At 45.9% G+C, this 110,475-nt stretch carries 113 protein-coding genes, 1 tRNA gene and 3 pseudogenes; 50 read left to right on the top strand and 67 right to left on the bottom strand.

Translation table 11 applies throughout. From position 1 onward, the window contains the following. The 23 genes from VPNCDNU1_RS19290 to VPNCDNU1_RS19180 form a co-directional block, all read right to left on the bottom strand. A partial coding sequence (locus VPNCDNU1_RS19290; RefSeq protein ID WP_167404838.1) for a hypothetical protein occupies positions 1-1,666 on the bottom strand: 1,666 nt, incomplete at its 3' end. Beyond that, positions 1,656-2,867: a hypothetical protein gene (locus tag VPNCDNU1_RS19285; RefSeq protein WP_104401832.1), complete on the bottom strand. Its 1,212-nt coding sequence runs from the start codon at positions 2,865-2,867 to the stop codon at positions 1,656-1,658. The genes VPNCDNU1_RS19290 and VPNCDNU1_RS19285, both read right to left, overlap by 11 nt. Further along, on the bottom strand, positions 2,864-4,336 hold the full coding sequence (locus VPNCDNU1_RS19280; RefSeq protein WP_104401831.1) for a tail fiber domain-containing protein: 1,473 nt from the start codon (positions 4,334-4,336) through the stop codon (positions 2,864-2,866). Before VPNCDNU1_RS19280 ends, VPNCDNU1_RS19285 begins: the two co-directional genes overlap by 4 nt. Beyond that, the gene (locus tag VPNCDNU1_RS19275; RefSeq protein WP_104401830.1) at positions 4,329-4,781 is read right to left on the bottom strand and encodes an N-acetyltransferase; all 453 of its coding nucleotides are present in this window, start codon (positions 4,779-4,781) and stop codon (positions 4,329-4,331) included. The genes VPNCDNU1_RS19280 and VPNCDNU1_RS19275 overlap by 8 nt, the downstream gene beginning before the upstream one ends. After that, complete coding sequence (locus tag VPNCDNU1_RS19270; protein WP_104401829.1) at positions 4,778-6,403, bottom strand: hypothetical protein; 1,626 nt, start codon at positions 6,401-6,403, stop codon at positions 4,778-4,780. Before VPNCDNU1_RS19270 ends, VPNCDNU1_RS19275 begins: the two co-directional genes overlap by 4 nt. Beyond that, positions 6,393-7,001 (bottom strand): phage adaptor protein, encoded by a 609-nt coding sequence (locus VPNCDNU1_RS19265; RefSeq protein ID WP_104401828.1) that lies wholly within the window; start codon positions 6,999-7,001, stop codon positions 6,393-6,395. Before VPNCDNU1_RS19265 ends, VPNCDNU1_RS19270 begins: the two co-directional genes overlap by 11 nt. Further along, entirely contained in the window at positions 6,998-7,570 is a 573-nt protein-coding gene (locus tag VPNCDNU1_RS19260) for a phage adaptor protein (protein ID WP_104401827.1), read from the bottom strand. The genes VPNCDNU1_RS19265 and VPNCDNU1_RS19260 overlap by 4 nt, the downstream gene beginning before the upstream one ends. Then, positions 7,570-7,845: a hypothetical protein gene (locus VPNCDNU1_RS19255; protein ID WP_201797139.1), complete on the bottom strand. Its 276-nt coding sequence runs from the start codon at positions 7,843-7,845 to the stop codon at positions 7,570-7,572. The genes VPNCDNU1_RS19260 and VPNCDNU1_RS19255 overlap by 1 nt, the downstream gene beginning before the upstream one ends. Before the next feature lie 41 nt (positions 7,846-7,886). After that, complete coding sequence (locus tag VPNCDNU1_RS19250; RefSeq protein WP_104401825.1) at positions 7,887-8,093, bottom strand: hypothetical protein; 207 nt, start codon at positions 8,091-8,093, stop codon at positions 7,887-7,889. A 59-nt stretch (positions 8,094-8,152) separates the two neighbouring features. Then, positions 8,153-9,142, bottom strand: coding sequence for a DUF5309 domain-containing protein (locus VPNCDNU1_RS19245; RefSeq protein ID WP_104401824.1), 990 nt, complete (start codon positions 9,140-9,142; stop codon positions 8,153-8,155). Between the two features lie 26 nt (positions 9,143-9,168). After that, on the bottom strand, positions 9,169-10,134 hold the full coding sequence (locus VPNCDNU1_RS19240) for a hypothetical protein (RefSeq protein ID WP_104401823.1): 966 nt from the start codon (positions 10,132-10,134) through the stop codon (positions 9,169-9,171). Between the two features lie 39 nt (positions 10,135-10,173). Then, complete coding sequence (locus VPNCDNU1_RS19235) at positions 10,174-10,410, bottom strand: hypothetical protein (protein WP_104401822.1); 237 nt, start codon at positions 10,408-10,410, stop codon at positions 10,174-10,176. Further along, positions 10,400-12,526, bottom strand: a complete 2,127-nt coding sequence (locus VPNCDNU1_RS19230; RefSeq protein WP_145959471.1) for a portal protein — start codon at positions 12,524-12,526, stop codon at positions 10,400-10,402. Before VPNCDNU1_RS19230 ends, VPNCDNU1_RS19235 begins: the two co-directional genes overlap by 11 nt. Next, complete coding sequence (locus VPNCDNU1_RS19225; protein WP_104401820.1) at positions 12,523-13,263, bottom strand: hypothetical protein; 741 nt, start codon at positions 13,261-13,263, stop codon at positions 12,523-12,525. Before VPNCDNU1_RS19225 ends, VPNCDNU1_RS19230 begins: the two co-directional genes overlap by 4 nt. Further along, positions 13,263-13,520, bottom strand: a complete 258-nt coding sequence (locus VPNCDNU1_RS19220; RefSeq protein ID WP_104401819.1) for a hypothetical protein — start codon at positions 13,518-13,520, stop codon at positions 13,263-13,265. The genes VPNCDNU1_RS19225 and VPNCDNU1_RS19220 overlap by 1 nt, the downstream gene beginning before the upstream one ends. Next, positions 13,521-15,014 carry a terminase gene (locus tag VPNCDNU1_RS19215; protein WP_104401818.1) on the bottom strand — a complete coding sequence of 498 codons (1,494 nt, stop codon included), beginning with the start codon at positions 15,012-15,014 and terminating at the stop codon, positions 13,521-13,523. Further along, complete coding sequence (locus tag VPNCDNU1_RS19210; protein WP_104401817.1) at positions 14,992-15,426, bottom strand: terminase; 435 nt, start codon at positions 15,424-15,426, stop codon at positions 14,992-14,994. Before VPNCDNU1_RS19210 ends, VPNCDNU1_RS19215 begins: the two co-directional genes overlap by 23 nt. A 30-nt stretch (positions 15,427-15,456) precedes the next feature. Further along, entirely contained in the window at positions 15,457-15,651 is a 195-nt protein-coding gene (locus VPNCDNU1_RS19205) for a phage holin (protein WP_104401816.1), read from the bottom strand. Between the two features lie 3 nt (positions 15,652-15,654). Then, positions 15,655-16,059: a 3TM-type holin gene (locus VPNCDNU1_RS19200; protein ID WP_104401815.1), complete on the bottom strand. Its 405-nt coding sequence runs from the start codon at positions 16,057-16,059 to the stop codon at positions 15,655-15,657. After that, positions 16,056-16,466, bottom strand: a complete 411-nt coding sequence (locus VPNCDNU1_RS19195) for a glycoside hydrolase family protein (protein ID WP_104401814.1) — start codon at positions 16,464-16,466, stop codon at positions 16,056-16,058. Before VPNCDNU1_RS19195 ends, VPNCDNU1_RS19200 begins: the two co-directional genes overlap by 4 nt. Positions 16,467-16,618: 152 nt before the next feature. Next, positions 16,619-16,975, bottom strand: coding sequence for an antiterminator Q family protein (locus VPNCDNU1_RS19190; RefSeq protein WP_104401813.1), 357 nt, complete (start codon positions 16,973-16,975; stop codon positions 16,619-16,621). A 185-nt stretch (positions 16,976-17,160) separates the two neighbouring features. Then, positions 17,161-17,751: a hypothetical protein gene (locus VPNCDNU1_RS19185; RefSeq protein WP_104401812.1), complete on the bottom strand. Its 591-nt coding sequence runs from the start codon at positions 17,749-17,751 to the stop codon at positions 17,161-17,163. Further along, positions 17,748-18,482 carry an AHH domain-containing protein gene (locus VPNCDNU1_RS19180; protein WP_104401811.1) on the bottom strand — a complete coding sequence of 245 codons (735 nt, stop codon included), beginning with the start codon at positions 18,480-18,482 and terminating at the stop codon, positions 17,748-17,750. Before VPNCDNU1_RS19180 ends, VPNCDNU1_RS19185 begins: the two co-directional genes overlap by 4 nt. Positions 18,483-19,073: 591 nt before the next feature. On the opposite strand from VPNCDNU1_RS19180, the gene VPNCDNU1_RS19175 reads away from it, so the two are divergent. Then, complete coding sequence (locus VPNCDNU1_RS19175) at positions 19,074-19,286, top strand: hypothetical protein (protein WP_104401810.1); 213 nt, start codon at positions 19,074-19,076, stop codon at positions 19,284-19,286. 240 nt (positions 19,287-19,526) lie between these two features. On the opposite strand, the gene VPNCDNU1_RS19170 is transcribed toward VPNCDNU1_RS19175, so the two are convergent. Beyond that, positions 19,527-19,892, bottom strand: coding sequence for a hypothetical protein (locus tag VPNCDNU1_RS19170; protein WP_104401809.1), 366 nt, complete (start codon positions 19,890-19,892; stop codon positions 19,527-19,529). Positions 19,893-20,113: 221 nt separating this feature from the next. Then, a complete protein-coding gene (locus tag VPNCDNU1_RS19165; protein WP_104401808.1) occupies positions 20,114-20,767 on the bottom strand; it encodes a hypothetical protein in 654 nt (217 codons plus the stop codon). Between the two features lie 190 nt (positions 20,768-20,957). Here VPNCDNU1_RS19165 and VPNCDNU1_RS19160 point away from each other — a divergent pair, with 190 nt between their 5' ends. Both VPNCDNU1_RS19160 and VPNCDNU1_RS19155 read left to right on the top strand, forming a co-directional pair. Continuing rightward, complete coding sequence (locus tag VPNCDNU1_RS19160; protein WP_104401807.1) at positions 20,958-21,203, top strand: type II toxin-antitoxin system CcdA family antitoxin; 246 nt, start codon at positions 20,958-20,960, stop codon at positions 21,201-21,203. Continuing rightward, positions 21,203-21,520, top strand: coding sequence for a CcdB family protein (locus tag VPNCDNU1_RS19155; protein WP_104401806.1), 318 nt, complete (start codon positions 21,203-21,205; stop codon positions 21,518-21,520). Before VPNCDNU1_RS19160 ends, VPNCDNU1_RS19155 begins: the two co-directional genes overlap by 1 nt. Before the next feature lie 140 nt (positions 21,521-21,660). Here VPNCDNU1_RS19155 and VPNCDNU1_RS19150 read toward each other — a convergent pair whose 3' ends face one another. From VPNCDNU1_RS19150 to VPNCDNU1_RS19135, 4 genes are all read right to left on the bottom strand, one after another. After that, on the bottom strand, positions 21,661-21,930 hold the full coding sequence (locus tag VPNCDNU1_RS19150; protein ID WP_005464459.1) for a Txe/YoeB family addiction module toxin: 270 nt from the start codon (positions 21,928-21,930) through the stop codon (positions 21,661-21,663). Next, entirely contained in the window at positions 21,923-22,177 is a 255-nt protein-coding gene (locus tag VPNCDNU1_RS19145) for a type II toxin-antitoxin system Phd/YefM family antitoxin (RefSeq protein ID WP_104401805.1), read from the bottom strand. The genes VPNCDNU1_RS19150 and VPNCDNU1_RS19145 overlap by 8 nt, the downstream gene beginning before the upstream one ends. Positions 22,178-22,386: 209 nt before the next feature. After that, complete coding sequence (locus VPNCDNU1_RS19140) at positions 22,387-23,136, bottom strand: competence protein CoiA family protein (protein ID WP_224055220.1); 750 nt, start codon at positions 23,134-23,136, stop codon at positions 22,387-22,389. A gap of 121 nt (positions 23,137-23,257) precedes the next feature. After that, a complete protein-coding gene (locus tag VPNCDNU1_RS19135) occupies positions 23,258-23,887 on the bottom strand; it encodes a hypothetical protein (protein WP_104401804.1) in 630 nt (209 codons plus the stop codon). A gap of 79 nt (positions 23,888-23,966) precedes the next feature. Between VPNCDNU1_RS19135 and VPNCDNU1_RS29335 the strand changes: the two are divergent. After that, positions 23,967-24,116: pseudogene (locus VPNCDNU1_RS29335) on the top strand (IS110 family transposase); the annotation flags it as partial. Positions 24,117-24,240: 124 nt separating this feature from the next. Here the strand turns inward: VPNCDNU1_RS29335 and VPNCDNU1_RS19130 are convergent. The 12 genes from VPNCDNU1_RS19130 to VPNCDNU1_RS19070 all read right to left on the bottom strand — a co-directional run bounded on the left by VPNCDNU1_RS19130 (position 24,241) and on the right by VPNCDNU1_RS19070 (position 32,580). After that, positions 24,241-24,573, bottom strand: a complete 333-nt coding sequence (locus VPNCDNU1_RS19130) for a hypothetical protein (protein ID WP_104401803.1) — start codon at positions 24,571-24,573, stop codon at positions 24,241-24,243. Positions 24,574-24,718: 145 nt separating this feature from the next. Next, positions 24,719-25,408: a hypothetical protein gene (locus VPNCDNU1_RS19125; protein ID WP_145959470.1), complete on the bottom strand. Its 690-nt coding sequence runs from the start codon at positions 25,406-25,408 to the stop codon at positions 24,719-24,721. A gap of 197 nt (positions 25,409-25,605) precedes the next feature. Then, positions 25,606-26,151, bottom strand: a complete 546-nt coding sequence (locus VPNCDNU1_RS19120) for a hypothetical protein (protein ID WP_104401801.1) — start codon at positions 26,149-26,151, stop codon at positions 25,606-25,608. A 421-nt stretch (positions 26,152-26,572) separates the two neighbouring features. Beyond that, positions 26,573-27,034: a hypothetical protein gene (locus VPNCDNU1_RS19115; RefSeq protein ID WP_104401800.1), complete on the bottom strand. Its 462-nt coding sequence runs from the start codon at positions 27,032-27,034 to the stop codon at positions 26,573-26,575. 201 nt (positions 27,035-27,235) lie between these two features. After that, the gene (locus VPNCDNU1_RS19105) at positions 27,236-28,126 is read right to left on the bottom strand and encodes a HEPN domain-containing protein (RefSeq protein ID WP_104401799.1); all 891 of its coding nucleotides are present in this window, start codon (positions 28,124-28,126) and stop codon (positions 27,236-27,238) included. Positions 28,127-28,361: 235 nt separating this feature from the next. Then, complete coding sequence (locus VPNCDNU1_RS19100; RefSeq protein WP_237324174.1) at positions 28,362-28,700, bottom strand: hypothetical protein; 339 nt, start codon at positions 28,698-28,700, stop codon at positions 28,362-28,364. Then, on the bottom strand, positions 28,687-29,340 hold the full coding sequence (locus VPNCDNU1_RS19095) for a BRO-N domain-containing protein (protein WP_104401866.1): 654 nt from the start codon (positions 29,338-29,340) through the stop codon (positions 28,687-28,689). Before VPNCDNU1_RS19095 ends, VPNCDNU1_RS19100 begins: the two co-directional genes overlap by 14 nt. Positions 29,341-29,641: 301 nt before the next feature. After that, positions 29,642-29,974, bottom strand: coding sequence for a replication protein P (locus VPNCDNU1_RS19090; RefSeq protein WP_167404837.1), 333 nt, complete (start codon positions 29,972-29,974; stop codon positions 29,642-29,644). Positions 29,975-30,064: 90 nt separating this feature from the next. Further along, positions 30,065-30,715: a DUF6475 domain-containing protein gene (locus VPNCDNU1_RS19085; protein ID WP_104401796.1), complete on the bottom strand. Its 651-nt coding sequence runs from the start codon at positions 30,713-30,715 to the stop codon at positions 30,065-30,067. Continuing rightward, positions 30,702-31,700 (bottom strand): replication protein, encoded by a 999-nt coding sequence (locus VPNCDNU1_RS19080; RefSeq protein WP_104401795.1) that lies wholly within the window; start codon positions 31,698-31,700, stop codon positions 30,702-30,704. The genes VPNCDNU1_RS19085 and VPNCDNU1_RS19080 overlap by 14 nt, the downstream gene beginning before the upstream one ends. Beyond that, on the bottom strand, positions 31,697-32,305 hold the full coding sequence (locus VPNCDNU1_RS19075) for a toxin YdaT family protein (RefSeq protein ID WP_104401794.1): 609 nt from the start codon (positions 32,303-32,305) through the stop codon (positions 31,697-31,699). Before VPNCDNU1_RS19075 ends, VPNCDNU1_RS19080 begins: the two co-directional genes overlap by 4 nt. Positions 32,306-32,376: 71 nt before the next feature. Then, positions 32,377-32,580, bottom strand: coding sequence for a YdaS family helix-turn-helix protein (locus tag VPNCDNU1_RS19070; RefSeq protein ID WP_104401793.1), 204 nt, complete (start codon positions 32,578-32,580; stop codon positions 32,377-32,379). A gap of 93 nt (positions 32,581-32,673) precedes the next feature. On the opposite strand from VPNCDNU1_RS19070, the gene VPNCDNU1_RS19065 reads away from it, so the two are divergent. The 8 genes from VPNCDNU1_RS19065 (at position 32,674) to VPNCDNU1_RS19030 (ending at position 44,958) form a co-directional block, all read left to right on the top strand. Continuing rightward, positions 32,674-33,297 (top strand): LexA family protein, encoded by a 624-nt coding sequence (locus tag VPNCDNU1_RS19065; protein WP_104401792.1) that lies wholly within the window; start codon positions 32,674-32,676, stop codon positions 33,295-33,297. Between the two features lie 265 nt (positions 33,298-33,562). Next, positions 33,563-33,934, top strand: coding sequence for a hypothetical protein (locus tag VPNCDNU1_RS19060; RefSeq protein ID WP_104401791.1), 372 nt, complete (start codon positions 33,563-33,565; stop codon positions 33,932-33,934). Then, positions 33,921-34,994, top strand: a complete 1,074-nt coding sequence (locus tag VPNCDNU1_RS19055) for a YqaJ viral recombinase family nuclease (RefSeq protein WP_201797138.1) — start codon at positions 33,921-33,923, stop codon at positions 34,992-34,994. The genes VPNCDNU1_RS19060 and VPNCDNU1_RS19055 overlap by 14 nt, the downstream gene beginning before the upstream one ends. A gap of 10 nt (positions 34,995-35,004) precedes the next feature. Beyond that, a complete protein-coding gene (locus VPNCDNU1_RS19050) occupies positions 35,005-35,958 on the top strand; it encodes a RecT family recombinase (RefSeq protein ID WP_201797137.1) in 954 nt (317 codons plus the stop codon). Positions 35,959-36,053: 95 nt separating this feature from the next. Continuing rightward, positions 36,054-36,251 (top strand): hypothetical protein, encoded by a 198-nt coding sequence (locus VPNCDNU1_RS19045; protein WP_022612936.1) that lies wholly within the window; start codon positions 36,054-36,056, stop codon positions 36,249-36,251. After that, a complete protein-coding gene (locus tag VPNCDNU1_RS19040; protein WP_104401790.1) occupies positions 36,251-37,465 on the top strand; it encodes a tyrosine-type recombinase/integrase in 1,215 nt (404 codons plus the stop codon). Before VPNCDNU1_RS19045 ends, VPNCDNU1_RS19040 begins: the two co-directional genes overlap by 1 nt. Positions 37,466-37,970: 505 nt before the next feature. Continuing rightward, positions 37,971-38,061, top strand: a tRNA-Ser gene (locus VPNCDNU1_RS19035). 819 nt (positions 38,062-38,880) lie between these two features. Further along, entirely contained in the window at positions 38,881-44,958 is a 6,078-nt protein-coding gene (locus tag VPNCDNU1_RS19030) for a TcdA/TcdB pore-forming domain-containing protein (RefSeq protein ID WP_167404836.1), read from the top strand. 29 nt (positions 44,959-44,987) lie between these two features. On the opposite strand, the gene VPNCDNU1_RS19025 is transcribed toward VPNCDNU1_RS19030, so the two are convergent. Then, entirely contained in the window at positions 44,988-45,179 is a 192-nt protein-coding gene (locus VPNCDNU1_RS19025) for a hypothetical protein (RefSeq protein ID WP_104401788.1), read from the bottom strand. A gap of 144 nt (positions 45,180-45,323) precedes the next feature. Further along, the gene (locus tag VPNCDNU1_RS19020) at positions 45,324-46,247 is read right to left on the bottom strand and encodes a WYL domain-containing protein (RefSeq protein ID WP_104401787.1); all 924 of its coding nucleotides are present in this window, start codon (positions 46,245-46,247) and stop codon (positions 45,324-45,326) included. A 241-nt stretch (positions 46,248-46,488) separates the two neighbouring features. Between VPNCDNU1_RS19020 and VPNCDNU1_RS28855 the strand changes: the two genes are divergently transcribed. From VPNCDNU1_RS28855 to VPNCDNU1_RS19000, 5 genes and pseudogenes are all read left to right on the top strand, one after another. Continuing rightward, the gene (locus VPNCDNU1_RS28855; protein WP_022591530.1) at positions 46,489-46,659 is read left to right on the top strand and encodes a hypothetical protein; all 171 of its coding nucleotides are present in this window, start codon (positions 46,489-46,491) and stop codon (positions 46,657-46,659) included. Between the two features lie 371 nt (positions 46,660-47,030). Further along, entirely contained in the window at positions 47,031-47,798 is a 768-nt protein-coding gene (locus tag VPNCDNU1_RS19015; RefSeq protein WP_104401786.1) for a hypothetical protein, read from the top strand. Continuing rightward, on the top strand, positions 47,795-48,268 hold the full coding sequence (locus VPNCDNU1_RS19010) for a hypothetical protein (RefSeq protein WP_174715159.1): 474 nt from the start codon (positions 47,795-47,797) through the stop codon (positions 48,266-48,268). The genes VPNCDNU1_RS19015 and VPNCDNU1_RS19010 overlap by 4 nt, the downstream gene beginning before the upstream one ends. Then, positions 48,216-48,457, top strand: a pseudogene (locus VPNCDNU1_RS29330) (hypothetical protein). Before VPNCDNU1_RS19010 ends, VPNCDNU1_RS29330 begins: the two are co-directional and overlap by 53 nt. Before the next feature lie 328 nt (positions 48,458-48,785). Further along, positions 48,786-49,520 (top strand): annotated as a pseudogene (locus tag VPNCDNU1_RS19000) (NUDIX domain-containing protein); the annotation flags it as partial. A gap of 493 nt (positions 49,521-50,013) precedes the next feature. Here the strand turns inward: VPNCDNU1_RS19000 and VPNCDNU1_RS18990 are convergent. Next, the gene (locus VPNCDNU1_RS18990) at positions 50,014-50,853 is read right to left on the bottom strand and encodes an AraC family transcriptional regulator (RefSeq protein WP_104401862.1); all 840 of its coding nucleotides are present in this window, start codon (positions 50,851-50,853) and stop codon (positions 50,014-50,016) included. A 74-nt stretch (positions 50,854-50,927) separates the two neighbouring features. Here VPNCDNU1_RS18990 and VPNCDNU1_RS18985 point away from each other — a divergent pair, with 74 nt between their 5' ends. After that, the gene (locus tag VPNCDNU1_RS18985; protein WP_104401785.1) at positions 50,928-51,653 is read left to right on the top strand and encodes a glutamine amidotransferase-related protein; all 726 of its coding nucleotides are present in this window, start codon (positions 50,928-50,930) and stop codon (positions 51,651-51,653) included. Positions 51,654-51,733: 80 nt separating this feature from the next. Here VPNCDNU1_RS18985 and VPNCDNU1_RS18980 read toward each other — a convergent pair whose 3' ends face one another. Together VPNCDNU1_RS18980 and VPNCDNU1_RS18975 are read right to left on the bottom strand one after the other, a co-directional pair. Next, positions 51,734-52,423: an MOSC domain-containing protein gene (locus tag VPNCDNU1_RS18980; protein WP_104401861.1), complete on the bottom strand. Its 690-nt coding sequence runs from the start codon at positions 52,421-52,423 to the stop codon at positions 51,734-51,736. A gap of 42 nt (positions 52,424-52,465) precedes the next feature. Further along, positions 52,466-52,708, bottom strand: coding sequence for a hypothetical protein (locus VPNCDNU1_RS18975; protein ID WP_104401784.1), 243 nt, complete (start codon positions 52,706-52,708; stop codon positions 52,466-52,468). 199 nt (positions 52,709-52,907) lie between these two features. On the opposite strand from VPNCDNU1_RS18975, the gene serC reads away from it, so the two are divergent. Beyond that, positions 52,908-54,050 carry a 3-phosphoserine/phosphohydroxythreonine transaminase gene (serC, locus tag VPNCDNU1_RS18970; protein ID WP_104401783.1) on the top strand — a complete coding sequence of 381 codons (1,143 nt, stop codon included), beginning with the start codon at positions 52,908-52,910 and terminating at the stop codon, positions 54,048-54,050. Here serC and VPNCDNU1_RS18965 read toward each other — a convergent pair. The 3 genes from VPNCDNU1_RS18965 to VPNCDNU1_RS18955 all read right to left on the bottom strand — a co-directional run bounded on the left by VPNCDNU1_RS18965 (position 54,022) and on the right by VPNCDNU1_RS18955 (position 56,329). Beyond that, complete coding sequence (locus VPNCDNU1_RS18965) at positions 54,022-54,777, bottom strand: IclR family transcriptional regulator (protein WP_104401782.1); 756 nt, start codon at positions 54,775-54,777, stop codon at positions 54,022-54,024. The two genes, serC and VPNCDNU1_RS18965, sit on opposite strands and share 29 nt — an antisense overlap. A gap of 137 nt (positions 54,778-54,914) precedes the next feature. After that, positions 54,915-55,403, bottom strand: coding sequence for an NUDIX domain-containing protein (locus tag VPNCDNU1_RS18960; RefSeq protein WP_104401781.1), 489 nt, complete (start codon positions 55,401-55,403; stop codon positions 54,915-54,917). Then, complete coding sequence (locus VPNCDNU1_RS18955) at positions 55,403-56,329, bottom strand: histone deacetylase family protein (RefSeq protein WP_104401780.1); 927 nt, start codon at positions 56,327-56,329, stop codon at positions 55,403-55,405. The genes VPNCDNU1_RS18960 and VPNCDNU1_RS18955 overlap by 1 nt, the downstream gene beginning before the upstream one ends. Positions 56,330-56,643: 314 nt before the next feature. Between VPNCDNU1_RS18955 and VPNCDNU1_RS18950 the strand changes: the two genes are divergently transcribed. Next, a complete protein-coding gene (locus VPNCDNU1_RS18950) occupies positions 56,644-57,375 on the top strand; it encodes an SDR family oxidoreductase (protein WP_104401779.1) in 732 nt (243 codons plus the stop codon). A gap of 1 nt (position 57,376) precedes the next feature. Here VPNCDNU1_RS18950 and VPNCDNU1_RS18945 read toward each other — a convergent pair whose 3' ends face one another. The 8 genes from VPNCDNU1_RS18945 to accD all read right to left on the bottom strand — a co-directional run bounded on the left by VPNCDNU1_RS18945 (position 57,377) and on the right by accD (position 66,027). Beyond that, a complete protein-coding gene (locus VPNCDNU1_RS18945) occupies positions 57,377-58,276 on the bottom strand; it encodes a LysR family transcriptional regulator (RefSeq protein ID WP_104401778.1) in 900 nt (299 codons plus the stop codon). A gap of 4 nt (positions 58,277-58,280) precedes the next feature. Beyond that, positions 58,281-59,486 (bottom strand): M20 aminoacylase family protein, encoded by a 1,206-nt coding sequence (locus tag VPNCDNU1_RS18940; RefSeq protein ID WP_104401777.1) that lies wholly within the window; start codon positions 59,484-59,486, stop codon positions 58,281-58,283. Between the two features lie 2 nt (positions 59,487-59,488). Continuing rightward, positions 59,489-60,382, bottom strand: a complete 894-nt coding sequence (locus VPNCDNU1_RS18935) for a VOC family protein (protein WP_104401776.1) — start codon at positions 60,380-60,382, stop codon at positions 59,489-59,491. Beyond that, positions 60,382-61,146 (bottom strand): serine O-acetyltransferase, encoded by a 765-nt coding sequence (locus VPNCDNU1_RS18930; protein ID WP_104401775.1) that lies wholly within the window; start codon positions 61,144-61,146, stop codon positions 60,382-60,384. The genes VPNCDNU1_RS18935 and VPNCDNU1_RS18930 overlap by 1 nt, the downstream gene beginning before the upstream one ends. Before the next feature lie 15 nt (positions 61,147-61,161). Beyond that, the gene (locus tag VPNCDNU1_RS18925; RefSeq protein WP_104401774.1) at positions 61,162-62,700 is read right to left on the bottom strand and encodes an aldehyde dehydrogenase family protein; all 1,539 of its coding nucleotides are present in this window, start codon (positions 62,698-62,700) and stop codon (positions 61,162-61,164) included. Continuing rightward, positions 62,697-63,614: an NAD(P)-dependent oxidoreductase gene (locus VPNCDNU1_RS18920; protein WP_104401860.1), complete on the bottom strand. Its 918-nt coding sequence runs from the start codon at positions 63,612-63,614 to the stop codon at positions 62,697-62,699. Before VPNCDNU1_RS18920 ends, VPNCDNU1_RS18925 begins: the two co-directional genes overlap by 4 nt. A 258-nt stretch (positions 63,615-63,872) precedes the next feature. Beyond that, positions 63,873-65,006, bottom strand: coding sequence for a peptide-methionine (R)-S-oxide reductase MsrB (gene msrB, locus VPNCDNU1_RS18915; protein ID WP_104401773.1), 1,134 nt, complete (start codon positions 65,004-65,006; stop codon positions 63,873-63,875). Positions 65,007-65,160: 154 nt separating this feature from the next. Then, positions 65,161-66,027 carry an acetyl-CoA carboxylase, carboxyltransferase subunit beta gene (gene accD / locus VPNCDNU1_RS18910; protein WP_104401772.1) on the bottom strand — a complete coding sequence of 289 codons (867 nt, stop codon included), beginning with the start codon at positions 66,025-66,027 and terminating at the stop codon, positions 65,161-65,163. 141 nt (positions 66,028-66,168) lie between these two features. Here accD and VPNCDNU1_RS18905 point away from each other — a divergent pair, with 141 nt between their 5' ends. After that, entirely contained in the window at positions 66,169-67,065 is an 897-nt protein-coding gene (locus VPNCDNU1_RS18905) for a LysR family transcriptional regulator (RefSeq protein ID WP_104401771.1), read from the top strand. A gap of 26 nt (positions 67,066-67,091) precedes the next feature. On the opposite strand, the gene VPNCDNU1_RS18900 is transcribed toward VPNCDNU1_RS18905, so the two are convergent. The 3 genes from VPNCDNU1_RS18900 to VPNCDNU1_RS18890 form a co-directional block, all read right to left on the bottom strand. After that, positions 67,092-69,071 carry a DNA topoisomerase III gene (locus VPNCDNU1_RS18900; protein ID WP_104401770.1) on the bottom strand — a complete coding sequence of 660 codons (1,980 nt, stop codon included), beginning with the start codon at positions 69,069-69,071 and terminating at the stop codon, positions 67,092-67,094. 118 nt (positions 69,072-69,189) lie between these two features. Continuing rightward, on the bottom strand, positions 69,190-69,738 hold the full coding sequence (locus VPNCDNU1_RS18895; RefSeq protein ID WP_104401769.1) for an NAD(P)H nitroreductase: 549 nt from the start codon (positions 69,736-69,738) through the stop codon (positions 69,190-69,192). Positions 69,739-69,820: 82 nt separating this feature from the next. Continuing rightward, entirely contained in the window at positions 69,821-71,824 is a 2,004-nt protein-coding gene (locus tag VPNCDNU1_RS18890) for an NADPH-dependent 2,4-dienoyl-CoA reductase (protein ID WP_104401768.1), read from the bottom strand. A gap of 170 nt (positions 71,825-71,994) precedes the next feature. Between VPNCDNU1_RS18890 and sppA the strand changes: the two genes are divergently transcribed. Together sppA and ansA are read left to right on the top strand one after the other, a co-directional pair. Beyond that, positions 71,995-73,845: a signal peptide peptidase SppA gene (sppA, locus tag VPNCDNU1_RS18885; RefSeq protein WP_104401859.1), complete on the top strand. Its 1,851-nt coding sequence runs from the start codon at positions 71,995-71,997 to the stop codon at positions 73,843-73,845. 200 nt (positions 73,846-74,045) lie between these two features. Next, the gene (gene ansA, locus VPNCDNU1_RS18880; RefSeq protein WP_104401767.1) at positions 74,046-75,059 is read left to right on the top strand and encodes an asparaginase; all 1,014 of its coding nucleotides are present in this window, start codon (positions 74,046-74,048) and stop codon (positions 75,057-75,059) included. 69 nt (positions 75,060-75,128) lie between these two features. On the opposite strand, the gene VPNCDNU1_RS18875 is transcribed toward ansA, so the two are convergent. After that, positions 75,129-75,413 carry a YeaC family protein gene (locus VPNCDNU1_RS18875; RefSeq protein WP_104401766.1) on the bottom strand — a complete coding sequence of 95 codons (285 nt, stop codon included), beginning with the start codon at positions 75,411-75,413 and terminating at the stop codon, positions 75,129-75,131. 111 nt (positions 75,414-75,524) lie between these two features. Between VPNCDNU1_RS18875 and VPNCDNU1_RS18870 the strand changes: the two genes are divergently transcribed. Continuing rightward, positions 75,525-76,355 carry a DUF2989 domain-containing protein gene (locus VPNCDNU1_RS18870; RefSeq protein ID WP_104401765.1) on the top strand — a complete coding sequence of 277 codons (831 nt, stop codon included), beginning with the start codon at positions 75,525-75,527 and terminating at the stop codon, positions 76,353-76,355. Between the two features lie 298 nt (positions 76,356-76,653). On the opposite strand, the gene msrB (VPNCDNU1_RS18865) is transcribed toward VPNCDNU1_RS18870, so the two are convergent. Then, positions 76,654-77,109: a peptide-methionine (R)-S-oxide reductase MsrB gene (gene msrB / locus VPNCDNU1_RS18865; protein ID WP_104401764.1), complete on the bottom strand. Its 456-nt coding sequence runs from the start codon at positions 77,107-77,109 to the stop codon at positions 76,654-76,656. A gap of 302 nt (positions 77,110-77,411) precedes the next feature. Here msrB (VPNCDNU1_RS18865) and gap point away from each other — a divergent pair, with 302 nt between their 5' ends. From gap to VPNCDNU1_RS18750, 23 genes are all read left to right on the top strand, one after another. Beyond that, positions 77,412-78,407 (top strand): type I glyceraldehyde-3-phosphate dehydrogenase, encoded by a 996-nt coding sequence (gene gap, locus VPNCDNU1_RS18860; RefSeq protein ID WP_104401763.1) that lies wholly within the window; start codon positions 77,412-77,414, stop codon positions 78,405-78,407. A gap of 112 nt (positions 78,408-78,519) precedes the next feature. Continuing rightward, positions 78,520-79,407, top strand: a complete 888-nt coding sequence (locus VPNCDNU1_RS18855) for a D-hexose-6-phosphate mutarotase (RefSeq protein ID WP_104401762.1) — start codon at positions 78,520-78,522, stop codon at positions 79,405-79,407. Positions 79,408-79,733: 326 nt separating this feature from the next. Further along, entirely contained in the window at positions 79,734-80,444 is a 711-nt protein-coding gene (locus tag VPNCDNU1_RS18850) for a response regulator transcription factor (protein WP_101112938.1), read from the top strand. A gap of 10 nt (positions 80,445-80,454) precedes the next feature. After that, the gene (locus VPNCDNU1_RS18845; protein ID WP_104401761.1) at positions 80,455-82,092 is read left to right on the top strand and encodes an ATP-binding protein; all 1,638 of its coding nucleotides are present in this window, start codon (positions 80,455-80,457) and stop codon (positions 82,090-82,092) included. Positions 82,093-82,169: 77 nt separating this feature from the next. Continuing rightward, positions 82,170-83,183 (top strand): DUF2860 family protein, encoded by a 1,014-nt coding sequence (locus VPNCDNU1_RS18840; RefSeq protein WP_104401760.1) that lies wholly within the window; start codon positions 82,170-82,172, stop codon positions 83,181-83,183. A gap of 86 nt (positions 83,184-83,269) precedes the next feature. Continuing rightward, complete coding sequence (locus VPNCDNU1_RS18835) at positions 83,270-83,602, top strand: hypothetical protein (RefSeq protein ID WP_104401759.1); 333 nt, start codon at positions 83,270-83,272, stop codon at positions 83,600-83,602. A gap of 94 nt (positions 83,603-83,696) precedes the next feature. After that, positions 83,697-84,515 carry a 23S rRNA (guanine(745)-N(1))-methyltransferase gene (gene rlmA / locus VPNCDNU1_RS18830; RefSeq protein ID WP_104401758.1) on the top strand — a complete coding sequence of 273 codons (819 nt, stop codon included), beginning with the start codon at positions 83,697-83,699 and terminating at the stop codon, positions 84,513-84,515. Between the two features lie 80 nt (positions 84,516-84,595). Continuing rightward, positions 84,596-85,489 (top strand): AraC family transcriptional regulator, encoded by an 894-nt coding sequence (locus VPNCDNU1_RS18825; RefSeq protein ID WP_145959468.1) that lies wholly within the window; start codon positions 84,596-84,598, stop codon positions 85,487-85,489. 262 nt (positions 85,490-85,751) lie between these two features. Next, a complete protein-coding gene (locus tag VPNCDNU1_RS18820; RefSeq protein ID WP_104401756.1) occupies positions 85,752-87,890 on the top strand; it encodes a TonB-dependent siderophore receptor in 2,139 nt (712 codons plus the stop codon). Positions 87,891-88,020: 130 nt separating this feature from the next. Continuing rightward, entirely contained in the window at positions 88,021-88,737 is a 717-nt protein-coding gene (locus tag VPNCDNU1_RS18815; RefSeq protein ID WP_167404835.1) for a siderophore ferric iron reductase, read from the top strand. A gap of 12 nt (positions 88,738-88,749) precedes the next feature. After that, a complete protein-coding gene (locus tag VPNCDNU1_RS18810; RefSeq protein WP_104401754.1) occupies positions 88,750-89,517 on the top strand; it encodes an ABC transporter ATP-binding protein in 768 nt (255 codons plus the stop codon). Next, positions 89,511-90,422 carry an iron-siderophore ABC transporter substrate-binding protein gene (locus VPNCDNU1_RS18805; protein ID WP_104401753.1) on the top strand — a complete coding sequence of 304 codons (912 nt, stop codon included), beginning with the start codon at positions 89,511-89,513 and terminating at the stop codon, positions 90,420-90,422. Before VPNCDNU1_RS18810 ends, VPNCDNU1_RS18805 begins: the two co-directional genes overlap by 7 nt. Next, positions 90,422-92,428 (top strand): Fe(3+)-hydroxamate ABC transporter permease FhuB, encoded by a 2,007-nt coding sequence (gene fhuB / locus VPNCDNU1_RS18800; RefSeq protein WP_104401752.1) that lies wholly within the window; start codon positions 90,422-90,424, stop codon positions 92,426-92,428. Before VPNCDNU1_RS18805 ends, fhuB begins: the two co-directional genes overlap by 1 nt. A gap of 195 nt (positions 92,429-92,623) precedes the next feature. Then, positions 92,624-93,598 (top strand): ChaN family lipoprotein, encoded by a 975-nt coding sequence (locus tag VPNCDNU1_RS18795; protein ID WP_104401751.1) that lies wholly within the window; start codon positions 92,624-92,626, stop codon positions 93,596-93,598. 219 nt (positions 93,599-93,817) lie between these two features. Then, positions 93,818-94,177 (top strand): hypothetical protein, encoded by a 360-nt coding sequence (locus VPNCDNU1_RS18790; protein ID WP_104401750.1) that lies wholly within the window; start codon positions 93,818-93,820, stop codon positions 94,175-94,177. 585 nt (positions 94,178-94,762) lie between these two features. Beyond that, positions 94,763-95,359: a transcriptional regulator BetI gene (betI, locus tag VPNCDNU1_RS18785; protein ID WP_104401749.1), complete on the top strand. Its 597-nt coding sequence runs from the start codon at positions 94,763-94,765 to the stop codon at positions 95,357-95,359. Positions 95,360-95,388: 29 nt separating this feature from the next. Beyond that, on the top strand, positions 95,389-96,849 hold the full coding sequence (betB, locus tag VPNCDNU1_RS18780; RefSeq protein WP_104401748.1) for a betaine-aldehyde dehydrogenase: 1,461 nt from the start codon (positions 95,389-95,391) through the stop codon (positions 96,847-96,849). A 25-nt stretch (positions 96,850-96,874) separates the two neighbouring features. Continuing rightward, the gene (betA, locus tag VPNCDNU1_RS18775) at positions 96,875-98,578 is read left to right on the top strand and encodes a choline dehydrogenase (protein WP_104401858.1); all 1,704 of its coding nucleotides are present in this window, start codon (positions 96,875-96,877) and stop codon (positions 98,576-98,578) included. A gap of 19 nt (positions 98,579-98,597) precedes the next feature. After that, a complete protein-coding gene (locus VPNCDNU1_RS18770; RefSeq protein ID WP_104401747.1) occupies positions 98,598-99,536 on the top strand; it encodes a choline ABC transporter substrate-binding protein in 939 nt (312 codons plus the stop codon). A gap of 101 nt (positions 99,537-99,637) precedes the next feature. Continuing rightward, positions 99,638-100,480: a choline ABC transporter permease subunit gene (gene choW / locus VPNCDNU1_RS18765; RefSeq protein WP_104401857.1), complete on the top strand. Its 843-nt coding sequence runs from the start codon at positions 99,638-99,640 to the stop codon at positions 100,478-100,480. Positions 100,481-100,482: 2 nt separating this feature from the next. After that, complete coding sequence (gene choV, locus VPNCDNU1_RS18760) at positions 100,483-101,703, top strand: choline ABC transporter ATP-binding protein (RefSeq protein WP_104401746.1); 1,221 nt, start codon at positions 100,483-100,485, stop codon at positions 101,701-101,703. 166 nt (positions 101,704-101,869) lie between these two features. Next, positions 101,870-103,747: a BCCT family transporter gene (locus VPNCDNU1_RS18755; RefSeq protein ID WP_104401745.1), complete on the top strand. Its 1,878-nt coding sequence runs from the start codon at positions 101,870-101,872 to the stop codon at positions 103,745-103,747. Between the two features lie 149 nt (positions 103,748-103,896). After that, positions 103,897-104,790, top strand: coding sequence for a BRCT domain-containing protein (locus VPNCDNU1_RS18750; protein WP_104401744.1), 894 nt, complete (start codon positions 103,897-103,899; stop codon positions 104,788-104,790). 52 nt (positions 104,791-104,842) lie between these two features. On the opposite strand, the gene VPNCDNU1_RS18745 is transcribed toward VPNCDNU1_RS18750, so the two are convergent. Beyond that, on the bottom strand, positions 104,843-105,277 hold the full coding sequence (locus tag VPNCDNU1_RS18745; protein WP_167404834.1) for a YcgN family cysteine cluster protein: 435 nt from the start codon (positions 105,275-105,277) through the stop codon (positions 104,843-104,845). A gap of 246 nt (positions 105,278-105,523) precedes the next feature. Between VPNCDNU1_RS18745 and VPNCDNU1_RS18740 the strand changes: the two genes are divergently transcribed. Continuing rightward, positions 105,524-106,366, top strand: a complete 843-nt coding sequence (locus VPNCDNU1_RS18740; protein WP_104401742.1) for an SMP-30/gluconolactonase/LRE family protein — start codon at positions 105,524-105,526, stop codon at positions 106,364-106,366. A 39-nt stretch (positions 106,367-106,405) separates the two neighbouring features. On the opposite strand, the gene VPNCDNU1_RS18735 is transcribed toward VPNCDNU1_RS18740, so the two are convergent. Then, positions 106,406-107,302: a LysR family transcriptional regulator gene (locus VPNCDNU1_RS18735; RefSeq protein ID WP_104401741.1), complete on the bottom strand. Its 897-nt coding sequence runs from the start codon at positions 107,300-107,302 to the stop codon at positions 106,406-106,408. Between the two features lie 109 nt (positions 107,303-107,411). Here VPNCDNU1_RS18735 and VPNCDNU1_RS18730 point away from each other — a divergent pair, with 109 nt between their 5' ends. Further along, positions 107,412-107,660 (top strand): YkgJ family cysteine cluster protein, encoded by a 249-nt coding sequence (locus VPNCDNU1_RS18730; protein WP_104401740.1) that lies wholly within the window; start codon positions 107,412-107,414, stop codon positions 107,658-107,660. 160 nt (positions 107,661-107,820) lie between these two features. Beyond that, the gene (locus tag VPNCDNU1_RS18725) at positions 107,821-108,348 is read left to right on the top strand and encodes a DUF2799 domain-containing protein (protein WP_104401739.1); all 528 of its coding nucleotides are present in this window, start codon (positions 107,821-107,823) and stop codon (positions 108,346-108,348) included. A 67-nt stretch (positions 108,349-108,415) separates the two neighbouring features. Here VPNCDNU1_RS18725 and recR read toward each other — a convergent pair whose 3' ends face one another. From recR to VPNCDNU1_RS29120, 3 genes are all read right to left on the bottom strand, one after another. Continuing rightward, entirely contained in the window at positions 108,416-109,015 is a 600-nt protein-coding gene (gene recR / locus VPNCDNU1_RS18720) for a recombination mediator RecR (RefSeq protein ID WP_101112664.1), read from the bottom strand. A gap of 21 nt (positions 109,016-109,036) precedes the next feature. Continuing rightward, on the bottom strand, positions 109,037-109,366 hold the full coding sequence (locus tag VPNCDNU1_RS18715; RefSeq protein WP_104401738.1) for a YbaB/EbfC family nucleoid-associated protein: 330 nt from the start codon (positions 109,364-109,366) through the stop codon (positions 109,037-109,039). A 92-nt stretch (positions 109,367-109,458) separates the two neighbouring features. Then, positions 109,459-110,475, bottom strand: a 1,017-nt coding sequence (locus tag VPNCDNU1_RS29120) for a DNA polymerase III subunit gamma/tau C-terminal domain-containing protein (protein ID WP_272897579.1), incomplete at its 5' end; no start/stop codon positions are given.

Here is a 110,475-nt window from a genome sequence, read left to right as displayed (position 1 = left end):
CCGCCCCTCCTGTTACGCCCATTTCAGCAAGTTGCCTAGCAGTGGTACTGTTGCCCGTTAATGCGCGCTGAGTATCGGCAAAGAGACGTTCAGTCGCCAGTTGTTGTTGCACGGTTTGCGCTTCATCTCCAAGCGCCGTTTTTATTGCTTCTTGCTGATTTTTGGAACCAAACAGCGAATCCACTGCCCCCGCGGTCGTCCTTCGGTTGTTCACCTGCGCCATCTTTTTCGCAGCAAACCCCTGCCCAACAAACGGTCGGTCATTGGGTGACAGCGATTCTATCCGCCTGGCCACATCCCCGGTGTGTGACTTAGCCAGTTGTTCACCCAAGTCAACCGCTTGCTCCTGCTGATACAAGTGTTTTGCCAGTCCCCTTGCATTAGCGTATTCCGGCAGTGTGTCATCAATACGTGTTCTCAACGTGTCAGAGAGACGTGCGGCAATGGCTTGCTGATTGGTAAGGGGCTGACCTAATTTGGGTTGAGCCATCGCATCCAGGCTCTTTTTTGTTTCGTCTAGTATGGCGAGCGTAGAAGGCATGGTGTCCACCGAGCCGCCTTCGGCAATCAAACGCTCCCTTGCCAGACGCTTGCCTTCGTTTAAGGCGTCCTGTGCCATCTGGGATTGAAATATGTCGTCAAACTGTGTCATGTCCAAATCGTACCCCGCTTGACGTGCTGCGTTGTACGCCTGGTCAATCTCCGGCTTGGCGGCATCCCGGACAAACTGACGCAGCTCAGACGATGAGTACGGCTGGTTCAAATTGGCGGCTTTTCCCAATGCGGTGTTCAGACGATCAGGCTGACCCGCCATTCGGGTATCGGACATGCTCTCTAACGTCTCACGCGCTGCCGGACTGGTATTGGAAGCTGAACGCGCGAGCGCGTAGCCGGGCTGACCCAACGTATCAATGACGCCCGCTTCTGAGCCCAGTTCATCCAGTTTGCGCTGAACATCGTCTGCTGTAACACCGGTTTGCTGCATTGCCTGGCTCAGGCGTGCATTGACCTGACCTTCAGGACTGCCAAAGTTTGTTTTGACTTTGTCTTTCACCAAACGACCCAAGGTTGAACCGCCGGACAGCACGAATGGGAAGGCGCCCGCCATCGCGGCCCCTGTCACCGCACCGGTGAAGGCACCGGCTCCGCGATCACCCAAATCGCCCTCGGCGTGCCCGGCACCCGCGATACCGCCGTAAAGTAACCCTTCTCGACCACTCTTCAGTACAGTCGGGATAGTCTTAGCGCTTTTTAGGGTTGTGACCCCCGACTTGACGAGACCGCCAACCGAAGCCAGCCCACCCGCCAGCTCTGCGCCAAGCGCCGTCTTGGGGTACTCTGTGACATAGGATTTCATTTGTTCGCGCCTTGCGTCCAACGCTTCGTCATATGCCTGCCCCCAGTCGACGTCTTTGTCGCTCAGTAAGGCGTTCAACTTAGCCGCGGTGGCGGCACCAGCGGCGGTGGCTTCATCACCAAACCCCATTGCCCCCCCCTGATCGATCCCATGAGCCAACGCGCTGTAACCTTCCGGCACGCCGAAAAATGGGTAGATGCCATACTTCTGATTAAATTCGCGAGCCAGGTTTCTCGTGCGGCTGACACTGTCGCGTTGATGGGTCAGTAAATCTTGAGGCTCACTTTGAGCAAGTAGATCAGTTGGCATATCTGCCCCCCAACTTTTCAAGTACTTGTTCAATCGTCAAGCCGTGTTTCTTGGCGGTGAACTCTAAATCTTCCTGACTATAGTTATCCGCGAATTGAGGATGATCGGTCGCTGGTTCTGGTGTGGATTCATAGAGTTCAACCGTGTTTGCGATCCGATCCGGTGCCAACGAGTATTGGTCAGCAAGCCCACGGTACTGACCAACGGCATCGTTGTAGTTGCCTGCTTGAGCATTAAACATCTGTCCGGCGCGACTGACAAAATCCTGTCGTTGCACGGGCGTTAAACGTTCACCACTCAAGATTCTGTTGTACATTCCGACCACACGCTCATCGATGCCCGCGGCATTTTGAGCGGTAGCAAATTCCCCTTCCCGGACCACTGATCCAGGATCTAGCATTTTCATGTAATTGAAGACCAACGCCAGGTCCCCCGCGGCACTGGGATCATGAGCGGATGCTTGCACCCTGTCCCAACTGTCGTTAATGCTGGAAAAATCTTTGATTGTGGGTAATCCGGAAAACTCTTTTCGCAATTTCTGTTCAGTATCAAAGTCCACACTGTTTTGGGGCGTCTGAGCTTTTGCCAATTCCAACTGTGCCTTTTGAAGCTGAATATCACTTAAGGGATCGTTGGGCATCTCCACACCGGGCAATACCCGATCACCGGTGTCTTGATAATATTTAAAACCATCTGCACCTTGGATAACGTTGCGTTCAGGATTACGCATTTTTTCAAGTTCCAACTGCGCTTTCTGAAGCTGTACTTGCTTCATCGGGTCGGCGGGCGCACTGGCATCCATCTGGCGTTTGAGCATCATCTGCATTAAGGCTTGTTGTCCAGGCGTGGCAAAAGAGTTGCTGCTCATCTTTACCAGGCGGGGATCCATCCCACCAACGGTCGATGGCGGTTTCTGACTTTGTTGGGTCATCTCTGAAGCCTTGAAATCAGGCTGGGATGCCCATTGGTTAAATTCGGTATTGAAACTCTGGCGACCGTTTTGCTCTAGCTTGTCCGCTTTGTCTGTCGTCATCCGATACAACAAAGCGCGGCCAAGTGCCGACAGCCCGTCACCGAACCCTGAAATCCCCCCAGAAATACGCCCAGAAGGTTTTAACGCGTCGGCTTGCTCACGCATTCGTTTAATGTCTTGGTAAGAGCGACCTGTATTACCACCGAAAATAAAAGGTTGTGTGCTCATTTTGCCCCCTTTAATGCGAGGTCGTAATTCACCATTTTGATGCCATCAGGTCGCTCTATCACAGCTTCCGGTGTCTTCTTCTCCACATCTTGAGCCATCAAGCCCATTTGGATACCGTCACTGTCTTTGTAGCGGAACGTGTATATCGGTTGTCCGTCGTGGGTCTTACCCACTCTCTTAATGTCTTTCTTCACCCGCTTATCTGAAGCCATGATCGCCGCACTACCCAAACCGGCAAGTCCGCCAAACAGACTGCCTGCCAGTCCCATATTCTGACCCCGGTTGGCCATCAGCCGGGCATACCGGTTGTTCATCGCGTTGTCATACCCTGCCTGAATACCGGCAGTATCGGTGGTTGCCAGCTGTGCGGTCTGGGGCGTAATGAAGCTGGGTTGGGTCACTTGCGAGCCTGACATCAACGCAGTGATTTCATTGATGGGCTGATTGCGAAGGGCAAACCGCTCTTGCAATGCCTGGTTGCGAGCAGTGTTCATGGCATCAAAGCGAGCTATGTCGGCATTGACTTCCTGAGTCGCCATCTGATTGTCCATCCCGATGCCCTGGGCTCGGTTGCGGTGCATCTGCTGAAGAGCGTCGTTACGCTGTCCCACCCGCTCCGACTCTTGCTGAAATGCCTGTGACTGCGCGCTGTTGTTCAGCTGCGCGTTCGCGGCATTTTGCTTAAACGCCTGAGCCTGAGCGGCGTTTTCAAAGTTAGCCCGTGATGCGGCTAATCCCGTCAATCGACTTTGTTCCTGTCCAGCATTCAGTATTGCGCCAAAACGTGCATCGTTGGTCTGTCGGCTGAAGTCGTCCATCGCCGATTGGTAAGCGTCAGAGCCCATACGAATGCCTTGGGACGCCAGGCGGCTTTCCAGTCGCTGGCGATCTTGCTCTAATCTTGGTGACATTCTCGCCATCAACGCGTCTTCTACCCGCTGACGATCTTTTGAAAAGTCCGTGCCATACGTGCGTGTGATGGGTCCGGCATCCGCGATGTGACGCTGAACATCGCCCACTTCACCTAACTCGGTTTGCAATACCGGACCTTGACCCACTCTCTGTAAGTTTGTCTGACGAATGGCTTCTGCGTCCCCGCGTTCAGGCAGAGTACTCGCGTCTACAGGACGACCAAGTAGTCCTTTCAGGCGGGCAGACTGATCTGCCGCTAAGGTGGAAAAGTTGAGTTGCGCTTCTTTGGTTTTGTTCTGAATACGCTGGTTTTCAGGACTCAGTGTCTGCGTTGCGGTGTAAGTTGGGATAACGTGCGTTTGGCCGGTTCCGGGGTCCGTGTAGGTGTGTGAGCCTGATTGAGAATACGTTAAGGCCCCGCCTGGAGTGACTTGATTGACATTGTTCAATGCCTGCTGCGCAATCGCCGTCCCAATATTGGTCGATGTTTGTGCCGCAGCCGTTTCCTTTGGTGGTGGCGGTGCTGGAGGTGGTGGTGGGGAGGATTTCTTACCCATGTTCAGATGCTCCTCTAAACTTTGATTGCTCCCACTGCTGACGGGTTAAAACGGCAACGGCTTCGGCTTCATCTGCCCCCCACATTTCGGGGATCAGATATTCACATGCACCGACTCTGCGCCAGATGCGACGAACCAGACGATTGCGTTCGCTGTGCCGACCTGCCAGAAGGCGGATGTCCCAACTTTTGAACGGATAATCAAAGACAAGGTGAACCCACCGCTTGTTCGTCCAATCCCGCCTTGCCGCATACCCAGACAGTTCGATGACCCCAGCGTGGGGGTCGTAGTTGTGGTACACCATACCCGCCACCAATCCCTCAGAATCGTTGGCAAATCCTAAGCAGTGGCAGGGTCCAAAATGGCGCGCGCCTTGCCATAGACCGTTTTCAACAAACGCTTTGATTTCAGGTTGGCAATCGCAGACGGGAAAGGTGGATTTCATACGACAAGTCCCCCTGTCGAATACACCAAATCAATCGATACCAATTCGCAGTCCAGTTTGAAACTTTGGGCAGAAGTGATTTGGACCTGGGGTGCCAATACTTCACCATGCGCGGAAACGCTTTCCCATTTTTCTTTGATTTGATAACCCTCGTCGTTATTTGCCCACTGGACTTGATCCCAATAAGACTCATCCCACTTCCCTTGCTGCCCGCCAGTAGACAGCGGAACAGACAGGGCGGCACCAAAAACAGGCTTATAGTCTTTGCCGATGGTGTGCCGGACTGTAAAGGGCGTGCGGTAGCGCCATATGCCTTTCACGGCATGCGCAGTCTTCAGTGCGCCCGGCATTCCAAGGTTATCGAAGCTGAAACAGGCGCGACATTCAAAGGCGCTGTTGTTATCGAACCCGCCGACATCACAGCGATAAATATTGCCTCTGTCATCGCCATAATAGAGATGGTTCCCCAAAACAAAAATGTCTCCAATTCGCCATCCGGTAAACTTCGTCCAGGCGCCTGTTTCCATATTCACTGCCCAGCAATAGCCTTGTTCTGCATCACGATGTGGCGGCGCAACAATGGCCATGTTACGGCTGTCCCATTTGATCAGGCGCCATCCGCCAATATTGCCGGACAAAATCGCTTCACGTCGCCAGTCGGTGTCGACAGGAAAACTGAGGGCATCCAGTTTGAGTTGGGATGGATCTTTGGTTGTGGCGGCGGAGATGGGTATCAAACCGGCTTTCGTGGCAACAATCAGATCGCCGCCCACTTGCATGATGGCATTTTTGCCCAATGGCTCACCGATGTCATACACCCCGTTTAACTGCCAGTCCGACGCATCGCCGGGGTTGCCCCCACTGAAGACGGCAAATTCCCCTTGATTGGTCGCAAAGACACAGCGATCATCCATACCCGCACCACTGTCAGAGGACCAAGTTGCCCCAAATAGCAGGGCTCCGCCTTTATTGAACACCCCCGACAACGGGAGCCTGCTCGCGGGTCCCGCCACGGAATTGATGCCCAGATACCACGCATTCATCGTTGCTCGTTCGATGAAGAACGTACGATTGCGGTATGACCACACGTGGCTAAGCCGATCCGTTGCAACCTGAGTGATGGCGAACGGTGTGGACGCATTTGTGATCGGCTGCCAGTGTGTCCCGTCATAAATTTGAGCGTGATCTTGTCCGTTGACAATGGTCAAAAATGCGCCCCCGTCGGTCTGCATTTCCAAAACAGAATAGTCGGCGCTGGTCTGTCCGGTCACAACGGCGGATAAGGTGGAGCCAGACAAGGTGGCATCAGAAAATTCATAAACATGGTGGGTGTCTGCTGCAAAATAGGTCGGTTGGATCCCGGCACGGTATTGAAACAGAGCCTCTACTCCCCCGGCAATCGTGCAGCGTTGTTTTGTCCCGCCACGCGGTTCAATGCCCGTTGCCGTTGGCCAGAAGTTTTCTAAAACCAGTGCGGTTTGACGCTGCGGGCTTGCCAAAGGCGTGTTGGTCATCATGCCGCCAACGGGCGCCATATAGGCTTGATTTTGGGCAGACGGAGATTTGTCACTCGGGGTAATTTTTCGATTCAGTGAGCGCACACGAGCAGGGTTAATGCGCATCTTCTCCCCCTCGGTCAGCGTGAATTTCCGTCAGAAAGTCCGCTTCAAACTCCGCTAAAAGATCATCATACGGCAAGCCCTTCTGACGTTTCCAACGCCAAATGGTCCCTTTTTCAATCAGTCGTTCAGGGACAAGCAATTTGTCGCCGTTCTGAGTCACTTCGGCTTTACCTTCAACCCAATGCGTTGACACATAACGGACGGTTGCGCCTTCCGTCTCAAGCGCGGGTGAAAACAGAATTTTGCCTGCATGGAGATGACAGTAAGGTTGCGCGGATGGGCGTTCTGATAATAACGCCCATACTTCAGGACTGGATGCGAGCCTGACGGGATGGAAGCCAGCCTTATTCAAACGCACGGCATTGTGTTCGGTCAGCATATAAAAATCATCCGGCAGGATTGCCTCACTCACCCCTCCAGAGACAACCTGCTCTTTCACCAGGTGATACCATTCTGCTCGGCGGGCTATTTCGGACCCTGCCGCATTCATGAATGTTTTGATCTGGCGAATTTCGTATTCGTGACTGGTAAGTTGAGCAGACGGATTGTCCAGCCCGATTTCCAACAGCACGTTGGTCAAGACCGTTTCAGCGGTCACGGCACTATCCCTCCAAGATGAATGCGCGTCCCCGCGTGCCGGTACATGTGGTCGGCTTGGTTTGCGGATTCAATCAACAGAGATAGATAGCTGGCGGTTGCCTGAGCTTTGTCGATGTCGTTGTTCGCGGTGTAGATCTGGAAAAGCAACGCGTGAAGGTAGAGTTCAGGCTCATCATCCAATAACCAACTGGTGTTTTCGGCTTCAAGACTGGGGATCGCAGCATAGTAAACAAGCCGGTGTACTTTGGACTGGTATGAGGATTTCAGTGCCTTTCCTTGAATGGCAAAACCCCATTGATGCCCCTCAAGCAAAACATCAAGCGGCAGGCGTTTGATCTCTCGACCACAGACACGGACAGACCGCATTTCCTGATAGTCAGAAGGAAGACTCGCTGATCCGTTGGCGTCGGTTGTCAGCTCCGCCACCGTTTCCATGTTCGCCAGTCGCAAACGCTTGGACAGATTTTTTTCAGCCATCCCCACCAACATCCTGGCGCGTTGAGCAATGTTAGTGACACCTGAACGATGGGACGCTTCAGCAATGAGTTCAGAATAGTCCTGGATCATCACACCTTTCCTTTAAACGTCCGGAAGGCGCGGTTATTCGGGTCGTTAAGCCACTGGCTAAGATACTGCTTATCCCCTTGTAAGTGAGCCTCATGCAATTGTTCAAAGTAGACATTCAAAGGGATAGAAGCGACCCGCTGACCATCACCAAATCGTTGATGTAAACTCTCATTGAATGCCCTCTCATTGTCATCAATCACGGCGTCCACCGGGTAGTCAGTGCGAAAATGGGTCATGCCATCTTGCTCCGTTCGCCAGACCATCCGACCCGTCATGGGATCGTGGTCCACCAGCGTCCAATCACCATCTTGAATGGTCATGACAACGCTTCGCCTGGTAGAGGATCGGCGCGTTCCGCTTTCCCTGCTTGTATTAGGGCTTTCGCTGTCGTCACCGATACATTGACCTGTGCTCCCTCGGAATGCCTTTTCCCGCTCTCATCCCAGTAGTCCCGACGCAAAATAATCGGGGTGCGTGTGTCCTCTTTTGGTGTGGTTGCCTGGTCGGCTCTGCTTCTACTCATGTCAGTCACTCCTTAGTTGGCACCGAGAACACAGGTTACTCGGTGCCATAACGTGTCGATCATTGGGTTGCACTCATCCCATACACATCCGCGATAACCCCCAGCCCTTTCTCATTTTTCACACAAAGCGTCCCTTCCCCGAGCACAACGCCTTTTTCCGCGTCGCCTGTTTTGGCAAGGTTCGGGACATTTTTGATTTTGTCGAGCATCTTAACGCTCAAAAGAGAGGGATTAAGAAGGTGTACATTTGAGGCCATCGCTGCGTTTGCAGACTGCACCCGATTGGGAACGATCATCACTTTTCCAAAGTCCCCTTCGTACACATCTGCCGTTGCGATGATGGTGTTTTTGCCTCCCGTGGTGGCATAACGAAATTGCGCCACGTTAGGATCGGACATGAAGGTGGTGAACACCGATTTGACGTAAGGTGAACACACCGCAAATTTCGTGGTACCACCCGAGTGATAGACCTGCTGCATGGTTGTGTCGAGTAAGGCTTTGCTGAACGCCCGCTGAGTCCCCGCAGTCGCAGGTACGGTCAGTCCTGTCGCTGCGTTAAAACCGCCGTTCGCCCCTAGAGCGCCGCGATCAACATTGGTTTCATACCAAGAGGTCAATGCGCCCATCTTCCTCGGATCCGTGGCCACCGACCCTTTGTTATCTAAGAGGGCATATTCAATGTCTTTTCGGATCTCGATGCCCTTTTTCAGCTTCTGGTACTTAATCTTCTCGGCATTCCCTGCGTTATCCACCGAATTTTGTGTTCGGGATACGGCCCAGGATTTTCGAAAGATTTGTGTGTAGTTTCCGACTCGAGCGGGGGTGTCAATGCGGTCAAAATCAAATTCGTCGCCTTCTGGATGGAAGTTCTCTCCAGGCGCGGCTAACTCGTCAATCTCCCATTCCGGGTGTGTCGATTTTGCCTTTTCTTTTTTGATCATGGAGTAGATGGGGGTATCTTCAGGGGTGATGCGGCTGACTACATCAGACAGCTCTTCGCGGTTACCCACCGCATCCGAAGACACAAAGGTATTGGCTAGCTTTGCCATTTGGCTTTCCTCTCTTTTTCAAAGGATCAGTCGAAATCCACCGCCATGGCGTCTTCCAACGTCCCTGATTCGGTTAAGCGTTTCATGGCCTCTCGATTTTTGGGTGGTTTGCCTGGTGCAGGCGTGGACCGGTTGCCCTTGCTCGGTTTTTCAGTCAGACGGCGACGAGCATTTTTGCGATTTTTCTCCGCGACCTTGCCAATTCGGGCGTAATGCACCAGTTGCAAGATACGGTGATCCGCTGTCGACTCGATGTCCTGTTCAGAAAAACCAAACTCCAGAGCCGTCTTTTTGTTCGCGGCATCGAACGACGCCCGACGACCGGGGTCCTTAAGCATAGGCATGGCATTAAGCAGTTTTGCGTCTTCTTCTGAACGCACGTGGGCTTTGTCTTGCTCACTGGCTGCCTGTATTGTGCTCTGTGCTTGCTCACTCGCCGTATACACTTTCTCAATTTCCGCTACCGCACTATTGCGCAAGGCGGTTTGGTACTGAAAAGCGGCGGGATCACTTTGTGCCAGTCCCAAATCCGGTTCGGGTGGGATAAGGCTTTCCAAAAACTGGGTCAGGTTTTGATACGCTGTTTGGAGTGACTGAGCCTGTTGGTCGTAGTTCTCTCGTAAGGTCGCCACGGCTTTGCGCTCCTGCGCCAGGGCTTCAGTCTTGTGGGTGTAATCCTTTTGACGGAAATAGCCCTTTTTCAGCTCGTCCAGCTGAACAGATTCTCCATCATCTAACGCGATCAACTCATCATTGCGGTCTTCAAAGTCCGCCTCGTCAGATGCCTCTTCGGCATCCAAAGACAGACCATCGTCCGATGTTGAGTCCAAATGATTAGAATCGGTGGGCTCGTCGATTACAGTGTCATCGTCTCCGAGTGCATCCATCGCATCTTCAAGGGTGTCAAATTCGTGATCCTCATCCAATGCTCTGTCTGCCGTATCCTTGTCGATGGTGATATCGCCTTCAAGATGTTGTTCTTGCTCTGGCATGTCTCAACGTCCTCTCATGTCGTCGGTTCGCACCCAGCATTACGCTACGGTGCCCTTTTTAGGCAGGATGGTCTTGCCCTCAGCGAGGGTCTTTAACTTCTGCCGTAAAGATCGGATAGAACGAACTTCCCAAACGTTTTCTGCGCGATGTTTTTCGTCATTGGTATTGATTATCGCGTCCAACGCGTCGCGTTCCAGATCGTCCAAAATTTGGTGAATAAGTGGGTGGTTCAATAGCCTTTCGGCTTCCCCATTGGGTGACGCTTTATGTGCCATCGTATAAATGTCCAGCCGTAAATGGGCTTAACGATCCAGCATTGAGCCCGGCTTTTTCCCGCTCAAACTGCAGTTTTTCACGGTGTTTTAAAAGGTCGAGTTCGCCTTTCATTACCGCCAGTTCACGTGTTTGCTGTGCCTTCATCATCTGAAGCTGAGTGTCTTTTTCCAATTCGACCTGTTGAACTCGGATGTCCGCTTCCATCTGAGCCTGTTCAATGGCAGATCTGGCACTCGCCTTCATCTGCTCTAACTGCATCTGTGCCTGAAGTTTCATTTCTGCCTCGGTCGGTCCCTCTTGCTGCAGTTTTGCCGCAATCTCTTCCTCATTGGGTTTGGTGAAGTACGGCTCTGCACTGGGGAAACCCGCTGTTTCGGTAATTTTTTCCAAAACGTTGTATAGCTGGTTGGGTTTGACGAAGGGGTTGTCGGCACCAATTGACGCCAAAATCTCTTTCTGTAAACCGAGGATCAATTGCAGTACGGTCAGATCGCGCTCTTTCGACCCCGCCCCCAACCCCACATTCACTTTGCAATCCATATCCACATTCCAGTGGCGAGGGTCGTACTCAACCCATTCCCCGCGAAGACGTACCGTGCGAGGTTCGTCCGCATGAGCAATGACCAGTTTCAATAGCCCTTTAAAGGCTTTTCTAATGCCACGTGTAAGAGAACGGATGATCATTTCCGCCTGGGCAATCCCACTTTCAGACATCAATTGTACGGAGGTGGCGGTCATACCCTGAAAGGCCTCTGGGTCTAATCCGCCTGACTGGTCGGTAATACCGGTACGGTCGCGAACAACATTGTCTAGGTAGTCCATCATGCCAAAGGACTTGTCTGCCACAAACGGCACCTCCATCCACTGAACCGCATCATGAACGTTTGCCCCAGACTTCAAGGTAATCGGTTTACCAAATGCCGGGTTGTAGACGGCTTCTATTCCACTTTCTGTCAGCTTTGAAGGGTCGAGTGCGGGTTGTTTTTTATTTTGCCAGTAGATGTTATCGAGAGTTTCCCGGAGCAAAGCGGTTTTGATACGCTGTATGTCCACCACGTCTTCTGCCACCGAATGACCTTCAAACTGGTGCGCTTCACGCTCTGCCACCACCTCGGCGTATGGCACATCACTGACCGCTTCCATGGCCAGGATCAGGTGTTTTCCTTCCTGGTCCTGACTGCACTCGGCAAAACACATCTTGTAAAGTTCAGCAATACCATCGTCATCCAGATCCAGCCGCACATACACTTCATAAATCAGGACAGAGTCCATTGCGCTCGATGTTTGCGTTCGGTTGTCACTCCAGTCGTCCCCTTGCCTCGAATGGCTGTCATCCTCGTCACCAATTCGGTCATACTCAGGTAGGCTGGCGATGTCTTCTTTATCGTAACCACGACTCACCAGTTCAGATCGGGTCACAATTTGGCGCTCCCCCACAATCGGGCTCTCTTCAATACGGGTACTGCCCGGATAGATCAAAAAGGCGCCTCGTGGTATGGCTTCAAGCTGGATATCGATCTGGTCTTCAATACGCCGGAGCTTAAAATCATAGCGCTGGGCGTCGAGATCATTATCTGGAGTGTCTTTTTCCGGTCGTTCCTGAAGTGCAATGATGTCAATGTCTGCCTCTCCTTCGAGTCCAAGTAACGCCGACGAAGGCTGATTGGTGAATTCATAGACCTTGATCTGTTTTCGAGAGTACGCCGTCCATTTTAAAACGCCCGTTTTGACCAGCAGTGCATCAAACACGGCATCATGAATGGCCTGCTCTGCTCCGCATTCCGGTACCACCACATGATTGACGTAGTCGGTGGCTTGTTCTGCGCTTTCTTCGTCTTCCGGTCCAATGGGTTCGTAATCGACAATCTTGTCGTTCGATAACACCGTACGCATGATGGAGGGCATCAGCTTTTTGATGACACTGCGAACGTCCTTTGATACGGACGCCGAGCGCCCTTCCTCTGGCGTCAGATCGTCCATTTCTCCGTTGTAGTAATTCAGTGACCTATCACGACTGGCTTTTTGTTCTTCGGAGTATTGCTCACAGGCGTCAATAAGCCCGGCTACATGGCTGGTCAGGCGATCATGATCTTTGCCTAAGGGCTCGTCAATCACGGCTGGATCCCCCATTTTGGATACAAGTAATCTTTAATCTTCTGCACCTCTGAGGGAGCGATGTCCAAACTGAATGCCAGCACTTCACATACACACCCCTGCCACGCTCGATTGGCACCACTACCGGCATTATTAGAGCCAAATGCGGAGATATTAAACGGTCCAAGTTGGCTAAAATGTAACACAGACAGAGGGAGCGGCAATAATGTAGTCGCATTGGTCAATTGTCTGTCATTGACCGAAGCCAACACACCGAATTCAGCTTGATTGAATATGCTTGATGCATTCAACGTCCCCATAACGCGAGCTGAGCTAACTTCCGATATACCAAAGAGGTCGGTATAGATGGTGTTGTATTGACTGAATCGATCTTCTACCCCGTTTTTATACGCCGCAACCACAAACAGGTGTTTAACACTGGCATCGACCCCTAATCCTAGCCCCTTTTGGTTATCTAATTGGGGCCAGACAGCAGCGGGCATACCGTTAGCCACAGCATGGCTTGGGACATAATCGGGACCACCATAAGCCAGCGCTTCGATGGGCCGACCACTTGCGACTCGGTTATCTATCCGCGTAATTTCATTGCCGTTTAGCGTGATGGTGTTTGCCTGGCTGGCGTCGTACCACCCAATTAAACCTCGCACATCCGAGGGTCTAAAAGGCTTGGCGACCTGAATGAAGCGAAACCCGGTCAGTTCGGGGGTAAAACCAAAGCGCCCTATATCCCATTCCATCAGTACGTCACCACAAGATACTGGTCGCCTTTGAGACTTTTCAAATAGACTTTGTCTGTACTGGACAAGCCACCTATTGAAAGCCCTTTATAGGCGTCAGCACCAGAAATTTCATGGGCATGTTGGTTTTGCAATGGCGCGGTGCTGCCCACTGACAGCAACATACCTTCAGCCGCTCGTGATAAGATCAGTCCCGTCGAAGAGGGCGTAATTTCTGACCAAGCAGTATCTCTGACCAGTATTTGCGTTGTCTGCATTTAAACCACCTTTCTCACTTTGAATTCAGGAACCTTCACCGAGGTGTCCGACTGGTACCCGTCAGCGAACACCATAAACGCATCGGCACCATGCGAGTGCTCATCATGACGCGGGTGTCGTTTCCAGACGCCATACTTGTCATCCCAATCCCGGCTGTAATTTTCCAAATGCAGGATCCCTTCATCACACGCGGAGGCGTCAAACTCGCATTCCGGCAATACGGTTCTCACCGACTGTATGGAATTGAGTTTGTCCGGGGTTCTTGGGACGACCTCGAACGCAAAGCCTATTTCCGCCGCGATGTGCTTGATGGACTTGGCTTCGAGTCCCTGTTTTCGGTGCTCGACGTCATGAGGACCGAAGTGGCGACCAAAACGGGCATCACGTTGAGTTCGCCAGCGGTCGAGCCAGTCAATATAATGAGCGATGCCTTCACCACTGTTTTCGTAATACCCGACAAAGCGATGTTTGCCCGCGATTTCCTGGTGCAGCCAGATGGTCGTGCTGTCTGATACCCCTAAATCCCAGAACGTATTGACCACACTCCGTGGTTCAAACTCGAAACGACCAATCTTTCCACGCTGTCGCAGTGCTTGGATAGGTTTACCGAAATACGCCCCTTCGCGCGCTCCACAAAACGCTTCCTCCGGTGTCGACGGGTATTCTTTTTTCATGTCTTCGGCTTGTTCACGCCACTTCAATACGTACCAGTGTTGTTGATCTTCTGTGAGTTGAATACCGAACTCAGTGGCGAGCTCATCAAAGTATTTCATCTCGTCAGCCGTCATCCGAATACGGTCACGGGTTTGATAGGACGGGTCCTGAAACCAGGGAAAGAAGTGAAACTTCCATTCCATGTCCAGTAGGTCACGCCCTTCGTCCTGTATCTTTCTCGCCTGCTCGGTTTTGTTGAAAAAGTCCCCGCCTCTTCCCTCTGCCGTGCTTTCAATGAACCCCAGTTGTCCGTGTGCCAACGTATTGAGTGCACCCGAACGGATTTCACTGGCTTTGTCTGGCGATTGCGCGCAAATTTTGCCGTATTCAGAAATGTGCAGAAAGTTCTTGGTGCTCGACCTCAGTGATACCCCGACTTCCACCGAACTTTCGTTGCCAAATCGTACCTCTAACGCGTTGTCCGTCAGCACAGGCACCGCCTGTTTGATATCAGCGGGCAAACGCTCATAGGCAAATTTGATGCGACTGAGCAAGCCTTTGGCATTGTCCAGCGTGTCCGCGACCAACCCGGCGGCTAAGTTGGAATTGAACAAACAACAATCCAAGGCAAGCAAAAGAATGAATGTACTAAAGCCCATCTGCCGAGCTTTTAAAATCAGATTGAGATAGTGAAGGTTATGGAGCAGGTTTTCTTGTGCAGCATTCAGTTGAAATCGTACGACCTGCCCTTTTTTGTCCTCAATGTAATACAGGTGGTTTAACCGCCATTTCCGGTCACCCAGTAAAGCAATGGCTTTATTTAGATCGGGTTTGTCCATCGACGGCTTCTAGTACCATGCAGGTAAACGACACGGCGGTCTCAATCGGTCCCCCGTCTTTGCCCGTCAATTCCCGGCGTTCTCGATACTTTTCCGGTGCCAGTGCTTTCAGGCGAAACATCAGGAGATTGTCTGAGTACTTTCGAACCCGTCCGCATTCTTTCCCTTTGTAAAACACCGGCTCTTCAACCCCAACACTGGCTCGTCTGTCCGCTTCAATTTCAAGGGCTTCAACGTGGCTTTCAATCGCCTCTTCCCAGCGTTTGGCGAAGTCTGCGTCTTGGTCTCGGTAGTCGTAGGTGCTTCTTCGAGAATAGCCGGCACGGCGTGCCGATTCTCCGACCCCAAAGCCCGCTTCAAGGGCATCAAAGAATCGATTGTCTCGGCGTTGAGTGCGTTTGCATGTCGGCATACTTACACTCCGTCATTTCGCAGCCGGTTACTACGATTCATCTTCATCATGCTCCCTCCTTCGAACCAGTTTGAGGTGCTCTTTTTTAAACCACCAGTTCATGGCTAAGCCCGCCAACCCGATAAGAAATCCTCCAAGAGCCACCCATTCATTGATGGTGAGTCCAGCCAGCACGGTAATGGCAGAGGCGCTGTAAGTAGTCGTCACCGCCGCTCTCTCGATCATGCCTCAGTCCTTTTTCATTACGTCGTTGACTTTGGGAACGATTTTTTCTGCGCTGCGCCCCACCACATAGCCGCCCAGACCTATCTGCAATAGCGTCCAGGCTTCACCTGACAAACGAAACTCAGTCAGACCAAAGGCATCTGCGACGACCAGCACCAAGAACGTCAGCATGGTCACGGGTCTCCAATTACGCTGTAACCAGCTCGCCCCTTGTGCTTCCGCGGTGATGACTTGGGCTTTCGCTTCCAGGAGCCTCGCTTCATAATCCATCACCTGAGTGGCCATGGCGTTTTGCATCTCAAACAGTTTGGCTTTAACTTGAAGGCGTTCTTCATCACTGGTGTGCAACGCATCAATCACGTCAGTGACGGGTTTGACCAATCCGGTAAGGACATTCCAAATGCTCATGCCCACCTCCCGGTTTTCATCTGCTCAGCAAGCTCAGTGGCTCGTTTGCCCACCTGCTTCGCCCATAGGCTGTCTAACATTTCATTGGAAGCGGAGGCGTAATCACCCGACTTCACGGTTCTGAGCATTTTCTTAAAGGTCAAAAGCCCGGCAACGCCCATGTTAAACGCCATATTTTCAAGCACGGCTTGTCTGACCGGAGAGATTGTCTGATACCAGGGTAACTTCTTGGCGAGCGCGGCTTTCACCTTCTGCACATCGTTTTCAAGAAGTTGCTCGGCTTCCTCTTTATCGATACCTACATCTTCAAGATTACGACCAAAGCCAATGGTTAGCTTGCCCGCGCTGCAGTGATAAGGGTAACGCCGAAACCCTTCGTGCCTTTTCAACTGCTCGGTCAGATTCATTCTGCGCTCCTTAAAACACGGAAGCCCGGCACCTTAAGGCAACCGGGTTTACAAACGAAAACGCCCCGAACTGAGTTCAGGGCGCATATCTACATAATATGAGATTTAATCTAGTTGGTTGTGTACAAAAAATCAACTATTTTGACAAGGCGCTAAGCCACGTTGTCTATCGCTGCGTCGACCCAGGCGGTGCCGGATTTCACAAGGACATCCGCTCTGCGTCGGTCAATGTCGAGCCACCTGGCGACTTGAGACACGTTACTACCACCAGTGTAAAACAACACCACTGCCTGCCCCATCTCTTCGTCGCGGCGATTAAGCCTGGCGACGGCACTGTCCACCAACATGGCATCGTCATCATTGATGAGCGGAGAAGGCAAAGTTGAGCCCAGTAACTTCGTGAAAGTGGTGATGGACGGATAGCCCACGGTCAGGTCGCTATTCACCCTCGCCCATCGTCCCCACTGCTCTAAGAGCCAAGGAGTGTTATGAGTAATAAGCTCCGCCATAAATGTCCTCTCTTTTTTGAACGTGCAGATAATGCGATGAAATCTCAGACCACTTAAGGGGTTCACTCATCATCCGACACCACTGCCTTGCGATAACCATAATCGCAAATGACCGAGAAGGAAAGGGAGAGAGAATGTGTTAGGCGGTTTGATAGCTGCTTATGGCGCTATCATTTCAAACCCGTTTACTCCGGTTCACCAATAAAATCGATACCTGTTAAATCGTTCGAGAAACCAATGCCTGTTAACTTATGTTCTGTCACTAGGTCTCGAAGTGTGTCAGTACAGAATAGATTTACTGGACCTTCCTCAATGGATTTGAAGAGGTACTTATCTTTAGTGTCTTCTTCGTCGAAAACCAGTGCTTCCAATCCAATCAATTCACCGTATTCGATTTTTTGGACGGTTAACTGTTTGTTTTCTTTTGCGAATGTCTGTGCAGTAAAGAAGTACCAAGTCTCACCTTTTACATGGATTGGTAAAAACTCGCCACACGTGGATAACTGTGTGTGCAAGCAATCATAGGCTTTGGGTGAAAATATGAGGAATGTATTGCACCAAATACTGATATCAGGGGTTTCTGAATCTTTATTGAGGACATCAGCAAACTCTGAATTCACCTTACCCCATATAGGTTTCAGTGACGCATTGTTTGAAGGTTGTTGAAGTATGTCTCTGACAAGTTCAAAGTCCCCCAATTGTTCAGCCAAATCACTCGGCAACAATGAAAGGGTTTTAAATTTAGTAGGGTCTTCTGTGATTCTATAAACGGTCATGAGCCATTCCAACTAACATCTTTTTTCTCTGTAATCTTTGAAGGGTATTTTCCATCTTTCAGGCTCATTTTAATCCACTTTAACCGAGCAAGTACCATTTGTTTTGTCATACCACCCGTCAAGAATACTCTTCCAATCCAACTCTCATAGTTATATCGGTGTATTGAACGATGAGCCGGTGACTTTGGGTCAGCCCAATTCAAATCAAGGTTCTTTTTGAAATTCATCATCCAAACACCATTTCTAGGATCGTTTATGCCTATTTGATGCATGTGTAGCTCAATCCGAGCCCCCTCAATGGCGGCTTGTTTGAATCGACCTTTGCCCGGAACAATGTGGTGAGCTTCATGATTGATAGTGGGTTTGGGTTCACCTGCTGCGGTCAGATTTCTAGCCAGTTTTTGAGTTGGGTGATGTTCTTCTTCCGAAAGTTCCTTCAGCTTTTTACTTTGGTTTCCTTCCACATAATCTCTAAGTTCAGCTTCCATCTCTGCAACCTTGGCATGAGCGATCAGCTGAGTGCGTTTCATCTTCAAAAACTTTAGATCTCTTTGCTCTGCCTCAAGCATTCGTTTTACTTGTGCTTTGGGTGCCTTAGGAGCCTTATTCGATTTGTATTTGATGTAGAAGTCTCTGACCAACATATCATAACGGTCTAAAGCTAATTCTGCTGCTGATGGGTTTGCAGGACGATTTGAACGGTGTCCAGCGGTAGATAAGCCTGTTTGCATTTCCATGTCCATGTGTTGATTTTTTGTAGTAATAACACCAATAAGAAACTAGTTGCAAATAAATATCTAAAAATTACGATTCTGTTTAAAAAGCTAAAGGAATAAATAAAACAATGCCGGAAGATGTATTTGGTGGATTTGGCTGCCAATGCAGCCAATAGTTGATTATTCCTGTTGACAGGCGGAAGGTTCATGCACACTTTTTGCACTGACCAGCCGGGCGGTTTTTTCGATGTAGTGACCTCTAATAACTTATCTGGGGTTAACTTCACCGAAGTCGACTCTGAGTAATACCTTACTTTGCTTGTTATCTTTATTAGACACATTCACAAAAAGTGACGCTACTCACTTAAATACATACTGTTTTTATATACAGTTTTATGTATAAGAAACCAATCCAAAAGCGAGAAATCCGTCGAGTTAGAATATCAAGCAAAGAAATCATATAGATAGAACAGAGCCCAAAATCAGCACGAACAATCTATGCTTACTCTTAGCCTTTAACTGCCTAACTTGATGTTTTTCATTAATTTTCTTTTGACCCGCACATGGACGTGACCATTGATCAAATCAAGGATGAGAGGTTTCGCTATGCGCTACATATCAAAGAGAATCAGAAATGTTGAACCCAACGAGTTGGCATTAAAGGTTGGCGATCTGGTCGTGGTTGACCCTAGAGAATTACCCCCTAGCGGAGAGTTTGGGCTGTACAAGGACAGCGACGGACGAGAATACCTGGGATGGGAAACTGAGTATTCTCGCCCTGTTGGCAAACTCATTGGGATATTGAGATACCTGTATTGAGCAAATGTTTCAAAAAAACTTCCTTCGTCTCAGTGCCATAGTCCTGAAGGGATGTGTCTAGGATTTCTTGGGAGCTTTTTTAGTGTATGTATGTCTTTCAGATAGGTTTTCCGAAAGTGTATTCTCCTTGCTCCCCATGCCGGCAATTCACTAAGAATAGAAACGACCCCTTGAATTTCTGCTGACTCAAAGCTGTACCCTTTCATTTTCAGTAAAACTGACAATAAAGGCGTAGCCGGACTAAGCTGACAGAGAGTTTTGTTCACTGCGAATCACCTTCACGATGTAAATGTTTAAGAGTAATTGTAAAAAGAAAAGCAGTAGGTAACCATCGGGCAACGTCTGATCGCGATACAGATACATCGGATAGACATTCTCAAGGATTGTAAAAAGAATAAAGAAGACAGAGAAGTACGAAATGAATTTATCACTGAATATCTTCACTTTTTGATGAATTCCAACCAAAGCAATAATGGCTATGTAGGCAAGAAGAGGAGTAACAAAAGCAATGGCTTGTTCCACTGTATCACCGACGGTGCTATAAGCATTCATAAATGCTGAACCACCCGTCAATATGGCAATAAGTACGATAACTCTGATATTCAAGCTGCCTCCTGTTATAGCAATAGATACGTGCTCATTGAGGCTAAATCGTAACACTAGGAAAGTATATATCTAGGTTGGTCTTTAAGACTTATGCAGCATTTCACATACAGGCAATTTCTTACCTGATTTACACACAAATGCTGCTTCTGCAAACCAGTATAATCACATAACCCAATGCAAACTAATACTGGCACACGTTTTTGGTATGCTTGAATTTTTTGTTAGGGCAATGGTATGCGATACAGTGTATGTCCCTTTTTGCTTACCCTTGTTTCCAATTTACCCTCTGAAACTAATTTTTGGAGAGAACTCCGAATCAAGGGGTGCTCATAACTAGCTAGTGAAGAAAATCCTTGTTGCTTTGAACCCCAAACCCGAATTCGTGCAGGCGAAAAAGCCCATTCTGAATATTGTTGTAAAAACTTTAAAAGAAGCTCTTTTAAAACAATCTCCCTCGGAGGATCCATTAAAACGGCTAGTTCATCGTTCTCTTTGACTTTAGCTTCCAAATATTCGATACGGTCTTCTAGATAACTCAATTCTTCGGCATGCTCAGAAGCTTGCCCCTGAACTATGTCAGTAAACTCAACGCCACCAATTTTTGAAATTCGCACACCTATCTTCGCCCAAGGTACCCATACAACAAACAATGCCGAGATTGAGAACATAAAGATCCCACTCAGACCCAAATCTTTAGGTGATGCAAATTCTTGTGGTGCTTTCAAATATTCCCAAAAACACATCACACAAACAATAATTAGAGAAATGCTAACAACTGAGGCGGCAATTTTGATCCACTTCGGGATTTCAAAACCCGTTGAAATAGCTCCAACCTCATCTTCAGGCTTTTCAAAATTTTGTTCCTGATGACTCATTTTATCCCTCTTTGCCCTAACGACAACTTAAACCACAGACAACACACAAAACAAACCGCTGATTACGCTTCAAACACCAAATTCACCGTAGCTAAAATGCCACGTGTTGACTGTCGGTTTGAAGCTTTTGTTATATGTTTAACTTTTGCCTATACTATATGCGCATTATTAATACGCATAGGACTATTTTATGAGAAACACATATAGCACGAATGCACCAAAAAAAGCAACAAACCTCAGCTTAAACAGTGAGTTACTAGCCGAAGCTAAGCGCCTAAACATCAATCTATCCGCAACTATGGAGAAGGCATTAGAAAAGGAAGTCAAACAACAATTAAAAGCCGAATGGTTAGAGGAAAACACTGAAGCGATTGAAGCTTGTAACGATTTGACAACAAAACACGGACTATTTTCCGATTCATACCGAGTATTCTAATGCCACAATTTACGCTTTATAAAAACAACGACAAGAGCACCGCTACCGCTTATCCATATTTTGTTGATGTCCAAAGCGAGTTGGTAAATTCACTTAATACTCGCTTAGTCATACCTTTAACTCCTATCGAACTACTAGAAAAAAAAGTACCAAGTCATTTATGTCCTATCATTCATATCGATGAAGGGGACTTCGTGATTCTTACCCACCAAATGGCGAGTGTACCAGTAGGGATTCTTGCAACCCCAGTCAACGAAATAAGTACGTTTAGAAACGAAATAATTGCTGCAATAGACTTTTTGATCACTGGCATATAACGCCAGCTTAAACCGCAGACAACGCACTACAACGGCTTCCGCATACCACCTAAATCACTTAAACCAACGCATAGTGAAAATACCATGCGTTGCAAATCCCTCTTGAGCAGTTTGTTAGATGCCAGATCACAGAACCTGATTTAATAGTGGTAACGACATGAAATTATCGTTATCGCTTGATCATCGACTGCGTAAACAAGCCTATTAGTATCATCAATACGACGAGACCAAAAACCAGATAAGTTCTCTTTTAACGGCTCTGGTTTACCGATGCCCTCAAATGGAGAGCGCTTAACATCATTGATGAGTTTATTGATACGCTTGAGTGTTTTCTTGTCTTGAGTTTGCCAATACAGGTAGTCATCCCAAGCATCATCAGTCCACGACAATAAACGTTGACTACTACTCATCAATTAACTCTCGTACTGTCGTTTTACCAGCACGGTACTGTGCTACCGAACGGTTTAGGTGTTCAGCGTTTTGAGGAGAGCGTAGTAAATGAACTGTCTCCATAAGGCTATTGTAGTAGTCTAAAGACATAACCACTGCATCCTCAGAATCACGGCGTGTAATAACTGTTGTATCAGCATCATTAACTACACCGTCTAAAACAGCTTTGAGACCATTTCTAGCTTCAGTAAAAGATACGATTTTCATAAGAACCTCAACATGTCCAGTTAATGGAACAAGTATAGTTTTCACCACTCCACTTGTACAGTAAATTGAACATGCGATATTGATAAGACAACTAACGCCAGCTTAAACCGCAGACAACGCATAAACCAAGCCGTATCACTGTGCCGTAAACACAAAAACTAATGCATAGTAAGCATGCCACGCGTTGCGAATCACTCTTAAACAGATTGTTATGCAACTGCTCCATAGCGTCTTAAGAACTCTTCTTTGCGATGCGCTTGAATACAGAAAGAACTGAATTCGTTGAAGCGTTTTAGCTGCCATAGAATGCCCTTGCCAAAGTCAAGATACACTGGCTTCGTTGCATTTAACCACACTTGTTTTGGTCGTTTCCACTCATAGAAAAAATGACCAACATGAGTATCTTTAATTAAGCTCTCTATTTTATCAGATGAATGTATTTCGATTAGTTCGTCTGGTTGGTATTCAGAAATATGGAAGTAGATAAAGTGTGTTTTATGATTAGTATTTTGAACGCCAATGTCCACCATAGATGCATGGTTCGGGTCTGGTAATGCAGCCCTTAACTTCATATTTTTAGCTAGGTTCCTACCATTTACAACCCAAATCATATCTCCGTAGAATTGCTCACGAGACTGTAATTCCTTATGCGACATCGATGAGTTTTGGAACTCTAATACCATACCATTAGGTAATTTAACGTCTGCTATATGTTTTTCACCGACCTCATCAAAGTCGACAATCTCTTGATAGTCATTTGCCCAATGGTTTTTCCAGTCTCTGTGCCACTGACTTTCATTATCCCACCAAGGGTCACATGAATCTTTGCGTGTATGAGCCCAATGCCAACGTACTTTAGTGCCACACTTAGACAGCGTAGGCTTGCCACAAAACTGACATAAACCTTTTACCTTCGGAGACGGTTCCTGCCTAACTCCGTCAACTAACGAAAACTTCATTCTATCCTCCTGTTACATAACAACCAATTAAGTAGCCAAAAACGTACAAACGCCGTTTCTGAAAGCCACCTTAAAACCAAAAACGCAACGCATAATCTGATTGAATCGTATGTTATGTATTCTAAAGCCTGGCTTTACCTGATAATTGTTGATCGACTATCGGCTTAGCTCGTCTATACATAGCAAGAAGCATTTTTAGTTGAACTAGTTCATTATTATTAGTCATTTTTCGAATTGCGTTTATTTGTTCACTCGTGAGTTCAAAGTTAGTGGCTAACTCTTTACTAGCGTCACGAATGAACTCAATGTCACTTCTAGTTAACCTAGATTCAGCATCCTGTATTTTTAAGCTGCCTAGTTTTCTCCGATGATAACTACTAACGATAGCATCATAAGTCTTATTTATAGCCAAGGCAGAGCCACAGATAGTTGTAACCAATGCTGCAACTTGGGAAGCAACATCAATCACACCTGTAAGTTCAATAAAGCCGGGAGATGCGTATTGTAAGCGAGAAACTTGGAGGCGATGCGCTTCTTTAGTTAGACCATAAGAGCGCTGGAAAAAATTAACTACGCTATAACCCCCACCCCATGGGTAAGTGGAGAAATCTAAATCCACATACTGTTCATTCGCCACTCGTTGTGCAACATACATAAAACTGTATAGCTGAACATATTCACGTGTTACGACAGAAAGGTCTCTAAGCTCCCAACGTTTATCCAATTCGATATTAAATTTACCTAATTCCATAAGATTATCTCTATTACTAGGGAATACATAACAAATGACATGAATTCCCCTTTCCTAGAATCTGCCACACTGAGGCGGTATCGACTTAGCAAAAAATCACTTTAGCATCCACGTCATCGATTCCAACGGGAAAGCTATTCTCCACAAATCCGTCACTCACCCTAAACGCGACTACTTTAACAAATATTCATCTGAGCGCATATAGTTAAAAGCGTGTAAAGGCGCACATTCGTGAACGAAATGACAAAACGAAGTAGATTACTTTGTTGTTCGAGATGGATTGGCTGCTATCGCAGCCAGTAGCTATTATTGCCTATTGACAGGCGGAAGGCTCATATGTGTTATAAGCAATTTTAACATCCGGCTGGATTTCCTCGAGAGCAGCCAGAGTAACCTGAACCACCACTAAACATCGCGTCGACGATAAAACCTATAACTATAGCGCCAACAGTTATGTAAAAAGAAAATTTTAATGCTGATAGCAATAACTTAGCGCTAAAGTCTTTACGCTCTAACCATAAAATAACTAAAAAAGAGCCTACAAAAGCGATCGGTATTCCTATTCTAGGCTCCCATACAGTCAGCATTATCACAAAAAAGATAAGAATAGGTTTCCAGTACACTGCGAAGAATAAGAATGCCCCCATTCCAAATAGCGTAAAAAGAATACCAAACATTAAATCCATCTATGTACTTCCGAATGCATATAACTCCCTCTTAAGTGGTTGCCAATACACTATACTCAAACACACCACCGTGATCACAAAACCCAACTAAACCAAAAATGCCAAAGGTTAGCTGTCACTCTTGAGCAATTTGTTAGGGCTGAATTTACAAGTTGATACCCATAGCCTTATTTACTTCACTAGCTATATGCCGCATATTTTTATAGGCATAGTGCTGACAATAAATAAAGTCTTGAAACCTCACTTCAGGTGCACCTACACCATGGGCAAAGATATGTCTAAGTGACCTATATTCCGAGAGTTTTGAATACCAGTGCTCATTAACTGAAGATTTTACACCAAAACTTTTGAACAGCTTTCGACGTCTATCCACAGAGTTTGCTTGTCTTTTTACAGTTTCCCAAGTCTCACTTCCGTATTTAAAATCCTGCAATCTAGGCGTTGGATAATTATATAAGACACCGTCCTTTGCAGCGTAGAGTATTCGCAATACACCACGTTCAAGCTCTTCAAGAGCCCCAAGTGATGCGACTATTCCAGACCGAATTATAAACTGGTCATGTGTCCAATATCCACCTAGCTCTGAGCCATGGCAGTCTTCATCATAATGGTCAGAAAAACTTGAGCAGACCATAGATTCGTGAGCCATTTGGGTAATATCGATATCTTTTGAATAGGATTCATACACATCTATAGCAGCATGTAATAGAAAGTTTATTTTGGGCTCTCTGCCTCCATCGAACTTAGACTTAGAAAAGTAATCCTGATCTAGAATGAATTCCGCGTCGGGAAACTGCTCACGAACCCACTCAGCAAAGTCAAAGTGCTTTCTCATCGCATACATACTAGTCAATGAAAAACTAACATGAGACCTTATTGATTCTAAGTGTCGGTATCCAATTCTAGTTATAAACGCCAAATATCCTCCTAAGCCCTAATGCTCAAATCAAGCTGCCGATGCAAATCACCGTAAACACAAAACTCACTGCAAACCAAAAATGCCGCGTGTTGTTTGTCGGTTTGAAGCGTTTGCTATGCTAGTTGGGTCACGATGTCAGTCAAAGCTTCTTTTAACGTTGAGACCAATGGACCGTCCTTACCGCCACATCCACCTAATGAGTTGTCCTGTTGATAGTACATAATGGAATATTCCATTGGATTATACGGTAACGTTTTATTTAGCTCTTCAATTCGGTTCTTCGTTCGTTCAAGCTCGTCATTCGACAATACTTGTGCTGACACGTTGAAACCAGCATTTTGAATTGTTCCCTTCAGCACAGCTAACTTCCAATTTGTTTTTTTATTGAAACTGAAATCTAGGACACTTAGTGCTCCAAAAAAACCATCATCTGGTGATGGAAAGTCAAGTTTTAACTCTGTCGAACCGTACTTGCCTATTAATGAGCTACCACTAGAGACTAATGAAAAGCCTTCTGATTCAATGAAAGCCGAGAATTGATCTTTTAATTCCATCAAAATTCGTTTTTTGTCCTGAACAAATGCAGCGCTGTACTCTGCCTCAAGCTTTTCTAGTTCGGCTTTTGCGTCTTCAAGCTCTTTAATCTTTCCTAATACCACTTTCTTGCTCCGATTTTATAGTTACTGTCACTATCTCTATATGAGGACTAACTAGAAAAATTCAACCAATTGCATAATATATATTTCGAAGCAGTAACATAACGAACGACATGAATTCTCTTCCTAGAGTTTGCCGTACTGATGCGGCATCAACTTAGCGAAAAACCACTTTAGCATCCACGTCGTCGACCCTGACAAAAATCATTCTCCACAAATCCGTCACTCGCCCTAAACTGCTGGCTACTTTAACAAATACTCACCTGCGCGCATATGGTTAAAAGCGTGTAAAGGCGCACATTCGTAACAAAATGACAAAACGAAGTAGATGAGTTTGTTGTTCGAGAAGGATTGGCTGCTATCGCAGCCAAGAGAATGTTATTGCCCTTTGACAGGCGGAAGACTCATATGCGTTATGTAAATCTTATATAGCAGCGGATGAAGATACTTTTAAGTTAAAGAGCTTTGTAAAATTTTTTGCAGAAAATAACAGTCTATAGCTATCATCGTATCCCTTAAGCTCGACGAATTTCTTCTTTTTAAACTGATTTATTATATATTTACGACCCTTATCACTGGCAGCAAAAATTGTTCTCCAATTACCATTACAACTCTGGAGCATCCGAACTAATTGATTGTTAACCTTGATTGGGTCATGAGCTTTCACTCCATCACCTAAAAGTGAAAAACATTCCTCTTCCCAAAACTGGAAATAAACCGCCATATCACCCGCTTTAGATACTCCAATCAAGCCATAAGCCACGCCATGTATAGATTCTTTTACGAGATAATCTCCGCCTTTTGATGTATACCAAGCATCCACCTCTGAACTAGACAGAGCGGAAAAAGATAGTATTGATAAAATTAAAGTATAGATATAGCGCATAATTAAACCAAATGAGTTGCATATTAGGCGAGTGTACCATCACCTACCTGTCAGTTCCGTGCGGCAAGTCAACTTCGGATTTACACAACTTCCAATTAAGCTGCCAAAAGCGCACCAGTGCCGTCTCTGCAGGTCATCGTAGACACAAAACTCAACGCATAGTAAAAATGCCACGCGTTGGCGGCCAGCTTGAAGCTTTTGTTAGAACTCGGGCTGAACACCTAGCTGATCATTGATATGTTTAGCAAAATCTAGAACTTCATTGATCAACGTAGATACCTCACTGACTGTTATATTTATCAATTCGCCATCTTTAGTTTTGCCCGCTCGGTGAACTAAGTCATGTCTTTTGTGCGTAGCTTTTATAAGTAACTCTATTGATGATGGAAACTCTATTTCAAATGTAGCTTTGAACATCGGTCTGAGTTTGGGCAAGTTATGCCAAAGCAACTCTACCAAGTATTCTTTAACGGTGCCGTTCAATGATTCATATTGTTTAAAAATGTCTGAAAGCGGTAGCTTATCTTTTTTAAATTCAGGGTTAGACTCAACAAATCGACGTAAGTAGAAGTCATCAGACTCAAGTTTGGTAATAAATAAGTCTGATAGAAAAGCTTCCAAAGATGTTATGACGTTTACATATACCATTTTTAACAGTGTTTGCTGATGAGCAGAGGAAGTTTCAATATCTAGCATATCTCGAAGTTGATTGACTGCATTTTCAAACTCTTTGAATGGTTCTGAAGCAGTACCTAATGTATCGTAAAAGTAATCGTCGAAGTCTTCTTGCCTTGGTATTCCTGACCACTCAATACCGTCTTCATCAAGCTCATCAGCAACCTCCTGTATTATTTTTTCATCTAATTCATCACCAAATTCTGAGAACAGTTCATCACCAGCTTCATAAGGACCACCATGAATGTAGATATATCCTCCCTCTCGACTGTTATAAGGACAATCGTGAACAGGGTCTTGATAGTTTTCAAAAAACCACTGCCTTATAATTTCTTTTTGAAATACAGTACTTTTTAATTTCAAGTCTTCAACTGAAATCTTGTGCAATTCTTCAGGAATTGAATATATCTTACTCATGGTTACTCCTAGAGTTCTAACAATTATTATCGGACAGAATGTCTGAATAATTCATCCAAAGGGTGTCCAATAACATTCTGACCACTTGATCATAATAAAATGCAACTCATTGCACAATATAAACTTAGGCACTTCATGAAGTCGACTATCTGGCGTGAAAACGGGCATTGTTCAAGTTTAAATCAACCGTGTGAAAGTACAGCTCTCTTCAGTTGATGACAAACTAGATTTGATCTTAATTTATCCCTCGCTCTTCCACCTCCCCAAGCAGCTTCATCACCACCTGAATCGCCTCTCCTGACCGAATCAGAGCGCCATCACAGCGATAGACAAGCCACCCTAGCCTCATTGCCTCGGAGTACTTCTTCAGGTCGTCAGAGAAGCCCTTCCCGCGCGTATGTCGCCCCTGGCTCCATCCACCGCCCTCGACTTCCACGGCGAGGTCATGCTCTGGCCAGGCGAAATCAAAGCGCCATTTGCGGGTGGGATGAAATTGAAACTCTCGGTGAGGCGCTGGCAGTTTCAGCGCTCTCACCTGTAGGGCAAACTCAGCCTCGAGTTTACTCGCCATCATTCGCCTCCTGCTCAATGCGCCGAATATCCTGATCCGACAAAACAAAGTTACGCTGAAACAGTCGGGTTTCGGCTTGGCTTACCGCTTGTTTGAAAGGTTCGAGTGAGGCTTGAAGGTGCTGAAGGAAGGCGATGCAGTCGTTGAGTTGGTCGGTGGGGATGAGCTGGGCGCGGTTCACGCCCGCGTATTGCCTGAGTACTCGCCATGCCGCAAACTCGGCGGCGTTGCGTTTTTGGAACCGATTGCCAATGCCCCACACGATATAGCGCAGACTTTGGTACTGCTCTGGGGTAATGGTTTCGATACTGCGGTTGGGAATGTACGCGCCCGTTTTGCGGATGGCGGGCAGGACTTCCTCAAAGACCCAGTTTTGGAATACCTTTGCTTCCGGTTTGTTACTTCGGAAGATAACGCGATAGAGGTTGGGTTCGTTGATAAAAATCAGTTGCTGCTTACCCTGGGACGTAAGGGTTACATTTTTTGTAACCCCCTTTTCATCCATTTGAAAGCGTTCAGGGCTTTGATTTTGGATGCTTAGTATTGAACAGACATCCCTTAGACAAAACCAAGGTTCATTGTTAACGATTTGGATACGAACGGAGTGGGTAGCGTAATCGAATACACGGACAGAATTAGGCATGGTTGCCTCCTTTTGATGATACGTATCACCACCAAGGAGGTTCCAATCTCGATTGGCGGCGAGCTGGACAAGGTTGGAACTACCGCTCAAAAGGAAACGGTGCGCCGAAGCGCCCTCATCCAGCCCACCATAATTCGAACGAATAAACAGCAGGTGCGCTGAATTTACGCAATAAAAAACCAGCATCAAAAAGCTGGCGTCATTGCGCCTTTTGAGAAACGGGGTTCCAATCCCGATTGCGGATTTTGCCGCAATGAAACCAGTTTTGCTCACCCGTACCAGCTTGTCAACGGTTTTTTGGCTACTCATCGTGGTCAGCCTCTCCGCCTTGATGCCGGAAATCGTGTTGCTCCGGACTCTCCAGGCACCAACCAATGAATTCTCCGACGCTAGGAAAGAATGGGCTTTTGTGCTTCCGGGCTTTACGGAGTCCCTGTTGCAGCAAAGTTTGTGTCACAATCTGATTTTCAATAAACGCCTTAGCCCAAGTTTTCTTGGTTCTTGCAAGGATTTCATCATCCGGCAACGCGTGTCGCCAGGATGGAAAAATCGATTGCAGCTCAACAAACAGAGCGTTGATTATCTTAGCCTGATTTTCGGGGTATACTCGGTTCAGTTGAGTAGTGTTTTTCATCTCTGCCTCCATTACCCGCTAGGAGCTTCCATCCAACTGGTATTATCACTATAAAAATCTAAATAAGACTTTGAGTAATACAATCATTTCTTAGTCTTCACGACCAAGCCCTTCACAATCCAGTGCCAGTAATTGGGCTGTATCAAGCATTCTGGGCTTATTGGGATTGTCTGCGCTACCGCATCGGTAGACCTGACGGACTTTCTCCCCATCCCCAACCACCATTGGGGGGTCAACTGGCTGTCCACTCTGCAAATTGCCCGCCTCACTAAGCCCAACCAGCACTCTCGGATAAGTGGCTGGAGACTGTGTGGCGTAGGACTGATACCGTTTCACAAACTCGTTGTGCCGATAGGGCAACTCGTCGCTGTCGGTGTGACACAGGGTGACCCATCCCCCCATTTCGTTGATGACCGCATGGATAACCGCGTCGTCAAACACCACAGACGAATATACTCCAACTGAGCCAATAGCGTCGTGCACCTTGCTCCACGCCCGTTCTCCGCGAGTATCCGTCGTGCCCTCCAGAAGGCGTATCACATCCGCTGGCTTTGGAAAAAACTGCCCTGTATCTGGATTGCGAACGTGTTGATTGAGTGCCGTCCGAACCTCCTCCAAGTCATAGTGTTCAAGTGCTTTCCAGTAAACACCCAACATTTCACGCGATAAATCTTTTCGCATGTACAAGCTTGCCGTCAGGTAGAGCAACTGGGCAAACAGTGTTTTTTCAGAAAGGTTCATGCCCAAAGACTCCTTGCGTCAACGCACTCATGCGTGCTTCGCTGAGGGGCGAAGCATCATCGGCATCAATCCATTCCTGAACATCTTGGCTGAACATCGGAGCATTGTTGGCGCTCTGTGTTGCGTTGAACTGAGGTCTGGCAAAGCGTTTACTGTTTCGCATCCAGTTTCGCCATGCCGCAGTCCAGTCTTTGAACTTCGACCCCTTAGCTCGGTGGTAGTCCAGAAATTTCTCAGTCTCCAGAATCAAATCGGTTTGGATTTGGTTTTGATTTGCCCAGTTGAACAGCTCGGTTGTCACGGTGAAATCGGAAGGAGCTTGGGTGGTGTTTTTTTTGGGGCGCTCTCGCGCGCTGTCTTTTGTAACCTTGTCTTTTGTAATAGTGTCTTGTCTTTTGTGGCCGTTAGAACTGACGGCTGAAACGTCGGACTCTGACGGGGCGTGCCGTTGAAACTGACGGGGCGCGCCGTCAGAATTGACGGGGTTAAATGCCTTTTCTGGGGGTGGGTTCCGGTCTGTTTTTAGATCGATTTTGGTCTGCTGCTCGACTGAATTCGATCTATTTTTAGACCGTTTTGGGTTTGTTTCAGGAGGGCTGTTTTTAGCCTGTCTAGAGTCCATTTTCGGTCTTTTTTGCTTCGACAATACCCACTCTGACAACATAGGGTTTAACCCTATTTTTTGACCATTAACGACAAGGATTGCTCGGTCAACAAGTGATTTTTTGACACGACTGATATTTTTAGAGCTGATTCCTGTCATCTCACAAAGCTGCTCATTGCATATCCAGTCCATGTCTTTATTGAAGCCATACGTTTTCATTAAGACTGCATGCACGACACGGCTCTCTCGGTCACTCAAACGTACCCGACACAATGCCATGCCTATCTGATTAGCAATCCGGTAATACCCTTTCTCTAATGAGGCTTTCTCGTTACTATCCGGAAAGCTCAGTACGTTGTCTCTGTCTATCGCATGGTTCATGATGCCCCCTCGGTATTCTGCTGATTTGAGTGGAGTTCAGGATGGCGCTCTTCAAGTAAGTTGATAGCAGCAAGCGATGTTGCTACAGACTCTCTGAGTTCCTTATGTGTTTTCCGAATTAACGGGATTGACTCAGGGCTTCCTTCAAGCTCGATCATTGAAATTTGAGCTTCCATGTTTTCCTTCGTAAGAGAAGCTGCAATTGTCGAACAACAAAGCTCGTCATTCATTTTGATGGGACTGACACCAATGTATAAACCAGGAATGTCGTAGACTTCGTTTAGGTAAGAAATACGAAGGTCAAGGGGCATGGCGGCAACAATGGCTTGTTCAACAAAAAATAGGCGGGCGGGCGAGCGTTTAGTGCCATTGTCTGCAACTCCTAGCCAGCGAAAAATCTTTTGCCGGTTAGTGTCTGCATTCGTAAAGACATCCTCCGCATCCATGAAGGAAATCTCTTCTATCTGCAGTGACTTATTCAAACCCAATAGTGAAAACTGCTCCACAATATTTTGAGCAATAAGTAACTGAGAGATTCCATTTCTTTCAAGCCACAGTGATATGTGTTTGTTCAGTATCCTCAAGCGATGTTTGTTGCTAATCATTGGAGACCTACCTTTCAAAATGTATTATGTAGTCAATTGCTTTTACAAATGTCTTTAGAATACCGATTACTTTATGGATGCTTTTCGTGATCCTTAAGGAGGTCATCTACACTGATTGCCCCAGATGTAGCTAAGGAAATGGATCTTATATATTTTGCCGGAGCTTGCTGACGACGATTTATCCAATTCCATACATGTGACTGCTTAACACCAAGCACGATCGCTAAAGCAGTTTGACCACCCACTAATTCGGCAGATCTTTCTATCGCAGACATGTTCTTTCCTCTCGAAGTTGATATAGATTTATGTGTATTTAAAAACACATAAATTGGTTTGTCAACAACACAAAAAGTTGTAAGAATGGTTGTATGAGCATAAGTAATCGAATCAAAGAACGCCGAAAATCTCTTGGGATGACGCAAGAGCAACTAGCCAAGAAAATCGGTGTTTCCCAAAATGCAATCCACAAATTGGAAGACGGAACGACAAAAAAGCCTAGAAATATCCTTGAGCTTTCTAGAGTTTTAGGCTGTCAACCTGACTGGTTACAATACGGAAATGGTAGCCCTCAAGTTTTGGCGCATGTTGATCCTGGACCTGAAATAGTTGGACTTTATCCCCTTATAACTTGGCAGCAAGCAGCATCATGGACCAACATTCGAGACCTCGACTCTTCGGAACTTGAATTTTATCCATGTCCAGCCCCAGCTAGTAACGAAGGCTTTGTACTAAAAATTCAAGGCGTAAGTATGGAGCCTAAGTTTAAGGATGGAGATCTTATTTTTGTCGACAGTCAAACACAGTGGCAACACGGTTCTTACGTCGTAGTGAAGTTAAATGCAGACGAAGATGTTACGTTTAGGCAGCTATTGATTGAGGGAAAGCAAAAATATTTAAGGGCAATCAATACCAACTGGCAAGAAAAGATTATTGCCATTGACCATGATGACAAAATCATTGGTACTGTTGTATTTTCTGGTCAGATGATCTAATTAAATCAAATAGTTAACATTTAACCTCTAGTCATAGATTACAATCCCAAGTAGGTGGGAGTTGCTCCTGGCTTCCACCTTTAACTGCTGCACTTCTCTTAGCCTTTCCTAAACACCTAATATCATGTGGATTTCAGCCAAACTCTATTGCCAGTTTGTCTCGCTATACTCCTTAATAAATAAAAATACACCTTTATGTGTTGACCATAAAATAGATAAATGTTTATTATGTATTTTAGTTAACAACTAAAGATAGGGAGTCCCCATGAAAACACCTTGCATCATGACCCTGGACTTACACCGTTACCTCGCTGAGCAAGATAGGCTCGATGAGGTTCATGCCGCATTGGACATCATCAAAGAAGAACTCACCTGCGAGCTACTGAGTGGTAAAAGTGTTCATCTGGGCGGTCAAAAATGGGGATTCGATGATGTCTTGTCGACAGCGTTCGAGACCGAAGAATTCTGTGATACCTGCATTGCACTGGCTGCGAACAGAGATAACCCCGAAGGTTTTCTCGCTCAAAGGCAACGATACCACTTCATGATTGAATCTGCGGCAGAAACTCTGGCGAGCGAACTTGCTGAACCCATATACCAATCACGTAAATACGGAGGTTTTTATGACTACCGCTAATGCTGTATCTCTTGCGTCCATACACAAAGAGTATGTGAAATCCTTAATTATTCTGGCTCGTCGTAATGGTATGAAACAGACTGATATTGAGAGTTTTCATTTTCAGAGACGTCTTGGTATCGGAGGCTCCGACGTAGCGGCTATTCTTGGTATTTGTCCCTACCGGACTCCTCACGATGTTTGGTTGGAAAAGACCGGGCGAGAAGAGCCAGAAGACTTATCTGATAATGACCGCGTGCACTTTGGCATTGAACTGGAAGAAACAGTGGCTCGTGAATACACGAGACGCACCGGTTTGAAAGTACAAAAACGCAATAGCCCATACATTCACAAGACCATGCCTTGGCTTCGGGCCAACATTGACCGCCATATTGTGGGAGCAAGGAAAGGGCTGGAATGCAAAACCGCCGACAAGTGGGCAAACCGCGACCTATGGGGGCGAGGCAATGACTATATGGAGAAAAACGGTGTGTTTGAGTGTGTGGACGAATGCGACGAAGTCCCTGAATCTTACATGCTGCAAATGCTTCACTACATGATGGTGTGTGACAAAAAAGTCTGGGATTTGGCAGTATTGATTGGTGGCAATGATTTTCGAATTTACACCATGGTGCATGATAAATACCTAGTCGACATCGTCAGTCAAAAACTTAAGACGTTTTGGTTTGAGCATGTGATTACGGATATACCGCCGCCTCCCGTCAACCTCCACGATTTGGATACCATGCATGCAAAAGACAACGGACAAAGCATAGTTGCAACCGACGAAATCTTAGAAGCCTTCAAACGCTTGAAAACCATCAAAGACCAAATCAAAGCACTGGAAACCGAAGCCTATGGTCCTGTGGTCGGAAGCAGACACATTGGCGGACTGGATTTCGCGATTAAGCACTTCATGGGCGATAACGCCGAAGTGTTACTTGATGAAAATGGTAAAAAGCTCTGCTCCTGGAAATCGCAAAGCAGCAAGCGTATCGATACGACAGCACTGAAAGAGGCAGAGCCGGCTATCGCCAAACAGTTTACTACCGAATCACATAGCCGAGTCTTTCGAGCCTAAGGAGACTATCATGAGCGTACAATTGTCTGACCAAGAGTTATCACTGCTAAGCGCGGCACCGGACAACACCTCACTATCGTTTGATGTTGCTACGATGATGTTTAACCCCGACCTTATGGGGAGGCTTGAACGCTTTGCAGAGTTGATGGCGACGGGTAAATCGACCATTCCAGACCATCTCAGAGGCAGTCCTGGAGACTGTCTCGCCATCACGATTCAGTCCATGCAATGGCGTATGAATCCACACGCCGTCGCACAGAAGACGCATTTAGTGAACGGGACGCTTGGCTACGAAGCTCAGCTTGTGAATGCGGTGATCACCGCCATGGCTCCAACCAAAGACCGAATTAACTATGAGTGGTTTGGTGACTGGCACAAGGTCATTGGAAAGTTCGCCACCAAGCAAAACGGAAACGGCAAATCCTATCAGGCACCCAACTGGAAACCCGAAGATGAGCAGGGTCTAGGCGTTCGCGCTTGGGCTACCCTGAAAGGCGAAGACGAACCACGAGTATTAGAGCTGCTATTAACGCAGGCGCAAGTCAGAAACTCGACGCTCTGGGCGTCCGATCCCAAACAACAGCTGGCCTATTTAGCCGTAAAACGGTGGGCAAGATTACACACTCCGGATGTCATTATGGGGGTATATACCCCCGATGAGCTTGAGCCTGTTGAAGAAAAAAGTATCAATCCGACGCCGACGAAACACACTTCTCGAACCGAATGGCTTCGAAGCAAACTGACGGCAGATGCACCTAGGGTTTCAGCCGAGGAAGAGGAGACGATTACGTTAGATGGTATTTTGCTCAAGATTGAGCACGCCCAAAGCGAGAGGGAATTGACCGAATTGGTGGCCGATGCAAAACATCTAAAAAATACCGAGCAAACTAAGGCAAGAAAAGCCTACAAAGAGCAGTTGATTAAACTCAGGGCGCTTGAGTCCTCAGATCAAGATTTGAATTGAGGAGTGACGCCTCACCGCTTTGTCTGCTCTTGATGAGCGTATGCAACCTAACGTGGCGTTTTTGAATGACTACAGGATGGTAAGAGGATAGCAATATGAGAAAGCTGAAACCTAAAGATTATATTGAAGAGTTCTACCCTGGATCGGGTATGTGCCCGAAAACGGTGACAAACTGGATAAAAAAAGGAAAGCTTAGAGGAGAGCAAACCCCTACGGGACGCTGGCTAGTACTTGTTGAAGCCGATAACTACTCAGTCACGCAGGAGCTACTGAACTTTCTGGAGACGGAATAGTGGCGGCAAAACGAAGACACTCAAACAGAAAAGATTTCCCAGATTTTCTCTATGTAGAGAAACGCGCTGGAAAAGTTCGCTATCGATTCACTTGCGTTGATGGAACAAAGAAAATGTTTCCTGTTGGGACAACAGAATATCAGGCGATACAGGCTGCTATCGCCTATAACGCCAAACATCGAGCAATGGAGTCATTCAGTTTAGAGAGTCAAAAATTCATTAAACCCACAGACAAATTCAATAAGCCTCTATCAGAATGGATTGTGGTTGTGAAAAATCGGGTTTCAGACGAAGAAAACATGAGCCCCGACACCTACTCAGTGTTTCTGAATGATTGTGATCGCCTTATTGAGCGGCTTGGTCATAAGCTATCGAAACAGATAAAACTGACGGATCTCAATGATTGGCTGAATCACTACTTTGGTAGCAAGTCAAAAAACGTCTACAACCGAAAAGTGTCTTTTTTAAAAAAAGTTTTTGCCTACCTCGCGGATGAATCGGCAGTAAACACCAATGTCGCTGAGCAAAAGAAACCTCGTCGGTTAAACCCTGAAGATAAGTCAAAAGAAAGGCTTGATTTGACCATAGACGACTTTAAGGCAATCCATCAAAAAGCCCCGCTGTTTCTCAGGACAGCAATGGAAATTGCGCTTCAATCCACTCATGCCGTAAAAGAACTGCACCGGATCAAGTACAGCATAAAAAAGCCGGCACCAGGCAAATGCGGGATATTGTGGTTTGAAATGCCCACACATCAAAATGGCGTCACGGTATACGGCACTCTGTATATCCACCGACAAAAAGTCAAAAACAGCAAAGCGAGTTATGTGGCTATTCCGGTCACTCAAGCCATAAAGGATACCGTTGATCGCTCTCGAAAAGACAAACTCATCTGCCCTTATGTCGTCCACCGCAAAAATAAACTGACCAATGGCATCGCTAAAGAATGCGATCACCAATTCCAGTGCACCAGTAAAATCATCAGCAGAACATTTTCAAAAGTACGTGACGAGCTCAATTTATACTCAGACCTTCCCAAATCCCTCAGACCAACCTTTCACGAAATCCGCAGACTAGCCGCCCAAAAGCTACAAGAAATGGGCGAAAACCCACAACAAAGAATGGCACATTCCCGACCTGAAACCACAAAAATTTACACCGATTCAAACAACATTGAATGGCACGAAATCCCGGCAAAAGAGGTCGAAATTTAGGTGGTAATATACAGTGGTTTTCAATTTACTAACTCTTTGTTTTTCCTCAATTATGATTTTTCCATTTCCGCCTAATTTTCATGCAAAAAAAGCAAAAAAACATATGATAACCATCTGTAAAAGAAAGGAAAAAACCAAAAAAGCGCATGAACATGGGGTGTCAGGGGTCGCTGGTTCAAATCCAGTCAGTCCGACCATGTTAAAAAAACCGCTGTTTTTACAGCGGTTTTTTGCGTTTGGGCCAAAGCAAATACGTTGTCACGGCTTTTACCCGCGCAACGGGCTCTCTTTTCCGATATTCAGTTGAATTCACTCTCAAAGCCGCTTCTCGGGTTTAGGCGAGTGGCATACAGTGGCTTACTTACCACTGGCGATAAAACCCACAAACTGATCACCGCACAACCAGCCAAACTTCTTTTTTGATGGTTTTGACGTTTTTTCAATCAAACAAACCACTTAGGGGTTTACAAGGTTTCTAACCCTATATATTATGCGCCTCAACAACGGAGAGATGGCTGAGTGGTTGAAAGCACCGGTCTTGAAAACCGGCATACGTTAATAGCGTATCTAGGGTTCAAATCCCTATCTCTCCGCCACATTCTAAAAAGCCGCTGATTTTTTTCAGCGGCTTTTTTCGTTTTTCTCTAGTCATTAGCGACGGCTACTTAGGAAAAACTTGCGCCTTGTTCCAAACTGCCTCCCCTACCCCAAGCATACTTTTTGTGACATTGAGTCTGTTTATGCTCGCTCATCAAATCTGTAATAATTAGAATTGTTTGTATCGAATTTCTGGCGATTGACCGCGTTTTATTACGATAACTGTATTTTTTATAAAATATTAACGAAAGGCAGCACAATGCACCGTACAATCCTATGAATATTGGGCAATTTTCAGTTAGGTCTTCTCTTTAGCGTTTAACTTACAACTCATCTCTCCTTATGAATTAATTGATGAAATACTCAATGAAAACCTATCAGTTTTCCTTTCTTTTCAATTTTTTAAGCGCGACTAATGGCAAATTCATCATTAACTTACTACACGTCTGGCCTGTTCGTATTCGAACTCAATCAATTTTAAAAAATCCTCGATTTTTAAGATAGATAGCGCCTGAAGTACTGGACGTGTTCGCAGTTCCAAAAATAAAAAACTCCGTTTTTTATCCGATATTTCCTGCTCGATTTTTATATTAAGGTGAAAAAGTACCTACTGCTTATCAATCAAGCGGTTATTACTGCGTTTGCTGATTTTCAATAGGTACGTAGCAGTGGTGCTCATACCTGAATATTCTCATTTGTAATGCGCTCAGGGGTAATTTTTGCCGAGCAATAAAATGGAAGAAATGAGGCTTAATTTAGCGGTTACTGATACCCACTTTGCACAACTGAACTTACTTAATTGTTCCTCTGGAGACAAAATGCAAAAGAAATTTTTGACTGTACTCATCTCTTCGTTGTTGGGAGCGCAAATCGTTAGCCTGCCCGATGTCTATGCCATGCCGTTACCTGTAGCGGCTTCAGATACCACCGAAGCGATCACCAGTTTTACTCGGTCACCGCGAGAGTTTTTAAATCAGCACACAGTTGATGTGATTGAACTAGTGAAAAACGGCGGCTTGCCGACACAAGGCAACGTCAGGCTGGAACCTGCCACTGGAGGATTCAAACTTAGATATTCAGAATCCACTGGCGCAGACACAACCAGCGCCTATTTCCTTGGGTTTAATGGTCGTTCTAATCCTGTTCCAGCGTATGTGGACATTCCTAAGAATGCCACTGAGGGAACACTCATGCTCACCGGCTCTTTAACCGGGTGTTCCGTGGTCGTGACCGAGCTAAATGACACCCACTACCGTGTTTTTCATGACGGCCGTGTGGGAAGCTCTGTTCTCTACGACAACGTCGTGATGTCGGTCGATTATGCCGATTACGAAGGCAAAAAATCCACCGAACAAATCGCCGGAGCTTACTTGATTGTCAAAGATGGCGAATGGCAGTTAATGCTTCAGAAACAAAAACAGATCCTCGACGACAAAGGCAACTTCACGTGGGTTAAACGAACTGGAAAAGAAGGAGAAGCGGTGATTCAGCGACCTCAAGTTCCTGATGATCAAGCCCGCATTCACACCTTTAACCAAGAACGCATTAACGCGCAGAACCACCTCATTCAAGATGCGAAAAGACTTGGCATAAAAGTGACGAGAGTCCCGCAGGACGGCGCTTACACAAAAGACAGCACAGTCAAAGTGGATGAAAACCCTGCACTCACGGAGTGGGAAGCGTTCAGAAACCAGTTGAGAGAAGAAGTGAAAAAAGAACTCGCGCCTGCCATTCAACAAAAAGACGCATTGTTCGCACAACTTCGAGGCGCTACAGGGACGCAAAAGCAAGAGATTGAGAAAAAGCTTGAATTGATAAACACCACCAAAGCCTATTACGAAGAAGAGTTTCTGGGCAGTATCGAAAAAAGTGTCGATACCGACCGTCTATGGATATGGCTTGAGAAAAAGAAGCTGGAAGGCATAGATGCTATCGTTGGGATCGACGTCAATTTGAAAACCAATCCTAATCAGCGTCTCATCGAAAAATTCAATACACAAAAGCGGGTTTTTGAAAATCTTAAGGGTCAACGAGGTGAACGTTACCAGTTTGGTGTGGCCAACCATACGACTGTTGAGCTTCCGGTTCCCATTGGCGACATGACTTCTTTGAACATGATAGATTTACTGCTGGACGACACTCAGCCTCTGGACCTCAGACAAAAAGGGGCGCTGGTCAAGCACATAGAAAACAAATTCCGCGACGAGACGAGAAATATCGCGTTGAATCAAGCGGCGAAGGTGAGTGAGTACATGACCGCAAGCGGCGCCAAAGTTACTCAGCTTCTCCCACAAGATTTTGTATTATCTTGTGGTCCGGGTCGCTGCTTACCACTCTCTCGTATCATGTCTACTGCCATTGCTCAGAATGGAGAGATGGGAGCGCGGGACTTTTCTTCGTCTTTGTATGATTCCGCCGCCAGCGCAGGCTCTTCCTCGGCTAACACTGTCTACCAAACGATTGGGGCTCTGCATGCCAATACCGACGCGAGATACGCCGAGAACGACATTGGCCGGCTGAACATCCGAGCGATTACGGACAATTTGGCGGCGACACCTCTGACTGACGGTGGAAGTAAATTCATGCTCATGAACACCGCTAGACACAGTATGCTTGTCGGCAAACAGATGTCAGAAGGACGTGATCGTTACTTCTTCTACGACCCGAACTTCGCGGTATTTAACTTCGATTCCCCCAAAGCCATGCGCAACGCATTGAGAGCGCACTTACTTAAACATAAGTTTGCGCGTTATTACCAAGCAATGGGTATCGAGAAAAACCCGGAATTCGAGATGCGGGTAATCGATACGGATCAGATGGCTAGAGTTCGGCTTGCGACTGGCTTTGATGTCCAAGATTTGGCCCTCCCTTCTAAACGTGCTGCAAACATAAGCGCATCAAACAACGCTGCTCGGTTGGCATATACCAGTGACGCGGTATCAGCCGATCTTAAATTACAATCGGCACTGAGCGTACTGGAAGGCGCGAACTTAGCGCAAGGATTCTTAGAAGCAGCCGATGACTTATATCGAACCAACAACCTATCGCACGACTGGGTTCCCGTTTTCGAAAACATGAAACGCACGCAAGACGGCAACTATGCCATACCTCTGGTTCATGCCGAAGACAACCTGACAAGAGAGCTGATCACACCCGATGACCGAATCTGGAAGTTTAAACAGCACTTTGAAGAGTCACTGGGACGCCTAAAAGAAAACTACCGTTATAGCGAAGGTGAGCTGATCCGCCGCGCGAACATCAGCGACGTGGAGCATGTCGATGGGCTGAATGCAGCATTTGCCGTGCAAACCATACTCACGTGGTTCAACAATCACAGTCGTACCGCCGCCGCAAATGATTCACTGCCAAACGGGCTAAGCAAAGCACTTAAGGTTCATACCTACATCAACCTGACGCAAATTGCGCATGGTACCGTCATGGATGCCGCAAAGCTGGTCAGCCTATATCGTACTGCTCTGCAAGAAGGGCAAAGTGTCACCAAATCAACGCTTTCGGCAGTGAGCCATGTGGCTAACACCGCAGTCGGCATTGGTTTAGGGTTGGCCTCTGTAGTTCTGGATTCGTACGAACTGGCACACGCTCAGAATGAAGTTCAAAAAGCCGTTTTTGGTACCCAGCTAGCATTTGACTCTGCGTCGTTAGTCACCAGTGCCGTCGGCATAGGAGCAGGCATCGCTGGCGCAAGCACGGCCTCTGCGGTCATTGGGGGTGCGGGTGTCATTCTAGGCGGATTGGGTATTGGTTTCACCGCATTGGCGCAAGGTTTTGGAGAAGTGGCACAAAAAGCCCAAGGTGTAGGTCAATACTTTGCCTTGGTGGACACAGCCTATCGTGAAGGCGGTTATGCCCACGTGAACAAAACGTTAGGTGATGGTGCATCGTATCAGCTCCTTCAGCCTAAAGATGGCGCAGTGATCGCTCAGCTCGATTTAGAGTCGAAACAGATTACCTTCGACAGTCAGTACATTTACAGAACCCATCATGGAAGCACAGGTTCTGGGGCAATCAACTACTTCTTCTGGATAGGGGATCAACCCAGAATCGTCAGGAAGGAAGATCAAGCAATCAACGTTCGTGAGGGCATAGGATACGGGAACCACGCAACCCTCACCTCAACCGAAGGTGCACTTGTATTGCCTGCAACACCTAAATCTTACATTGGGTATTCAACATATACGGCATTGCCAGGTGCAACCACCCGACACGACGCAGGGTTCGATGTGATTCGTCGTTTAGAGGTTGATGGTCGATTCGACTTCGATTTCTATGCATTCCCGTCGGAGTTCATCCTTACCCGAATTACCCAGAAATACGTGAACACAGACGTCACTATCAACTTAGGCGCACAAAATCGTCAAATTCTAATGCGCAAACTGGGTAAAGAGCTAAAAGGCAAGCTGAACTATGTTCTGAAAGGCAAAGGTGGCGAATACCGAGTCAACCTTCAGCCAGGAGCAACACTGTCGCTTGAAGTCGAGCCTCAAACACAAGCCGGAACACGCTGGATCCTAGACGCTCGCCAGTTGCCAGCAAGTGACATTCAAGTCGCCAGTGATCACTTAACGGTTGGCGGCATCCGAGTCAATCTTCGCAGCGCCGACCTTGGGCAAATTTTGGTGATCGGTAATCGTGAGGAAGTATCCACGATAGACAGAGCCAATACAAAGGCGGTACTTTCATCAGAAAATGCCTCTCAATGGGCTAATGCGGATCAATTGCATCAGCATATTCAATCTGAAGTCGACAAACATCACCTTGAAAGTGACTTTGTCGCCGTAGAAAACTTTACGCCACAAGGTCAGCAACAAGCAGTAGGCCAAGCGTTCTATCAAGTTGATAAAAAGCGCTTTGTTTACACCCCTGCCCCAGCTCACGCGGACTTTCTCGCTCAGGCACAGCTGGTCGCAATAAACGGTGATCTCGCGTGGTTTAATAAGGGCAGTGAAGTCTGGTTGGTCGACGTGAATCAATCCACCATTCTCGCTCAGTACCGTGCCTTCGGCTGGGATCACGCTCAGGGCGCAACCACCAGCCGCGTTTGGCAAGAAAACCAGCGATTGTACTGGGCGGTAGAACAATCAACCCAGTCAGGTCAAAAAGCCACATGGACGTATGTGCTGGATGAACGCACTTTGCAGTTGGTGGATATCAATGGTGATACTGAGACCATTACAACACTGACGTCCGGCGGTTTGGGGAACGATATCCCTACGGGTCAGCTATTTAAAACCCAAAACACTGGTGTTGGTGGGCAAGTGGACTTAGGAGCGAATCAATGGATTGATGCAACCTTGGGAGAGGTGATTTCCATTTCGGCGACGCATCAGGATCAGAACCATCGATTCTGGGCATTGGAGGAACAAGCGGGTAAACGCGGTGTGGTGAAAGCCAATGTGACCAGTCACCCCAAAGACCTGATACTTGCGCTGGTGGAAAACCAAGGTAAAGCGAGTGAAAGTTACTACTTTTACTCTCATGATCAAAAAACCGTGTATCACCAGACAGGCAGAAACGAGGCGGCTACGGTGCTGAGTTTGCCGAGCTCCGTAGGTGGCGTTGAAAAAGTCGCCAACGACAAAGCCCACTTATTCGCGTTCGCGAAAGACAACACTCTGTGGCTCGCTGATAAAAAACCGCTACTCGCTGGTGTAACGGAAGAATGGGTTAAGGCAAACCGGACTCAACTTTTAGCTCGCTTGCATGATATTAGCGATACTCACGATGCAAAACTGAGCCAATTGGTGATATTGGGTGCCAAAGAAAGAGACATTAACAACACGCTTCAAGCCACCAGTATCTGGTACGACACGCAATCCGCACGTCTCATACAGGCGGGTAGAAACCTGGCTGGAAAGTCTTTAACTTTGCTTGGCCTGACCGCGGACCAAAAACACGCGTGGATCTTCAATCAAGATGACGCCAGTTTATATCGTCAGGCAGTGCTTGAGCACGATGGCATGCTAAACGAAGAGTTGGTTGTTCAGGTTCAAGCACCAGATGCCGATCTGTTCCCAACAATGGAAGGAAATATCCTTAAAGTTCGTCAGCAAGGAGAATCTATAGAGATCACCACCAAAGATGGCGTCATCGTTGAACTGAGCGCTAACGCAACTCGTGGAGACAAACCGATACTTCGTGGTGTAACAGAGCAATGGCAACAAGCACATCAGAATATTCCTGCGGGTATTCAGGCGATGAGTGGTATCTACGAGCAGCCACAACCCGTCCGATTGCTCGGTTTGGAAGCGTCTTGGTATCTGCCTAGCGAGGGGCAATTGATCACAGCCCCTAACTTGGACACGTCGCACGTCTTGAACTATCTAGGTCAAGGGAAAAGAGGAAACCATTACATTTACGACAGTGATGCTCAAAGCCTCTACAGCTCTGCGCCAAACGCGATCATCGATTCACTCAAGTCACTGGGTCAGTATGCCACTGCCGTGACCGAATCCGGCCACAGTTTGGTGCTTCAGGGAGCAAAAGGAACAACCAGTGGTGAGTTACCACAAATCACGGGTATCCATAATGTGGTTTGGAGCGGCAGCGCCGAAAATTACCATTATCGGATTGATCAAGATGCGCTCGGTCATTATGAGGAAATCGTGATTGTTCCTAGAGGAAACAATGGAAAACTCGACTTGCCATTCGCTAACGCAACCCGTGTGATTCTTCAACGCAGAGGCGATGCTTTGGCTCTTTACGATCCTCAGTCTAACACTGGCATTCTGATCCAAAATGCGGATCAAGCCGCGCAAAGAAACATGAGTATTGGAGGGAAGCGTCTTGAAGGTATCTTAAATCAAGTCGACCAACTCTCAGGGCAGGTCGGTTACGTTGTCAGTTATAGTGACGTCGTCACCTCGAACACCCCATAACCACTCAAAAGCCCGCCAAATCGGCGGGCTTAACACTCACTCAAATCACTAGCATCAGCTGATGCTTTAGCCGCTTCTTGTGCCTCTTCTATAACAAATTTAATAACATCAGCCAGCTTTTCTTTTTCAGTATGCGAGCACGCGTTTGGTAACTTATTTTTGCCCCATTTCTTGTTAGTGCTTTTACTAATTAATACCTTGTTAACCTGAATTTGCCCCACTCAAACTTATCCGATTGAGTTGATAAATCAGTATCCCGTGATTGCCCAGTCCAGAAAAGACGCAAACGGTGGGCTGGGTGCTACGCCATTAGGTTTTCAGCGCATCTGTGGTCGTGTTGGGAGTATATCTCAGACAGTACTCATCTACATTTCAGTTTTTATCACATAGTCATGCATCATTCGTTCTACACTATTTACGTGTCGCAACATATCAGCGTTCTTTAAGTAGAAATTGAACCTGTTCGCTTCCGTAGGAACTTTACAAGGAGTTGTCCCTGAGTCAACTGCCCACCTTTCTAGCAATGACCATGCAAATACGGCTTTTTCAACCACTACCAAGTCTTCATTGTTACCCATTCCAAACTCGATACGAATAGCTTCTTTTCCTTTATCATCGAGATTGGGGTGCAGACTCAATTGGATCGGGATCAGTGTATTCCACTCATTATCATCATTAACTGATGATAGTGACTCCTCGTTAGTATGCGTTATGTTTTCAAAACGCGAAAAATGGAAACTTTTGAATATTGAAAGATGAGGGTCTTCTTTAATATCTTTAGCTCGAAAAACCCAGTTTAAACCATCAAAGAAAACTGTAGAGGGCTCCAATGTGCGGATGTTACGATTATGACTATTAGCAGATATGTATTCTCCTACAACACGTTTTTTGTCTGTAATAGCCCTAGTAATTACAGCTACTGAATCTGGATCCAAATCGGTCTTCAAATCACAAGCTCGTTTATAATACGGGGATTCGTGATTATGTAGCTTATGGCGACAGAAACCTTCAAAATGCATTTCGAGGGCCTTACGGGCATCTATAGCAACCAAAGGGGAATAAGTATCGAGTTCGATCTGATGAGACTTCGGGTGAATATTATTTTGTTGAGTAAGCTGCTTATACTCATTAAGGTCTTTTGTTGCTAAAGGCTCAGATACACCAAATTCATCTACTATTTCTGTTCTATAAATTCTTCCACTAAATCTAACCTTAAAGTCGATAAACGCGAGTCGCACCGCTCTTGGTTGGTTACCGGTTTCTTCTATTAAGTCATTTATAGTGTACATTCTGTATGTCTCTTTCAGTTTATTGCGAACTAAATTTAACCATAGCATAGCAAAAAAAAGATCTTAATTATGAGTCTGATTAACAATAATTAGTCCTTTATAGTTAAAAAATTAATCCATCAAGATTAAAATTTTAACTTTTGGTTGATCGATGCTCAATTTTTATGGCATAGTAATATGTGTGGTCAATGCTAGATAGCCTTGCCCCAAGATACTTTATTTGAATTTGTAGGAGGATCGAATGGCAACTAACGGAAAAACAGGCGATAACCGTCGTCATGGTATGGTTCGCGAACGTTCACAAACTCAAACACCTTCGGGTCATTGGGTAAAGCGTGATGCGAATACAGGACGTTTTATGGGTGTGAAGCAAGATGGCACGCCATTCAAAGGCGTTCGCAAAGAAAAATAAAAGGGCACTTTCAGTAAAATACTAAAAGTGCCTTTTTACTAGTGAAGTGAAATGTAGTCGTCATTTGCGTGATCGATTACAAGACCCAACACTAAGAGGTCTCAGGTCTCTATAGAAACCCAATCGCTCGGTGAGAATTGCGATATTACCTTTCTATAGCATTCACTTCAATCGTTGAGTTCCCTCTTTGTTAAGAAGTATGGAGGAATCTCTCATGAGTATCCGACCAAAACTCGTTGATGTTTGCGCGTATGTCCGTCGCCGTTTCGGCCGACTCGAATACGTTTGTAAGCATAAACGTTCATACCCAAGATAAGTGACATCAATTTAGTTTGGCGGGGTTACCCGCCCTATAGAAAGGTACAATACCTATGTTAGATCTACTGACAGATCCAATCGTGCTTGCGGTTCTCATTGGCCCGATCGCTGGCATTGTTTGGACAAAAATACTTAACGCAGATTCTCGCAGGGGCGAGGGGCCGTCAAAGAGCCATGTTAAAGTCTCGAATAGCGGTACGATATCGGCTAGCGATGATAGTAATATCCAGATTGGCCATGGTAACAACGTTACCAATCACAACCATAATTACAACGGTGGTCAGCCCCCGAAGTCGCAAGGCGACGGTGAGGTGTTCATCTTTGGAGTACTAGGGGTAATCGCCGCTATTCTCTATATCCGCCATCGAGAGTGGGCTCTCGGATTTAGCCTATTATTCCTTCTTTTTAATGTCGCTTTCACTCTCGGATATTTTGAATCCAAGAACACAAAATTTATTAAGACCCTAGCCTATGGTGTTCTGTTTTACATTCTTTATTCCATCTATCAATCGCCCATAGCCCCTTACTACGTCAGTGTCGTTCAAGCGTTAAAGGGGCAAGGATTAAAAGCTTATATCGAGGCTATTCGCTTGGATTACCTCCCTTTCCAAATTATTTTAACTGCGATAACCCAAGCAGGGGCTTTGTTCCTTACGGTGTTCGCGTCTCATGCGATTCGAATAACATCTGCGGAGCAGAGGTTCCTAAACAATCTTCAAAAGATAGGTGTGATGGTCATAGCATTGGCAATGCCGCTGTATCTACTTAATTTTGATGCTGTGAACGCCCAGATCATCATCTTTATAGGAGAAGCAATATGAAGTCATTATGGATAGTCATGTTTTCTTTGCTTCTATCAGCTTGCTCGGCATCGATACCCAAAGAAGTAGTAGAGCTGTCCTACAAAGTGGATAAGGACATGACTCATGTGGAACAGGCTAATGTGGACTTAGTTCGTCTACATATCGCTGTCCTCAAAAAACAGCGCGAAGACTATCTATACAACGAATGGGGGCCTGCTTTGTTGGAAGACTGGATAGTTGAAGGAATGCTGATTGAAATGGCGCAGGGGAAAGTGGTTTATGACAATCAAGTCGAAGATTTTGTTGCCGTGGATAAACCCAATAGGCTCGCTCAGTTGAATGGTGTGAAAGAGTGGGCGCTTGTTGCGACTGATGAGATTGAGGCGAAGCGCCGTGAGCTCATAGTGCCATTGGAAAAAGCGGAGTCTGTGATGGTTGATAAGAGAAAAATACTTGTCTCTGTTAACAGACCTCAGGGCTGGGAGTAAACCTCTACAACAGGTGCAGGAAGAAGAGATAGGCTGGTGGGCGACTTACATTCAATATACGTAGGTTCACCAAGCACTAATTTCAAGGCATATACAAAAGCCCAGGATGCCTTGCAGAAAAAAGAGGATATGACTTTCTCAGATGCTGAGATAAACGCTTTTCTGCCAAGCGAGTTAAAAAGAGGTTAGTCAAGAACTGTGGCTTGTTACTTTGGCTAAGACAGAATGCGCATAGTTGTAGAGACTTAGGTAAATGGCTCTCTATATTGGAAGTTTTACAACTGTAGTTGATAAAGAAATTTGGCTAATTGCACGTAGGCTGGCCGCATATTTGCAATACTTGGAATAATCCGAAAAATTAGATTACCCCAAAAGTCGTAACTCATAAATGCCCAAAACCAAATCAAGAAGCCGCTAGACCCAGCGGCTTTTTCACCCTCCCCTCTAGGATTTCTCCCCCATTTCAGGCACTTTAGAGTTATATCAATAATAACGTCTGCCTCAATAAGGAAATTCTTTGGACTTCGAGCTCGATAACTTCAATGGCATCATCCTTTCTGCCGAAACTGTTCCTAATAGCAATGCCGCGTTTGCCAGTGAGCTGCGCGAGGTGCTTGGCTATGCCACAGATAACCGCAAAAACCTGATTTGGTTAACCCTACCCATTGAGCAATCTCACCTTATTGGCGAAGCGACAGCGCAGGGTTTTACCTTTCACAACTGTGAAGAACGCACGATCACCCTGATTCACAAACCTAAGCCTGATACTTTTGTGCCCTTTATTCCTACCCACACCGTGGGCGCTGGTGCTCTGATCCAAAACGACCAGCAAGAGATTTTGCTGATCAAAGAACACGGCATGAAGGGTTACAAACTGCCTGGCGGGCATGTGGAACTGGGTGAGCCTATTGGAGAATCAGTGGTGCGAGAGGTGTGGGAAGAAACAGGGGTGACGGCAGAATTTGAGTCCATTTTGGGTATTACTACTAAGCACCCGTTTCAGTTTGGTAAGTCCAATATGTACATCATCTGCAAACTGACGGCGACGGATGAAACCATCAACATTCAGGATGTCGATGAAATTGCCGAAGCGAAATGGGTTCCGGTGAATGAGTTTTTACAAGACGAAATCAGCTATCCGTTTAATCGCCAAATGGTCGGCGCACTCCTCAATCAAGACGGATTGGCACTGGTGGAATTGACAGGCAATACTGGCAGGCACAAAAAACAAGAGACTTTCTTTGCTCAAACCAGCAGTGCGGTTCATCCACCGCTCACGCTGAATGCCGAGCCAGCATTGAATCTGATGCCTGTTTTACAACAATTGTTTCTCCGTGAAGCCCAAGGGGAGCTGGTTGAACAGTCCGAAATCAATGCCGATGCTCTGAACAGTGAACCATTCCAAAACTGGCTTGAATCCAAGCGTGGTTTAACGAACCAAGATGTGGCGAATACCCGCTGGATAAAAACCTGCACGGGCGGCTACATTACCGAAGTGATGTTTCATGAAAACGGCACGTTAGACGAGTTTCGATTGTTCGACCGTTTCCAAACCCAAGGCACATGGCGGCTGGAACATGGGTTATTGGAAGTCGGCATTACCAAGGGCGATAACACCTATCAGTTCACCATTGTCGGCAATCAAGACCACAATATTCATTCTGCGATTGAGCACAAAAACGGCGAGCTGCATTCCTACTTGAAGTTTGCTCAGGTGAAATAAGGCGAGGCGAAATAGCGGGCGCTTACTCGGCAAATAGCGGATCTTCATCCAGCACGCGCTTTTTGTATTGATTGGGGGTAATGCCAAACATGCCTTTGAAGGTTTTAATGTAGGAAGAGTCGTTCTCATACCCGATTTGGCTCGCTACTGCTTGGATAGACAGATCGTTATCCAGCAGCGCAAGGGAGTGCACCATTCGGATATGCTGACGCCATAAGGCAAACGACATGCTGAATTCGCTGGCGAACAAGCGAGACAAAGTTCTTTCCGACGCGCCCACTTCTTCCCCCCACTCTGCCAGTGTCTGGTTTTGCGCTGGCGTTTCGTTTAAGCGTTCAAATATGGTTTTAAGCCGCCTGTCACGAGGCAACATCGTTTTAAACTGAAAGGGTTCCCCTAGGGAAAATTGGTCGTTTAATACCGCAACCAAATTGCGCAGTATGCCGTCTGATTCTGGTTTCTCACAAAAACGCTCTATCTCAAGCAGCAAGTGGCGCAAAAACGGAGAAAGCGACACCGCCTGAACCTCGGTTGGGCATTTTATGTCTGGTTCTGAATACCCTGGGTTTAGCCGCGCAGGATTGAGGTAAATACCAATAAACTGGGTGTCGCTGAGCGCTACGGATTCGTGCTCTACCCCTGCTGGCACAAACAAAATCGAGGTGTGTGGAACCAAAAATCGAGCGTGTTCGGTTTGGGTTTGCAGTAAGCCTTTTAGCGGAAAAATTACCTGATGCCAGTCGTGCCCATGCCACGCATCCACGTAACCTTTTTCCATCGAGATGCGTTTGAACAGTGCCACGCTATGCTGCCGAACCTTTATGACTTGGTTAATGGAAACGTCTTGTCGGGTTGGCGTCATCATGTGTCTGGCTATCCTTATCGGCTTTGGTCTTCCACCACTAAGATTGTTCTGTAACTTAAAGGAGACAATCTATGAACGTGCATTTTATCATCCACGAATATTTTGAAAGTGAAGGCTACTTCGGAACGTGGGCCAAAGACAACCAATTTACCACCCATTATTCCAAGCTTTACCTTGGCGACGCGCTGCCCACGAACAGTGACGCGTTCGACTTATTGGTGGTGCTTGGTGGCCCTCAAAACCCCGCGACCACAACTCAAGAATGCGCCCATTTTGATGCCAACAAAGAGCGTTCGCTTATCCTGCACACTGTTGAATCGGGCAAGCCTGTGGTAGGTGTATGCTTAGGGGCGCAGTTAATTGGCGAAGCGTTAGGAGGAAAACATCAAACCAGCCCAGAACCCGAAATCGGCAGTTTCCCAATTCAACTCACCCCAGAAGGCATTAAAGACCCTTTATTTGCTGGCTTTAGCCTAGAAGAACAGGTCGGGCACTGGCATGGCGATATGCCGGGGCTGACTGCCGATGCAAAAGTGCTTGCTGCGAGCCAAGGTTGCCCAAGGCAAATCGTTCGCTATGGCGATCTGGTGTATGGGTTTCAATGCCATCTGGAATTTGTGCCAGAACAGTTCGAAGCGCTGATTGAAAACAGCCAACAAGATCTGAATACGTTGAAAGGCAAACCGTTTGTGCAATCCCCAAGCGAGATCAAAGCCATGCTCACTCAACATATGAATGCCTTACTCGGGCAGTTCTTAGATGGGCTTGTCGCCATGTATCAAGCAACGAAAGCGTAGCGAGGCTGATCCCTCATTGAGCCCATAACAGTAACACTCTGACACCACAGCAGTGCGAGGCGCCCGTACTTCTGATGGTCTTACTTTGGTGCTCCGTAAAGCCGATATCTCCAATCTTCGAGTTTTCCGGTCGATAAGCGACGTTCCACCAGCTTTCTCCATGAATCCACCAAAGGAGCATTCAATAGTGACTGAAGGGTTTGTTCTTCCATACAGCCTGTAAAAATCAAACCAGTGACTTTAGACAGCGGCCATTCCGGAAAAGGACGTTCCGTTAAGTAGATGTCGTCACCTGCTTCGATATGACCTTCTCGCAAAATCCGAAAATAACAACCTGTCCATAACGTTTCTTGCAGCAAAAGAGACATATCAGGGCGGTCAAAGCGGACATTCAGCTTCCAGCACGGCATTCTTCCTTGAGAAACTTCTACCAAGCATTCACCAATTTGGTAAATGTCGCCTAAGCAGATGGTGTCTTCATCCAGCCCTTTTGTACTTAAATTCTCTCCAAACGCCCCAATTTGATGGAACCTAGGCGCATCACCGAGTTTGGCTACCCAGCGTTCGTAATGTTCGCTGGCATAGGCGTGAAGCGCTTTTTCCACGCCGCCGTGATAACGTTTGTCGGCTTGTTCGTCGCCTTCTATCCCCAGCTCGTTCACCCAGTAGCGGCCTTCAACCGGATGTTTGTCGATTCCGCTGCTGACCCCTTCTGCAATCGAGCTGACTTTACCCATCAACAACGATGTGACGGTTCCTACTTTGCGCATGGCTTTTCCCTCCATCCATTTTTCCAGAGCTACAGAGTGGAATTACATCAACCCTAGCGGCTGAAACACCGGATTGATCGCCAATACCTCAAGGCGTGAACTCGTGCTTTTTAAGAGGCGCTCCTCACTGTCGGACACAAATACCTGCCGTTCAAACCCTTCTGAAATAGGGAAACCCGCCAGTGCTATTGCGAGCTTTTCTTTACAGCCAGCCTCGCTTAACGCTTCGATTTGAATGGAAAAAAGCGCTGTGTTGTTTTGGGAAATGTCCACGCGATATCTCATTGCTTCTCCTATTTCTGACCAAGAAACCGTTGTGCACTTTGGGCGGAACCGACGGTTAAGAATTCTCTTAGTAAGTTATTGCTCAATATTTAATATTAGGATACGTTATTCACCAATAGTGTACAACTAGCGATTTTAGGAAACGCGTGAACATTTTTTAGCCAATAAGAAACACAGGAATTTGTGAGGTGGAATTGAGATGGGAAAGGTATACAGTTTCTCGGCGGGGCCGGCGATGCTGCCAAGTGATGTGTTGGTAAAAGCACAAAGCGAATTGTTGGATTGGCATCATACGGGCATGTCTGTAATGGAGTTCAGCCACCAAAGTGATGAGTTTACAGGTATCAGGGAAGAGACCGAAGCGAGGCTGCGGGCATTGATGTCGATTCCCGACGACTACCATGTGCTGTTTTCTCACGGCGGTGGCAGCGGTCAGTTCTCGGCTGTGCCATTGAATTTGATCGACCAGCGTGAATCGGCGAGCAAACAAAGAGCCGACTTTTTGGTGTATGGGCACTGGGCAAGCGGTGCTTACGAAGAAGCGAGAAAGTTCTGCCTGCCTCGCAAGCTGGATGTTACCTGTATTCGAGAAGGTAAGCATGCCATTTCCCCAGAGCAAGACTGGCACATCGACTCGAGCGCCCAGTTTGTGTTTGTCTGCCCTAATGAAACCGTCAATGGTATGGAATATCACGCACTGCCTGAAACGAAGTTGCCGATTGTGGCGGACATGTCATCTTCCATTCTCTCTCGCCCTATCGATGTTTCCCGTTACGGTTTAATTTACGCCGGTACTCAGAAGAACATTGGCCCTTCTGGGTTGGCGATCACTATTGTCAGAAAGGATTTGATCCGAGCGGATCGCCACAACATTCCTAAAATTCTAGATTATCGCCGTCAGGTAGAGCAGCAATCGATGGCAAATACGCCGCCTACGTTTGCTTGGTATTTATGTGGAGAAGTGCTGAAGTGGGTGGAACAACAAGGTGGCGTGTCGGCACTGTTTGCGCGAAATCAGGCAAAAGCCAGCACCTTATACCGATGTATTGATGAATCCGACTTGTACATCAATGACATTCACCCAGATTACCGTTCAATCATGAACGTGACGTTTCGGATTACCTGCCCCAAAACGGAACAACGGTTTTTAGATCGCGCTCATCAGGCGGGGCTGAAAGGATTGAAGGGGCATAAAGTGACCGGAGGCATTCGCGCCTCCATCTATAACGCGATGCCTTATGAAGGTGTGGAGGCGTTAATCCATTTTATGAAAGCGTTCGAAATAGAGCACACGCAGCGTGTGCACTCTGCGGTTAGTTCGACAAGTACCCCAACTGCTTAGAGATGTCTCGCGCTGCATTGCTGATCAAATCTAGGCTGCTTTGTTCTACGGTTTCAGAGCTGTCAAAACCAATAAGGATTAGGCTGGCTGCAATTTGCCCGACGGCGTCAAAAATAGGGGCGGCGACGGCTTTAGCACCGGGGATCACAGGGTTTACCTCTTCTCGAACCGAGACAAAATCGGCTTTAATCTGCTCGCAGCTTTCAGTAAAAGCTTGCCAATGCTGTGAATTGTCGCCCAGTTCATTCTTGGCGAGAACTTCAAATGCCGATACCGGCAGATTGGCTGCGAAGCAACGCCCAACCGCGCTGCTGGTGACAGGGGCGTAAAAGCCGATTTTGAAATTCACCGACACAGGTGAAGGGTGATCGAGAAAACGAACAATCATTGGGCCGTGGGGTGTCCAAACTGCCAATGCCGCCGCTTGCTGGCTGCTTTGCCTTAGTGCATGAAGAAACGGTTCACAGGTTTGAATGATGTCGGTTCTACCAAGGATTTTTGCGCCCAGTTCCAGCAACTTAGAACCATGAAGGTAATTCCCCGCATCGTCTTGCACCACTACGCCAACTCTTAGCAAGCTCGCCAGATATTTGTGCAGTTTGCTTTTGGACATCTCCAACTGCCCTGCGGCATCGCTCAGCGAAATGGCGTGTTTTTGATCGGCAAAAAAATCGATGATGTCGAACGCTTGCTCAACGGACTGAATGCCTTGGTTTTTCTTTTCCATAGTGTGTCTTCTGGGCGTACTCGAAAGAAGGATTGGACGAGGTACATACTACCGCGAGATGGGCGTTTTACAACGCTGAGTGTAAAGGCAAGAGCAAACAAAAGCCTCGGCATTCACCGAGGCACCGGAACATTGGTTTACGCCTCAAGCCAGTTTTTAGATTCGTTTTCCCCTTGAACATAGCTGCCAAGGTGAGTGCTGAAGCGTTTGTTGAGGGCATCTTCAATGAGTGAGTTTTTCAATTCCGCTGGATAAACTCTTAGGTTTTTAATGGTATCCAGCCTTACCCACTCGACATCTTGAATGTATTCCTGATCGTTAAGACCTATCAGGTTTTCCTTACTTGGTTCTCCCTCATAACTCTCTATCAAGTAAAAAAACTCGGCGTGATAACGTAATGGGTGCTGCTCTTGAAACTCTCGCACACAAATCAAATCACCCACTTTAACTCGCAAGTTTGTCTCTTCTCGAAACTCTCTGCGCAACGCGTCTTTGGTGGTGGAATCTTCATTTTCCATTCCTCCACCGGGTGGGATCCAATACACCCCAGTGTGGTCTTTCACTCTCACTAGGAGAATCTTGTCATCTTCGATAAGAATGCCTGCAGCTCGGATTCTGTGTTCCATCAATCATCCTTAAACACGCTAATGGCGGCTTGAATAAGCAGCCTGTGAATGGGAACCAAGTCCTGATGCTCGGTTCGGTAACCGCCGCCCACTACGGAGGCAATGGGAATACCGGCATTTTTTGCTATTGAAAACATATAGTGATCACGTTGATAAATGCCTTCTGTGCTCACCAATAAATAGCCTAGTTCATCATCGGTATGAATATCTACGCCTGCGTCATAAATGATCAAATCCGGCTGGTGAATATTGATCGCCATCTCAACCACTTGCTTAAAACTTGAAAGAAATTCCTCGTCTCCGATTTCACGGGCAAGTGGCACGTCCATATCCGATGTTGGTTTTCTGGCTGGGAAGTTTTTCGCACAATGAAATGACAGCGTAATAATATCGCTTCTATCTTCACATAGGGTTGCCGTGCCATCGCCGTGGTGAACGTCGGCATCGATTATCAAAACTTTATCAATGTGTTCGTGGCTCAGTGCTTCATGCGCTGCCAAAACCAAATCGTTGATCAGGCAAAAGCCGCTGCCAAAATCTTTGTGTGCGTGATGGTATCCACCACTCAAATGCAGCGCGATACCGTGTTCAATCGCTTGCTTTGCCGTTTCTACCGTGCCCCCTGCCGAAGTTAGGGTTCGGGTGATCAGTTGTTCACTCCAAGGAAATCCGATGCGACGCATTTTTGCTGCAGGCATTTCTCCGGAAAATAACAACCGAATGTATTCTTCATCGTGCACCGCCACCACTTGGTCTACGTTAAGCGCGCATGGTTCCACAAACGCTAACACCTCACGCCACTGCGCATCGTGTTCACGCGTTTGAACCACGTTTTCGTACAACCTGCGGTATTTGGTGATCGGGTATCGATGTTTCGGTGGAAGAGAGAGCTCTGAATAGATCGGGTGATAAATAACCGGAATCATTAATAAATCGTTGTGAAGATGTTTGGAAGAAGTATATACCTTAGCCCACTCTAGTTACTAGGTTCTATAGACGCAAAACTTGCAGTATACACCGCTCCCATTAAGGATAATAATTCTCATTTACAAGAAATAAAGAATCCACTATCGTCTACGTCTTGTCACTTTCTATGGAATGGATATGAACAAAAATCTGATGCTTATCTCAGGCACACTCTTTGGTGCGCTCGCTGCCATGATTTTATTCGCTTTGATTTGCTTTAGCAGTTGGCTTGCCGTTACTCTTCTTATTTCGTGAAAAACGTTGGGATAAACTCATGCCACATGTCGTTATTACAGGCGCAAACCGAGGAATCGGTCTGGCGCTCGTCAAACATTACTTACTCCAAAGCTGGACTGTTACGGCTACTTACCGTAGCGCAAAGAATTCCGCAGAGCTTATCGCGCTTGCTCAAAATGAAACGGCGTTGACGGCGGTTGAGCTCGATGTCACCGACTACCCTACTGTGAATCAATTTGCCCAGAGCTCGTTTATCAAGAACTCTTGCGCTCAGAACTCGTTTACCAAGAACGTAGGAAGCGTGGATTTATTGATCAACAATGCGGGTTACTACGGTCCTAAAGGGTATGGGTTTGGCAATACCGATGTGGAAGAGTGGCGAAAGGTGTTCGAAATCAACAGTATTGCCCCACTTAAGTTGGTGGAAGCGTTCTTTGAGAATCTTAACTCTGGTCAGGGAAAAACCGTGGCATGTATTTCGTCTAAAGTGGGCAGCATGGCAGAAAATACCTCTGGCGGCGGCTATCTATATCGCTCATCCAAAGCGGCGGTGAACTCTGTTGCGAAAAGCCTGCATAACGATCTTCACCCACATGGTTTCCATGTTGTTGCTCTTCACCCTGGGTGGGTGCAAACGGAAATGGGCGGGCCAAATGCGCTTATTTCAACGGAAGAGTCTGCAAAGGGGCTTTACGACGTTATCGAATCTATTGATGCAGAAAAAAGTGGTGGGTTCTACGACTACCAAGGTAATACGATTCCTTGGTGATTTACCCTAGCCAGCGCTTTAAGTGCTGAACCAACTTTTGCGGTCCTTCTGAAAGCTGGCGACCGAGCCGCGTAATTAAGTGCACCTCTCCTTGTTGTAATATGGGGTGCGCGATGGGTATCGCAACCAACTGACCGTCTGCAACTTCTCTTGCCACTACAAACTCCGGCAACAAGGTAACCCCCATTCCAGAACGCACGAAGTGCTTAAGCACCGCAATTGAGTCGGTGGTTAGTTTGGGGTGGAATCGGATTCGTTGCTGAAATTCCGCCATACCAATTAACTGACGTACACCATAGTCCACATCCTGTAGACCTATTGGGTACTCAAGCAAAGTTTCTAAGGTGACGGGAGTATCCACCGTTGTAAGTGGATGGTCGGGGGGAACAATCGCGCAAATGGGCTTAAGCACAATACTTTGAGAACGTATATTGGGGTGTTTGCTTGGGTGAAATAACAACCCAATGTGCACTTCATCTTGCTCGACTTTGCGAATCACATCGTTCGAACCGCCCAAGGTGACGGAAAAGGTAAGCTCGGGATACTGAGCCTGAAATTGAGGTAAAGGTCCCGACATCAAATCGCCAATAAACCCTTCTCCAACAGCCAACTTTATATGGCCGCTTTGTAAACCATGGAGCGACTCTAAACTGGTTAGGCACGCTTCTTGGTTTGATATGGATTCGCGGTAATATTTTAGGACAATACCCCCAGCATCGGTTGTTGCAACGCCTTTACGGTGGCGCTCTATCAGCACGCAGCCGAGCTCTTCTTCCAGCATTGAAATCTGACGGCTCACCGCGGAAGGAGCAACATTGAGCTTGTCTGCCGCAGCACGAATCGTCCCTAACATCACGGCTTCATAAAAATACGCCACGCGCTTTTCGTTAATTGGGTTCAAACGGTTATTCCGGTTTCAATTGAGCGTGTACAAGCTCAACCCAATAGCTTGCCCCAAGCGAAAGGATGTCGTCATTAAAATCGTAATGTGGGTTGTGCAATTCTGCGCTTTCTTCGCCCACACCGTTACCGACCCATATGTACGCACCTGGCTTTTCCTGCAACATAAAAGCAAAATCCTCAGCGCCCATGCTAGGTGCCATGCAGTGCTTCACGTTTTCTGCCCCGACCAAAGATTCTGCGACCTTTGAACACCTTTCGGCATACTCTGGCACATTGATAGTTGGTGGATACATACGGCGATAGTCGACTTCTCCATTCGCACCATAGGCTTCACAAATGTGATGAACTTGAGTGCGAATGCGGGATTCCAGTAGCTCTTGCACCTCGGGTGAGAAAGCTCGGCAAGTGCCAGATAGCGTTACACTGTCTGGGATGACGTTGTAGGCTTCTCCCCCTTGCATCTTAGTGATGCTTACTACACCCGACTCCAACGAGCTAAGTGTACGTCCGACAATACTTTGTAGTGATGAGATAAGCTGGCCGGCAATCACCACAGGATCAACACCAAGATGTGGCATCGCCGCATGGCAGCCTTTACCGGTAATGGAGATATCGAATAAATCCATGGAAGCCATCACAGCGCTGCTATGGACGGCAAATTTTCCTTTTTCTAGCCCAGGCCAATTGTGCATGCCGTACACCGCATCCACGGGAAACTGTTCAAACAAGCCCTGTTCGACCATGGCTTGACCGCCCGCTTCCCCTTCTTCTGCTGGCTGAAATATCAAAACGACCGTGCCCGCGAAATCTCGGTTTTCAGATAAGTATTTCGCGGCACCGAGTAGCATGGCTGTGTGACCATCGTGACCACAGGCATGCATTTTTCCTTTGCGTTTTGAGCAATAATCAACGTCATTGAGTTCGGTTAGGTTTAAAGCATCCATGTCTGCTCTTAGCCCTATTGCTTTTGATTCATTTACTTCTGAATCATTCGCTTGTGAACTCGCTAACTTTCCTTTTACTGTTGCAACAACCCCAGTTCCCGCTAAACCGCGGTGTACGTCAAGACCAAAGCTTTCCAGCAATGCTGCGACTTTTTCTGACGTTCTGTGTTCTTCGTACGCGGTTTCAGGGTGAGCGTGTATGTCACGCCTCCACGCCTGCATGTCTTGCTGTAAATCCTCTCCAATGGGCAATTCTAACTTCATATTTACTTCGCCCCTTCTGGGTAGATTTCAATGATTGTGTTGCCTGCGTAGTGGGCAGGAATTCTGACCCCGCCTTCTTCTGTTTGGACGTAATCCACACCATTTTTGTTCAAATGTTTTTTCGCTTTATCCATCGAGGTGGTACTCACCCGAATCGCGACGCCAGTGGGGAGTTCTTGCTCATCTATGAGCAAATCGATACCAGAGAACCGAGCGCGTGCAATGTCCGGAGACACGACTTCAAATATTCCTCTGTCGGTTTGCACCTTCAAGTAGCCCTCTTGCAAATCCGCGGCTGCTTCACCATAAATACCGCTGAACCGCGCTTCGAGATCACTTGGGTCATGCGCAATGTACGTTACGCAGGTAATGCCATTTGCGCCATTAGGGTGGTTCATCCAATCTTCTACCCACACCAGCTCTGGTTTGTGCTGATGGCAGAAAAAATGCGAAATAGAGGGCGTTTCAGAATTGATCAGCATGACCAATGAAACAACCGCTTCTTCTTCCGAGCCGTCGGGGCGATGCGCTACACGCCTAAAATCGACTATCCCGTTGTTCTCAACGCCACGTTCCTCCATCAACTGATGGTCTTGGCGAGCATCTTCACTGTGCAAGGCAACCAAAGAGATCCCTTCACGTCTTTCTATCGAATTACTGATGAATCGACCAAACGCAAAACCGCGTTCGTTTTTCATATCCAACGTGCTGCGATCGTAAATGCTGATCACTTCAATGAAGTTTTCAGGAAACATCAACAAGTGGTTATCTGTTCCCCAAGGGTGGTGATGCCTTGGGTTGATAAAGAATCCTAGCCTAGCGAAATCTTCACAGGCTTTGTCCATGTCTTTCACAGCAACCAGAGGGTGATCGATCCCTAGGTGATTGTTGCTCATTATTGGTTCCTTGGATGACCGATCGGCGTAGAGAACGAACTCGCCACCGTTGTATTGGCTTCAACAGGTTTTACAACTACCGCGCCACCTGCCACTTTGGCATTTTCACCCACTTCGATGTTCCCGAATATCACCGCGCCTGCGCCAATAAACGCGCCTTTTCGGATTTTAGGGTGTCTGTCGCCCTGCCCTTTACCTGTGCCACCCAAGGTGACGCTTTGGAATATGGTTACGTCGTCTTCAACTACCGCCGTTTCACCGATTACGATACCAACTGCGTGATCAAGAAAAATACCGCTGCCAATTTGTGCGGCTGGGTGGATATCAATACCAAACACGCTAGCCACTTTCGCTTGAATATAGAGCGCCATAGGCTGCATGTTGTTGTGCCAGCAGTAATGGGCAAATCGGTAACACTGCAATGCTTGGTAACCACCAAAGTAGAGTAGCGGTGTGGAATGGTCTTTAATGCTGGCATTGCTTTCTAATTGGCAAAGCAAATCTTGCATCGCTGACTTGGCGATGTCACCAGATCGCAATAATTGTTCGCTTAAAAAGTCGTGCCATTTTTCTGCACCGCTTTGTTCATCCTTGAGTTTTTCCGCTAGAACAGAACAAAGTGCGTCATTGAAGCTGCGTCTTTCAAGGATGTGTCTTTGATAAAAGCCCGCGAGCAATGGCATTTGCTGCATCACTTCGAACGCTTCTCCTTGAATGGATTGCCACAGGCGCGCTTTGTCTATTGTTCTTTGGTAATCGTACATTTGCTTACTCCTTTGCTACTCTACCGAGTACCCGAATGCCATACTCGGTTCCTTTGCGGTTTCAACCCACACGCTTTTGGTCTGCGTGTATTCTTTTAATCCATCGTATCCGCTAGAACGTCCATACCCGCTGTCTCCGAACCCACCAAATGGCGACATCACATTGATTGCCTTATAACTGTTGACCCAAAAGGTGCCAGCGTTAACCTGCGATGCCATGCGGTGTGCGAGACCCACATCTTTTGTCCACACTGCCCCCGCTAACCCAAACTTGGTGTCATTCGCGATAGAAACCGCTTGTTCTTCATCATCAAACGGTATAACGGACACCACAGGACCAAATATCTCTTGCTGTGCGACGGACATATCATTGTTTACATTAGCTAAAATTGTCGGAGAATAAAAATATCCTTGCTCTCCACCTGCAATATTTGCGTGGTTGCCACCAGCTGCGACTTCAGCACCGCCTGCAATTCCTTCCTGAACCAAGTTTTGAATATGAGAAAACTGCGGTTGATTGTTAATAGGACCCACCATCGTGCTTTCTTCCCACGGCAACCCTTGGGTGATTTTCTTCGCGGCAGATGCAAGCCTTTCTACAACCTGATCATAGATGCCTTTTTGCACTAATAAGCGTGAACCCGATACACAACTTTGCCCTGCTGCGGAAAATACCGCCGCTTGAGCGCCAATCACAGCGCGGTCGATGTCGGCATCATCAAACACAATATTGGCAGACTTCCCCCCAAGTTCTAATACGCAAGGAATCACTCGCTGGGCCGCGGTAGAAGCAATAATGCTGCCCGTATTCGGTGAACCGACAAACACCACTTTCTTCGTCGCGTTATGCGCAATCGCGGCTGCGCCTGTTGTTTGCCCCAATCCATTGATGACGTTCACTAACCCTTTGGGAATACCTGCGCTTTCAATTAACTTCACGAGAACCGTTGTGCTTAATGGCGTTAGCTCGCTCGGTTTAATTAGGACAGCATTTCCTGCGCATATCGCAGGGGCGATCTGCCAACCGCCTGTAAAAATGGGGGCATTCCAAGGGGTAATTTGAGTCACTACGCCATAAGGTTCATGACGCGTATAGTTTAAATGGCTGGTCGGAACCGGAATCACATCGCCCGTTAGCTTGTCGCACCAACCTGCATAGTACTCAAACATTTCAGCGACTTTCGCCACTTCAACGCGGCAATCTCGAATTGGTTTTCCTGCTGAAATCGATTCTAACCAAGCGAGATCGTCTCCCGATTGTCGAATGGCATCACCACATTTCCACATGGCTCGCGCTCTTTCTGGTGCTGTTTTTTTCCACCAGCTTTTTTGCGCCGCAACCGCGGCTTCGGCGGCCTGATCAACCAACGATTCTCCTGCGTCTTTATAGCTAAGAAAACGCCCTGCTGTGGCTGGGTTGGTTAAAAAAAGCTCTTCTCCATCGCCTTCAACTAGACGGCCATTTACCCAACTTCCGAACGTGCTTGAGCCTAAAAGCGTGTTCAACAATGATTCAACTTGCTGTTCGCCATGGTTTTCGACATCCACTTTCATGAGTTTGCCTCCTTGCGCACGTAATCGACAATGCGATTAAAGTCTTCTGAGCCTGAAACGGTGTCTTTGCTGTCTGACCAAATCTGAGTGACATCTTCCGATACTGGAAGTGAGAGCTGGCATTCTTCTATAAGTTGTTTGGCTAACCCTAAATCTTTTCGCATCAACTGAGCAGTGAAACCGGAATCGAAGCTTTCATTCAGAACCCATCTAGGGAAATTCACCTCGCTGATCGCACTTCTTCCTGAGCCTGCATTGAGCCCATCAATCAGAAGCTCCGGATCCAACCCCGCTTTCACACCCAAGGTAATAGCTTCTGCTGTGGTGACCAAATGCGCTGCACACAGGAGGTTATTCACTAGCTTGGCAACATGCCCGCTACCCGATTTGCCAAGGTGCACGGTTTTTGCGCTCAACGCATTCAAAAATGGCGTTGCTCTTGTGAGTGCTTCTGGCGCACCTCCCACCAAAATCACCATGGTCCCCGCAGAAGCGCCTGCCGCACCGCCACTGAGTGGGCAGTCCAGCATTTGGTGCCCAAGCCTGTTAAGTTTTTCGGCTAAACAGCGGGTAACATCGGGCTCCGATGTGGTGGTGTCCATAATTAATGTGTTGGGTTTGGCGTGCTCGATAATGCCGCCTTCCCCTTCGATAACGGATTGCACGTGTTTTGCTGTGGGTAGAGAGAGAAGAATGTTGTCGACTGCAAGGCAAAGGGATTCAGTATCCGGCACCACCTTAACGCCTAGTGATTCAGCGGCTTGCTGCTGCTCTAAAGAAGGGTCCAGCCCATAAACCATAAACCCTTCGCGAAGGAGTGTCGTCGCCATGCCATGCCCCATACTGCCTAACCCGACAATACCGATGGCTTGCTGCGTTTTTGTGTTTTGATTTTTCGTCTGTTGCTCTTTCATTTCGTCACATTCCATTAACACTCAATAGAGTCATAGTAGACAAAGATAAGAAAGTGAAGAATGACAACAAAGAGACTTTATTGTTCTAATTTTGGCAACATAGAATTATACGAATATGGAAGGAGGATTTTGAAGGTAAATGGGGAGAGATAAAAAATAAGAGGCGTCGTTAGCGCCTCTTTGGAATTGGGGTTAAAGACCTTAGGTATGTTGACCTTAGTTATGTAGTTCTTGGCTTTAGAAAAAACTCAGTGCCGCTTACGCCTCAAATAAATACAGGTAGTCGCCGTAACCTTGGCTATCCATTTGGTCTACTGGGACAAACTTCATCGCTGCTGAGTTCATGCAGTAACGCAGACCGGTTGGCTTGGGACCATCTGTAAACACATGACCGAGGTGAGAGTCGCCAAACTTACTGCGAATCTCGGTTCTTGGGAACACCAATTTAAAATCGGTTTTTTCAACCACATAGCTCGTGCTTATGGGCTTGGTAAAACTTGGCCAACCCGTACCCGATTTGTACTTATCTGTGGACGAAAACAAAGGCTCACCAGTGACTATATCGACATAAATACCCGCTTGTTTATTGTCCCAATATTTGTTTTTGAATGGACGTTCTGTGCCATCTTCTTGCGTCACGTAATATTGAAGCTCTGTGAGTTTTGCTTTGATTTCCTTATCTGCAGGTTTCTCATACACCTTGGCTGTTGGGGCATTTTTCGCGTCGATCAATTGACGCAGTGTTTTCGGGTTATCTTTACGATCGTCGCCAAACACTTCATCCAAGTACTGATCGCGACCAGAAGCGAAGCGGTAGTAGTTGTATTTCAAGCTACTCTTTTTGTAGTAGTCCTGATGGTAAGTTTCTGCTGGATAAAACGTATCAAACTCGATCAGTTCAGTTTTCAACGGTTTTGGGAAAATCATCGCCTTATCAATTTCCATCATAAATTGCTCGGCAATCTGTTTTTGCTCCGCATTGTGATAGAGCACAGCAGGACGGTAATGTGCACCGCGGTCAACGAATGACCCTTTGTTGTCTGTCGGGTCGATATGGCGGAAAAAGTGGTCCAACACTTCTTCATAGCTAACCACATTAGAATCGAACGTCACGCTTATCACTTCGATATGACCCGTTCCGCCAGAAGCAACTTGGCGATAGGTTGGGTTTTCTAGTTCCCCTCCAGAATATCCAGACACCACATCCAGTACACCTGGCAGTTTTTCTAAATCGGATTCGGTACACCAAAAGCACCCACCGGCGAGCGTTGTTATTTCTGATTTACCCGATGCAGCTTTGGTTTCCATTGTATCTGCTGTTCCAGTTTGACTGAGCAAGAAGAACATCACAGGAACAGAGAATCCCACTAATAGTTTCGAGACTGTATTCATAACTTCCTTAACGTCATTTTTATCAATGGAGTTACATAAGAAGACAGGCGTAATCACAAAAAAGTTACAGCGATAATGAAAATTTCTCTCCCTCTTGGAATCGATAGGCAAGAATCTCCTGACCGTTCCTTTGGTTAATGGTTTGATTTAACGGTTATATTTCATTAATCGTATTTTTGTTGGTCAGCTTCGCCAATAACCCCCCCACTTTATTACGTATTTCTCGTCTATCTACGATCATATCTAACGCGCCATGTTCCAATAAAAACTCGCTTCGCTGAAATTCATCTGGAAGTTTTTCGCGAACCGTCTGCTCAATAACTCGTCGCCCTGCAAATCCAATTCGGGCCTTAGGTTCGCCGATATTTATGTCACCAAGCATCGCTAGGCTTGCCGATACGCCACCAAAGGTTTGGTCTGTTAGTACCGAAATATAAGGCAATCCCGCATCAGATAAACGCTTTAGGGCAGCACTCGTTTTGGACATTTGCATTAGGGACATTAGCGATTCCTGCATACGCGCACCGCCACAAGCAGAAAAACACACGAGCCCACATTCTGCATCAATTGCGGTTTCAACTGCTCTAACAAAACGAGCACCCACAACAGATCCCATGGAACCGACCATAAAAGAATATTCAAAGGCGCAAGCCACCACAGGCACCCCTAAAAGTTTACCTTTCATGGCGACTAAGGCATCCTTTTCACCCGTGCTTTTTTGTGCAAGCGTCAATCGCTCTTGATAGCGCTTTAAATCTTTAAAACCGAGAAGATCTTTTGGTTCAAGTTCACTCGCAATCTCACACCGGTCTCCTTGGTCCAAAAAGACATCTAACCTGCGTCGTGCAGCCATTCTCATATGGTGGTCGCACTTAGGGCAGACCTCTAGGTTTTCCGTTACCGTTGCACGATAGAGCGTGTGTTCACACGAAGGGCATCGGGTCCAGACCCCATCCGGAATTGTGGATTTTCGCGTTCTGATTATGTTCTTTGTATCTAACAGCTTTTCTAACCAACTCATTGGGCAACCTTAGTCAAAAACCATACCTATCTGTAAGCACTCTCCAGATAAGCCTTTCATGACATTGCATTGTATAAGCCTACTTTTGGTAATAAAGTGGCGTAAATAGGATTCATAATCCAACAATATGGGACAGTTAGAATGCTAGAGAAGATTGATCAGGTATGGCTCAAGAGCTTTCATTGTGTCTATGAAAACAACAGTTTTAAAAGAGCTTCTGAATTTCTCGACTTACCGACCTCCAACGTGAGTCGACATATCGCGTTATTGGAAGAGAAGCTAAGCACGCGACTTTTCGATAGAACGACACGCAAGATAGCCCCAACGGAAGCCGGCGAGCAGCTTTACACTCGCACACAACCACTGCTCAATAAACTCAATGATGCGCTTGAAGACATCACTCAACACACGAGTGAAGCCATGGGACAACTTAGGATTCTGATGCCCGACTCTCCTACATTGGCTGAGACTGTGGTGTCTTTCTGTTCTCAGTACCCTTCCATTTCCTTGTGTTGCGATACCAGCATTCACCCGAAAGAGGATTTGCTGGATGGGTTTGACGTTGTTTTGAGTTTCCACCGCGGGAAACTTGCCGACAGCAATTGGATTGCAAAAGAGATTAAACGCTGGCCAAGTGTGGTGGTGGTGGCACCGAAACTCATTCAAGCTCACCCTTCCCCTTTTCGGATTACCGATTTAAATCATGTGCCTTGTATTAGCAGTTTCTCCGTTTTGAACGGCACACCTTGGATATTCAAAAATAAAAAAGGCGAACTTATCACACAGAAAGTGAACTCTTCATTTAGGGTGAACAGTGGGCATCTTGCTAAATCGGGGGCGTTGGCTGGCCTTGGGTTTGCCATACTTCCAGCGGAGTTTTGCTGTGATGAAATTAATTCAGGTCTTCTCAATGCCATTGAGCTTGAATATGAACCTGAAGATTTGGTTCTGTATGCGTTTTATGCCTCTAGAAAGCACTTGGCAAAAAAAACGTCCATGTTCATTGAGCATCTATTGCAGCAATCAAAAGCGGGCTAGCAGAGGGAGTTCCCCTTTGAATTAGGTTAACTCTTTTTGGCGGTAGCTCCGCGCTTTCTGGTTGTGCCTGATTTTTTCGCTGTGCTTTTTCCAGTACTACGACGTTTTTTGTAGGCTGGTCGCTCTACTTTGGGTAAGTGCCTAAGCGATTCTGGAACAGGACCAAATTTCACCTTTTCCATTAGCCCAGTAATGTTGGATTCCAATGCTTGCATAAAAGGTTGGTAGGCTTGGTTGCGTTCCGCCATGCCTTGAAGCTGGTGTTCCCAATTGGCGGTCATGTCTGGGTAGGTGGACTCGTTCGGCAGAGCATGAATCAAACCTCTACCGGCAGGAGAACTTAAAATAGATTTGCCTTGGCGAGTAAGTAATTGGCGCTTGAATAGAGTGTCTAGAATGCCAGCGCGTGTGGCTTCTGTGCCTAGCCCGTCAGTTTCACGAAGGATTTTTTTGAGTTCTTTGTCTTCCACAAATCGGGAAATACCCGTCATAGCTTGAAGCAATGTGGCTTCAGTAAAATGTTTGGGTGGCTCTGTTTTTCTGTCTTTGATTTCACCTTCACGGCATGTGAGCACGGTTCCTTCTGGTAAGGGAGGAACCGTATCGACCCCTTCTTCTTTCTCTGCTTTGTCTTTCCCCATCAATATTTTCCATCCGGGATCAGTCAACTGCTTGCCAGACGCAACAAATGTTCCGCCAGCGATATCAAAGATCAGCTTGGCTTCTGCAAATAAAGCTGGTGGGTAGAATTGCATAAGATACTGACGCGCAATCTGTTGGTAAATCTTCATTTCATTACCAGACAGCCCGTTTACCGACGCTTTTTTGGGTGTTGGAATGATGGCGTGGTGGGCATCGACTTTGCTGTCGTTCCACGCTTTCGATTTACGGGACAAGTCCGCACCTTGAACCGCCTGAGCGAGCTCCTTGGCGTTATTGCCAATGGCATCGGTTACCGACCCAGCTTGCCCAAAATGTTCCACCGGTAAATATCGGCTATCAGAACGTGGGTAGGTAATCAGTTTGTGTTTTTCATACAGTGATTGGCAAACATTCAGCACATCTTGCGCACTCATACCAAAACGTTTTGCAGCATCGATTTGTAATGCGGAAAGTGAATACGGGAGCGGCGCGGCTTGCTTGGTTTGTTTTTGTTCCGATTTCGTTACCGTAGCGGGCTGATTAGCGATACGTGATGCGACGTTCTCTACCAGTTTTCGGTTGAGTACTCTTCCTTCTTCATCTTGCCAAGGCTTACAGGCTTCGCTCGGTTTCCAGCGAGCGCGAATATCAAAGCTGCCATTTTGATCTTGATATGGAATCAGCGCATGAAGGGTAAAATAATCACGAGGCACAAAATTTTCGATTTCTTCGTCTCGGCGAACCACTAATCCAAGAACGGGAGTTTGTACTCTTCCTACCGATAACACTCCTTGATAACCGGCTTTTTTCCCAAGTAAAGTGTACGCCCGAGACATATTCATGCCGTATAGCCAATCAGCTCGTGAACGGGCTAATGCCGATACAGAAAGAGGGATAAAATCACGATTACTGCGAAGCTGAGAAAGTGCCCGCTTTACCGCAGGTAAGTTTAAGTCACTGATCAGTAACCTTTCCATGTTCTCTTTTTTGCCTTTGGGGACTTTGCAGTAATCGATCACTTCGTCCACCAGCAGTTGCCCTTCACGATCAGGGTCGCCAGCATGAACAAGGTGGCTGCTTTCTTTTAACAGCTTACGGATCACCGTGAGCTGTTTACTTGAAGTCTTGCGAGGTCTGAGCTGCCATTGCTGCGGGACAATGGGCAAGTCGTCCATGTTCCATTTTTTGTAACGTTCATCATAGGCATCGGGTTCCACCTGTTCCAACAAGTGACCGATACACCAAGTGACGATGTCACCATTCCCGCAACGAATAAATCCGTTTTCGTTTTTTTGAGGCTTGGGTAGAGCGGCGGCAATCGCGCGTCCTAAGCTGGGTTTTTCGGCAATGATGAGTCGAGACATAAATAAACGTGAAAAGATTCAGATAAAACAAAAGCCACATTATCTAATGTGGCTTTCAGAATGCAAGAAAAACTGTTTTTTTATACAGTTAATTTGTATTAATACCGAAACTAGGTCGCTATAGAAATTCAATAAATTGGCTTAAGTCTCGCTCTGGTACTTTCATTGGTGTGCAGCCCGGAGTGCCAACGTAGAGGAAGCCAACGATTTCGTCTTTGCCTTCCAAGCCAAATGCTTCGTGTACCTTCGGATGGAACATCCAACTTCCTGAGCGCCAAAACGCTTGAAAACCTTGCGCGACAGCGGCCATTTGCATGGCTTGAACAGCGCATCCCGCAGAAAGGTATTGTTCCAGAGCGGGTACTTTTTCATGCTCAGTGACTTTGGCAATAACGGTAATCACCATGGGGGCACGAAAAGGGGCGTTTTTCAGTTTTTCGATCACCGCTTCTTCGCTGTTTTCTGCTTCAGCGGCCGATACCAAAATATCCGCGAGCTTTGCCAAGCCTTCACCTTGTGAAATCACAAAGCGCCAAGGGGTTAACCCGGCATGGTCGGGGGCGCGAAGCCCAGCTTTGATGATGTTTTGAAGTGTTTCACCTTCTGGCGCTGGAGCAGAAAGCTTAGCGATTGAGCGGCGATTCAATAAAAGGTCTAGCGCTTCCATTTGAAGTCCTTATTCGTTTTTTTCAAATGTAGCATAAACCTACCCAAATTTAGCCCCTGTATTTTAGAGGCTAATTCTGTGTTTACAGCGCTACCGCTAACTTTACACCTTGGCGAATGGCTCGAACAGCATCGAGCTCTCCAGCATGGTCTGCTCCGCCAATAATATGGAGTTTATCACCAAGCTTGCTCCAATCTGACTCAAATGGTCTTACTGATTCTTGCCCTGCGCACACCACAACCGTATCGGCATCCAATAGCTTTTCGTCGCCCTGATGCTCTATGTATAAGCCTTTCCCGTTAAGCCGCTGATATTTGACTCCGCCTATCAAATTCACCCCACGCTTTTCTAAAGTACGTTTGTGGATCCAGCCCGTTGTTTTGCCAGGCCCTTTCCCTACTCGACCATTTCGACGCTGCAACACCCATACGGTTTTGTCGCTAACAGAATCAGGATAAGGGAATAGACCACCCGGGTGATCAATGTTCTTATCGATGCCCCACTCATGCAGCCAATCATCCAAGTCATGACCATTTGGTTCCGTTAACATAGTGGCGACATCAATCCCGATACCACCTGCGCCAATAATGGCAACTTTCTCGCCTACGGGCGTCTTATCACGGATCAGTGTTTGGTAATCCACCACTTTTTCAGCATTGTCGAAACCTTCGATTTTCACTTCTCGCGGCGCAACCCCAGACGCCATTACCACTTCGTCGTACCCTTCTAGCATGTCAAAAGTCACTTCTGTTGAAAGCTTGAGGTTAACCCCGGTGGTATCGATGCGGTTGGCAAAGTAACGAATGGTTTCACGAAACTCTTCTTTACCCGGGATTTGCATGGCTAAGCGGAATTGACCACCAATACGATCATTGCGTTCATATAAATCCACATCGTGACCGCGCTCCGAAGCTGTAGTCGCAAACGACAACCCTGCTGGTCCCGCCCCCACAACTGCGATCTTTTTCTTTTTGGCTGTCGGTTGAACCACGATTTCCGATTCGTAGCACGCTCTAGGGTTGACAAGGCAACTTGCTCGTTTGCCTTTGAACACGTTATCCAAACACGCTTGGTTACATCCAATACAGGTATTAATAAGGTGGCTTTGCTGCGCTTCTGCTTTATTCACAAAGTCCGGATCGGCCAAGAAAGGGCGCGCCATCGATACCATGTCTGCCTGGCCAGAGGCTATGATTTTCTCGGCTTCATCAGGTGTATTGATTCGGTTGCAAGTGATAACTGGCACGTTAAGGTGTGGTTTCACTTTTTCCGTCACCCACGCAAAGGCACTGCGCGGAACTTGTGTTGCGATAGTCGGAACTCGCGCTTCATGCCAACCAATACCGGTATTGATGATGGTGACTCCAGCTTTTTCCAGCTCTTTGGCCAGCAAGACGACTTCTTCAAACGTACTGCCTTCTTCCACTAAATCCAGCATGGATAAACGGAATATGATGATGAATTCTTTGCCCACTTTTTCGCGGATTGCTTTTACCGTTTCAATCGGAAAGCGCATGCGATTTTCATAAGTTCCCCCCCATTCGTCGTAACGCATGTTGGTGCGTTTACAAATGAACTGGTTGATCAAGTACCCTTCCGAGCCCATGATTTCGATGCCGTCATACCCCGCTTCTTGCGCGAGGGAGGCAGAATTAGCGAATGCGCCAATGGTTTTTCGGATCTGACGCCCACTCATTTCACTGGGTGTGAACTTTGCGATTGGAGCTCTGATCTCTGATGCGCTTTGAGAAAAAGGATGCATGGCATATCGACCTGCATGCAGTAATTGAAGCGCAATTTTCCCACCGTGTTCATGTACGGCGTCGGTGACGACTTTGTGGGCTTGGGCATGTTTATTTTTACTAAACTCTGCACTGAACGGATGTAGCCTTCCCCGTAAATTTGGTGAAAAGCCGCCCGTTACTATTAGCCCTACTCCCCCCTTCGCCCGCTCTGCATAAAAAGCAGCAAGTTTGTGTAGACCTTGCTTGTCTTCTTCCAAACCGGTATGCATGGAACCCATTAATACCCGATTGCGTAACTGGGTAAAACCCAAGTCCAGCGGCGAAAGTAAATTAGAATACATAGGGAGAGCTCACTTTAATTTTATAGTAGTGGTATGACCACCTTAAAAGCCTAAAAACAAAAAATCAAACAACTGTTTACATTTTTACAACAACGATCAATATTCTGTGTTTTTCTTCCCTAAGATCACGTAGGATGGAGCGATTAGCTAAGTACTTGTATTGGAAAGACATGAAAAAGATATTTCGAGTTATAGGTTTGATTTTTAAGTGGATATGGAAAGCGATTTCCTTCCTACGAGTTGCCATCATCAACCTATTCTTTTTGTTTTCTTTAGCGATCATCTATTTCGTTTATACCCAAGCCGATACCGCAGCACCAGTCGTGCAAGAGAAATCGGCGCTTGTCATGAACTTGTCCGGTCCGATAGTGGAACAAAGCAGCTACGTTGCCCCTATGGATTCATTCACAGGTTCGTTGCTAGGCAGTGAGTTACCAAGAGAGAATGTTCTGTTTGACATTGTTGAGGCGATTAGACACGCGCAAAACGACGACAACGTGACGGGTTTGGTATTAGCCCTACGTGAAATGCCAGAGACCAATCTCACCAAACTTCGCTACATTGCTAAAGCGCTTAACGAATTTAAAACCTCCGGCAAGCCTGTCTATGCCATTGGTGACTTTTACAACCAGAGCCAGTACTACTTGGCCAGTTACGCTGATAAAGTGTACTTGGCTCCGGATGGTGCAGTACTTATGCAAGGCTACGGCGCATACAATCTCTACTACAAAGACATGTTAGAGAAGCTAGATGTTAATACGCATGTCTTCCGTGTTGGCACTTACAAATCTGCTATTGAGCCATTTACTCGCAATGATATGTCTAACGAAGCCAAGGAGTCGGCGTCTCGCTGGCTGACACAACTTTGGGATGCGTTTATTCATGATGTTGCGTTAAACCGCCAGATTGAAGCGTCCACTCTCGCCCCTAGCGAAGCCGATATGCTGAGATTGCTTAATGAATCAAAAGGCGATTTAGCGCTGCTTTCCAAAAACATTGGTTTAGTTGATGAACTGGCGACCAGACAACAAGTCAGAAAAGCTCTGGTGGAAGAGTTTGGTAGTAATGGCAACGATAGCTTTAATCACGTCGGATACTACGAATACCTAGCAACAATGACTCCGAAGTTGAATTTTGCCGCTGACGATGTCGGTGTGATTGTCGCCAGTGGCGCGATTATGGATGGTTTCCAACCTCGCGGAACGGTGGGTGGCGATACGATTGCATCACTGATGCGAGACGCTAGAATTGACGACAAAATTAAAGCCGTTGTACTTCGAGTGGACAGCCCGGGCGGCAGTGCTTTTGCTTCGGAAGTGATTCGTAACGAAGTGCAAGCATTGCGTAATGCAGGAAAGCCCGTTGTTGTGTCTATGTCTAGCTTGGCAGCTTCTGGCGGCTACTGGATTTCGATGAGTGCCGACAAAATAGTCGCACAACCGACAACTCTTACCGGTTCCATTGGCATATTCAGCGTTATTACAACGTTTGAGAAAGGCTTGAACAACCTCGGTATCTATAACGATGGCATCGGCACATCTCCTTTCTCTGGCATTGGGGTAACACGTGGTCTCACTCCTGCTGCATCTGAAGCGATTCAAATGGGTATTGAACACGGCTACCAGCGCTTTATTGGTCTAGTCGGCGAAAACCGCGATATGAGTGTTGCTGATGTCGATAAGGTTGCCCAAGGACGTGTTTGGACAGCGAAAGATGCGATGTCATTCGGATTGGTCGACCAAATGGGCGATTTTGATGATGCCGTTAAGCTGGCTGCTGAACTGGCAGAACTGGATTCATACAACGTTTACTGGGTAGAAGAGCCACTATCTTCCACAGAACAGATCATTCAAGAGTTGATGCAAAACATCTCTGTTAATTTAGGCATTGATGTAAACAGCGTTTTACCTCAATCGCTGCAGCCTGTCGCCAAACAGCTTAAGCAAGATTTAAGCGTGATGCAGAGCTTTAATGATCCTAAAGGGCACTACGCGTTTTGCTTGAATTGCCAAGTCCAATAGTTCTGACACTTGAACGTTAGTAACAACCTTTTTAAATAGACGCTTCGGCGTCTATTTTTATACTATTAGGAAAATTATGGGGTTAAAGATATAAATGTTAATTAGCGAACAGGTTTAAAGTATTTCCTTCTGGGGTTTTGAGCAGAATTCGCTATAATCCCGCCATAATTACAACGTGTAACGAATAGAAACATAACCCCATGCAAAAAAAACACATATACATCGCTTATACTGGCGGCACCATTGGAATGCAAAAATCTGATCAAGGTTATATTCCGGTTGCTGGGTTTATGGAAAAACAACTTCAAAGCATGCCGGAATTTCATCGTTCTGAAATGCCCGATTACACCATCCACGAATATGAGCCGCTCATCGATTCGTCCGATATGACGCCTATGGATTGGCAGCAAATCGCCGATGACATTCGAGACAATTACGACAACTACGATGGTTTCGTTATCCTTCATGGTACCGACACCATGGCTTACACCGCTTCTGCGCTTTCGTTTATGCTCGAAAACCTCGGTAAGCCAGTCATCGTTACGGGGTCGCAAATTCCCCTAGCAGAGCTGAGATCCGATGGGCAAGCAAACTTACTCAATGCTCTGCACATCGCTGCAAATTACCCGATTAATGAAGTCACATTATTTTTCAATAATCAGTTGATGCGGGGTAATCGCAGCACTAAGTCGCATGCGGATGGGTTTAATGCGTTTACGTCCCCTAACCTGCCAGCACTGCTAGAAGCGGGTATTAACATTCAAGTCAGTAATCACATTGAAGTGGATAAAAAGCCCGCAGGCGACTTTAAAGTACATCGAATTACGCCTCAACCGATTGGCGTTATCACTATGTACCCTGGTATTTCGCACGAGGTCATCCGAAATACTCTGCGCCAACCTGTGAACGCAATGATTCTTCTGACCTTTGGTGTTGGAAATGCGCCACAAAACCCTGAACTATTAGGGCATTTAAAAGAAGCTTCGGAACGCGGCGTGATTGTAGTGAACTTAACGCAGTGTCTCGCTGGCAAGGTGAATATGGGAGGCTACGCCACAGGATGTGCTTTAGCAGAAGCTGGTGTTATCAGCGGGTACGACATGACACCAGAGGCGGCGCTTGCCAAATTGCATTACTTGCTGAGTCAGAACCTCGGCTACGAAGAAATAAAAAGCCAGATGCAAGAAATTCTTCGCGGTGAAATGAGCCTTTAGAAAAAACAAGAGAGGAGGCAAATGCCTCCTCTCTTTTTATTTATCGTTCTTTATCGATGTGCTGTTAATTTATTCTTTATCGATTTTTATTCGAGTGATTTCTTCTTCGCCTTTAGAAAATTCCTTTTTTAGCTCAACTTTCGACTTGAACTCAATTTCACCACCCGCAGCAACAGACATATGCTGTGCTTCAGTATTGTGCTTGGATTGGTATAGCATAACGGCTTGCATGCAAGAATCTCGCTGCTCTTGGTTTAACGGAGTACCATCCGGCCATTTACCCGTTTCTACAGCATAATTTAAGCGCTCGTATACCTCTGGGGTCATTGCTTCAATAAGTTGCTCTACATTCACTTTCTTTCCTAATTTTAAGTAAATAGGTTTTGAATAAGACCATATCCGGCTACTATGCTTAGTCAAGTAATGGACCACAAATTAGAGCATTAGATCACAAGCGGGATGCCAATGATAAAAACTCGACTTCTTATTTGTATCGCTTCTGTAGCAACGCTTTCCGGATGTTTTGAAGCTCATCAAAACACGGGAGAACTGTGTGAAGCCAATCCGACACTTCGGTGTGAAAAACTCAACATGCGCGACGGGCAATGTCGCATACCAAGAACAGACCTCATCTGGCACCGATATGATGCACTGAGAAACAATACCGTAGACAAAATACTTAAAGAATTTGAGATCTTACATGAATATCAGCAATGTCTTGAGTTAGCGGCTCAAATACAACCAATAGATCAAAGTGATCTTAAGGAACGCCGATTCAATGCGCTTGTTCATACGTATGACGAACAGAAACGCATATTAAACGACTTAAAGTCCTCAACCGATCCCTACGCACTGTATTTCCGCTGGACACAAGGCGATGACGACGCTCAACGAGAGTTTTTGCAATTAGAAGGAACGGAAAAACTCAATACCGCTAAACTTCAATATGCATTGGCTACCTACTACGCCAACCGAGATCGCAATAAAACACTTATTCTTCTTGAAAATGCGTTAACGCTAACCAAAAAAGGTGAGCTGAATAACGAGGTGATTAAATCATTAGCCAGTACTAACCAATCGCTCGGTAATTTGGAATACGCTTATATTTGGGCAATGGTAGGCAAAGAATTTGAGCTACCCATTGCCTCAGATAGAAACCTTAGAAGAATGTATCCATACCCAGAGGAAAAGCTAGATAAGCTGAATGACCTAGCTGATGATGTGGCTGACTCCGTCAAAGGCGGTCTTTATAAACCGTCTTTGATTCCGGAAATAGACACACTTAGAAAATGGTAAAAACTATACCCAAGTAACCTCAAGATGCAGGATTCAGAGCCTCATATTCTGTTTCAGTTCAAGGAAGAGAACGCAGCGGAATGATGAGTCCTTTCCAAGTTCTTTGACGATGAAATGGGACAGAATATGAGCTCCCAAGGGCGAGTTTAACTGCCTTCCATACTGCGTTACCGATTCTTGATTTAGACACACTAAATCTTCAAATCGATGTCTTGTCTGAAAGGCAGTTAATTCTCGCTGAACCTAGCATCTTGAGGTTACTTGGGTATTTGTGAAATTAATTTTCAAAGGTGATGTGTTACACATCACCTTTTTTAGTATTGTTGAAAATTAACGACACTGAGTTAACGCAAAATCGTTCACCTGTGGTTTTAGGACCATCAGGAAAAACGTGACCCAAATGGCTATCGCATGCTGAACAACGAATTTCCACCCTCTTCATTCCGTGACTCAGATCCTCAATATAGCGAACTGCTGCCTCGTTAATCGGTGCATCAAAACTTGGCCAACCACACCCAGAGTCGTACTTGTTTTCCGAGTGAAAAAGAGGGGTATGACAACAGGTGCACTGATATTCGCCGCTTTGTTTATTATGAAGTAATTTTCCAGAAAAAGGAGCTTCTGTTCCGTGTGCCCTACAAACACGATATTCTTCGCCTGTTAGTTGTTCTTTCCACTCTTTTTCCGTTTTTTCAACTGGTTGCGCCTTTTGGTTCACGTTTATATTTCTCCATTTTTTTTGTTTTTTATTCATTTTATTAAACAAAGTCTTGCCTAAGACTGGGGTTGTAGCACATACTTCTTAACCGAAATATGACTTGTGCGTCATTTTTGACACACAGATATTGACTGAATGCTTCTACGCATGATTGTTGGCGTTAGATCCACCCAGTCATGTGTAAAAAATATACATTTGCAAAGATATGTTAAAAAAAGCATCGCTTTTTTTTGACTTTAGACAAGTTAACCTTGATTATCTGTTGCAGATTTTTACTGGATTTTGTAATTTTACTACCAGTTATCTTTAATCAGAAATTAAGTTGTGGAGCAACTATAATGACTATCAAAGTAGGTATTAACGGTTTTGGCCGTATCGGTCGTTTCGTATTCCGCGCTGCTCAAGAGCGTGCAGACATCGAAGTAGTAGGTATCAATGACCTTATCGACGTAGAGTACATGGCTTACATGCTTAAGTACGACTCAACTCACGGCCGTTTCAACGGTACTGTTGAAGTTGAAGGCGGAAACCTAATCGTTAACGGCAAAACTGTACGTGTAACTGCTGAGCGTAACCCTGAAGATCTTAAGTGGGATGCAATCGGTGTAGACGTTGTTGCTGAAGCAACTGGTCTTTTCCTAACTGACGAGACTGCACGTAAGCACATCACTGCGGGTGCGAAGAAAGTTGTTCTAACTGGTCCTTCTAAAGACGCAACTCCAATGTTCGTTATGGGTGTTAACCAAGACACTTACGAAGGCCAAGACATCGTTTCTAACGCTTCTTGTACTACTAACTGTCTAGCGCCTATCGCTAAAGTTCTAAACGACAACTTCGGTATCGTTTCTGGCCTTATGACTACAGTACACGCAACTACTGCTACTCAGAAGACTGTTGACGGTCCTTCTGCTAAAGACTGGCGTGGTGGTCGTGGTGCTTCTCAGAACATCATCCCATCATCAACTGGTGCAGCTAAAGCTGTAGGCGTTGTTCTTCCAGAACTAAACGGCAAACTAACTGGTATGGCTTTCCGTGTACCAACTGCTAACGTTTCTGTAGTTGACCTAACTGTTAACCTAGAGAAAGGCGCTTCATACGAGCAAATCTGTGCAACTATGAAAGAAGCTTCTGAAGGTCCTCTAAAGGGCGTTCTAGGTTACACTGAAGACCAAGTTGTTTCTCAAGACTTCATTGGCGAAGTTCAAACTTCAGTATTCGATGCTAAAGCTGGTATCGCACTAACTGAAAACTTCGTTAAAGTTGTATCTTGGTACGACAACGAAATCGGTTACTCAAACAAAGTTCTTGACCTAGTTGCTCACATCTCTAAGTAAGCATTAGTAAAAGACTTTCTTTGATGAAAGATTAAAAAAGGCGACCATTGTGTCGCCTTTTTGTTTATCTGTATATCAACAAAAATTAGTTTAACAACATCAGGATAAGAAGATGGAACTAACTACTCTCCCTGCTCTGACCGTACTTTCAGATAACGTCACAATTGTAGAATATGAAGGTCTTAAAATAGTTCGTGTGATGCATGAAAAAGCCACTGCGGGTATTTCCCTTCATGGTGGACACGTTATTTCTTTCAAGCCAACGGATCAAGAAGACCTTATTTGGATGAGTAAAGAAGCGAATTTCGATGGTAAAGCCGCACTTCGTGGTGGTGTTCCGGTTTGTTGGCCATGGTTTGGTCGTATTGCATCGCCAGCGCATGGCTTTGCGCGTACTAGCCAATGGGAATTGGTTGAACATAGAGAAAATGCCGAAGGTGTCATTGTTAGTCTTGGTCTGAAAGCAAGTAACGAGACACTCGCAATATGGAATCATCAATTTGAAGCCATTTTGAATGTTGAAATCTCGGATGATCTCACCATCACATTAGATGTGAAAAACACAGATACATCTGAATGGACATTCTCCGGTGCTCTGCATACTTACCTCAATGTTGGCAACATACACGATACAGAAACAACTGGAATGGGGCCAGAGTTCATTGACGGATTAAACGCCAATCAAGTGACTCAAGGTGGTAACACACTTACGCTCACTGAAAGTATTGATCGTGTTTACACTCAGCCTGAAGGGCAAATTAAAGTCGCTGATACGTCCTTAAACCGCTCATTAATCGTCGAAAATCAAGGTCATAATTCCGCAGTACTCTGGAACCCATGGAAAGACGGAGCGGAAGGTATGGGTGACATGCAAGACGACGGTTACCTAACCATGCTTTGTGTGGAATCGACTATTCACGCCCCTACCATCGAGGAAGGGAAGACATTGCAGCCTGGCGAAAGTCATCAGCTTGCTACCAAGCTGTCTTATAAAGCTTAGGTACTGACCTTTCAAAGGCATTGTTGTGATCTGAGGTTCGCTGTTTAAGATCGGTGGAAAGATTCCACTGATCACAATGAAGATTGCATCTTTTCAAGCGGCTAGCTCATTAGCCGCTTTTTTATTTCTTTTTTATACATTCAGCGCCCAAATAACTTACTCTGTTAGTATTTGTTAATCTTTAGTTCGCATCATTACTGATATGATTCAAAATAACCTTTCTGGAGACAATTCAGAGTTCAGGTTACTAGTCACAAATCGTCACAGTCCAGTCAATGAGATTGAAATAAAATTGGCACAATACCCAAGGAGAGGAAATGTATCTAATGGATCCTACTAATCAATACAGCTTAATGCTTGTTGAAGATGATATGGAACTGGCTGAGCTGATCTGTGATTATTTAAAAGGTCATGAGTTCGACGTAACACACGTGAGCAACGGAATAGATGCAGCACAACGAATTGTGGCAGAGCAACCTGATATTGTCATATTGGATGTCATGCTTCCCGGGCAATCGGGTATGGACGTTTGCCGACAAGTAAGAACCGACTACCTTGGCATGATTTTGATGCAAACCGCCCTTGATGACGACATTGATCAAATGATGGGATTAGAGCTGGGCGCGGATGATTACATTGTAAAGCAAGTTCAACCGAGGCTTTTACTTTCGCGCGTTCGCGCATTACTTCGAAGAAATAAACGCACCAACACGCCCGCAGATACTCAAACAGTACTGACATTTGGCGCGTTAAAGATTGACTTGCAAAAACGACAAGTTTCTATGAACAACAATGAAATCCAGTTAACCACGGCCGAATTCGAGCTTTTACATCTTCTTGCGCAAAATCCTGGAAAAGTCGTGTCACGAGACGACATTGTCCAGCAAATAAGAGGCTATGAATACGATGGTTTGGATCGCTCAATTGACCGAAGGATTTCTCGTCTAAGAAGAACACTTTTAGACGATCCTAATCAACCTCAAATCATTAAAACTGTTCGCGGAAAAGGCTATCAGCTCTGCGCAGATAAACGCTAACGGAGTTTCCATGATTAAGGCATTTTCTATTCTTTGGCTAGTGATTCTCATCCCCATTGCATTATTCTTCAGCCCATTCTCCGCCAATCCACTTAACTATATCAGTAACCTATTAACAAAAGATTTTTATCAAAATATTTACGGTCCAACGCTCTATACCTTACAAGAAGACTTAAACGCACTTCCCGCTGAAAACTGGTCTCAATACATTGAAGACTTACAACCCCATTTTGGCGTGAACTTAAAAATTGTAGGCATTGCGGATTTCCCATTAAACGACACCAATCTAACGTCACGCCTCGAGGCAGGGGAAATTGTTTACCATGTTTCCGATCCCCCAGCGTTACTCATGAGAGTGAATAAAAGTGATCAAGCCATTTATTTTGCTACAGATTTAGCCAGTTACGACCATGGGAGAATTCAGGCACAAGGTCCATTGTTTATTCTGACACGGGAAGTAAAAAAAATACCAAAAGACCAGCGTGAAGCCGAATTAAGAAACCTAATCCAAGAAATGCCAGTCCTTGCCTCTATCGAGTCTTTGGATTCATTGGAGATCTCCAAAGAGAATAAAGACTCGTTATTGTCTGGCGAAATAACCTCAGAATTGAGTGAAGAAGGAGAACTTATCTTATTCTCCCAAATTGAAGGCAAAGATATTTTGCGTGTAATGGACAACCAGTCTGGCACTATTCAAATTCAATTCCTAGGTGCGATCATAATGGCGATCATGCTATGTATTGCAGCCGTTATTGTGCTTTGGGCGATTCCTCTTTGGCGCGATCTAAAAAGGCTTGTTGCAACAGCCAACCAATACGGTAAAGGCGATCTTCAAGCACGTGCAAAAACATCTCGAATGTCTGTGGTCGCTCAATTAAGCGCTTCATTTAACAACATGGCTGATAGCGTTGAAAAGTTGATATTGGGGCATCGCGAGCTCACGAATGCAATAGCACACGATTTAAGAACCCCTCTTTACCGGCTGCGCTTTGCTTTTGAAATGCTCAACGACGACATCACTAAAGAGCAAAGAGAAAAGTACAACAATATTGTTGAAAAGAGCATTGATGACCTAGACCATCTCATCAACCAAACCTTGATTCTATCTCGTTATTCTCGCCGTGTTCCGAATGCAAAACAAATCGTTCCATGCGTACTAGAACCTATATTGCGCGCTGAAATTCATCACTTCCAACTGGAACACTCAGATCTTCAGGTTGAATTCAATTGCTCATCCTTGCTTGAGGAAGAAGAAATCATGGTCGATCAGAGAGCTATGGTTCGTGCAATGAACAACTTACTGTCGAATGCCGCTCGGTTCGCGAAAAGTACCATTGTCGTCACCTTAGAACGCCACCCGAAAACTTGGCAGTTAACCATTGAAGATGACGGTGTAGGTATCCCTCTGGAGCTTTGGGATTCAATATTTGATCCATTTACACAGGTAGACAACGAAGAAAGAGATACCACGACAGGTCATGGGCTCGGTTTAGCCATTGTCAAACAGATTGCCATTTGGCATGAAGGTGACGTGCATATTTCACAGTCCTCTCTAGGTGGCGCCAAGTTCACCTTATCTTGGAACGCAAAGCCAGAAGAGGATCAACAGGTAAACCGCACGCATGTTGTCACAAACGGTCACAGTTAGTCTTTATTTTGACATGGAGTAAAGAACAATTATTAAACAAAATAGCCACTCTATTTCAACACATAATAGGTACAGGGATGAAATATCTGCACAGAACGGTTGGCATCACTTGCTTGATGATGAGCACTCCTTTAATCGCAAACTCAGAGATTGAGGATCAAGAAACACCATTTGATCCAGGCTGGCAATTTGTTTTATCAGCGAACGTTGGAGTTGGAACCGAGCAGTCCCAACTTAATACTCACGATGACAACAAAACTACTGATTCGCTACAAAGCAGTGGAAAATCAACGTCTGGATTTGGAGCCTTTCCTTTTGTCCGAGTGGAGTACACATTAGATAGCGGCTATACACAGTTTTACTTAGGTCAAAGTGAAGATCAGGTAACTAACGAACAGTTTCAAGCGGAAATTGGTGTGAACCACTATCTGAATGGCGTGGGCTTAATTAATGCTGCGTATTTCCCGAAAATTCCTGGTGTCAATGAAGTTTGGGAAGATGCCTATTTGATTGGCTCTGCCCGTAAAACAACAAATTCTAATGCTCAAGGTGGACGAATCGCCTACTCACCAGAAACCACTTTGCCTTTAACGTTCCGCTACGCTTTTGTTAAGTACGACGTAGAAAACGACAAATCTGGTAAAGGGCAAAATTTGTCAGCTGAGAATATGAAAAAGCTGGAAAGAAACAGCCTATACCAACGAGTGGCAGTTGAAACGGTTTTCCCCCTAACCGACAACATGGCACTTTTGCCTGCCCTGAACTACACCGTTCGTGATGCCGATGGCAAAGCCCATAGCTTCAAAGAGTTTGGTGGTGATTTAGGCCTGCAGTATTCACTAGGGAAGCACAGCTTTGTTGTTCACGCTGGTATCGCACAGCGCGGATTTGATGCTAAAAATCCAGTGTTCAACAAAAAGCAAGACACCTCAATAACCAACTTGTTCGCACTCTATTCTTATGCGCAACCATTTGGTTGGGAAAGAGCGAGTATTAGCGTCATTGGTGGTATTGGCAATGAAGATTCAGACATCAATTTCCATGACACTAAATCCAATTACATTTCAGCGGGTGTTAACTACTTCTTTTAAAATGATTACCACATACCCAAGCAGCGCATCGTTTCTTGGGTATCGCTCACTTAATTCGATTCATATGAGTTTCAAGGAGGAAATCAATGCGTATCACTGTCATTTTGACCATTACAGCACTATTCACTCTGTCGGGTTGCTCTCGATTTCCTCATAACGACATTGTGAAATGGATACCAATCCCATCCCTAGAACAAGTAAAACCCTCAGAGGAATGGGTATTGTTCAGACAAATCAACACTGCCGATACACCCACCAAGCAGAACCATTTTTCTTCTATAGGTTCAGAAAGTTTGGCCAAAGCCGTGGCTAAAAACATCATTACCAAAATTGGTTTGTATGTCATGACCGCGCGGTTGCCCTCTCCTCACCAACAATATACTCGATGGGAGCACTTAGTAACCGAATGTGGAGATTGATGGTCGTGCTTTTGAATCTTTGGATCTTCGGACCTTTGCAATGACAAGCCTATACCGCTAAAATTTGCGACCCTATTGTCTCTGCGAGTTGAACATGTCTTATCAATGCCCACTTTGCCAAACGAAACTTGCTTTCGTTCAGCATCATTATCGATGTGAAAATAATCATCAGTTTGATGTTGCAAAAGAAGGCTACGTTAACCTAATGCCCGCGCATCATAAGCGTTCAAAAGATCCAGGTGACAACAAAGAGATGACTCAGGCTCGCCGTCGGTTTCTAGATAGTGGTCATTACGATAAGCTTCGCGCTTCGGTTGCTGCTACTTGTCAAAAATGGCTCGATAATACATCCGCACAACTGCTCGATATAGGCTGTGGTGAAGGGTATTACACCAACCAAGTAGAAAGCACCTTGCGAGCATCGAACCCTCACGCCAAAGTGTTTGGGCTCGATATTTCTAAAGTCGCTATTCGGTATGCCGCAAAACGTTACAGAGGTTGCCAATTCAGTGTAGCTTCAAGCCATCGTTTGCCTTTTGCAGATCAGTCTCTTGACGCCGTATTGAGAATTTATGCGCCTTGCAAAGCCGATGAACTCAAACGTGTTATTCGCCACCAGGGCGTTGTTGTTACTGTTACACCCGCCGGTCGCCACCTGTACCAACTTCGTGAAGGCATCTACGACGATGTCAGGCTACATGACGAAGCCCATGAAACTATCGATGGCTTCACTTTATTGGGCGAAGAAAAGTTGAATTACACAATGCCTTTAAATGGAAATGAAGCGCTAGACCTACTTCAAATGACACCGTTTGCTTGGAAAGCGACAGACGAATTCAGGCAATCTTTGTCTGATTCTTCGACGTTTGAATGTGAAGCAGACTTCATGATCAGAGCCTACCAGAGAGTCTAATCCCTCGTGTTTTGAAGGGTTAGAATCAATACAAACCATGGTATGGTAAGACGATATCGTTAATCGGATTGAGCTATATTTTGAGCGTTACTGACCCTTCATTAAATCGGATAGAAAAATTACTTTCTTATATCCACAGCAACGTTGATTTACCACTGACTTTGGAAGATCTTTCCAAGCAGAGTTGTTGGTCGCGCTGGCAGCTTCAAAGGGTCTTCCATTCAAAGACTGGCCTGAACGTTGCGCAGTACGTCCGAGAAATTAAACTCAGTTTGGCTGCCGAGCAAATTCTTACTTCTCAAGATCGCATGGTTGATATTGCAGTAGCATTTGGGTTCAATTCCGAAATCAGCTTCAGCCGTGCATTCAAACAATACTTTGGCTTAAGCCCTCGCGCGTACCGCCAACAAGGCAATCGAAACCGAATCAAAATCCCACTCGTGCGTCCGAGCGCTAGTGCTCCCAGATATCAACCCGATACCGACTACTTCCAGATTCGAATAGAGCACAGAGCAGCCTCGACCTTATATGGTATCCGCGAACCAATAAAAGGGTTGTTTGCCCAAACACCAAACTTCAAGCAAAAGGTTCCTCAAATCTGGGAAGAACTTCATTCGAAGTGTAAAGAAGTTCGGGGACTTTCCCCCCAGCTTGGTGTCATTGACGCTACCCATAGTGTAATAGGTGAAGAAGGCTTGGAATATTGGTCAGGGCTAAACGCCGAACAGTTAAGTGAGCGGACGAAATCAAAACTTACCCCTCTGGACATCCCTGAGCACGACTATGCAGTATTACCCGTTCATGGACCAATCGAAAAATTAGCCGACTTAGTGGAATGGTTTATTTTATTCTGGCTCCCTGAATCAGGGTATCAGGGTGTAGATGGCTATGAAATTGAGGTCTACGATCACAGATTCAATGCCACTAGCAATACCTCTTATATGGAGTACTGGTTCCCTGTTATTAAAAATTAATGAGCAATCGCTCATTAAAATGAGAGTTGCACCAAATTGTTAATTTTCACTTCACCATTCGCTATATGATTCCTACCTGATAATCATTATCATTTGTGTTCACAATAAAAAAGGCATAAACGGCGGGCTCCGCTGAAAGAGAACCACCATAAGGTTACCTATAACTATGGTTATGCTCTCGCTCCTCCTTGATAAAACAACGTGAACACGTCACTACAGCGTAAACATCTCGCTGATTTAAAAGGACATAGCTGAGGTAATAATGAACCAACCATCCCACACCCCGACAATGCGCCGCTCTGTTATTGCGCTTGCTGTTGCCGCTACTTTTTCTTACGCGCCCTTTGCAACTGCAGATTCGGGAGAGACAGAAACCATTGAAGTCTTTGGTAAAGCCTACCGAAATACCGCGACGAAAACAGTATTAGAACCTGAAGAAACGCCGCAAACACTTAATGTTATTGAAAGCGAGCAGCTTGAGCAACGAGGCGTAAAATCCGTGATGCAGGCATTGCGATACGCGCCTGGTGTCTCTACAGAAAACAAAGGTGGCGCAGTCGTATTATCGAACTGGGTAAACATTCGTGGTTTCAGTTCTTCGGACAATTACTACGATGGCTTAATGCTTCCAATGCTACCGGGTTGGAATGTACAACCTCAAATTGATCCTGTAGCCATTGAGCGACTAGAGATTTTTAAAGGACCAACATCGGTTCTGTATGGAACCATGCCTCCTGGTGGGATGGTGAACGTTATCGCGAAAGCACCTCAGCGAGAAAAGAGCACACAGGTTAACTTAGCGACGGGTTCAAATGCCTTGCTTGAAGCCTCTTTGGATACAACGGGTTCACTAAGTGACAACGTGGCATATCGCCTTATTGCCCTAGCACGAAAATCGGATACTCAGATCGATCATGTTAAAGAAGAGCGATACATGATCGCCCCATCTATAGACTGGTATGTGTCCGACAAGACATTCGTCAATTTTAACCTGTACTATCAAAACGACCCAGCCCTTGGTCACAATGTTACGATCCCTCTAGAAGGTATTACAGCAACGGATCCAAGTAAAAAAATTGCGCGTTCAACTTACGCAGGTGATGTGAATTACAACACCATGAAACGTGATTTCTGGTTAGCTGGCTACAAGTTTAACCACGAATTCAACAACGATTGGGCATTCCTGCAAAACTTCCGTTATATGGATTCAAAGTTCTACCAAGAAGGAACGGCGAGTGGCGCGTTTGATGCTGCAACAGGGACATTGAAAAGAACAGCCTACCTTACCGACGAGAAGTCAAAAGGGTTCAGTGTTGATAACCAATTATCCGGCTTTGCGAATGTAGGTGAGTCTGAGCATTACCTTCTATTTGGTGTCGATTATCGCGAAATTGAAGGTTCGGCTTTATACGAGTCATTCGCCAATGTTTCAGACATTAATCTGTATGCACCAAACAATAACACGGCAAACCCAAGTGCCTTTGCTAAAACTTGGACACAGACTCAAAACGTCACCATGAAGCAACTTGGCGCTTATTTCCAAGATCAGGTTCTTTGGAATGATTGGGTGTTCATTGCAGGCGGTCGCTTCGATGATGTGAAGAGTGAAGTTAGCACGACCTATGCCGCTCCACCGACAACAACTGTAGACAACAATGACTCGAAGTTCTCATATCGCCTTGGTGCGATGTATCAATTCGAAAATGGATTCTCGCCATTCCTAAACTTTGCAACCAGTTTCGAACCTAATGCGAAGCTGGATAAAAATGGCAACAATCTTGAGCCTGAAGTAGGTGAACAAATTGAAGTTGGTGTTAAATATGCGTCAGCAGATGGTTTATCTACCGCTTCGGCTGCCCTGTTTGAAATCAAGAAGAAAAATGTCGGTGTTCGTAAGGATGGAGCGTCACCTTACACCGCAATTGGTGAAGTACGATCTCGTGGTCTTGAACTTGAAGCCAGAACACTGCTCTCTGAAAACCTAGATGTCATCGCTAACTACACCTACACCGATATCGAAACCACAAAAGATGACAATCCAGACAACATCGGTCAAGTCCCAGTATTTGTACCTGAGCAAGCTGCAAATCTTTGGTCAAACTACTACGTTAACGACGGCGCTATGCAAGGGTTACGTGTAGGCGGCGGTGTTCGCTACGTTGGTGAAGCTGTATTAAATGACAGTACTGATAAGAATCTTGGGAAAGTGGAAAGTTACACGCTCGTCGACATGTCGCTCGGATACGATTTAAGTCGATTCAGCGATTCCCTAAATGGGGCTTCGGCAAATGTTGTGGCAAATAACCTTTTTAACACCGAATACTACACCTGCTGGAACGAAAGCTACTGCTGGTACGGTCAGGAAAGGACGGTGGAGTTAAATGTCAAAATTAACTTTTAATCAACCGTAAAAAAGCGCAAAACAGGTGGTGTGTAAACATCACCTGTTTTCGCGTTTTAAGATCATACCCAAGTCACCTCAAGATGCTTGGGTATATGTAACTATTTTAAAACATGGAAAGCGAATAGCCGTGCAAGAGTCATTTCACCAACAACTTTTCAGTGCATGCGAACAAATTACGCCTTATCTATCAGGTAAAATAACGGAGCCAGACGAATCAATGCTACGGTCGCACCATAGCGGCGAGGCATTCTTCAATCAGCTGTATTCTCAACTGCAAGTTTTGCACCCTGAAGCAGGAAAAAGCTATTGGATAACTCGATGTTGGGACTTGGCCACTTGGCAACCTCTTTATATTGCCTTTATCAGCGTATATGGCTTCAAAACACTGCCCGATTTCAATTCTTTCGGGCAGTCCCAAATGGGTTCTTTTGTCACGGGATTTTGCTTTTCAAACCAAAAACATCGACATGGTGAAGTGCAAGAGTTAGTCCCCGAAGCTGCATTGCAACTGAATGTATTATTTGAAGAATACAGAACCCAACTCGATCAACAGTATCGTTGTCGGCCTGGTTTTGTGAAGCATTTGTTGGCTGATGCTATCGTAAACTGCTGCTTAAAACTGCAAGAATTTGAGCCTCAATTAACTCTGGATGACATAAGAAACAATGCCGCCATGTGGCTCAGTGCATTTCAATTACCTCTGGATCAAATCAGTCGAATTGAAGAAAAACAAGGTGCCCTCTCCTACGTGAGAAAAAGCTGTTGTTTAGTATACAAGACAACTCAAGGGACACTTTGCGAAGACTGTCCTCGATTCAAGAACTCGTCCCCGATTCAAAACTAAGAACGAAAGCGTATGTATCAACTCAATCAAATCAAAGTCATTCGTGAAGAAAAAACCATATTGGACATCGATGAACTTTCCATTGACCCCAAAGGTTTTACCGTGGTTTTGGGTCATAACGGCTCGGGAAAATCCACATTGGTTAACCTGCTCGCTAAACAATTCAGTCCAGAAGAAGGTCATATTCAGCTCGGTCAGCAGCCACTCGAAAAATTTTCTGCAAAATCATTGGCTAAGGAAGTCGCTTATCTTCCACAAAAGTTGCCCGAAGTTGCAGGGTTGAATGTAAAAGAGTTAGTTCGATTAGGTCGCTACCCTTGGCGTGGTGTCTTTGGACAATGGAATAGTGAAGACAATCAAATTATCGAAACATCCATGCTTCAAACAGAAGTCCAATCAATGAGCAATGAACTGGCAGACCAGCTATCTGGTGGCGAGAAACAGCGTGCTTGGATCGCCATGTTATTAGCGCAGCAATCTAACTTTTTGATCCTTGATGAGCCCACCTCCGCTTTGGATGTCCAGCATCAATATCAAGTGATGGATCTACTCCAGCAACTCAATCAACATTCTGGTAGAGGTGTCTTGGTGATTCTTCACGATTTGAACTTAGCGTTACGCTACGCGACTCACGTTATCGCATTGAAAAAAGGGAATATCCTGTTTGAAGGAAAACGTGAACTTTTGCTTGATGAAGAGCGATTAGCCAGTCTCTATAACACTCCTGTATCACTGATAGACCACCCTAACAACGACCACAAGGTAGCCATAATATGTTAAAGAAAGCATTGTTTACCCTATTCTTTTTCAGCTTCACTTTGCAGGCACAAATCATCGCTGAAGATAGCCGTGGCGAACAGATTCTTCCCAAAACTCCCGTTAGGGTTGCTGCTCTCAATTGGGACATAGCTGAACAAGTTCTAGAACTCGGTGTAGCGCCTGTCGCCATACCAAATATCCCCGAATACAGAGCTTGGGTGGTTAAGCCTGAAGTCCCAGAATCGGTTGAAGATATTGGGACGCGTATGGAACCAAACCTCGCTCGCTTAGAACAGCTAAAACCCGATGTCATCATTATTGGTTCACCGCAAATTGACTTAACCGAGCGCCTAGAAAAAATTGCACCCGTTTTGTATTACCACACATACAAACAAGAACCAGGCAATGTAGAGCGCTCCATAAAACACTTCCGCCAAATTGCTCATGCTCTGGGTAAATCCGATGTCGCCGAACGTAGACTCAAGCAAATGTACTCTAAGATTGATGCGCTAAAGATCAAACTAGATAAAGCCTATGCCGGTCAGAAACCAAAGGTAGCGGCATTTCGTTTTGCTAGTACCACGACGGTCTACCTTTACGGTGACAACTCTAGCACCCAAGAAGCACTTCAACTTTTGGGATTTGAACCTGCTCTCCCACAGCCAACCACTCAGTGGGGAGTCACTCAAAAGCGCTTGAAAAAACTGTACTCCATTGGTGATGGTATCGCGCTTTACTTTAAGCCGTTTAAACAAGAATCCGAGTTGGAGAAATCCGTTATGTGGAACGCGATGCCTTTTGTTAAAAACAACAAAGTCGCTTCGGTTTCTCCTGTTTGGAACTATGGTGGAGCCATGTCCCTATTGTATGTAGCAGAAGCGCTTGCAGAAAGCTTAGAGTCTGTTGCACCGAGTGCAGGTGAATAATGGCGATTCTACGGATAGGTTTATTGCTAATCCCCCTTATCCTGGCGTCTAGCTATATTGGCAGTGAACTCACGCTTAACCAGCAGTGGCACATAGTTTCTGATATGGTAATGGCGAAGCTCTACGGCTTAGAGTTTTTACCTGCTGAATTTGAAGAAATACTTTTTGTAGAAGCTCACCTTCCTCGATTGCTGATGGCTATCATGACAGGTGCTGTTCTTGGGTTGGTAGGTAGCCTTCTCCAACAACTGACTCAGAATCACCTAGTCTCGCCACTAACGTTAGGCACATCTGCCGGTGCATGGTTGGCTCTTATGTGCGCCACTGTGTGGCTACCAACATTAAGTGCGTTTACTTCCACATTGGTGCCCTTCATTGGCGCAATGGTAAGCCTGGCTGTTGTGATGTGTATCGTCGGCTTGAAAGATCTATCTGGTCTTCGAGTCGTGCTTGCAGGAATGGCGGTTAATATACTCTTTGGTGCGATCGCAACAGGTATTGCTCTTTTTCACGACCAATTTGCAAAAGACATTTTCATATGGGGCGCGGGCGACCTCGCACAAAACGGCTGGCAACAGGTAGATTGGCTCTTCCCTCAACTGTTACTTGGGCTTGTCATATTATTGATTTCACCTAGAATCCTTGCACTGTTGAGGCTCGGGCATATCAATGCTGAAGCTCGAGGTCTTAACCTAGTTCCTGCTTTTTTTGGGCTCATTGTGCTTGGTCTTTGGTTGGTTTCTTCTGCTATTGCGAGTGTGGGCATTATAAGTTTCATCGGGCTTATCGCACCGAATATTGCTCGCTTTGCTGGCGCCAGAACCCCCAAAAGCGAACTTTGGGTGAGTATGGTGCTGGGAGCATGTTTATTGCTGTTTACCGATACACTCACCATCGCTATCAATTATGTATCCATTAGCGTCATTCCATCTGGTACCACAACAGCCCTCATTGGTGCGCCTGTACTGGTTTGGTTTGCTCGCAGTAAGTTAAAAGCTCATGACCAAATGAGCCTTTCTTTACCCAATTCAACTGCCCGTTACCGACCAAAAACGTTGCACAGTGCGGTGTTCAGTACGGGAATACTCGTCATTCTAGGCGCATTTTTCTATAACACTGGCGACGCCTCTGGTTGGGCATGGCAAGTACCCACCGAATTTGTTTGGAGCCAGCAATACCCAAGGATGCTCACTGCCTTTAGCGCAGGATTTGGGCTAGCCATTGCCGGTGTCATTTTGCAGCGAATCATATATAACCCGTTGGCTAGCCCCGATATTCTTGGTATTTCAGCGGGCGCCAGTTTGTTTTTGGTGGTAGGGATGATGTTGTTAGGAACAACCTTATTCGAACTCCAATTCACATTAGCGTTTATCGGTTGCCTCGCGGTTCTAGGGTTGTTACTGCTGCTTGGAAGAAAACATGAATACTCGCCCGGAATGCTCATTCTTACGGGAATAGCACTCACTGCCCTAATAGAATCATTGATCCATTTCGTGCTAGCACAAGGCAGTGAAACTGCGTATTTGTTGCTAACTTGGTTATCCGGCTCAACTTATCGCGTAGAAGCAGGTTCAGCCATTGCATTATTTGGTTGTACGGTGATTCTTTCTGGGCTGGCGCTCTCTCTCCATCGATGGCTAACGCTAATCTCGGGAGGACGAGGTTTTGCTCAAGCAAGAGGGTTAAATGTTCCGGCTAAGTTTAAGCTACTGCTGATTTTGGTTGCGATGCTTTGCTCTGCCGTAACGGCGACGATGGGTCCGGTATCGTTTATTGGCTTACTTGCTCCACATGTCGCGGTTATGCTGGGAGCAAAGCGCGCAAAAGATCAAATGTTGGTCGCAGGCTTCACAGGCGCTTCGCTGCTGATGTTCGCAGACTGGCTTGGGCAAAATGTGGTCTATCCCGGACAAATCTCTGCTGGTATTGTCGTTTCTATCATTGGTGGTGCCTATTTCCTATTGCTTCTGATGAGAAGTAACTTAAACCGCTTTGCCACTATGTGATTAGGGTCTGTTGACCTAAAATTTAGACGCTCTATGAAGCGATAGATAAGAAAGGTGATCGCTCAAACATATAAAGTTTGATTCGGTGTAAACGAATCAGAATGGATCACCCCACCAGCCCTTAATGAAAATCATTCTCACTCGTTGAATAATGATAAGGGCTGGTCTACACTGCCCGCTCTTTCGGAGATGACTATGAAAAAAATAATTCCTTTACCCATGCTTCTTTTGGCAGGCTGCTCTGCCGTTACTACTTCGCAACCAACTGTAACTTCGCCAGCAATCGCAACTTCTAAACTAACATCTGATATTGTTTCCAACTTTTACGATTATAAAATTTATTCCTCCGAAACTGCGTTGCCTTTGCAGCAATTAGTAAAAGAGTTAAAGAACGCAGATGTGATTTTAGCCGGTGAGTGGCACAGCCATGCTGGCACTCATAAATTTCAAACGGATTTGTTCGCGACCATGAACCAATCAGGGTTATCAACTACACTCGCAATGGAACAATTTTCTAGAGACAAGCAAGGTCTTATTAACGACTACTTGAACGGAGAAATAGGCGAACAAACCCTAATTCAACAGGGTAATGCTTGGCCAAATTACACCAGTGATTATCGCCCTCTGGTTGAGTATGCACGTTTGAATAAACTGGATGTTATAGCCGCAAACGCGCCGAAGGAAACCGTTAAGTGCATCGGCAGAAAAGGACTCAATTGGACTCAAACCCTCAGTGAAGAAGAACGCGGATTTATTGCGGAAAACATAGACACCAACGATTCACCCTACAAACAAAAATTCATGGCTTCCATGCATCACGGGAAACCAGAACAAACCGCGAATCAATACGCTGCACAGGTTACGTGGGATGAAACAATGGCGGAAAGTATTGTTCACTATCTAAACAAGAATTCCGATAAAAAAGTCTTGCTCACTGCTGGCAAATTTCATGTGTCGGACGGGCTTGGTACTGCTGCGTCTATCAAACGTAGAAACCCAGATCTCAACATTGCCATTATTGAACCCGTAACGGAAATCACTGCAAACAAAAAAGGCTATCAAGTGTTGGTTGCAGAGCTGCCACCAAGGTACATAAAACAAGAAAATAGAATGAAAGCTTACCATCAACTAGGTAAGCGAAACTCACGCTTAAACTGCGAAAAAGAGTAACCCTCAATTTGTTCTGAGCTTTATTTCTTTGACGATGAACTGAAACAGAAGATAGAGCTCTGAATCCTGCACCTTGGGGTAGTTTGAGTATATGGACTGATTTTTGCTTAAAAAACTATCAGATTGAGCAGGAAGAATAATCTGACTAGGTAGAAAAAATAGTCAAAGTTATTTGAAGATCTGCCGATAAAGTATTCAGACCATATTGAGGAGAACAATATGACTTCGATTGGAGCGGAGCCAGTTAGGGTTACCCCTACAGCCACAGCGACAAACAGTGCAAAATCGAAAGCGGTTGAAGATGCCGTTCCCGATTCAGCTGTCAAAGTCGAGCAGAACAAAGTCACATTGTCTAATGAGGGCAAAGCGTTACTTGCCGCATTGCAGCAAATTGAAAAAGATGCCGCGGCAAACGCAGAAGACAAAGGCGTAGGTGACAAAGTCGAGTCCTTTGCTCATGGAGCATTAGGTATGGACCACCCTGACAAATTTAAAGAAGAAGATGATTCATCCTATTCCGCGGGGCAATATTTGTCCGCAGCGGCAACCATAGGTGGAATCTTGGCACTGTTGGTGTAGCGTAAAGCTGGTATATAAATTTGCGCTCACCGACATGCCTTCTTCCGACAGCTTACGTGTCTAATTAGACACGCTAAACTTTCATTCAACAACCATAATGCCAGCTTCCTGCGTTATGGCATTCCTTTGCGACTGCCTCTTTTCTAGCCTACTGGTTAAACCACCTGTCTTAACACCTAAAATCAACTAATGTATGTTCACTCACTTTCATTAGACCACTTCACATTTGTCGACCTTATTGAATACCCAAAATATCAGACGCGCAATTGAACAATTTTTCCCACTAAAAGTAGTAGTGTAAATAAACAGTACTAAATATGGTCTCTTTCGTTATGAGGTTGAATTACCCTTTCAAAAAACCATTAAAATCATCATAAAATACAGGAACTTATTAAAGTGCAATCATTTCTTCTCTTACGTTATTCAAGGCTTGGAATTTAACAATTATCACGCAGAAAAAGCTCAGACATCCCTATGCTTAGTTAGATCCTTCGTGACGGATTTTAAAAAATGTTTTGAGTACTAAGTATTTTTCAGGCATTATTTTTATTAATTGATCGTTCAATTAAAAATAAGGAAACCTTCATGCCCAAGGTTGGGATGCCAGAAATCAGGAAACCACAACTCGTTCAAGCAACGATGACAGTCATCGACCGAGTTGGGTTACATGCCGCAAGCATTTCACTGATCAGCAAAGAAGCTGGTGTATCGAGTGGGATCATTAACCACTACTTTGGCGGTAAGCATGGTCTTCTAAAAGAAACCATGAAAGAGATCCTTCGTCAGCTCTCTTCAACAATTACTGAACGGTTAAGTCAGTTATCTAAAAACGCCCATCAACAACGCATAAACGCCATTATTGATGGCAACTTTGTGGGCTACCAAGCGGAAAACAAAGTCGCAAAAACTTGGTTAGCATTTTGGTCTTACTCGGTTCACGATCCAGAACTAAAACGCCTTCAACGTGTAAACGAAAAACGCCTGCTCTCTCATTTAAAAATTGAGCTGAAAGCTTTGTTTGAGAAGGAACAGGCAGAGATTATTGCCCACGGTATTGCCGCTTTAATCGACGGTGTTTGGTTAAGAGGAACATTGAACCCTAAAGGAATTGATGCGGAAAAAGCACGCCTCATTATCAATGACTACTTAGACAAACAACTGACTTTCTATACGCAGCAATAAACACAAAATAACGACAGCCAGACTTTTAAATGAATATGAAATCACTCTACATCGATGGTCACGTATGTGGCGCAACTTCACAAGAAAGCTTCACAACCTATAACCCTGCGACAGGAAAGCCATTGGCTGAAATTGGGCAGGCTAGCCAACAAGATCTAGAACGTGCCATTCAATCTGCTAAGCAAGGATTTAGCGTTTGGTCCGCCATGTCGCCAACCGAGCGCAGCCGGATCTTACTGAAAGCGGTGGCTCTGTTACGTGAACAAAATGACGAACTGGCTAAATTGGAAGTATCGGACACGGGTAAACCCATTCAAGAAGCCATAGATGTTGATATTGTGACCGGCGCTGATGTGATTGAGTATTTCGCAGGCTTAGCTCCCGGTATGCAGGGTGAACAACAACCCTTGAGTGAAAACCAATTCTTCTATACGCGTCGCGAGCCTTTGGGCATTTGTGCAGGCATAGGAGCATGGAACTACCCTATTCAAATTGCTATGTGGAAGTCTGCTCCTGCTCTAGCTGCCGGAAATGCAATGATCTTTAAGCCTTCGGAAGAAACACCGTTATCCGTGTTAAAGCTGGCTGAAATCTTTACTCAAGCTGGGCTTCCAGACGGCGTATTTAATGTTGTGCAAGGTGATCATCGAGTCGGGCAAATGCTTACCGCGCATCCAGACATAGCCAAAGTCTCCTTCACTGGCGAATCCGGAACCGGAAAACAAGTAATGGCAGACAGCGCGAAAACCTTAAAACAAGTCACCATGGAACTAGGCGGTAAGTCACCAATGGTGATCTTTGGTGATGCCAAGCTCGATGGCGCTGTTTCTGCCGCTATGGTTGCCAATTTCTACACGCAGGGTGAGGTTTGCACGCACGGAACACGCGTTTACGTTCATGAAGCCATTTACGATGCATTCATTCGCCAGCTAAAAGAAAGAACTGAAAAACTGATCGTCGGTGACCCAACCGATATGCAAACTCAAATCGGCGCTCTGATTTCCAAAGAACATTTGGGCAAGGTGTTAAGCGCAATTGAAGCAGCAAAACAAAGTGGTGCCACGCTACTCACTGGCGGTTATCAGGTTACCGAAAATGGATTAGAAAACGGTAACTTTGTTGCACCGACAGTATTTGTGGATTGTGAAGATGGCATGCCAAACGTTCAAAGTGAAATTTTTGGTCCTGTTATGTCGGTACTGAAGTTTTCAGACGAACAAGACGTGATCAAAAGAGCCAACGACACCACTTACGGCTTAGCCGCTGGTGTGTTTACTCAAGATCTTTCCCGAGCGCACAGAGTCATCCACCAGCTTCAAGCGGGCATTTGCTGGGTAAACACTTGGGGTGATTCACCAGCAGAAATGCCAGTTGGCGGCTACAAACATTCCGGTATTGGGCGCGAAAATGGTCCTGAAACGTTACGTCACTACACTCAAACCAAAAGTGTGCTGATTGAACTTGGCGATTATGAAAGCCCATACGCTTAAACGACAACCAAACGGAGATAAAGAAATGGAGCAACGCTACGATTATATTGTCGTTGGTGCCGGTTCAGCGGGTTGTGTATTGGCGGACAGGCTCTCTGAAAGCGGCGAACATCAGGTTCTGCTGCTTGAAGCGGGTGGCACGGATAAAAGCATCTTTATTCAAATGCCCACTGCTCTTTCTTATCCGATGAACACGGAAAAATACGCCTGGCAATTCGAAACCGTAGAAGAGAAAGGGCTTGATGGCAGAAAACTTCATTGCCCAAGAGGACGAGTTTTAGGTGGCAGCTCCTCTATCAACGGTATGGTGTATGTCCGCGGTCACGCTTGTGACTTTAATGAATGGGAAGAACAAGGTGCTAAAGGGTGGGATTACCCTTCTTGCTTGCCCTACTTCCAACGCGCAGAGTCTTGGTCAGGCGGTGCGGATGAATACCGTGGTGGAGAGGGTCCCGTAGGTACATGCAACGGCAACGACATGGCTCTGAACCCGTTGTATCAAGCCTTTATAGAAGCCGGAAAAGACGCAGGCTACCCAGAAACTTCGGATTACAACGGTTATCAGCAAGAGGGCTTTGGTCCAATGCACATGACGGTAGACAAAGGCGTACGAGCTTCGACTTCCAACGCCTACCTTAGGCGTGCGCTTAAACGCTCAAACCTGACACTGTTAAAAGGGGTCGTCGTTCATAACGTTCTGCTGGAAGATAAAAAAGCCATTGGTATTGAATTCGAACGTTCAGGCAAGCGAACCAAATGCTATGTAAACAAAGAAGTCATTTCGAGCGCTGGCTCCATCGGCTCCGTTCAATTATTGCAGCTGTCGGGAATCGGTCCATCTCACGTGCTTGAACAAGCCGGTGTGGAACTGAAACATGAATTACCCGGTGTGGGAGAAAATCTGCAAGACCATCTAGAGGTTTATTTCCAATATCGATGCAAAGAACCCATCACGCTTAACAGCAAACTCGGACTGGTAAGCAAAGGGTTGATCGGCGCAGAGTGGATTTTGACTCGTAAAGGGTTAGGCGCAACTAACCACTTCGAATCTTGCGCGTTTATCCGATCACGTAAAGGGTTGAAATGGCCCAATATTCAATACCATTTTTTACCTGCGGCCATGCGTTACGACGGACAAGCCGCATTCGAAGACCACGGTTTTCAAGTACATGTGGGGCCGAATAAACCCGAAAGCCGAGGCACCGTTGCCATTGTATCTAGCAACCCTCTCGACAAGCCTAAGATCGAGTTTAACTACATTTCTACCAAGCAAGATCAACAAGACTGGCGAGACTGCATTCGATTGACTCGGGAGATTCTGTCTCAGCCCGCAATGGATGATTACCGCGGCGAAGAAATCCAGCCCGGGCTTTCCATCACCAGTGACGAAGCGATTGATGAGTGGGTAAAACAGAATGTCGAGAGTGCTTATCACCCTTCTTGCAGCTGCAAAATGGGTGCCGATGACGATGTAATGGCGGTATTGGATGAAACCTGCTGCGTACGCGGAATACAAGGGCTACGCGTAGTTGATTCTTCCATTTTCCCAACCATTCCAAATGGCAACCTGAATGCGCCAACCATTATGGTAGCCGAAAGAGCCGCCGACCTAATTTTGGGCAAACCACTATTAGATAAAAAAGATTTACCTGTTTGGATTGCACCAAACTGGGAAGAGAAACAAAGAACAGAGACACCAAAAAGAGACGTAAAGTCTATTTATCAGTAATTATTACAAGGAAATTACTATGTCTATGATGACAAAAACGCTGTCGACACTCGCACTTAGCACGATAGCGGCTAATGCCTATGCCAACCAATGTGAGACAGTACGTTTTTCAGATGTGGGCTGGACAGACATTACCGCAACCACGGCTGTCACGTCTGAACTTCTGAAAGGTCTAGGTTATAAAACCAAAATCGATCTGCTTTCTGTGCCTGTCACATACTCCTCAATGGCGAACGGTGATATCGATATCTTCCTTGGCAACTGGATGCCAACCATGGAGGGAGATATCGCTAAATACCGTGAAGCTGGCACTGTCGAAACCGTTCGTGCCAACTTGGAAGGGGCAAAATACACCCTTGCGGTCCCTAAATACGTTTACGATGCAGGCGTAAAGAATTTCGCCGACTTAGCAAAACACGCTGATAAATTTAAAGATCGCATTTACGGCATTGAACCTGGTAATGATGGAAACCGCCTTATTCAATCTATGATCGACAGCAACGCATTCGGATTAAAAGATTTCAGCCTGGTTGAATCAAGTGAAGCTGGCATGGTTTCTCAAGTTGCAAGGTCGGTACGCCGCAACCAGTGGATCGTCTACTTAGGTTGGGCACCTCACCCAATGAACAGCAACGTAGATATGGAATACCTCGACGGTGGCGATGATTTCTTCGGCCCTAACTATGGTGGGGCAAATGTCTACACCAATGTGCGTGCAAACTACCTAAATGAGTGTAAGAACGTCGGTCAACTTCTGCAGAACCTAGCATTCAGCCTCGAAATGGAAAATGCATTGATGGAAGCGATTCTTAACCAGAATGTAAAACCTTCAAAAGCAGCACTTCAATGGCTGAAAGACAACCCAAAACAAGTTGAAGCATGGCTAAAAGGCGTAAAAACCCTTTCCGGTAGCGAAGCTGCTAAAGCCGTAAATAGCTACGTTAATTCAAACGCATAGCATTATTGGAGGGTGTTCGCACCCTCCTATTAGCGTTGATTTCTCCTATTAACTTAGATTTTATTCTTAACTTGGGTTTTATCCTTAAACAAGGTTTTATTGTGGACTTTATAACTAACAACAAAATTCCTGTTGGCGAGTGGATGGAAACGGGTGTTGATTGGCTCACCATGAACGGTGCTGGCTTTTTTGATGCCATTTCAATTCTTCTTGAAACCGTCATCCTTTTTGTTGTCGACATCTTTAAATGGATGCCCCCCGCTATTCCTATTGTACTAACCGCTGCAATGGCTTGGTACTTACATCGAAGTATTCCCCTAGTGTTATTTATCATCGGGGCCTTGCTAACCATTCTTAATCTAGGCTACTGGCAAGAAATGCTGGAAACCTTTGTCTTGGTATTTGCTGCGACAACGATTTCCGTATTAATTGGTATTCCAGTGGGCGTAATGGCAGCACACCGACCATGGCTCTATACCCTGCTTCGACCCATATTGGATCTCATGCAAACCGTCCCAACGTTTGTTTACCTGATTCCGACGCTGGTATTGTTTGGTTTGGGCATTGTTCCGGGGCTTATCTCCACCATAATCTTTGCTATCGCCGCCCCAATTCGCCTAACCTACCTTGGCATTACAAAGGTTCCAGAGGAACTTATTGAGGCTGGAAAGGCATTTGGTGCCAGCAAAATGAAGCTGCTGTTCAAAGTCGAGCTGCCAGCAGCACTACCAAGCATTATGGCAGGCATCACTCAGTGCATTATGTTATCGCTTTCAATGGTGGTGATCGCCGCGCTGGTCGGCGCTGATGGCTTAGGGAAACCCGTGGTACGAGCACTCAACACCGTGAATATTTCTCAGGGTTTTGAAGCAGGTCTCGCCATTGTGCTTGTCGCCATCATTCTTGATCGACTGTGTAAGTCACCGAATCAAAAGGAAGCGTAATCATGGATGCGATTAAGATTCAAAACCTTGATGTTGTCTTTGGTGATAAGCCCCAGCATGCATTGGATTTACTGGATGAAGGCAAAACACGCCAAGAGATCATCGATCAGACCCAGCAAGTCGTGGGCGTCGATAACGTAACGATGAGCGTAAAGGAAGGCGAGATTTGCGTTCTTATGGGGTTATCTGGATCTGGTAAATCCAGTCTGTTGCGAGCAGTGAATGGCTTGAACAGCATTACTCGCGGTTCGCTTCAAATTAAAGACGAAGATAATCAAGTGGAGCTATCGTCTTGCGACGAAAATACGTTGCAACGGCTGCGTACTCACCGCGTGTCGATGGTATTCCAAAAATTTGCCTTAATGCCTTGGTTAACGGTTCTCGACAACGTCGCGTTTGGGCTCGAAATGCAAGGCATGGCAAAGGCGCAACGCCGAGCAAAAGCCAGAGAACAACTCGAAATGGTAGAACTGGCGGATTGGGAAAGTAAGTACCCGCATGAACTTTCTGGCGGTATGCAGCAACGCGTCGGGCTAGCGAGAGCATTCGCTATGGATACCGATATTTTGTTGATGGATGAGCCCTTTTCGGCTTTAGACCCATTAATTCGAGCGCAACTGCAAGACGAATTAATCCAACTCCAAAAGAAGCTCAACAAGACCATTTTATTTGTCAGCCATGACCTTGATGAAGCATTAAAAATTGGCAACAACATTGCAATAATGGAGTCAGGCAAACTTATCCAACATGGTAAACCAGAGCAAATTGTCCTATCTCCTGAAAACGATTATGTGAAGGATTTTGTATCCCACACCAACCCGCTGAACGTGCTTAAAGGCCGATCTTTAATGCAGCCAGTGAGTGATTTAAAACAAAATGGTGCAAGGTGGCAGATCTGTCCAACGCAGCAAGTTTGGGTTGAAGAACGCAATAATCAACTCTGCTTAGACAGCTCCGTCTATTCAGGAGAGTCATCGGTTCAAGAAAATGAAGTGGATTTGAAACTGGTCGATTGGCGTGAAGAATCTGTCACACTCAGTGATATCAAAAGAGATTCCGTTGTCATTGCCAGCCCAGATATCGGTATGCGCGAAGCCATTGCCCTAAAGCAACATAGCGGTCTACCGATTCTGCTGGTCGAAAACAATGAGCTGATTGGTGTGCTCGACGACAGTGATTTTTACGCGGGGTTATTGGGCAAGCACCACCACAACGCGGCTTAAATCACAGTGTATTCCCTAGCCTCTTCAAGTACAGAGGCTAGGATTAATTGTTCACTTACAATCAACATCTGCACGCTAAAATTTATCCTCAGGACAAATATCTTTGTTTGTCCAAATCTCAATCACAAATTCATAATAGCCCACTCATTTTTTGTGGAAAATTCTTGTGAATAACCCCTTTTCTCTTATCGACAAACCCACTTTTTTTGGCGCGATCGCACTGCTGACGCTGATAACGATTCCACTCATTCTGTTCCCTATTGAAGGGGCACACTGGATATCAATAGCCAAAAGCTTTATGACAGACAAACTGGGGTTTCTCTACCTTACTCTCGGTATTAGTGCTTTTTTCTTTATGATTTATGTTGTGTTTAGCGACATGGGGCAAATCAAGTTGGGAGAAGCGGATGAGAAACCTGAGTTCGCTACTGCTTCTTGGGCAGCCATGCTTTTTTGCGGAGGGATAGGTGCCAGTATCTTATATTGGGGCTGTATTGAGTGGGCATATTACTACCAATCTCCCCCGTTCCAGCTAGAAGCCGGCAGTGAAGAAGCGGTCCGATGGGCGGCCACCTATGGCATTTTTCATTGGGGACCCATTGCTTGGTCGATTTATTTGATCCCCGCATTGCCCATTGCTTACTTTTTCTATGTACGTAAACAGCCAGTGCTAAAGGTTTCTAGTGCACTAATGCCGGTACTTGGTGAAGCTCGAACCAAAAAAGCTCCAGGAAAAATCATTGATGTACTTTTCATCTTTGGTTTGTTAGGTGGAGCCGCAACAACCTTAGGGCTAGCGGCACCTTTGATTGGCGAGGGGCTTAACCAACTATTTGGTATTCCTCAAAATACCTATAGCCAAATTGGCGTACTTTTGGTCTGCACCGCTATTTTCGCCTATTCCTCATATGCGGGCATGGAAAAAGGCATAAAGATTCTCAGTAACATCAACTTTTGGGGCGCCATGGGGTTACTGACCTTTGTGCTCGCGGTAGGACCTACCATTTTCATGCTGGAAACGGGGTTAGATTCGCTTGGAAGAATGCTCTCTAACTTCTTTACGATGGCAACATGGGCAGAGCCCTTTGGCGGTTACGGCAGCTTTGATAACACGCACTTTCCGCAGGATTGGACCATTTTCTATTGGGCATGGTGGTTGGTTTTCGCACCAAGCATGGGACTGTTCGTTGCCCGTATTTCACGTGGAAGAACCATCAAACAAATGGTTACTGGCTCGATATTCTTTGGCTCCCTAGGTTGTTTCTTGTTCTTTATGATTTTGGGGAACTACGGGCTATCGCTCCAGCTCTCGGGCAAATTGGATGTGGTCGCTATTTTAAATGCAGAGGGCGCTACCAAAGCCATCTTTGCCATGTTAAACGCACTGCCATTTAACAAAGTCGTGATTGCAGTATTCACTCTACTCTGCATCATTTTTACCGCGACTACATTCGATTCCATTTCTTACATTTTGGCATCAGTAGTTCAAAACAATGTGTCGGAAGAACCTATGCGTTGGAACCGAATGTTTTGGGCATTTACCTTGTCTTTTCTGCCCACGGTATTGATGTTTCTAGGTGGATTAAGCACGTTACAAACCGCTGCAATAGTGGGTGGATTACCGCTTTTGGTCATCTCCGTCATGTTAATGGTGTCCGCCGTACGAGCCACCAACTTGGATATTCGCCACCAAGAAGATTACGTGGAGCCAACCATCAATATCGAAGACTTACCCGATATGGATCCTTGGTCTTCAGAAGGGATGGCACTTGCGAGATTTGAACGCAGTAAAGACGCCGCCCAAGAAGCGGCAGAGCAAGAGCGAGATGCGTTCAGTCAGTTGATAGCAATGAAAAAACGCATTCGCGCCTATGTACTTGAACATTGTGAAGAAGAAAGTCTGGCGGATCACGAATTGCCTGCTGAAATGCAAGCTGAGCTCCAATCATTGCAAGATTTAGTCGCCCAGACTAAAGAACACAAAGAGCGACTTTCTCAGCAAGCACAAGAAGCAAGGATGGAATTTAATCGACAGATAAGTTGATAGTCGCAAGCATCAAAAATCGTTATTTAGTTAGCTAGAGTTTTCGATTCAGCATATGCAACGAATAAGCACCAAATTGAATAATGATCAACAAAACCGTAAGTGTTTTCGCATATAGTTCTAGTCACACTTCCGGCTAGGATAAATATATGAAGAAAACTCTTGATGCTAATGGACAACCCCACAATACAAACTTCAATTCTAAACGAAATAAGCAAAAGGCTTTCCAAGCGCTCGCTGGTATTGTTAGAGGTATTGATGCAGATAAAACCCTAAACGAGACAGAAGTATTGTTTTTAGATACGTGGCTAAAATCAGAGAGTGAATACAAAGAAGATAGCGACTTTCTTGACCTGCGAGATCTAATTGAAGATGCACTACAAGATGGAGTTATTGAACAAGAAGAACTTCATGAAATTCAACTCTTGATAGGGGATGTTCGAGATTATGGATATCAATGTAGTGGTGGCTATGAAACGCTGGTAAACCAGTTACTTGGTTTTCTACAAGGTATTACTTCCGATGGTTATTTGAATGACAAAGAGTTAGAAGCTCTAACCTCCCTTATCAACGACCATCCTACTATTCTAAACACATGGCCTGCGGACGTTATAAGTAAAAGATTGCAAGTTGTTTTTGAAGACGGTGTGGTGGATGACAACGAACGTTCTGAGTTGTTGGAAATGTTTAAATCAATATGTGGTCAGCAGTTTTTGGAAACGGGAAGCGCTGAATGCGGAGCAACCGACTTTTTCGGAGAACCTATTGAATTAACAAATCTATCTGAAAAAACTGTCTGTTTTACTGGTAAGTTCTTGGGAGGAAATAGAAAGTTGATGGAATCTCTAGCCAAAACTAACGGAGGGATTGTACGCTCAGGTGTAACTAAAGATCTTGATTATTTAATTATCGGATCGATGGCAAGTAGAGATTGGAAATTCAGTAGTCATGGTAGAAAGATAGAAGCCGCCCTAAAAAACCAGAATCAAGGAAATGGTACTCATATCATTAATGAAGAAACTTGGATGAAATTTACAGGATAAATTGTTCAGTGATGTTGTGGGAGATTTTCTCACGAAGCATCTCCCAAAACATTCAACGTCCCGGATGATTTAAGATGTGGTCTTCCCAATCCACCACATCGATTTCATAGACCACTTTGTTGCGTACGCTTTCACCAGCGGCATGCATGGCAGATTTCGATCCGGTAATTAATGGGTGCCATTCAGGTAAGTTTTGCCCCTCCGCAAGAACACGATACGAGCAGGTTTCAGGTAGCCAATGGAACTCGTCAATTTTGTCTCGGGTCAGTTTTAGGCATTCTTCGCCAGATTGGAAACGGTTTGGGTAGTCTTTGCAGCCACAGGTCTTATCATTTAGCCAACTGCACGCAACATTGGTGTAGTACACATCGTCGGTATCTTCATCCATCAACTTATGCAGGCAGCACTTTCCGCAGCCATCACAAAGAGATTCCCACTCTTTTTCTGTCATTACTTCCAGTGATTTTGTTTCCCAAAATTGTGCCATGATTCTACCTGCCTAATGTTCACGCCTTAACCAAATACGCTAAGGAGGCGTCGTTATATCTGTTCAACGCACGTAGTGCAAGCGATTTCAATTTTTGACTGGGAAGACCACATTTTGAGTCGCCGGACCTAATCACCATACATTGTTTCCATGCAGCAACAGTTAATTGATCAATACCCTATATATCAACAAATGAGCACGCTTTATTATCGCTCCTGACAATTAAATCAACAAATAGGAATGAAAATGAAAAAGCTTTTACTCGCTGCGACTACCTCTCTAATTTTAAGCCACCAAGTGATGGCAGCACCAACTTTGAGTGAAAGGCTGCCCAACTTGCCCGGCGCGGAATCTATTGTGTTCGACGAAAGCAAAGGGGTGTATTTTGTGTCTCTTCAATCAGGTGACCAACCAGGTGATGGCTCTGTCGTGGTCTTGAATGCGGATTATCAGTTTATCGCAACAATCGCTAGTAACTTAGATAACCCAAAAGGGATTGCGTTAAAAGGCAACCTTCTGTTTGTCAGCGATATGAAAGCCCTTCTAGAAATAGATTTAGCAACCGGAAAGGTGGTAACGCACGAAGCGAACAATGCTGAGTTTCTTAATGACGTCGAAATTGACGCAGGCGGAAACGTCTATGTGTCTGACATGTTTACGTCTACCATCTACAAACTGGAAAACAACACCATGTCGGTCTGGATGGATACACCGGAGCTAGAAAATCCAAACGGACTTAAGTTTATAAATGGTGCTTTATACGTTGCTGCATGGGGAGCTTTCAGCGATGGTGATCCACTTAATGCTCCTTTCGGACGACTTTTAAAGGTCAATCCTGAATCCAAGTCCATTAGCCGTGTTACTGAGAAACCATTTGGGAACTTAGATGGGATTCAAGTGAAAGAGGATGGAAACCTGATCGTATCCGATTGGAAGCAAGGGGTTGTATTTACCGTTTCAACCCAAGGTGACATTCAAAAAACCCTTGACTTGCCAAGAGGTTCGGGTGACGTCTATTACTCAAAAAAGCAAAAAACACTTATGGTGCCAATGGCTTTAGAAGGCGAAGTGCTGGTTTACCAATACTGATTTGAAACGACTGAAGCGCCGTGTAAATGAGCGCGGCGCCTAACCGGCATCAAATTTGTTCTTGATGAATTCAATGAAAGTTCTTAGTCTTTTGGGCTGATATTTATCTTTATGATATATGGCAGAAAGGGGGATACGAGGTATGCGCCATTCGGTCAAGACGGGTTCTAATTTTCCAACGTCAATCAATTCTTGGCAATACATTGCAGGCACGCGAATAATCCCGTTACCAAGCAAAGCGCCTTGAATAAGTGCTCGACCATTTTTGCAAACCAAATACCCTTCTATAGTCACATCGATTTCATCACTGCTGTTTTCCGAAGACTGAAAACTCCATCGCTTAACCGACCCTGTTAAACAACGATGTTCTGTTAGATCTTTCGGGTGCTTTGGTGCTCCAGTTTTGGCTAGATATTGAGGGCTAGCAAGCGTTACGATTTCAACATTCAATAATTTACGCGCAATAAACCCTGCATCTTGTAATTCGCCCATTCGGAACGCAACATCAAAATCATCGTCTATCAGGTCAATTCTATGACTGGTGAAGTCCAAATGCACTTGTATGCTTGGGTAAATCGCCATAAATTCGCTTACGAAAGCCGCAATGAGTTCTTCGCCAATAAACCCACCGACGCAGTTAACTCGTATAAGCCCCCTCACGTCTTCAGTATCATCGACTGCTGCCACTAATGCTTGGTCAATCTCTTTTAAAGCGCTCTCACATTGCTTATAAAAACGCTCACCCGCCTGAGTAAGCTTTAATGTTCTGGTGGTGCGTGTCAGTAACGTCACCCCCATCTGAGTTTCTAATGCGTTAATCTGCCTTGAAACATGCGATCGCGATACAGATAGCGCATGCGCTGCCTTAGTAAAGTTGCCTAACTGAGCAATCAATACAAAAGATCGAATATCTGCGAGATTCACATTGTTTATCATAAGACCACTTACCTACATATTGTTGCCATGATGCAATAGTAATTGATGAAGATGTTATCAACCAAGTTTTCTGCTATTATCGCGCCCTATTTTTTCAGAGTTTGATGTTATGGACTGTCGATTGGGTTGCGGGGCGTGTTGTATTGCTCCAAGTATTTCTTCCCCCATTCCGGGAATGAAGAATGGTAAACCTGCTGGTGTACGATGTGTTCAGCTAAACGACGATAACCTCTGCAAGTTATTTGGAAAGCCAGAACGCCCTAAGGTGTGTCATCAATTTAAACCCTGCCCAATTGTATGCGGATCTACCAACGCAGAAGCCCTCGCTAATATTGCCGAACTAGAACGTCTGACGTAACTTTCGGCCTGATTTGAGTGTACTTGTTTGATTTGCAGTCAATTATCAGATTTTCTATTGGCTTAACTCATATACCACCATACATTCCCCGAACTTTATAAAGTTAACATTGTCATTAATACCGTCAATTTCACATTTGTATGACAGGTATAAAAACAAAATGAACAATCAAAACATCTTTTTCTCGCTTTTGCTGACCATCTTTCTCATCACAGGCTGTACTTCTATGTCCATTGAAGAATGTCAAACAACACACTGGAAAGATCTGGGGTACCAGCAAGGTCAGGTTGGAGAGAACCCCGATATTATTAACGACTACGCTAAAGACTGTTCAGAAGGGGGCATAGCCGTTGATAAAGAGGCTTGGAGTCAAGGTTATGAACGAGGTCTTATTCAGTATTGTTCGCCTAGAAATGGCTATCAAGAAGGACGTAACGGTCGAAGCTATTACGGCGTGTGTGACAATGAGCAGTTTAATAAAAACTACGAACTCGGTCGACAAGCTTACCAAAAAGAAAATCGACTCAAAGACATTCAATCAGAAATCGAGGATATTGACTTCAAACTGCGTCGTAAAGAAGGCCTAGATCCTGATGAGCGCAAGCGACTTAATCATGAACGCCAGAGCCTGACTAGTGAAAGAGCCCGTTTGCTCAGCACGAGCTACCATTTTAACGTTACGTTCTAATACAAAAATGCCGCAGAATCTGCGGCATTTTTAAAACAATCAAAACTGTCGGGTTAAGATGCAAACACTACAGTTTGTGTCTCCCCAAGATTGAATGAGACAGCGTGGTTCCATCAACAAGATCCAGCTCGCCCCCCATAGGCACACCGTGTGCGATTCGAGTCACATCCACGTCGTGCGCATGACAAAGCTCGGCGATGTAATGTGCCGTAGCTTCCCCTTCTACAGTTGGGTTTGTCGCCAGTATCACTTCGGTAATATCTTTGCGCCTTAACCGGAAATCGAGCACATCAAGTCCAATATCACTTGGTCCTATTCCATCTAACGGAGACAAGTGCCCCATTAACACGAAATAGCGCCCAGAATACTGACCTGTCGCTTCAACTGCAGCAATGTCTGATGGGCTTTCCACCACACATAACTGACCATTTTCTTGGCGCTTAGGGTTAAGACAAATATGGCAGGTTTCTTCTTCGGTAAACGTTCTGCATTCACTGCAATGACCAATTTCTGTCATTGCTTGAGAAAGTGCATCCGCTAATTGAAGACCGCCTTTTCTATCGCGCTGTAACAAATGAAAAGCCATACGCTGCGCTGATTTGGGACCAACCCCAGGTAGGCAACGTAAGGCTTCCATCAATTGTTCCAGCATATGGCTGGTTCGCATAAATTGTATCTACTGCGTCAATTAGAAAGGCATTTTCATGCCTGGAGGCATTTGCATTCCACCAGTGACTGACGCCATTTTCTCTTTTTGAGTTTCTTCAACACGACGAGCGGCATCGTTAAATGCTGCTGCGATTAGATCTTCTAGCATTTCTTTATCGTCTTCCATCAAGCTTTCGTCGATGTCAACACGGCGAACACTGTGGCTGCCAGTAATGGTTACTTTAACTAAACCAGCACCGGACTCACCAGTTACTTCCATGTTCGCGATTTCTTCTTGAAGCTTTTGCATGCGATCTTGCATCTGTTGGGCTTGCTTCATTAGGTTGCCCATACCGCCTTTACCAAACATTTCTTTTCTCTCTGGTTTATCTTAGGTTATGAATCCTTTATGGGGGTAAAAGACAATGCTTTCAACGCCCATTCCAATTTGTCATCTGTAAATCAGATTGGCCTCACGCTATCGGCGTCTATTTCGGCTGCAAAACGAGCAGTAATAAACTGTATGTGAGGATCCTGAGCCAGACTGTCGTGAGCTTGTTGCAACTTGCTCTGATACAGTTTGTCTCTTAATTCCAATGGAGATTCCCCCTCTTCGCCAATTTTGACAATAAGCTCACAAGGCTCTTCCAATGCTGTTGCCAACGCTTCCGCTAAATCTTTTTGAGCTTTTTCGGTATTTAGGTGCGCTTGAGCGGCTCTCAAGGTCAGGTGGATAACATTACCCTCTTTGTAATACGAAGAGTTCAGTGCCAATTGTTCCACTAGCTTTGCGGTATTCAATTTTTGAATCAAGGCAGACCAATGATCGGCGGCGACCGATTCATCGACCAATTTGGCTGCCATTTCAGGTGTTTTTGTGTGCTCTAGTGCTTTCTTAATCTGAGTAGGTGTCAGTTCAGTCTTTTTCGGTTTTTCTACTGGCTTAGAAGGCTTCCACTGATAAGGTTCATTGGTCGCCTTTTTTTCTTCAGCACTCGTATTTGAAGAACGAATAGTTGACGAATGGGTCATTGTCGAATTAGCTGGCGACACCTGCCCAGCGGATGCAAACTGCGCTATGCGCTCTGCCGCCGTCTGCTTTTTGGTTGCTGGTGTCGCGCTAGCCTTTTTTGGCGATGCGCCAATGCTTCTATTTTCACTGCTCGCTTTGCTTTCGCTTCCGGCTTGATTACGACGGCTTCTTAACTGGTGACGTAGCCCCGATATAGGATTTGCAGGCGCTGATTGCTGCTGCACCGCTGTATTGCTTGGAGATGCAATCTGATTCCCTTGATTTGAAACCAATGAATTTGAAACTGATGGATTTGGAGCCGAAACAGAAGATTGAGTATAAGCCGGATCATCATACTGCGGTGGCATCGTATCTTGCTCGTAGTCACCGTAATTTGGCATATCACCATAATCTGGAGCGGGTTCACTCGAAACAAATTGCGAAGCTGGTTGCTGTTGCTGTTGCTG

This window comes from Vibrio penaeicida, from assembly GCF_002933855.1.
In the GTDB taxonomy this organism is placed as follows: domain Bacteria; phylum Pseudomonadota; class Gammaproteobacteria; order Enterobacterales; family Vibrionaceae; genus Vibrio; species Vibrio penaeicida_A.
The sequence above is the reverse complement of the archived record's forward strand: the minus strand, read 5'-3'. Positions and strand labels throughout refer to the sequence as shown.

Bases quoted from the DNA above. Each gene is read 5' to 3' on its own strand.
- VPNCDNU1_RS19195 (WP_104401814.1), bottom strand. From the start codon at position 16,466: ATGAATCTGACCGAGCAGTTGAAAAGGCACGAAGGGTTTCGGCGTTAC.
- VPNCDNU1_RS18960 (WP_104401781.1), bottom strand. From the start codon at position 55,403: ATGGAACACAGAATCCGAGCTGCAGGCATTCTTATCGAAGATGACAAG.
- VPNCDNU1_RS19190 (WP_104401813.1), bottom strand. From the start codon at position 16,975: ATGGCGGAGCTTATTACTCATAACACTCCTTGGCTCTTAGAGCAGTGG.
- VPNCDNU1_RS18745 (WP_167404834.1), bottom strand. From the start codon at position 105,277: ATGGCACAATTTTGGGAAACAAAATCACTGGAAGTAATGACAGAAAAA.
- VPNCDNU1_RS19070 (WP_104401793.1), bottom strand. From the start codon at position 32,580: ATGTCTGCGATAGAAAGATCTGCCGAATTAGTGGGTGGTCAAACTGCT.
- VPNCDNU1_RS19155 (WP_104401806.1), top strand. From the start codon at position 21,203: ATGCCACAATTTACGCTTTATAAAAACAACGACAAGAGCACCGCTACC.
- VPNCDNU1_RS18805 (WP_104401753.1), top strand. From the start codon at position 89,511: ATGTTAAAGAAAGCATTGTTTACCCTATTCTTTTTCAGCTTCACTTTG.
- VPNCDNU1_RS19090 (WP_167404837.1), bottom strand. From the start codon at position 29,974: ATGAAAAACACTACTCAACTGAACCGAGTATACCCCGAAAATCAGGCT.
- VPNCDNU1_RS18715 (WP_104401738.1), bottom strand. From the start codon at position 109,366: ATGTTTGGTAAAGGCGGTATGGGCAACCTAATGAAGCAAGCCCAACAG.
- VPNCDNU1_RS18900 (WP_104401770.1), bottom strand. From the start codon at position 69,071: ATGTCTCGACTCATCATTGCCGAAAAACCCAGCTTAGGACGCGCGATT.
- VPNCDNU1_RS19225 (WP_104401820.1), bottom strand. From the start codon at position 13,263: ATGGAATGGGATATAGGGCGCTTTGGTTTTACCCCCGAACTGACCGGG.
- VPNCDNU1_RS18940 (WP_104401777.1), bottom strand. From the start codon at position 59,486: ATGAAGTTAGAATTGCCCATTGGAGAGGATTTACAGCAAGACATGCAG.
- VPNCDNU1_RS19055 (WP_201797138.1), top strand. From the start codon at position 33,921: ATGACTACCGCTAATGCTGTATCTCTTGCGTCCATACACAAAGAGTAT.
- VPNCDNU1_RS19245 (WP_104401824.1), bottom strand. From the start codon at position 9,142: ATGGCAAAGCTAGCCAATACCTTTGTGTCTTCGGATGCGGTGGGTAAC.
- VPNCDNU1_RS19050 (WP_201797137.1), top strand. From the start codon at position 35,005: ATGAGCGTACAATTGTCTGACCAAGAGTTATCACTGCTAAGCGCGGCA.
- VPNCDNU1_RS19275 (WP_104401830.1), bottom strand. From the start codon at position 4,781: ATGAAATCCACCTTTCCCGTCTGCGATTGCCAACCTGAAATCAAAGCG.
- VPNCDNU1_RS19010 (WP_174715159.1), top strand. From the start codon at position 47,795: ATGAAGTCATTATGGATAGTCATGTTTTCTTTGCTTCTATCAGCTTGC.
- VPNCDNU1_RS18840 (WP_104401760.1), top strand. From the start codon at position 82,170: ATGAAATATCTGCACAGAACGGTTGGCATCACTTGCTTGATGATGAGC.
- VPNCDNU1_RS19020 (WP_104401787.1), bottom strand. From the start codon at position 46,247: ATGTACACTATAAATGACTTAATAGAAGAAACCGGTAACCAACCAAGA.
- VPNCDNU1_RS19200 (WP_104401815.1), bottom strand. From the start codon at position 16,059: ATGAGCATTTGGAATGTCCTTACCGGATTGGTCAAACCCGTCACTGAC.
- VPNCDNU1_RS19250 (WP_104401825.1), bottom strand. From the start codon at position 8,093: ATGAGTAGAAGCAGAGCCGACCAGGCAACCACACCAAAAGAGGACACA.
- VPNCDNU1_RS19210 (WP_104401817.1), bottom strand. From the start codon at position 15,426: ATGCCGACATGCAAACGCACTCAACGCCGAGACAATCGATTCTTTGAT.
- VPNCDNU1_RS19165 (WP_104401808.1), bottom strand. From the start codon at position 20,767: ATGAGTCATCAGGAACAAAATTTTGAAAAGCCTGAAGATGAGGTTGGA.
- VPNCDNU1_RS18735 (WP_104401741.1), bottom strand. From the start codon at position 107,302: ATGATAAACAATGTGAATCTCGCAGATATTCGATCTTTTGTATTGATT.
- VPNCDNU1_RS19100 (WP_237324174.1), bottom strand. From the start codon at position 28,700: ATGATGGCGAGTAAACTCGAGGCTGAGTTTGCCCTACAGGTGAGAGCG.
- VPNCDNU1_RS18845 (WP_104401761.1), top strand. From the start codon at position 80,455: ATGATTAAGGCATTTTCTATTCTTTGGCTAGTGATTCTCATCCCCATT.
- betI (WP_104401749.1), top strand. From the start codon at position 94,763: ATGCCCAAGGTTGGGATGCCAGAAATCAGGAAACCACAACTCGTTCAA.
- VPNCDNU1_RS19085 (WP_104401796.1), bottom strand. From the start codon at position 30,715: ATGAACCTTTCTGAAAAAACACTGTTTGCCCAGTTGCTCTACCTGACG.
- VPNCDNU1_RS19160 (WP_104401807.1), top strand. From the start codon at position 20,958: ATGAGAAACACATATAGCACGAATGCACCAAAAAAAGCAACAAACCTC.
- VPNCDNU1_RS18990 (WP_104401862.1), bottom strand. From the start codon at position 50,853: ATGACGCCAACCCGACAAGACGTTTCCATTAACCAAGTCATAAAGGTT.
- VPNCDNU1_RS19140 (WP_224055220.1), bottom strand. From the start codon at position 23,136: ATGAAGTTTTCGTTAGTTGACGGAGTTAGGCAGGAACCGTCTCCGAAG.
- VPNCDNU1_RS19145 (WP_104401805.1), bottom strand. From the start codon at position 22,177: ATGAAAATCGTATCTTTTACTGAAGCTAGAAATGGTCTCAAAGCTGTT.
- VPNCDNU1_RS18890 (WP_104401768.1), bottom strand. From the start codon at position 71,824: ATGTATTCTAATTTACTTTCGCCGCTGGACTTGGGTTTTACCCAGTTA.
- gap (WP_104401763.1), top strand. From the start codon at position 77,412: ATGACTATCAAAGTAGGTATTAACGGTTTTGGCCGTATCGGTCGTTTC.
- VPNCDNU1_RS19075 (WP_104401794.1), bottom strand. From the start codon at position 32,305: ATGATTAGCAACAAACATCGCTTGAGGATACTGAACAAACACATATCA.
- VPNCDNU1_RS19105 (WP_104401799.1), bottom strand. From the start codon at position 28,126: ATGAGTAAGATATATTCAATTCCTGAAGAATTGCACAAGATTTCAGTT.
- VPNCDNU1_RS19045 (WP_022612936.1), top strand. From the start codon at position 36,054: ATGAGAAAGCTGAAACCTAAAGATTATATTGAAGAGTTCTACCCTGGA.
- betB (WP_104401748.1), top strand. From the start codon at position 95,389: ATGAATATGAAATCACTCTACATCGATGGTCACGTATGTGGCGCAACT.
- serC (WP_104401783.1), top strand. From the start codon at position 52,908: ATGGGAAAGGTATACAGTTTCTCGGCGGGGCCGGCGATGCTGCCAAGT.
- VPNCDNU1_RS19205 (WP_104401816.1), bottom strand. From the start codon at position 15,651: ATGATCGAGAGAGCGGCGGTGACGACTACTTACAGCGCCTCTGCCATT.
- VPNCDNU1_RS19180 (WP_104401811.1), bottom strand. From the start codon at position 18,482: ATGCAAACAGGCTTATCTACCGCTGGACACCGTTCAAATCGTCCTGCA.
- VPNCDNU1_RS18770 (WP_104401747.1), top strand. From the start codon at position 98,598: ATGTCTATGATGACAAAAACGCTGTCGACACTCGCACTTAGCACGATA.
- fhuB (WP_104401752.1), top strand. From the start codon at position 90,422: ATGGCGATTCTACGGATAGGTTTATTGCTAATCCCCCTTATCCTGGCG.
- VPNCDNU1_RS19235 (WP_104401822.1), bottom strand. From the start codon at position 10,410: ATGGCACATAAAGCGTCACCCAATGGGGAAGCCGAAAGGCTATTGAAC.
- VPNCDNU1_RS18795 (WP_104401751.1), top strand. From the start codon at position 92,624: ATGAAAAAAATAATTCCTTTACCCATGCTTCTTTTGGCAGGCTGCTCT.
- VPNCDNU1_RS19030 (WP_167404836.1), top strand. From the start codon at position 38,881: ATGCAAAAGAAATTTTTGACTGTACTCATCTCTTCGTTGTTGGGAGCG.
- VPNCDNU1_RS19280 (WP_104401831.1), bottom strand. From the start codon at position 4,336: ATGGGTAAGAAATCCTCCCCACCACCACCTCCAGCACCGCCACCACCA.
- VPNCDNU1_RS18895 (WP_104401769.1), bottom strand. From the start codon at position 69,738: ATGGAAGCGCTAGACCTTTTATTGAATCGCCGCTCAATCGCTAAGCTT.
- VPNCDNU1_RS19065 (WP_104401792.1), top strand. From the start codon at position 32,674: ATGAGCATAAGTAATCGAATCAAAGAACGCCGAAAATCTCTTGGGATG.
- msrB (WP_104401764.1), bottom strand. From the start codon at position 77,109: ATGAATAAAAAACAAAAAAAATGGAGAAATATAAACGTGAACCAAAAG.
- VPNCDNU1_RS19215 (WP_104401818.1), bottom strand. From the start codon at position 15,014: ATGGACAAACCCGATCTAAATAAAGCCATTGCTTTACTGGGTGACCGG.
- VPNCDNU1_RS18730 (WP_104401740.1), top strand. From the start codon at position 107,412: ATGGACTGTCGATTGGGTTGCGGGGCGTGTTGTATTGCTCCAAGTATT.
- betA (WP_104401858.1), top strand. From the start codon at position 96,875: ATGGAGCAACGCTACGATTATATTGTCGTTGGTGCCGGTTCAGCGGGT.
- VPNCDNU1_RS19080 (WP_104401795.1), bottom strand. From the start codon at position 31,700: ATGAACCATGCGATAGACAGAGACAACGTACTGAGCTTTCCGGATAGT.
- rlmA (WP_104401758.1), top strand. From the start codon at position 83,697: ATGTCTTATCAATGCCCACTTTGCCAAACGAAACTTGCTTTCGTTCAG.
- VPNCDNU1_RS18985 (WP_104401785.1), top strand. From the start codon at position 50,928: ATGAACGTGCATTTTATCATCCACGAATATTTTGAAAGTGAAGGCTAC.
- VPNCDNU1_RS18920 (WP_104401860.1), bottom strand. From the start codon at position 63,614: ATGAAAGAGCAACAGACGAAAAATCAAAACACAAAAACGCAGCAAGCC.
- VPNCDNU1_RS19115 (WP_104401800.1), bottom strand. From the start codon at position 27,034: ATGCGCTATATCTATACTTTAATTTTATCAATACTATCTTTTTCCGCT.
- VPNCDNU1_RS18820 (WP_104401756.1), top strand. From the start codon at position 85,752: ATGAACCAACCATCCCACACCCCGACAATGCGCCGCTCTGTTATTGCG.
- VPNCDNU1_RS18790 (WP_104401750.1), top strand. From the start codon at position 93,818: ATGACTTCGATTGGAGCGGAGCCAGTTAGGGTTACCCCTACAGCCACA.
- VPNCDNU1_RS19125 (WP_145959470.1), bottom strand. From the start codon at position 25,408: ATGAGAAAGCACTTTGACTTTGCTGAGTGGGTTCGTGAGCAGTTTCCC.
- choV (WP_104401746.1), top strand. From the start codon at position 100,483: ATGGATGCGATTAAGATTCAAAACCTTGATGTTGTCTTTGGTGATAAG.
- VPNCDNU1_RS18850 (WP_101112938.1), top strand. From the start codon at position 79,734: ATGGATCCTACTAATCAATACAGCTTAATGCTTGTTGAAGATGATATG.
- VPNCDNU1_RS18740 (WP_104401742.1), top strand. From the start codon at position 105,524: ATGAAAAAGCTTTTACTCGCTGCGACTACCTCTCTAATTTTAAGCCAC.
- VPNCDNU1_RS18925 (WP_104401774.1), bottom strand. From the start codon at position 62,700: ATGAAAGTGGATGTCGAAAACCATGGCGAACAGCAAGTTGAATCATTG.
- VPNCDNU1_RS19135 (WP_104401804.1), bottom strand. From the start codon at position 23,887: ATGGAATTAGGTAAATTTAATATCGAATTGGATAAACGTTGGGAGCTT.
- recR (WP_101112664.1), bottom strand. From the start codon at position 109,015: ATGCGAACCAGCCATATGCTGGAACAATTGATGGAAGCCTTACGTTGC.
- VPNCDNU1_RS19185 (WP_104401812.1), bottom strand. From the start codon at position 17,751: ATGACCGTTTATAGAATCACAGAAGACCCTACTAAATTTAAAACCCTT.
- VPNCDNU1_RS18810 (WP_104401754.1), top strand. From the start codon at position 88,750: ATGTATCAACTCAATCAAATCAAAGTCATTCGTGAAGAAAAAACCATA.
- VPNCDNU1_RS19240 (WP_104401823.1), bottom strand. From the start codon at position 10,134: ATGCCAGAGCAAGAACAACATCTTGAAGGCGATATCACCATCGACAAG.
- VPNCDNU1_RS18905 (WP_104401771.1), top strand. From the start codon at position 66,169: ATGCTAGAGAAGATTGATCAGGTATGGCTCAAGAGCTTTCATTGTGTC.
- VPNCDNU1_RS18930 (WP_104401775.1), bottom strand. From the start codon at position 61,146: ATGTACGATTACCAAAGAACAATAGACAAAGCGCGCCTGTGGCAATCC.
- VPNCDNU1_RS19175 (WP_104401810.1), top strand. From the start codon at position 19,074: ATGCGCTACATATCAAAGAGAATCAGAAATGTTGAACCCAACGAGTTG.
- VPNCDNU1_RS18955 (WP_104401780.1), bottom strand. From the start codon at position 56,329: ATGATTCCGGTTATTTATCACCCGATCTATTCAGAGCTCTCTCTTCCA.
- VPNCDNU1_RS18975 (WP_104401784.1), bottom strand. From the start codon at position 52,708: ATGAGATATCGCGTGGACATTTCCCAAAACAACACAGCGCTTTTTTCC.
- VPNCDNU1_RS18750 (WP_104401744.1), top strand. From the start codon at position 103,897: ATGAAGAAAACTCTTGATGCTAATGGACAACCCCACAATACAAACTTC.
- VPNCDNU1_RS19015 (WP_104401786.1), top strand. From the start codon at position 47,031: ATGTTAGATCTACTGACAGATCCAATCGTGCTTGCGGTTCTCATTGGC.
- VPNCDNU1_RS18835 (WP_104401759.1), top strand. From the start codon at position 83,270: ATGCGTATCACTGTCATTTTGACCATTACAGCACTATTCACTCTGTCG.
- VPNCDNU1_RS18855 (WP_104401762.1), top strand. From the start codon at position 78,520: ATGGAACTAACTACTCTCCCTGCTCTGACCGTACTTTCAGATAACGTC.
- msrB (WP_104401773.1), bottom strand. From the start codon at position 65,006: ATGAATACAGTCTCGAAACTATTAGTGGGATTCTCTGTTCCTGTGATG.
- accD (WP_104401772.1), bottom strand. From the start codon at position 66,027: ATGAGTTGGTTAGAAAAGCTGTTAGATACAAAGAACATAATCAGAACG.
- VPNCDNU1_RS18935 (WP_104401776.1), bottom strand. From the start codon at position 60,382: ATGAGCAACAATCACCTAGGGATCGATCACCCTCTGGTTGCTGTGAAA.
- VPNCDNU1_RS19130 (WP_104401803.1), bottom strand. From the start codon at position 24,573: ATGGATTTAATGTTTGGTATTCTTTTTACGCTATTTGGAATGGGGGCA.
- VPNCDNU1_RS28855 (WP_022591530.1), top strand. From the start codon at position 46,489: ATGGCAACTAACGGAAAAACAGGCGATAACCGTCGTCATGGTATGGTT.
- VPNCDNU1_RS19270 (WP_104401829.1), bottom strand. From the start codon at position 6,403: ATGCGCATTAACCCTGCTCGTGTGCGCTCACTGAATCGAAAAATTACC.
- VPNCDNU1_RS19260 (WP_104401827.1), bottom strand. From the start codon at position 7,570: ATGATCCAGGACTATTCTGAACTCATTGCTGAAGCGTCCCATCGTTCA.
- VPNCDNU1_RS19095 (WP_104401866.1), bottom strand. From the start codon at position 29,340: ATGCCTAATTCTGTCCGTGTATTCGATTACGCTACCCACTCCGTTCGT.
- VPNCDNU1_RS19150 (WP_005464459.1), bottom strand. From the start codon at position 21,930: ATGAGTAGTAGTCAACGTTTATTGTCGTGGACTGATGATGCTTGGGAT.
- VPNCDNU1_RS18980 (WP_104401861.1), bottom strand. From the start codon at position 52,423: ATGCGCAAAGTAGGAACCGTCACATCGTTGTTGATGGGTAAAGTCAGC.
- VPNCDNU1_RS19220 (WP_104401819.1), bottom strand. From the start codon at position 13,520: ATGCAGACAACGCAAATACTGGTCAGAGATACTGCTTGGTCAGAAATT.
- ansA (WP_104401767.1), top strand. From the start codon at position 74,046: ATGCAAAAAAAACACATATACATCGCTTATACTGGCGGCACCATTGGA.
- VPNCDNU1_RS19060 (WP_104401791.1), top strand. From the start codon at position 33,563: ATGAAAACACCTTGCATCATGACCCTGGACTTACACCGTTACCTCGCT.
- VPNCDNU1_RS19285 (WP_104401832.1), bottom strand. From the start codon at position 2,867: ATGAGCACACAACCTTTTATTTTCGGTGGTAATACAGGTCGCTCTTAC.
- VPNCDNU1_RS19255 (WP_201797139.1), bottom strand. From the start codon at position 7,845: ATGACGGGTCGGATGGTCTGGCGAACGGAGCAAGATGGCATGACCCAT.
- sppA (WP_104401859.1), top strand. From the start codon at position 71,995: ATGAAAAAGATATTTCGAGTTATAGGTTTGATTTTTAAGTGGATATGG.
- VPNCDNU1_RS18950 (WP_104401779.1), top strand. From the start codon at position 56,644: ATGCCACATGTCGTTATTACAGGCGCAAACCGAGGAATCGGTCTGGCG.
- VPNCDNU1_RS18725 (WP_104401739.1), top strand. From the start codon at position 107,821: ATGAACAATCAAAACATCTTTTTCTCGCTTTTGCTGACCATCTTTCTC.
- VPNCDNU1_RS18870 (WP_104401765.1), top strand. From the start codon at position 75,525: ATGATAAAAACTCGACTTCTTATTTGTATCGCTTCTGTAGCAACGCTT.
- VPNCDNU1_RS18965 (WP_104401782.1), bottom strand. From the start codon at position 54,777: ATGGAAAAGAAAAACCAAGGCATTCAGTCCGTTGAGCAAGCGTTCGAC.